Annotated in this window: 99 protein-coding genes, 4 tRNA genes, 1 pseudogene and 1 riboswitch (1 of these 105 running past the window's edge); of the genes and pseudogenes, 44 read left to right on the forward strand and 60 right to left on the reverse strand. The window is 59.7% G+C overall.

All coding sequences use genetic code 11. From position 1 onward, the window contains the following. Positions 1-356 precede the first annotated feature (356 nt). The 7 genes from U5K31_00460 to U5K31_00490 form a co-directional block, all read right to left on the reverse strand. Positions 357-968 (reverse strand): carboxypeptidase-like regulatory domain-containing protein, encoded by a 612-nt coding sequence (locus U5K31_00460; protein ID MDZ7771214.1) that lies wholly within the window; start codon positions 966-968, stop codon positions 357-359. Between the two features lie 21 nt (positions 969-989). Continuing rightward, positions 990-1,589 (reverse strand): hypothetical protein, encoded by a 600-nt coding sequence (locus U5K31_00465; protein ID MDZ7771215.1) that lies wholly within the window; start codon positions 1,587-1,589, stop codon positions 990-992. Positions 1,590-1,687: 98 nt separating this feature from the next. After that, positions 1,688-2,392 (reverse strand): hypothetical protein, encoded by a 705-nt coding sequence (locus U5K31_00470; protein ID MDZ7771216.1) that lies wholly within the window; start codon positions 2,390-2,392, stop codon positions 1,688-1,690. 603 nt (positions 2,393-2,995) lie between these two features. After that, positions 2,996-4,222, reverse strand: coding sequence for a CsgG/HfaB family protein (locus U5K31_00475; GenBank protein ID MDZ7771217.1), 1,227 nt, complete (start codon positions 4,220-4,222; stop codon positions 2,996-2,998). Between the two features lie 154 nt (positions 4,223-4,376). Continuing rightward, positions 4,377-4,805, reverse strand: a complete 429-nt coding sequence (locus U5K31_00480) for a curli assembly protein CsgF (protein ID MDZ7771218.1) — start codon at positions 4,803-4,805, stop codon at positions 4,377-4,379. Positions 4,806-4,820: 15 nt separating this feature from the next. Further along, a complete protein-coding gene (locus U5K31_00485; protein MDZ7771219.1) occupies positions 4,821-5,513 on the reverse strand; it encodes a CsgE family curli-type amyloid fiber assembly protein in 693 nt (230 codons plus the stop codon). Between the two features lie 619 nt (positions 5,514-6,132). After that, positions 6,133-6,276: a hypothetical protein gene (locus U5K31_00490; protein ID MDZ7771220.1), complete on the reverse strand. Its 144-nt coding sequence runs from the start codon at positions 6,274-6,276 to the stop codon at positions 6,133-6,135. Between the two features lie 116 nt (positions 6,277-6,392). On the opposite strand from U5K31_00490, the gene U5K31_00495 reads away from it, so the two are divergent. From U5K31_00495 to U5K31_00505, 3 genes are read left to right on the forward strand one after another with little or no spacing between them, the layout of a single operon-like run. After that, a complete protein-coding gene (locus U5K31_00495; GenBank protein MDZ7771221.1) occupies positions 6,393-6,599 on the forward strand; it encodes a hypothetical protein in 207 nt (68 codons plus the stop codon). Between the two features lie 26 nt (positions 6,600-6,625). After that, positions 6,626-6,790 carry a DUF1328 domain-containing protein gene (locus tag U5K31_00500; protein MDZ7771222.1) on the forward strand — a complete coding sequence of 55 codons (165 nt, stop codon included), beginning with the start codon at positions 6,626-6,628 and terminating at the stop codon, positions 6,788-6,790. Positions 6,791-6,803: 13 nt separating this feature from the next. Further along, positions 6,804-7,304 (forward strand): hypothetical protein, encoded by a 501-nt coding sequence (locus U5K31_00505; protein ID MDZ7771223.1) that lies wholly within the window; start codon positions 6,804-6,806, stop codon positions 7,302-7,304. A 57-nt stretch (positions 7,305-7,361) separates the two neighbouring features. Here U5K31_00505 and U5K31_00510 read toward each other — a convergent pair whose 3' ends face one another. Beyond that, complete coding sequence (locus U5K31_00510) at positions 7,362-8,228, reverse strand: SDR family oxidoreductase (protein ID MDZ7771224.1); 867 nt, start codon at positions 8,226-8,228, stop codon at positions 7,362-7,364. A gap of 141 nt (positions 8,229-8,369) precedes the next feature. Between U5K31_00510 and U5K31_00515 the strand changes: the two genes are divergently transcribed. Both U5K31_00515 and U5K31_00520 read left to right on the forward strand, forming a co-directional pair. Then, the gene (locus U5K31_00515; protein MDZ7771225.1) at positions 8,370-8,744 is read left to right on the forward strand and encodes a co-chaperone GroES family protein; all 375 of its coding nucleotides are present in this window, start codon (positions 8,370-8,372) and stop codon (positions 8,742-8,744) included. 1 nt (position 8,745) lies between these two features. Continuing rightward, on the forward strand, positions 8,746-9,648 hold the full coding sequence (locus U5K31_00520) for an MBL fold metallo-hydrolase (protein ID MDZ7771226.1): 903 nt from the start codon (positions 8,746-8,748) through the stop codon (positions 9,646-9,648). Positions 9,649-9,865: 217 nt separating this feature from the next. Here U5K31_00520 and U5K31_00525 read toward each other — a convergent pair whose 3' ends face one another. Further along, complete coding sequence (locus tag U5K31_00525) at positions 9,866-10,486, reverse strand: ABC transporter ATP-binding protein (protein MDZ7771227.1); 621 nt, start codon at positions 10,484-10,486, stop codon at positions 9,866-9,868. A 108-nt stretch (positions 10,487-10,594) separates the two neighbouring features. On the opposite strand from U5K31_00525, the gene U5K31_00530 reads away from it, so the two are divergent. The 3 genes from U5K31_00530 to U5K31_00540 all read left to right on the forward strand — a co-directional run bounded on the left by U5K31_00530 (position 10,595) and on the right by U5K31_00540 (position 14,934). Next, positions 10,595-11,926, forward strand: a complete 1,332-nt coding sequence (locus tag U5K31_00530; GenBank protein ID MDZ7771228.1) for a hypothetical protein — start codon at positions 10,595-10,597, stop codon at positions 11,924-11,926. 11 nt (positions 11,927-11,937) lie between these two features. Beyond that, on the forward strand, positions 11,938-13,488 hold the full coding sequence (locus U5K31_00535; protein ID MDZ7771229.1) for an acyl-CoA carboxylase subunit beta: 1,551 nt from the start codon (positions 11,938-11,940) through the stop codon (positions 13,486-13,488). A 75-nt stretch (positions 13,489-13,563) separates the two neighbouring features. Beyond that, positions 13,564-14,934, forward strand: a complete 1,371-nt coding sequence (locus tag U5K31_00540; GenBank protein MDZ7771230.1) for a replication-associated recombination protein A — start codon at positions 13,564-13,566, stop codon at positions 14,932-14,934. A 125-nt stretch (positions 14,935-15,059) separates the two neighbouring features. On the opposite strand, the gene U5K31_00545 is transcribed toward U5K31_00540, so the two are convergent. The 7 genes from U5K31_00545 to U5K31_00575 all read right to left on the reverse strand — a co-directional run bounded on the left by U5K31_00545 (position 15,060) and on the right by U5K31_00575 (position 25,364). Next, positions 15,060-15,764 (reverse strand): response regulator transcription factor, encoded by a 705-nt coding sequence (locus tag U5K31_00545; GenBank protein MDZ7771231.1) that lies wholly within the window; start codon positions 15,762-15,764, stop codon positions 15,060-15,062. Then, positions 15,754-17,460, reverse strand: a complete 1,707-nt coding sequence (locus tag U5K31_00550) for a HAMP domain-containing sensor histidine kinase (GenBank protein MDZ7771232.1) — start codon at positions 17,458-17,460, stop codon at positions 15,754-15,756. Before U5K31_00550 ends, U5K31_00545 begins: the two co-directional genes overlap by 11 nt. A gap of 190 nt (positions 17,461-17,650) precedes the next feature. Beyond that, entirely contained in the window at positions 17,651-19,690 is a 2,040-nt protein-coding gene (locus U5K31_00555) for a M1 family metallopeptidase (GenBank protein MDZ7771233.1), read from the reverse strand. Between the two features lie 227 nt (positions 19,691-19,917). Beyond that, positions 19,918-22,440 (reverse strand): prolyl oligopeptidase family serine peptidase, encoded by a 2,523-nt coding sequence (locus tag U5K31_00560; protein ID MDZ7771234.1) that lies wholly within the window; start codon positions 22,438-22,440, stop codon positions 19,918-19,920. 247 nt (positions 22,441-22,687) lie between these two features. Then, positions 22,688-23,857 (reverse strand): DUF5050 domain-containing protein, encoded by a 1,170-nt coding sequence (locus tag U5K31_00565; protein ID MDZ7771235.1) that lies wholly within the window; start codon positions 23,855-23,857, stop codon positions 22,688-22,690. Between the two features lie 34 nt (positions 23,858-23,891). After that, on the reverse strand, positions 23,892-25,052 hold the full coding sequence (locus U5K31_00570; GenBank protein ID MDZ7771236.1) for a hypothetical protein: 1,161 nt from the start codon (positions 25,050-25,052) through the stop codon (positions 23,892-23,894). Positions 25,053-25,276: 224 nt separating this feature from the next. Then, positions 25,277-25,364: transfer RNA gene (locus tag U5K31_00575), tRNA-Leu, on the reverse strand. A gap of 138 nt (positions 25,365-25,502) precedes the next feature. Here U5K31_00575 and U5K31_00580 point away from each other — a divergent pair. From U5K31_00580 to U5K31_00600, 5 genes are all read left to right on the forward strand, one after another. Then, positions 25,503-25,575 (forward strand) — tRNA-Ile (locus U5K31_00580). A gap of 293 nt (positions 25,576-25,868) precedes the next feature. Continuing rightward, on the forward strand, positions 25,869-27,089 hold the full coding sequence (locus tag U5K31_00585; protein ID MDZ7771237.1) for a Fic family protein: 1,221 nt from the start codon (positions 25,869-25,871) through the stop codon (positions 27,087-27,089). Positions 27,090-27,137: 48 nt separating this feature from the next. Further along, positions 27,138-27,503, forward strand: a complete 366-nt coding sequence (locus tag U5K31_00590) for a DUF6597 domain-containing transcriptional factor (protein ID MDZ7771238.1) — start codon at positions 27,138-27,140, stop codon at positions 27,501-27,503. A 111-nt stretch (positions 27,504-27,614) separates the two neighbouring features. Beyond that, positions 27,615-27,794: a hypothetical protein gene (locus U5K31_00595; GenBank protein ID MDZ7771239.1), complete on the forward strand. Its 180-nt coding sequence runs from the start codon at positions 27,615-27,617 to the stop codon at positions 27,792-27,794. 167 nt (positions 27,795-27,961) lie between these two features. Next, a riboswitch (cobalamin riboswitch) is annotated at positions 27,962-28,174 on the forward strand. 121 nt (positions 28,175-28,295) lie between these two features. Further along, on the forward strand, positions 28,296-30,491 hold the full coding sequence (locus U5K31_00600) for a TonB-dependent receptor (GenBank protein ID MDZ7771240.1): 2,196 nt from the start codon (positions 28,296-28,298) through the stop codon (positions 30,489-30,491). Positions 30,492-30,614: 123 nt separating this feature from the next. On the opposite strand, the gene U5K31_00605 is transcribed toward U5K31_00600, so the two are convergent. The 5 genes from U5K31_00605 to U5K31_00625 all read right to left on the reverse strand — a co-directional run bounded on the left by U5K31_00605 (position 30,615) and on the right by U5K31_00625 (position 34,726). Next, positions 30,615-30,803, reverse strand: coding sequence for a hypothetical protein (locus U5K31_00605; GenBank protein MDZ7771241.1), 189 nt, complete (start codon positions 30,801-30,803; stop codon positions 30,615-30,617). Next, positions 30,800-31,474, reverse strand: coding sequence for an alanine racemase (locus U5K31_00610; GenBank protein MDZ7771242.1), 675 nt, complete (start codon positions 31,472-31,474; stop codon positions 30,800-30,802). Before U5K31_00610 ends, U5K31_00605 begins: the two co-directional genes overlap by 4 nt. After that, positions 31,414-31,653: a hypothetical protein gene (locus tag U5K31_00615; GenBank protein MDZ7771243.1), complete on the reverse strand. Its 240-nt coding sequence runs from the start codon at positions 31,651-31,653 to the stop codon at positions 31,414-31,416. Before U5K31_00615 ends, U5K31_00610 begins: the two co-directional genes overlap by 61 nt. A gap of 95 nt (positions 31,654-31,748) precedes the next feature. Continuing rightward, the gene (locus U5K31_00620) at positions 31,749-32,003 is read right to left on the reverse strand and encodes a hypothetical protein (GenBank protein MDZ7771244.1); all 255 of its coding nucleotides are present in this window, start codon (positions 32,001-32,003) and stop codon (positions 31,749-31,751) included. Positions 32,004-32,128: 125 nt separating this feature from the next. Further along, positions 32,129-34,726: a M14 family zinc carboxypeptidase gene (locus U5K31_00625; protein MDZ7771245.1), complete on the reverse strand. Its 2,598-nt coding sequence runs from the start codon at positions 34,724-34,726 to the stop codon at positions 32,129-32,131. A 285-nt stretch (positions 34,727-35,011) separates the two neighbouring features. Here U5K31_00625 and U5K31_00630 point away from each other — a divergent pair, with 285 nt between their 5' ends. The 6 genes from U5K31_00630 to U5K31_00655 all read left to right on the forward strand — a co-directional run bounded on the left by U5K31_00630 (position 35,012) and on the right by U5K31_00655 (position 38,103). Next, positions 35,012-35,236, forward strand: coding sequence for a helix-turn-helix transcriptional regulator (locus U5K31_00630; GenBank protein MDZ7771246.1), 225 nt, complete (start codon positions 35,012-35,014; stop codon positions 35,234-35,236). After that, positions 35,233-35,553 carry a HipA N-terminal domain-containing protein gene (locus U5K31_00635; GenBank protein ID MDZ7771247.1) on the forward strand — a complete coding sequence of 107 codons (321 nt, stop codon included), beginning with the start codon at positions 35,233-35,235 and terminating at the stop codon, positions 35,551-35,553. Before U5K31_00630 ends, U5K31_00635 begins: the two co-directional genes overlap by 4 nt. A gap of 17 nt (positions 35,554-35,570) precedes the next feature. Then, positions 35,571-36,503, forward strand: coding sequence for a HipA domain-containing protein (locus U5K31_00640; protein ID MDZ7771248.1), 933 nt, complete (start codon positions 35,571-35,573; stop codon positions 36,501-36,503). Between the two features lie 40 nt (positions 36,504-36,543). Beyond that, a tRNA-Ala gene (locus U5K31_00645) sits at positions 36,544-36,620 on the forward strand. Positions 36,621-36,658: 38 nt separating this feature from the next. Then, positions 36,659-37,510, forward strand: coding sequence for an alpha/beta fold hydrolase (locus U5K31_00650; GenBank protein MDZ7771249.1), 852 nt, complete (start codon positions 36,659-36,661; stop codon positions 37,508-37,510). A 251-nt stretch (positions 37,511-37,761) separates the two neighbouring features. After that, positions 37,762-38,103: an STAS domain-containing protein gene (locus U5K31_00655; GenBank protein MDZ7771250.1), complete on the forward strand. Its 342-nt coding sequence runs from the start codon at positions 37,762-37,764 to the stop codon at positions 38,101-38,103. Positions 38,104-38,108: 5 nt separating this feature from the next. On the opposite strand, the gene U5K31_00660 is transcribed toward U5K31_00655, so the two are convergent. The 6 genes from U5K31_00660 to U5K31_00685 all read right to left on the reverse strand — a co-directional run bounded on the left by U5K31_00660 (position 38,109) and on the right by U5K31_00685 (position 47,711). Continuing rightward, positions 38,109-38,939 (reverse strand): lytic murein transglycosylase, encoded by an 831-nt coding sequence (locus U5K31_00660; GenBank protein MDZ7771251.1) that lies wholly within the window; start codon positions 38,937-38,939, stop codon positions 38,109-38,111. Between the two features lie 120 nt (positions 38,940-39,059). Further along, on the reverse strand, positions 39,060-40,826 hold the full coding sequence (locus U5K31_00665) for a hypothetical protein (protein ID MDZ7771252.1): 1,767 nt from the start codon (positions 40,824-40,826) through the stop codon (positions 39,060-39,062). 32 nt (positions 40,827-40,858) lie between these two features. Then, on the reverse strand, positions 40,859-42,229 hold the full coding sequence (locus tag U5K31_00670) for a hypothetical protein (protein MDZ7771253.1): 1,371 nt from the start codon (positions 42,227-42,229) through the stop codon (positions 40,859-40,861). Positions 42,230-42,389: 160 nt separating this feature from the next. Continuing rightward, positions 42,390-43,559: a ZIP family metal transporter gene (locus U5K31_00675; GenBank protein ID MDZ7771254.1), complete on the reverse strand. Its 1,170-nt coding sequence runs from the start codon at positions 43,557-43,559 to the stop codon at positions 42,390-42,392. Continuing rightward, entirely contained in the window at positions 43,556-44,722 is a 1,167-nt protein-coding gene (locus tag U5K31_00680; GenBank protein ID MDZ7771255.1) for a multicopper oxidase domain-containing protein, read from the reverse strand. The genes U5K31_00675 and U5K31_00680 overlap by 4 nt, the downstream gene beginning before the upstream one ends. Before the next feature lie 298 nt (positions 44,723-45,020). Then, a complete protein-coding gene (locus U5K31_00685; GenBank protein ID MDZ7771256.1) occupies positions 45,021-47,711 on the reverse strand; it encodes a M14 family metallopeptidase in 2,691 nt (896 codons plus the stop codon). A gap of 382 nt (positions 47,712-48,093) precedes the next feature. On the opposite strand from U5K31_00685, the gene U5K31_00690 reads away from it, so the two are divergent. Continuing rightward, positions 48,094-49,215 (forward strand): hypothetical protein, encoded by a 1,122-nt coding sequence (locus tag U5K31_00690; GenBank protein MDZ7771257.1) that lies wholly within the window; start codon positions 48,094-48,096, stop codon positions 49,213-49,215. A 63-nt stretch (positions 49,216-49,278) separates the two neighbouring features. Here U5K31_00690 and U5K31_00695 read toward each other — a convergent pair whose 3' ends face one another. Beyond that, positions 49,279-49,494, reverse strand: a complete 216-nt coding sequence (locus tag U5K31_00695; GenBank protein ID MDZ7771258.1) for a cold shock domain-containing protein — start codon at positions 49,492-49,494, stop codon at positions 49,279-49,281. A gap of 231 nt (positions 49,495-49,725) precedes the next feature. On the opposite strand from U5K31_00695, the gene U5K31_00700 reads away from it, so the two are divergent. Then, entirely contained in the window at positions 49,726-50,922 is a 1,197-nt protein-coding gene (locus tag U5K31_00700; protein ID MDZ7771259.1) for a DUF3492 domain-containing protein, read from the forward strand. Here U5K31_00700 and U5K31_00705 read toward each other — a convergent pair. From U5K31_00705 to U5K31_00725, 5 genes are all read right to left on the reverse strand, one after another. Beyond that, positions 50,850-55,640, reverse strand: coding sequence for a DUF2194 domain-containing protein (locus tag U5K31_00705; protein MDZ7771260.1), 4,791 nt, complete (start codon positions 55,638-55,640; stop codon positions 50,850-50,852). The two genes, U5K31_00700 and U5K31_00705, sit on opposite strands and share 73 nt — an antisense overlap. 103 nt (positions 55,641-55,743) lie before the next feature. Beyond that, positions 55,744-57,906, reverse strand: a complete 2,163-nt coding sequence (locus tag U5K31_00710; GenBank protein MDZ7771261.1) for a hypothetical protein — start codon at positions 57,904-57,906, stop codon at positions 55,744-55,746. A gap of 4 nt (positions 57,907-57,910) precedes the next feature. Then, complete coding sequence (locus U5K31_00715) at positions 57,911-59,620, reverse strand: hypothetical protein (GenBank protein MDZ7771262.1); 1,710 nt, start codon at positions 59,618-59,620, stop codon at positions 57,911-57,913. Between the two features lie 2 nt (positions 59,621-59,622). Beyond that, positions 59,623-61,161 carry a GT4 family glycosyltransferase PelF gene (gene pelF / locus U5K31_00720; GenBank protein ID MDZ7771263.1) on the reverse strand — a complete coding sequence of 513 codons (1,539 nt, stop codon included), beginning with the start codon at positions 61,159-61,161 and terminating at the stop codon, positions 59,623-59,625. Between the two features lie 170 nt (positions 61,162-61,331). Then, positions 61,332-62,102, reverse strand: a complete 771-nt coding sequence (locus tag U5K31_00725) for an endo alpha-1,4 polygalactosaminidase (GenBank protein MDZ7771264.1) — start codon at positions 62,100-62,102, stop codon at positions 61,332-61,334. A 406-nt stretch (positions 62,103-62,508) separates the two neighbouring features. Here U5K31_00725 and U5K31_00730 point away from each other — a divergent pair, with 406 nt between their 5' ends. After that, positions 62,509-64,257 (forward strand): response regulator, encoded by a 1,749-nt coding sequence (locus U5K31_00730; GenBank protein MDZ7771265.1) that lies wholly within the window; start codon positions 62,509-62,511, stop codon positions 64,255-64,257. A gap of 24 nt (positions 64,258-64,281) precedes the next feature. On the opposite strand, the gene U5K31_00735 is transcribed toward U5K31_00730, so the two are convergent. After that, positions 64,282-64,857: a YdeI/OmpD-associated family protein gene (locus tag U5K31_00735; protein MDZ7771266.1), complete on the reverse strand. Its 576-nt coding sequence runs from the start codon at positions 64,855-64,857 to the stop codon at positions 64,282-64,284. Positions 64,858-64,978: 121 nt separating this feature from the next. Here U5K31_00735 and ettA point away from each other — a divergent pair, with 121 nt between their 5' ends. Further along, on the forward strand, positions 64,979-66,652 hold the full coding sequence (gene ettA, locus U5K31_00740) for an energy-dependent translational throttle protein EttA (protein ID MDZ7771267.1): 1,674 nt from the start codon (positions 64,979-64,981) through the stop codon (positions 66,650-66,652). A 15-nt stretch (positions 66,653-66,667) separates the two neighbouring features. Next, positions 66,668-66,856, forward strand: coding sequence for a hypothetical protein (locus tag U5K31_00745; GenBank protein ID MDZ7771268.1), 189 nt, complete (start codon positions 66,668-66,670; stop codon positions 66,854-66,856). Here the strand turns inward: U5K31_00745 and U5K31_00750 are convergent, their stop codons facing one another. Together U5K31_00750 and U5K31_00755 are read right to left on the reverse strand one after the other, a co-directional pair. After that, positions 66,857-68,407: a sulfatase gene (locus U5K31_00750; protein ID MDZ7771269.1), complete on the reverse strand. Its 1,551-nt coding sequence runs from the start codon at positions 68,405-68,407 to the stop codon at positions 66,857-66,859. Between the two features lie 71 nt (positions 68,408-68,478). After that, the gene (locus U5K31_00755) at positions 68,479-69,339 is read right to left on the reverse strand and encodes a formylglycine-generating enzyme family protein (protein ID MDZ7771270.1); all 861 of its coding nucleotides are present in this window, start codon (positions 69,337-69,339) and stop codon (positions 68,479-68,481) included. 174 nt (positions 69,340-69,513) lie between these two features. On the opposite strand from U5K31_00755, the gene U5K31_00760 reads away from it, so the two are divergent. The 10 genes from U5K31_00760 to msrB all read left to right on the forward strand — a co-directional run bounded on the left by U5K31_00760 (position 69,514) and on the right by msrB (position 77,725). Next, the gene (locus tag U5K31_00760; GenBank protein ID MDZ7771271.1) at positions 69,514-70,128 is read left to right on the forward strand and encodes an outer membrane beta-barrel protein; all 615 of its coding nucleotides are present in this window, start codon (positions 69,514-69,516) and stop codon (positions 70,126-70,128) included. Between the two features lie 193 nt (positions 70,129-70,321). Next, on the forward strand, positions 70,322-72,574 hold the full coding sequence (locus U5K31_00765; protein MDZ7771272.1) for a bifunctional (p)ppGpp synthetase/guanosine-3',5'-bis(diphosphate) 3'-pyrophosphohydrolase: 2,253 nt from the start codon (positions 70,322-70,324) through the stop codon (positions 72,572-72,574). Positions 72,575-72,713: 139 nt separating this feature from the next. Continuing rightward, positions 72,714-73,040 carry an HU family DNA-binding protein gene (locus U5K31_00770; GenBank protein MDZ7771273.1) on the forward strand — a complete coding sequence of 109 codons (327 nt, stop codon included), beginning with the start codon at positions 72,714-72,716 and terminating at the stop codon, positions 73,038-73,040. A gap of 1 nt (position 73,041) precedes the next feature. Then, positions 73,042-73,464, forward strand: coding sequence for a Holliday junction resolvase RuvX (ruvX, locus tag U5K31_00775; protein MDZ7771274.1), 423 nt, complete (start codon positions 73,042-73,044; stop codon positions 73,462-73,464). An 8-nt stretch (positions 73,465-73,472) separates the two neighbouring features. Further along, complete coding sequence (gene def / locus U5K31_00780) at positions 73,473-74,027, forward strand: peptide deformylase (GenBank protein ID MDZ7771275.1); 555 nt, start codon at positions 73,473-73,475, stop codon at positions 74,025-74,027. Between the two features lie 83 nt (positions 74,028-74,110). Continuing rightward, positions 74,111-75,034 (forward strand): methionyl-tRNA formyltransferase, encoded by a 924-nt coding sequence (gene fmt, locus U5K31_00785; protein ID MDZ7771276.1) that lies wholly within the window; start codon positions 74,111-74,113, stop codon positions 75,032-75,034. Between the two features lie 86 nt (positions 75,035-75,120). After that, on the forward strand, positions 75,121-75,816 hold the full coding sequence (locus U5K31_00790) for an ankyrin repeat domain-containing protein (GenBank protein ID MDZ7771277.1): 696 nt from the start codon (positions 75,121-75,123) through the stop codon (positions 75,814-75,816). Between the two features lie 174 nt (positions 75,817-75,990). Beyond that, entirely contained in the window at positions 75,991-76,995 is a 1,005-nt protein-coding gene (gene gap, locus U5K31_00795; protein ID MDZ7771278.1) for a type I glyceraldehyde-3-phosphate dehydrogenase, read from the forward strand. A 78-nt stretch (positions 76,996-77,073) separates the two neighbouring features. Further along, a tRNA-Pro gene (locus tag U5K31_00800) sits at positions 77,074-77,147 on the forward strand. A 128-nt stretch (positions 77,148-77,275) separates the two neighbouring features. Further along, entirely contained in the window at positions 77,276-77,725 is a 450-nt protein-coding gene (msrB, locus tag U5K31_00805; GenBank protein ID MDZ7771279.1) for a peptide-methionine (R)-S-oxide reductase MsrB, read from the forward strand. A gap of 28 nt (positions 77,726-77,753) precedes the next feature. Here the strand turns inward: msrB and U5K31_00810 are convergent, their stop codons facing one another. Continuing rightward, positions 77,754-79,001 (reverse strand): GAF domain-containing sensor histidine kinase, encoded by a 1,248-nt coding sequence (locus tag U5K31_00810; GenBank protein MDZ7771280.1) that lies wholly within the window; start codon positions 78,999-79,001, stop codon positions 77,754-77,756. A 164-nt stretch (positions 79,002-79,165) separates the two neighbouring features. Between U5K31_00810 and U5K31_00815 the strand changes: the two genes are divergently transcribed. The 3 genes from U5K31_00815 to U5K31_00825 are packed head-to-tail and all read left to right on the forward strand — an operon-like array spanning position 79,166 to position 82,286. Then, entirely contained in the window at positions 79,166-79,540 is a 375-nt protein-coding gene (locus tag U5K31_00815; GenBank protein ID MDZ7771281.1) for a response regulator, read from the forward strand. Positions 79,541-79,552: 12 nt separating this feature from the next. Continuing rightward, entirely contained in the window at positions 79,553-80,668 is a 1,116-nt protein-coding gene (locus U5K31_00820) for a HEAT repeat domain-containing protein (GenBank protein MDZ7771282.1), read from the forward strand. Beyond that, complete coding sequence (locus tag U5K31_00825; protein ID MDZ7771283.1) at positions 80,661-82,286, forward strand: glycosyltransferase; 1,626 nt, start codon at positions 80,661-80,663, stop codon at positions 82,284-82,286. Before U5K31_00820 ends, U5K31_00825 begins: the two co-directional genes overlap by 8 nt. Positions 82,287-82,412: 126 nt before the next feature. Here the strand turns inward: U5K31_00825 and U5K31_00830 are convergent, their stop codons facing one another. The 16 genes and pseudogenes from U5K31_00830 to hisG form a co-directional block, all read right to left on the reverse strand. Then, a complete protein-coding gene (locus U5K31_00830; protein MDZ7771284.1) occupies positions 82,413-85,091 on the reverse strand; it encodes an ABC transporter permease in 2,679 nt (892 codons plus the stop codon). Positions 85,092-85,229: 138 nt separating this feature from the next. Beyond that, positions 85,230-85,649 (reverse strand): OsmC family protein, encoded by a 420-nt coding sequence (locus tag U5K31_00835; protein MDZ7771285.1) that lies wholly within the window; start codon positions 85,647-85,649, stop codon positions 85,230-85,232. 13 nt (positions 85,650-85,662) lie between these two features. Beyond that, a complete protein-coding gene (gene hisIE, locus U5K31_00840; protein ID MDZ7771286.1) occupies positions 85,663-86,316 on the reverse strand; it encodes a bifunctional phosphoribosyl-AMP cyclohydrolase/phosphoribosyl-ATP diphosphatase HisIE in 654 nt (217 codons plus the stop codon). Between the two features lie 31 nt (positions 86,317-86,347). Next, the gene (gene hisF, locus U5K31_00845; protein ID MDZ7771287.1) at positions 86,348-87,124 is read right to left on the reverse strand and encodes an imidazole glycerol phosphate synthase subunit HisF; all 777 of its coding nucleotides are present in this window, start codon (positions 87,122-87,124) and stop codon (positions 86,348-86,350) included. Between the two features lie 94 nt (positions 87,125-87,218). After that, on the reverse strand, positions 87,219-87,932 hold the full coding sequence (gene hisA, locus U5K31_00850) for a 1-(5-phosphoribosyl)-5-[(5-phosphoribosylamino)methylideneamino]imidazole-4-carboxamide isomerase (protein MDZ7771288.1): 714 nt from the start codon (positions 87,930-87,932) through the stop codon (positions 87,219-87,221). A 151-nt stretch (positions 87,933-88,083) separates the two neighbouring features. Beyond that, positions 88,084-89,268 (reverse strand): hypothetical protein, encoded by a 1,185-nt coding sequence (locus U5K31_00855; GenBank protein ID MDZ7771289.1) that lies wholly within the window; start codon positions 89,266-89,268, stop codon positions 88,084-88,086. A 66-nt stretch (positions 89,269-89,334) separates the two neighbouring features. Further along, the gene (locus tag U5K31_00860; protein MDZ7771290.1) at positions 89,335-90,024 is read right to left on the reverse strand and encodes an ABC transporter ATP-binding protein; all 690 of its coding nucleotides are present in this window, start codon (positions 90,022-90,024) and stop codon (positions 89,335-89,337) included. Between the two features lie 4 nt (positions 90,025-90,028). After that, a complete protein-coding gene (locus U5K31_00865; GenBank protein MDZ7771291.1) occupies positions 90,029-91,249 on the reverse strand; it encodes an FtsX-like permease family protein in 1,221 nt (406 codons plus the stop codon). 1 nt (position 91,250) lies between these two features. After that, the gene (locus U5K31_00870; GenBank protein MDZ7771292.1) at positions 91,251-92,474 is read right to left on the reverse strand and encodes an FtsX-like permease family protein; all 1,224 of its coding nucleotides are present in this window, start codon (positions 92,472-92,474) and stop codon (positions 91,251-91,253) included. A 4-nt stretch (positions 92,475-92,478) separates the two neighbouring features. Beyond that, on the reverse strand, positions 92,479-93,255 hold the full coding sequence (locus tag U5K31_00875) for an outer membrane lipoprotein-sorting protein (GenBank protein MDZ7771293.1): 777 nt from the start codon (positions 93,253-93,255) through the stop codon (positions 92,479-92,481). Continuing rightward, entirely contained in the window at positions 93,230-93,820 is a 591-nt protein-coding gene (locus U5K31_00880; GenBank protein MDZ7771294.1) for a TetR/AcrR family transcriptional regulator, read from the reverse strand. The genes U5K31_00875 and U5K31_00880 overlap by 26 nt, the downstream gene beginning before the upstream one ends. A gap of 90 nt (positions 93,821-93,910) precedes the next feature. After that, positions 93,911-94,498, reverse strand: coding sequence for an imidazole glycerol phosphate synthase subunit HisH (gene hisH / locus U5K31_00885; GenBank protein ID MDZ7771295.1), 588 nt, complete (start codon positions 94,496-94,498; stop codon positions 93,911-93,913). Then, positions 94,495-95,379: an imidazoleglycerol-phosphate dehydratase HisB gene (gene hisB, locus U5K31_00890; protein ID MDZ7771296.1), complete on the reverse strand. Its 885-nt coding sequence runs from the start codon at positions 95,377-95,379 to the stop codon at positions 94,495-94,497. Before hisB ends, hisH begins: the two co-directional genes overlap by 4 nt. Continuing rightward, positions 95,376-96,433 (reverse strand): annotated as a pseudogene (gene hisC / locus U5K31_00895) (histidinol-phosphate transaminase). Before hisC ends, hisB begins: the two are co-directional and overlap by 4 nt. A gap of 39 nt (positions 96,434-96,472) precedes the next feature. Then, positions 96,473-97,789, reverse strand: coding sequence for a histidinol dehydrogenase (hisD, locus tag U5K31_00900; protein ID MDZ7771297.1), 1,317 nt, complete (start codon positions 97,787-97,789; stop codon positions 96,473-96,475). 9 nt (positions 97,790-97,798) lie between these two features. Further along, a complete protein-coding gene (gene hisG, locus U5K31_00905) occupies positions 97,799-98,680 on the reverse strand; it encodes an ATP phosphoribosyltransferase (protein MDZ7771298.1) in 882 nt (293 codons plus the stop codon). A 587-nt stretch (positions 98,681-99,267) separates the two neighbouring features. On the opposite strand from hisG, the gene U5K31_00910 reads away from it, so the two are divergent. The 4 genes from U5K31_00910 (at position 99,268) to lepB (ending at position 103,286) form a co-directional block, all read left to right on the forward strand. Beyond that, a complete protein-coding gene (locus U5K31_00910) occupies positions 99,268-99,525 on the forward strand; it encodes a YkoF family thiamine/hydroxymethylpyrimidine-binding protein (protein MDZ7771299.1) in 258 nt (85 codons plus the stop codon). A gap of 127 nt (positions 99,526-99,652) precedes the next feature. After that, the gene (lepA, locus tag U5K31_00915) at positions 99,653-101,476 is read left to right on the forward strand and encodes a translation elongation factor 4 (GenBank protein ID MDZ7771300.1); all 1,824 of its coding nucleotides are present in this window, start codon (positions 99,653-99,655) and stop codon (positions 101,474-101,476) included. A gap of 62 nt (positions 101,477-101,538) precedes the next feature. Beyond that, complete coding sequence (locus U5K31_00920; protein ID MDZ7771301.1) at positions 101,539-102,132, forward strand: hypothetical protein; 594 nt, start codon at positions 101,539-101,541, stop codon at positions 102,130-102,132. Positions 102,133-102,197: 65 nt separating this feature from the next. Further along, positions 102,198-103,286: a signal peptidase I gene (gene lepB, locus U5K31_00925; GenBank protein ID MDZ7771302.1), complete on the forward strand. Its 1,089-nt coding sequence runs from the start codon at positions 102,198-102,200 to the stop codon at positions 103,284-103,286. Positions 103,287-103,313: 27 nt separating this feature from the next. On the opposite strand, the gene rlmN is transcribed toward lepB, so the two are convergent. The 3 genes from rlmN to U5K31_00940 all read right to left on the reverse strand — a co-directional run bounded on the left by rlmN (position 103,314) and on the right by U5K31_00940 (position 105,614). Next, a complete protein-coding gene (rlmN, locus tag U5K31_00930; protein ID MDZ7771303.1) occupies positions 103,314-104,429 on the reverse strand; it encodes a 23S rRNA (adenine(2503)-C(2))-methyltransferase RlmN in 1,116 nt (371 codons plus the stop codon). Between the two features lie 88 nt (positions 104,430-104,517). Then, complete coding sequence (locus U5K31_00935; protein MDZ7771304.1) at positions 104,518-105,189, reverse strand: peroxiredoxin-like family protein; 672 nt, start codon at positions 105,187-105,189, stop codon at positions 104,518-104,520. Beyond that, on the reverse strand, positions 105,186-105,614 hold the full coding sequence (locus U5K31_00940) for an OsmC family protein (protein MDZ7771305.1): 429 nt from the start codon (positions 105,612-105,614) through the stop codon (positions 105,186-105,188). Before U5K31_00940 ends, U5K31_00935 begins: the two co-directional genes overlap by 4 nt. Before the next feature lie 337 nt (positions 105,615-105,951). Between U5K31_00940 and U5K31_00945 the strand changes: the two genes are divergently transcribed. After that, entirely contained in the window at positions 105,952-107,217 is a 1,266-nt protein-coding gene (locus tag U5K31_00945) for a hypothetical protein (protein MDZ7771306.1), read from the forward strand. 78 nt (positions 107,218-107,295) lie between these two features. Here U5K31_00945 and U5K31_00950 read toward each other — a convergent pair whose 3' ends face one another. The 4 genes from U5K31_00950 to U5K31_00965 form a co-directional block, all read right to left on the reverse strand. Then, positions 107,296-108,708, reverse strand: coding sequence for a phosphoglucomutase/phosphomannomutase family protein (locus U5K31_00950; protein ID MDZ7771307.1), 1,413 nt, complete (start codon positions 108,706-108,708; stop codon positions 107,296-107,298). Between the two features lie 54 nt (positions 108,709-108,762). Then, on the reverse strand, positions 108,763-109,869 hold the full coding sequence (gene lgt, locus U5K31_00955) for a prolipoprotein diacylglyceryl transferase (GenBank protein MDZ7771308.1): 1,107 nt from the start codon (positions 109,867-109,869) through the stop codon (positions 108,763-108,765). Between the two features lie 79 nt (positions 109,870-109,948). Continuing rightward, positions 109,949-111,499, reverse strand: coding sequence for a cysteine--tRNA ligase (gene cysS / locus U5K31_00960; GenBank protein ID MDZ7771309.1), 1,551 nt, complete (start codon positions 111,497-111,499; stop codon positions 109,949-109,951). Positions 111,500-111,543: 44 nt separating this feature from the next. After that, positions 111,544-114,297 carry an AsmA-like C-terminal region-containing protein gene (locus U5K31_00965; protein ID MDZ7771310.1) on the reverse strand — a complete coding sequence of 918 codons (2,754 nt, stop codon included), beginning with the start codon at positions 114,295-114,297 and terminating at the stop codon, positions 111,544-111,546. 145 nt (positions 114,298-114,442) lie between these two features. On the opposite strand from U5K31_00965, the gene U5K31_00970 reads away from it, so the two are divergent. Beyond that, positions 114,443-115,114, forward strand: a complete 672-nt coding sequence (locus tag U5K31_00970) for a protein-L-isoaspartate(D-aspartate) O-methyltransferase (protein ID MDZ7771311.1) — start codon at positions 114,443-114,445, stop codon at positions 115,112-115,114. Further along, positions 115,107-115,343, forward strand: the start of a protein-coding gene (locus U5K31_00975; GenBank protein ID MDZ7771312.1) for a DUF368 domain-containing protein. Its footprint extends 906 nt past the window's final position; the window shows 237 of its 1,143 coding nt (coding positions 1-237); its start codon is at positions 115,107-115,109; its stop codon lies beyond the right edge, outside the window. Before U5K31_00970 ends, U5K31_00975 begins: the two co-directional genes overlap by 8 nt.

A 115,343-nucleotide genomic window follows, 5' to 3' on the forward strand; every position in this document is an offset into this window, starting at 1 on the left:
CTTATGGCTATTGGGAGGCTTTTATTTTATGTGACGTGGACAAAATTGCCCATTGTATTAAAAAATTTTAAGTTTAGGCAGATTAAGGCCGATAACAAGAGTGAGCCGGAAGGGCAGGCCGGCTCACCTTTTTACATGTTCCCTTATAAACCAAGCCCCCCCGAGGCAGGACGGGAGGACTTGGGGTGTCGCGCAATAAGAGCGGCTCCCCCGCAACTAGGGCAGGGATGTATCGCCTGGTAAGCGATAGAAGCAGCGAGAGAGCCGCAGGATATTCTTATATGCCCCGCTCGGGCGTATATCTCATATTCCTATCTTTATATTTGACAGAGCCATCTAGCAGGATAACTGTCTATTCAGTTTGTCCAAATGTCATGAATTCGCACGGAATCGATGCTGCCCCGGTCGATGTAGCGCATGAAGTTACGAAAGTTCTGTTCACGGGGACCCAGTTCGGTGCCCGACACCTCGTGGTAGTAATCGTTGACGTCGGTATAGACGCCGAAATAGATCTCGTACTCACCGATGCCGGAATTGGAACTCGTGTTCTGCACGCGGTACTCGACGTGCGCGAAGAGGCTGTCGTTGCTCTCGCTGCGCTCCCACGAGATCACCTCGGCCTGCAGGTTGGAAGCACTGCCTCCGCCCAGGTATATCTCTGCCGATGCGGTGCGCCCCTCCCTCACCTGTATGCTTACCGAGTGGGAACCCACCTCCGGCTTGGAAGCCGAAATGGTGTAGCTGCCCGTGGGCACCTCGTCGAGACGGAAAGTGCCGTCGTTGCCCGTGAGGATGGAGTTGGTCGCCGGACTGGTCGTGACGTTGGCATTGGCTACGCCCTGATTGTTGTTCGAATTGATGACTTGGCCCTGGATGGAGCCGTACTGCACCGGATCGACGGTTTCCTTGGTGCAGCCCACGGTCATGAGACCGACTGCTATAAGTAGAATTACCAGTTGGTTTTTCATAGGGGACCCTCTATGATCTGATTAAAAGTTGATTCGGTTGACGATTACGGGAATAGTGCCGGAGGTTTTGGAGATGGTCATGTAGGGAGATCCTCCCGCGCCATCTTCGTAAAGTGAAACAGAATTTCCGTGCTGTACGGCGTCAAATCGGTTGTTGATGCCGGTGATCTGGAACAGCACGCTGCTGTTTGAGGGCTGCTCGAAATCGAGTTTGTTCGTGGCACCGCCCAGCGTGGCCTTTAACCAGGAATTGCTGTGCTGGATGATGCGTGCCTCATTTTGAAGGCCGTAGAGCCTGATGATGCCTGTACTGCGGTTGCCTTTCTGGGTCAGAATGGCCTTGTTGCCGTAGCCGAACTGCTCTATATGGCCGGTGTTGAAGTTGCCGGTCTGGGTCAGGATGGCCTCGTTGAAGGCCGAAAGGGGAATGGGAATCCCGTTTCCGGCCAGGCCGGCTCCACCGCTGATGTATTGGCCGGTGAACTCGGTGACTGCCTCGTTATGGGTGATCCCGGGGTTATCGGTCTGCTCGATGAAGGCCTCCCCGTCCTGGGCATGTACCCCGATCGAGCCAGCGAGCAGCATGGCAAGTATGAATGTAAAGTGGGTTGCGTATTTCATGGCAAACCTCCGTGGGTTGCGCTGCGGTTGTATGTGGAATGAAGAGGAGACACCCCGGTCAAGGGGTGTCACCCTGCTCGGTGAATTATTAGAAGCGTTTAGCTTCCACCCATGGCGGCCGGATTGGTACCCTGGATGATGGAACCGGTGTTACCGAGGCCGCTCTGGACCAGGTTGGCATCGTCATGCATGCCAAACTGGGAGATGGCGCCGGTATTGAAACTTCCGGTCTGGATGGCATAGGCATCGTTGTCGTGTCCTTGCTGTTGGATGCCGTACCAACCAAGTCCATCGCGGTCGATGGCGGAGCCTGCAATGGTGTTTCCGTCACCGGCCTGGCGTACGCGGGCGTAGTTGTTGTCACCCCGGTTCTGTTGGACGGTGGCGGTGTTGCCGACCACGTTGTAGCCGTTGCCACTACCGCCCTGGTCAATGTCGGCACGGTTGATGCCGCTATGCGCCTGTTTCAGGGTCGCCGAGTTGTTGGTGCCCTGCTGGTAGATGTCGCCGCGCTGGCCGCCATTGTAGGCGTCGATGCTGGCCGAGTTGGCGACACCGCGCTGGGTGATTTCATGGTCGTTCCAGACGCCGTGAGAGCGCTGTTTGATGGAAGCTTCGTTGCCGCTTCCGCTCAGTTGGTAGATGTGGGCTTCGCCGAAGTCGCCAAAGTTACCACCCTGGAAGTCACCCTGGAAGATGGTTGCCGAACCGTTGTCGGCCGACTGCTCGATGTAGGCCATCGAGTAGGTGCCGGTTTCGGTCTGGACGATGTCGCCCGTGTTACCTGATCCGGATTGGTTCATGTCGGCATCCTGTGCTTGAACGCCTGTGAAGGCGAGGAAGAGTGCAAAAACTGCACTCAAAAGCATTGTGAAGGTTTTCTTGAGTGATCTCATAATGTATGCACCTTTTGGTTATTTAGGGTTAAGGTGAATGGGACCCCATTCACCGAGGTTCATTCCATTGATGATCAATGGAATGGGGTGGAGTAAGGTGCGTGATGAGATCACCCTTGCGAGTGTCCCGGGCAGCGCTGAAGGGTCCACAACCTCGCGTAAGCAAGGTTCCTTGGCGTTGCTCCACGCCCCTTACTCCATTTTCCTGGTTCAGAATTTCTCAGGTCAACGGAGTGCGTGTGCGGTGACGTTATATGTCATGGGTCAGTCATAGAATTTTTTTGAATAGGGAAAAGATAAGGCTGCCTCCTTTACGGCCACCCTCTGGGAGGGCACTGCCGGGATGATGAAGATGAGCGTAATAATGGTTATATTTCGCTCATCGGGGCAGCGCTGAAGGGTCCACAACCTTACGCAAGTAAGGTTCCTTGGCGTTGCCCCTCTTTATTTCTGTTTCCTTTCCTTTCCATCGGTTTATTGGTTTGTTATTCCTTTCGATTTCAGTTCCTGTTAAAAGATGTCGGGATTGATGCTGATGCCGGCTGTGATATTCCATTGCTGATCGTTAATCGTTCCTAGGGTAACTCCGTCCACCCCGTCCTGCATCAGGTAGCGGTAGTTGAAGCCAAGCTGAACCCCGACGCTGCGGGAGATCCGATAGTCGATGCCTGCCGTCGCACTGACCGCCGGATAGAACTGACGGTCGGCAAAGTCGGGCGTGTCATCGTAGGCCAGCACACCGCCTCCCACGCCCAGGTAGGGCGAAAATTTCCGGGTGGGCAGCAGATAGGTGTTCAACATCAAGTCAGCGCTGGAAAAAGGTTCCGAAAATGCGTTTCGGGCTCCGATGCTGGAACGCTGCAGGTTCAGCCCCAGCGAGTAGCGGGAGCTCAGAAACTGTTCGGCCTGCAGCCCGCCACCTATGCGTGTATAGGGTGAAGGATAGCTGCCTATATGGCTGCCGGTGGTAAACTGCGCCGTCAGATCGAAACCGCTTCTCAACTCGTGGTCTTCCATGAGTCCGAAGTAGTCTGCTTCGGCTTGCCGCTCCCTCTCTTTTTGATTGTGGTATTTCTGCTTGTAATCGTTGTAGGCGGTCGTGTCGCTTGGGCTCCAAAGGCCGTCTTCCACTCCTTCTACCACCAGGGTCTTCACGGCCTCGTCGATGGCTTCGGTCACCGCCATCACGGGCGGTTCGTTGTAGGTAAATCCGGCCTCGGCTTCCAGCAGCCTCTGGGTATCCACGAAGCGGAAGGCACCGCTTTTAAGCTCTTGTGAGATTATGGACTTGGTGGTGTGGACCGTTTTCATGACGCGGCCGGTCTGAGTGGAAACTGCGCGCAGGTAGATGGTCACCTGGTCCTTGCGGTACTGCCCCGATCCCCCCGTGCCCAGGTATCGCAGGCCGCCCCCGGCCGTAATTACGTTGGTGTCGTAGCCGATGATGCCGCCTTCCAGAATCACGCCGGCGTAGAGCAGGGGCGGAAGATTGCTCGGCTGCCCGTTCTGCTGGCGGGTCTGCTGGATGATCTGTCGTTCGTTCAGCAGATTGGAAACCCCTTCCCGTTCAATGGGCGTAAACCAGCCGGAATCCTCCATCGATTCGATCAGGATGGAGGTGGCCCCCTGGGTGACAGCGGTAGACCAGCTGGCACCCTGGGCTTTGGCCTTGTACTGGCCGGTCTGGTCGCGGAAGCGATACACGGCGGCCACTACCTTGCTTTGAGGATCGGGCATCTGTTCTAGACTCTCTTGCACTTTGCTTTCCATACCCGGCCGAACCCGCTCAGTCTGCATGGGATGCAGGGCCGCGGTGCAGCCTGCGGCGGCAAGGAGGCAACTGATGAGCGATATGTGGACAATATGTTTCATCAAAATCTACTTATGAGTTCTAAAAGTTATTGGGGATAGTTATGGTGGTCTGTTCGCCGCTACCCGTATTGAATAGGGTGATGGTTATGCCCTGCGGACCCGGGGAAACCTCGATGTTGAATTCACCGAACTCGAAGGAGTTCTGCTGATTCAGGTTGAGATTGCCGAAGCGGTCCTCCACGATCTGCCTCGTCAGCTGGGAGAGGATCTGCCGTTGCAGGGACTGGCCGAAATTCTGCAGGGGGTCCTGCTGTCCGAAGCCGCCATCCGCAGTATACTTGTTTTGGGAGTTTGCAGAGTTCATCAGCCAGGAGTAGTTGTAGGGACTTCCCCCGAAGGCCGGGTTCATCGGTGTATAGACCAGGTCCTGGCCTGTGGCCTGCCGTGGAGAACTCATGAGCAGGAGTCCTGCGGCGACCATCAAACTGAGCAGTGTCGTAGGTTTCATAATTACAGTACTTGGTTAAGGTTGATATCCGGTTATCTGGTTCTGGTTGGCCTTAATGGCCTGCAGCGCCCTCCGGCAGATCTGCACGGCCTGCTCGGCCTGCCGCTTGGCCTGGTAGTAGCGCGGCTGAAGGCGTTGCCGGTACACCAGACGGTCGTCAATTTCGATCGTCACAATGGATCCCAGGCTGGGTATGGGCTGCTCGCCAACGGTGATCATGAAATTGCCCACACCAGAGGGATCCTCCCAGTTCTGGTAAAAAATGGAGTAGAAATTGCTGCCTATTCGCGTGATGGTCTCGTCTAGGATCATGCCCCCCAGATTGAGGCCATTCGGATCAGTCTGGTTGCGGAGTCCGGATGTGTCGGCACGTACGGTGTCGGAAGCTGCAGCGGCGCTGTCAGGCTTGCTTTCCATCAGTGTACCGAAGGCTTTTCTCAGCTTGTTGAGCATGGCCCGGTCGGTGCTGTCGGCAATACCGCGCTCCCTGGTGCCATACAGCCTGCCTTGCGAGGTTGCGGTCATGCGCTGTTGGGATGACGCCACGTTATAGCCGAGGGAGTCACCCGGTGTGATAAGCTGGTTGAAGTAACCGTGGGAGAGGAAATAGGAGGGAAGGGTGTCGTTGGTGACAGTCGCATGTAAGGTGGTATCGGCTGGCGCGTTGTTATGCTGCGCTTGGACCGATCCGCCGGACAGGAGAAACAAAGCAAGTACACAGGAGAACCCTAAATCCCAGAAATACATCCTTACCTTTGATAAATAGTTCGCATTCTAGTTAGTCACTAGTCCGCTATCTCTCGGCATACGGTTGTTTATTGCAGCCGCGCCGTTTTACACCTTCCGGCAGGATGTGGCCGGAAAATGTCCCCGGGCGAAAACCCGGAATGCGAATGTGTCCATATATTTTTGAAAACACATCCGCCAGGGACTATGGATCCCTACCCTGATTGCTAACTTGTCTCTAGATCGAAGGACTACTTACCAGGTAGTCATAGAGGCCTCTTTTCAAGTCAATTCCATTATAATAAATCGGGGTCAGCCCTTCAAAATGTTAGTGCAAATTAAAGAAGTTCTAATAAATCTAGGATAATATATAGGTATAAAGCCCTAGGGTATTTATTTTGTAATTATGCCAGTTTACAGGTATTGCTGTGCCATTATAGCGGCCGCTGACCGACTGTGGCGTTTTTGGACCGCGGCCTTCCGGGTGCCAACAGCTGGGGAGCCGGTCCTAGGATTTGCTGGAGCATCCCGTGAACCTTCTTCACGGTAGCTTTTTGGCCACCAGTTTGTTGTCACCATTCTCGGTCAGGAAGAAATATTTTTACTTGCAGCCGCTGTCCCTGACCTTACAGTTCGAGCGGATTAGCTCATCGGAAATCATGCGGTACCTGTAGCTCTCCCCGTGGGAGAGGATGGGGAGCACCATGGGCTTGGCGGAAGCGGCCTTGAGTTCCCGGTTGACCATGCCAGGGTGGCCTTCGGTTGATACCTGAATGTTTTCGGTAAGTTTTAAATATATACGGAACAATTTGTCGCGTTGACGGTCTCAATGCCTGTAATCCCAACCAAGAACCAAACGTTATGAGAGCTTTCTTCGGATATCTGCTTTCGCTTGGAGGACTGGCATGCCTGGTCTATACCGGAATCAACTACATCAACAACTCCGAAAGCTTCGGATTCCTGGGCGCCGACGTGGTGATCAGTTCGGGCGACCCCGTGCCCGTTATCGCTTCGGCGGTGGTCATGATCGTGGGCTTCTTCCTGTTGAAAGCTTCTTCGGACGCTTAAGTATTTAACCCTTTAAGCCGAAAATCATGCTACGCTGGAGCATTACATTCCTCGTTATTGCTATTATCGCCGCCGTCCTGGGCTTCGGTGGAATTGCCGGGTCCGCCGCGGGAATCGCGGAGATCCTGTTTTACATTTTCCTGGTTCTTTTTGTACTCTCCCTGCTGCTTGGACGCAGAAGCGGCATATGAAAGTCAATTTACCATGTACGTAGTTGACCGAGACCGACAGATCATGCTAATTCGGGAGATGACCCAGCTCCGCAAGGACCCCAAGAGCTGGGAAGTCTACTACCACCACCCGTCCACCAACAACATGTGGAAGAGTTATTTTCCGCGTGCCAGGGGAGAGGAGCGCGGGCCCAAGGTGATGCGCGTGGAGCCTGCCCCGGAACCCCTCGACGTGCTGGTCCATCGCTGCCTCGACAGCGATTCGGTGGACGACGCAATCGGACTTGGGCTGGAGCTTTCCGTCAACCCCTCCCGCTGGGCTTCCGTCATGGAGGTCCTGGAGCAGCACTGGAGCAAATGGGCGCGCGGCCAGCTTGTCACCTTTCTTCGCTGCCTTGGCGTAGAGCAGCATGTCTCCTTGTTCGATGAGATCGATTACGACCCCTCCTCCGACGGCCTCACCGACGAGCATTTCGAGGAGCTGCGCCGTCGCGCGCGCAACCTGCGCTGGAAACGTTTTCTATATCCTATCTAATGCGACTTGCCAGCTCTTCCTGGCCGCAGCCGCTCCTGCGGTTTCCCCGGTATTTCCCTAGACCTGTGCTTCCGTACCCAGGCTGCAGAGGCGTGCGCTGATCTCCCAGAGCTCTTCCGTCAGTTCGTTGTCGCGGGCCAGGGGATGGGGTTCCTGTTCCGAGCGATCCTTAAAGTAGCCCCCGGTCCGCTCCGGTACTCTGTCGTCTTCGGCCAGCCACACGATTGTCTCCGCTCCCTTTTCGGGGCTGCGCATAAAGGGCCTTCCCAGGTTCCACGCCATGCGGGTGAGCCAGCCAGCCTCCTTGGTCAGGCGCGTATTCACCACGCCGGGGTGCATGGAGAATGCGCTGAGTGCGGTGCCGCGGGTCCGGCGGGCCAGTTCGTGTGTAAACATGATGTTGCAGAGCTTGGACAGACCGTAGGCGCGGTAGGAAGACCAGCTGGTGTCCAGCTGCAGATTGCCCAGGTGGAAGGCCCCGGCGCCCGTACGGTGGGCGCCCGAGGAGACGGTGACAACCCGGCCGTCCGGGGCGGCGAGCAGCCGCTCCATGAGCAGGTTGGTCAGCAGGAAGGGGGCCAGGTGGTTGATGGCGAAGGTTTTCTCGACCCCGTCCAGGGTCTCCTCTCTGTGGCTGAGCACCGTGCCTGCGTTGTTGACCAGCACGTCTACCTGCTCGAACTTTGCGGCGATGTGGGAGGCAACCTCCCGTATTTCGTACTGCCAGGCGAAGTCGGCCAGCAGCACCTCCACGCCGCTGTTTCCGGTAGCCCGCACGATATCGTCCCGCGCCTTGAGGCCTCGTTCCTCGTTGCGGCAGATCATGACCAGATAGGCGCCGCGTGATGCGAAAGCTTGTGCCACCTCCTTTCCTATGCCTGCGTTGGCGCCCGTGACTACGCAGAGTTTATTGGCAAGGTCCATAACGGATGAAGTTTGTTTTCCGGTTGTTCCCTGTCTGGGTCGCCGCGGGCCCGTCCTGAGGCCGTCGGGCACGGCGCTGTTCGATTTCTGGAATACAACTCGTACCTTGGATCATCTTATTGAACGAAAACCGGCAACTGAATGATTCAAGACTACCTGAATTCCGTCGAAAAATTCGTCGTGGTGGGCGACCGCGTGCTTATCAAACCGCGCGATATGGAAATGCGTACCAAGAGCGGACTGGTGCTCCCGGCCACGGTGAAGGAGAAAGAGGAGATTCAAAGCGGTTACGTAATCAAGACGGGACCGGGCTATCCCATTCCCTCCCAGGAGGTGGACGAACCCTGGAAGGAGGATACCAGTAAAACGCGTTATATCGGCATGCAGGCCGAGGAGGGCGACCTGGCCATCTTTCTGAAGAGCCAGGCCCACGAAATAGAATTCGAACACGAAAAATACATGATTGTCCCCCACGGGTCCGTTCTGCTGCTGATCCGGGAGGACATGGAGGTCTGATATGGACAGAAGACAATTTCTGGTTCGCGGTGCCCTGGCCGGGGCCGGCACCATGCTTCCCCTGCAAAAACTGGCCGCCCTGCATGCGGCGCGTCTGCCCATGGAGCGCTTTGTAACCCTGCGCCGGAACGTGGGTTACTTTACCGAACGGGGCGGTACTATCGGCTGGCTGGCCAATGGAGAGGCCCTGGCCGCGGTCGACTCGCAGTATCCTGAGTCGGCCAGGACCTTCCTGGATGGCTTCCAGGAGGAGTACGGCGGCGCGCTCGACCTGCTGGTCAACACCCACCACCACGGGGACCATACGGCCGGCAACGCCGCGCTCCGCGAGGCAGCCCGCACCATTGCCGCGCATGAAAACGTGCCGGGGCTGATGCGGCAGGCCGCGGGCGAGGAAGAACCTCCGCCGGTACCCGACACCACCTATGCCCAGAGCTGGCAGACCGACCTGGGCGACGAAACCCTTCACCTTCGTTATTTTGGCAGAGGACACACCAGCGGCGACTCCGTGGTTTACTTCGAGCAGGCCAACGTGGTGCATATGGGCGACCTGGTCTTCAATCGCATGAATCCCTATGCCGACCGGACGGCGGGCGCCTCCATTCACAACTGGATCACCATCCTGGACGTCGTGCGGGAGTGTTATCCCTCCGATGCCATCTTTGTATTCGGCCACGGCAAACCGGATTTCGGAGTGGAGGGTGACCGCGACGATGTGGCCGTGATGCGAAACTATCTGGAGACGATGGTGGAGCACGTTCAAAAAGGCGTGCAGGCGGGCGAGAGCCGGGCCGAAGTTACTGATCTGGAGGTTATGGAGGGATTCGAGGAATTCCAGTACGCCGACTGGTGGACCCTCTCGCAGAATCTGGACGTAATCTATCAGGAGCTAACCGAGGATTGATGACAAACAGCCGAATCCGTACGGCAGATCAGCCGGGGTCATCTGCCCGTGACAGCTCGACGGCTTCGACCTGCCGCGAGCAACGGCGCTGCGTCTATTGCGGTACCCGCGCCCCGGTGGTCTGGGTACACGGCCACGGACAGTGCGCCTCCTGCGGCATCAACGTAGAGGAGTGCTGCCGCGGTGAGCGTTGCAGGGGAGAATTGTAGACGGATTTCTAGTGCTTCGCCACTGAAAAGACCCGCTCGCAGAGATCCAGCTCATCGGAATTGTTGGAGGCGATGACCAGCATGTGGCCGCTGCTGCGAAACCGGGCGGCGATCTGCGCCACCAGACGCTGCCCCTCCTCGTCCAGGTTGCTTCCGGGTTCGTCCAGCAGCAGGATGTCGGGATCGTGGACCAGCGCGGAGGCCAGCCTGGCCCGCTGCTTCTGACCTGTTGACAGTTTGCCGAAGGGACGGTCGACGTGGCTGGCGAGTCCCACCCACTCCAGCAACGCGTCGGTGCGCCGGTCGTCGGGCCGCTCCTTCCTCAGCCGAAGAATAAAGGAGAGGTTTTCTCGCGGACTGAGCTCTCCGTAGAGCGAAATATAGGGCGCAGCGTAGCCCAACATCCTTTTGACCTCATTGTCTCCAAGGGGCGTTCCGTCCCTTAGCCACCCGAGGTCGCCGTCATCGGGTTTCAGAAGTCCCCCGATACAGCGAAGGAGGGTGGACTTGCCCGAGCCGTTGAGCCCGGCGATGCCGAGCGTGCCGCCGTCGTGTTTCAGGCTGAGTTCCCTGAAGACCGTATGGGAGCCGTAGGATTTGCGAAGGTTGCGGATCTGCAGTGCAAGCATGGCAGCAAGGTAAAAATCCGGCCGGAAAGCGCCAATTCGCATCGCACCCATCCTGCGCATGCACTGGTTGTTTTGCCAAGGCGAAGGCTATATATTTCCAAAAATTTCATGGACCGACTCATAGACGACATTACAGACCGTTTTCTCGACCGCCTGCCTGCCGACAGGCAGTATCATACAGCGGATGAGTTGCATAACCTGGAACTGCCCTCCTTTTTGAGGCAGCGACTTCTGCTGCAGGTGCGCCGCCGCCTGCTGGAATCCCTCAAGGCGCCCCGCACCCCGTGGGCCGATCTCCAGTCCGCTGAGGTCCAGCGACGGTGGGAGGACTATATGGAAAGCGCTGCTGCGTCGCTTCGCCTTCCTCAAAATCATGCCCGCGAGGAAATACGGGAAGCGGTGGAGGGCTGCCTGGAACTCCTTGTGCGGCCCCGCGAGGTCATTCCTCGTCTACTGTTCGGCAGCGAGCGAAAACTGGACCGCAGCCGTCTGGAGCGGCGCCTGTCGTGGCTGGTGGTCTATGTTCATTTTCACTCCCTGCTGCCCCGGTATATGGAGAAGAAGGAGCTGGAGTCTCTGGAACGTGAACGGTGCGCCTCCATCATCAGCCGGGCGGACCGCAGGTTCTGTCAGGGTTACGAGGCGGGGGACTGGATGGAGCTGCTCGATCCTCTTTTCGAACTGACAGGCGGCCGGGTTCCTTCCGGCCTGCTAGCCGATTTTTTCCGCGACAAGGAGATGGCCCACCGGGCCGAACGCATGCTGGAGTACGGCGACGACCTGGACCGCGAGGCGCTGCGCGGCCTCCTTTCCGGGCAGGAAGAAGCGCCATCACCTGCCGAAGAGCGGGAGCGGGAGGCGGCTTCCGGCTCGGAGAAATCTGCCGCCGTCGATCCCGGTTTGGCATCCGCAGAGGAGGGCAACGAATCACGCGAAGAGAGTCTTAACGCCTTATTTGCCGGAGATGAATCCGGGGATCCCGGGGAGCATGAAGTGCCGCGTCCCGATGCGGAAGTAGAACCGCCTGCCCCGGCGGTTGACGAGGAGGAGGAATCCACCCCCATGTGGATGCGCTACCTCGATCCCGATGAAGCCGAAGGCATGGAACATGAGCGCCGGGAGGAGGAAGACGAATCTGGAGATGATCCCGGAGCCGCCGAAGCGTCGCGGAACGGTAGCGGCCGAGCCGCGCGGCTCAGGAGTGTTCTGGAGTATCGGCGCGACTATTTTGTAAATGAACTCTTCGGGGGCACGGGCGGAGCCTACGACCGGGCCCTGGAGGAGATAGCTTCCCGGGAAGACTGGCGAAGTGCCAGCCGGTATATCGAGCAGAAAATTTTCAAGCGTAACATGGTGGACCCGTATTCCGAACCAGCGGTGGATTTTACCGACCGTCTGCAGTCCTGGTTCATGAATCCTTCCGACGACGAATCCCAATAAAATCAAATTAGATGGCTTCCGAAGACAAGGTAGAGTGGCTTAAAAAGCAACGGGAAGAAGCGAAGAAGGGGGGTGGGGAGCGCCGCATCAGGAAGCAGCACGACAAGGGCAAGCTGACAGCCAGGGAGCGTCTCGATTTGCTGCTGGATGAGGATTCTTTCGAGGAGATCGATCCCTTTGTGACGCACCGGAGTACCGATTTTGGCCTGGAGGACCGCCAGCCCCTGGGTGACGGCGTGGTGACCGGACACGGCACCATCCACGGCCGGCCCGTCTACGTCTTCAGTCAGGATTTTACGGTCTTCGGCGGCTCGCTTTCGGAAACCCATGCCGAAAAGATCTGCAAGATCATGGACCTGGCCATGAAGAACGGGGTCCCCATCATCGGTCTCAACGATTCCGGCGGGGCGCGCATCCAGGAGGGGGTCTCCTCCCTGGGGGGCTATGCCGAGGTTTTCTGGCGCAACAGCATGGCCTCGGGCGTGGTGCCGCAGATTTCCGCGGTCATGGGGCCCTGCGCCGGCGGCGCGGTCTACAGTCCGGCGCTCACCGACTTTATTTTCATGGTGAAAAACACCAGCTACATGTTTGTTACGGGTCCTAACGTGGTGAAGACGGTGACCCACGAGGAGGTGACCTCCGAGGAACTTGGCGGGGCCAGCGCCCACAGCACCAAATCAGGCGTGGCCCACTTCGCCGAGGAAAACGACGCCCTCTGCCTGAAGGAGCTGCGCAGCCTTATGGGATATCTCCCCCAGAACTGCGAGGAGAAGCCGCCGGGCACCGAAGCCAGGGATCCCGATCCGGCCAAAGCCAAAGCCCTGGACGACCTGGTGCCTGACAACCCCAACAAGCCCTACGATATCAAGGACGCCATCGAGGGGATTGTGGACCGCGACTCCTTTCTGGAGGTGCATGAACACTACGCTGACAACATCGTGGTGGGATTCGCCCGCATCGACGGGCGGAGCGTGGGTATTGTGGCCAACCAGCCGCTTTCGCTCGCCGGCGTGCTCGATATTGACGCCTCCCTGAAGGGCGCGCGTTTTGTACGGTTCTGCGACGCCTTTAACATTCCGCTGGTCGTTTTTGAGGATGTACCCGGTTTCCTGCCCGGCACCGACCAGGAGTGGGGCGGCATCATCAAGCACGGCGCCAAGCTGCTTTACGCCTTTTGCGAGGCCACAGTACCCAAGATGACCGTCATTACCCGCAAGGCCTACGGGGGCGCCTACGACGTGATGAACTCCAAGCATATCCGGGCCGACTACAATGTGGCCTGGCCTACTGCCGAGATCGCGGTTATGGGACCCAAGGGCGCCGTGGAGATTATCTTCCGAAAGGAGATTGCCGCGGCCGACGATCCCGAGGCCAAGGAACAGGAGCTCATCGACTACTACAAGGAGCAATTCGCCCATCCCTACAAGGCGGCAAACCGGGGATTCATTGACAATGTCATCCTGCCGGGTGAGACCCGTGAAAAGCTGATCAAGGCGCTCAGGATCAGCGAAAACAAGGTGGACGACACGCCCAAGAAAAAACACGACAATCTGCCGCTCTGACGCGCATCAGGCCCGGCTTCCTGCCGGTCTTACGTCCGCGGCGGAGAATGGCGTACTTTAAAAAGCAGCGATGCCATGAACCTCTTCGACGAAGGTGCAGGCGGCGATCAGGACGCTCCCCACATGGAGCCCGGGGCCAATCCCCACCAGCCGCTGGCCACCCGCATGCGCCCCCGCAGCCTGGACGAGTTCGTGGGACAGGAGCACGTGGTCGGGGAGGGCAAGATGCTGCACCGCATGATCGAAAGCGGGGTTATCGGCTCCATGGTCTTCTACGGTCCCCCGAGCTGCGGCAAGACCACCCTGGCCCACGTGATATCGCGGGAGATTAACGCCCAGTTCGAAGTGCTAAACGCGGTGCTGGACGGCATCAAGGACCTGCGCCAGGTGGTGGATCGCGCGGAGACCTACCGCAAGATGAAAGACCGCAAGACCATCCTCTTCGTCGACGAGATCCACCGCTGGAACAAGGCCCAGCAGGACGCCCTGCTGCCCCACGTCGAGTCCGGCATTATCACCCTCATCGGCGCCACCACCGAAAACCCCTTCTACTCCCTGGTGGGCCCCCTGCTCTCGCGTTGCCAGCTTTTTGAGCTCCACGATCTGACCACCGACGACGTACGGACGATGCTTGACCGGGCGCTGAAGGACGAGGAGCGGGGACTGGGCCGGAAGAAGGTGGCCATCACCGACCCGGCCCGCCGGCACCTGGCCGACTTTGCGGGCGGTGACATCCGTAATGCACTCAATGCCCTGGAGGTGGCGGTGCTGTCCAGCGAGTCCGACGGGGAGGGGGTCGTCCATATCGACCTGGAGGTGGCCAAAGAGTGCATACAGAAGCGGTCGGTGCGCTACGATGGCACCGGCGACGAACATTATCACTACGCTTCGGCCTTTATCAAGTCGATGCGCGGCTCCGACGTGGACGCCGCCCTCTACTGGATGGCGGCCATGCTGGAGGGGGGCGACGACCCTAATTTCATCTTCCGGCGCATGCTCATCCTGGCCTCGGAGGACGTGGGCATGGCCGATCCCTACGCCCTCACCATGGTCAACGCCGCTCACGAGGCCTTTACCAAGTGCGGTATGCCCGAGGGACTCTACTTCCTGGCCCATGCATGCATCTACCTGAGTCTGGCGCCCAAGAGCAGCAGCACCGGGGCCATCTTTTCGGTTCGCTCCCACCTCGGGGAAAAGGGTATCGGTCCGGTGCCCCCCTATCTGCGTGACAAGACCGCCAGCGGCAAGGAGTCGCGTTACCTGGGCGTGGAAAACGCCTCCGAAGACTACGACTACCCCCACAGCCATCCCCACCACTGGACGCCCCAGCAGTACCTGCCCGAGGGACTGGAAAAGGCCTCCTGGTACGATCCCGGTACCATCGGCCGCGAAGGCAAACTCTGGGACCGCCTCCAAAAAATTAAACGGGAGTATATGCAGAAGTGAGTAAGGTCCAGGAATCGTCCCATTTAGGCCTTAGGAATTTTTCAGGTGGGGCAGGGAAGAGGGAGTGGGAGTGGAAGTGGAAGAAAAAATCCACAAGCCCAAATGGGACGATACCTGGACCGAACCTAACTCATCTTCAGCATATACCCCACCCCATGCAACGTCACCAGGTACTTCGGGTCGTCCGGCTGCACTTCGATCTTGGACCTGAGCTTGGAGATGTGAACGTCCACGGTGCGCGTGTTGGTGCTGTACTCGTAGCGCCAGACATTCTCCAGCAGGGCATCGCGTGAAACCGGCTCGTTGGCGTGGGAGACCAGGTAGCGGATCAGCTCCACCTCGCGGGTGGTCAGCTCCGTCTCACCGTTGTCAGGATGGGAGGCCACGGCGTTCTTCAGATCCACATGGATGGGATCCAGATCCACCTCGTTGACAGGTTTCACCTTTGCGTACTTCTCGGAGCGCCTCAGACGCGCCTGGATGCGCGCCAGCAGCTCCTTTACGCCGAAGGGCTTGGTCATATAGTCATCGGCCCCGATGTTCAACCCGGTCACCTTGTCAATCTCCTGGTCGCGCGCGGTGAGCATGATGATGGGGAAGGTGTAGTTCAACTCGCGCACCTTCTTGCAGATGTCGTATCCACTCATACCGGGCAGCATGAGGTCGAGCACCATCAGGTCGGGATTCTCCCTTTTGACGATTTCGATCGACTTGTCCCCCTCTTCCGATACGAATACCTGGTAGCCCTCGTTTTCCAGAGTGTCCTGCAGTGTGAAGACCAGGCTGGGCTCGTCTTCGACGATCAGGATCTTTTTGGACTTATTCGGCATATTTTGGTTTTTCCTGGCTTATTTGGGAGGGCGTGTATTCGGGGGTGCCGTCCCTGTATTCGTCCAGTTGTTGTTCGGGATTTACCAGTACCGGGAATCGCACCGTAAAGGTGGATCCCGTGGCCTGCTGACTTTTCACGGAGATGTCGCCGCCGTTCAGCTCCACCAGGTTCTTCACGATGGAGAGACCAAGGCCGTGTCCCTTGGTCTGGGCGGTCATGGCATCTTCGACCCGGTAGAACTTGTCGAATACGTGCTTCTGGGCCGATTTGGGAATGCCTACTCCGCTGTCCTGCACCTTCATAATAAGATTTTTATCGCGGTGATGTAAAGAGATGTGAAGCTCTTTTTCGTCGTTGCTGTATTTGAGTGCGTTCTCGAGGAGATTCCCAACGATGGTTTCAAAGCTGTCGGTGTCGATCATGCACATGGGCACCTGGGCGTCGATGTCGGTGGTCAGCTGGAAACCTTTGCCGGTAATGTAGGCCTCGTTTTCCTTGAGGTAGCGCTCGAGCACGTCGTTCAGATAAACCGGTTTGGGCTCGATGAGGGCCTGTCCCGCGTCGGCCTTGGCCACGTCCAGCAGCTTTTCAATCATCTTGCGTAGGCGAATGGCCTCGCTGTAGATGTGGTTGCCATAGGATTTCAGCCTATTCTGGTCGTCTACGCGACCGTCGGCCAGATTTTCCCCGGCCGCCTGCATCACAGCCAGCGGGGTCTTCAGCTCGTGGGTGACGTTGGCCAGGAATCCCGCCTGCCGCTGGGCCAGGGAGCGCTCGCGCTGGGCGGTATAGAACATGAAGACCAGGGCGCCCAGCAATAGCAGTACCGCTACCCCGAGCACCACCAGGTTCTTGATAAAGGAGGAGTTGGCGGCCGCTGTGGCGGCGTCGTTGGTAACCTGCACCTCCAGCGCCCACCCGTCAAAGGTCTCGGGGAAGGATTGCCAGATGTCAATTTTGTCCCTGCGGTATTCTTCACTGGTGTTGGAGGCGATGATCTCGTTGCGGGTCCAGTCGCGGATCCAGACGTTCATACCCTCGTCGCCGTCCCCCAAGTGGCGCCGGATGGAGTGTGGAAGTTCTTTCTGGACCAGCACTGTACGGTTGATGGGGAAGTGTAAATAGCCGAAGACGTTGCGCTCGTTTACGTTGAAGAGCGCCAGGTTCAGGCTGCGGTGGGTGTCAAAGATGTAGTTCCTGGTGCTGGAGAAATCCGATATCACCGAATTCATGTTGTTCCGGGCGAAGCTGAGTCCGTCGCATACGGACTCAGGGACCTGCCCTACACTTTCAAAGCTGTTGCTGTCCGCCCGGTAACGCAGGATGGTCCCTCCTGTCTCCGAACAGGGAATACCGTTTCCGGGCATGAAATAGATGCCGTTGTAGATCGCCTCTTCGTCCACCTCCTGCATAATTTCGTTCACGTCATCGGGGAAGCGGCGATTTTGGCGGAACTGGTCCTCCACCTGTTCCATGTCGACACGGTTCATGCCCTCGAAGGGTTCCAGGAAAAGCCGGTAACGCACCCGGTCGGCGAACTCCAGGATCTGCAGCTCTTTAGACTCACGGTTGAATTCCAGCGTACTCTCCTTGAGCTGCATCAGCGAGTAGACATTCATCCCCGTCAGGCCGATGATCGCTATGATACCGGCCGCCAGGAGAATCCAGCGGGTGGAAAAGAATTTCGATTTCATAAATTAAACGGATTTACGGGACCGCTGGTGCGGTTTGTACGGCATATCATTCAAGGTACTAATTCTAGACGGACGCGCAGGGCCAAAGATAGGTCCTTTTACGATATTTTATAAAAAATACAAGCTTTAAATGCCCGCTGCCCGTGTGGAGCGCGTCTACGTTTTGTGTGCCCTCGAGCTCCCCTGCCTCTTACTGAGCACGCTCCCAGCGGTTGTTGGCCCGGTTGGCGTCGGGGTAGAGCCGTTCAGGGTCAATTTCTACAGAGACCACCTCGCGGTTGCGGGTTACCGTGAAGCGGTAGCGTACGTTGTCCTCCAGCCAGTGCTCCACGGGAATGGCGTGCGTCTCGGTGGCGCCGCCGGCGAAGGTGATCCTCACGGTGGCGGGCATGGGAACCCGGCCGTGGTCCTCGATGGTGATGCCTGTTGTGCCGTCCTCCAACGTCGAGACGGCGCTCACGGCCTGGTCGAGCACCCAGGTCTCGTAGAACCAGCTGCGCCAGAACCAGTCCAGGTCCCGCCCGGTCACATCCTCAAAGGTATTGAAGAGGTCCCACGGGTAGGGGTGTTTGTACTTCCAGCGCTGCAGAAAGGTGCGGTAGGCTTCGTTGAAGGTCTCCTCGCCAAGCATGTTGCGGAGGGTGAAGAGCATACTGGCAGGCTTGGGATAGGAGGCCACCCCATAGGCCGCCCCCAGGTAGTGGAAGTCAGACCATCGCATGATGGGTCCCTCGTCGCCTGTCCCCGCAATGGTCAGGTAGCTGTGGTAGGTACCCAGCTTCCAGTCAGTGTCGGGGTAGTACTCCGTCTTGGCGTTGTCCTCGTTGAAGGTGGTGGTTCCCTCGTCCAGCCAGCTGTAGCGCCGCTCGTTGGTGCTTACGGTCATGGGTACCCACATGTGGGCCACCTCGTGGGCGATGACGGCGTAGAGGGAGGAGGCGGGTTGTCCGTTGTAGGAGCCGATGACGGTCATCATGGGAAACTCCATACCGCCCCCGATGATGCCCCCACCCTCCACGGCGGTCATGTGTTCCCAGGGGTAGGGGAGGCCGGTGAAGCGGGAGAGGTAGTCGATGCTGTGACGCGAGAAGCGTGCGCTGTTTTCCCAGAGGGGGGCAGAGCTGCGGTAGAAGGTGTTGATGGCGGTGTAGTCGGTTTGCCCATCTCCGTCGCGATCGCCCAATGGCGCCCGTGTAGCGTCCCAGCGCGAATCACGCGTGGCGCTGAAGGCGAAGTCGCGCACGCTGTCGGCGTGGAAGGTCCAGGTCACTGCGCTGTCGGCGGGCGTCACCGTCACGTTGCCAAAATCCTCGCGGCCTACCACCTCCATGACCGAGTCGCTGCTATGGGCCCGCTGAAGGCGGCTGTGGATGCGGGGCTGCAGCACCTGGCGCGGGTTGGCCAGGGTGCCCGTGGCCGCCACGATCCACTGGGGAGGCGCGGTGATGTTTACCCGGTAGCTCCCGAAGTCGTGGTAGAATTCGGCGTTGATGCGGAAGGGATCGGTGAACCAGCCGATTACGTCATCGTAAACACGCATTTTGGGATACCAGTAGGCCAGGAAGAACAGGTTGTCCTGGCTGAAGCCCATTCGTCCCCCGGCTCCGGACTGCGGAATCTCCATGCGCCAGGTGAGGTGCATCTCCACGGTGGTGCCTGGCAGTACGGGTGAACGGGGTCGCAGGGTCATCAGCGTGCCGTCGATGGAGTAGACCGACTCCCCGTTACGCAGGGCCTGGTAGTACAGTCCGTTCCGGTCGGCGGCCTGCCCCTCCACGCTCACCGAGTCGATGGTCATCCCGCCGGTCACCTCGGCCGATTCGTTGCGTATTACCCCCTCTGCGTGCACGTTCTGTGCCAGCTCCAGGGCGAGTACGCCCAGGGTGTCGGGGGAGTTGTTGTGGTAGGTGATGGTGGTGGTGCCGGCTAGGGTGCGTGAGCCGGGATGCAGTTGTACATCGATTTCATAGTCGGAGCGCTGCGACCAGTAGCGCGGGCCGGGCTCGCCTGAATGGGTGCGCGTGCCCTGCTCCACCGCACGGTGGAAGGCTGGAGGCACCTCGCCGTTGATGGGGTTTGGAACCGGGCGGTCGGGAGGATATACGGCCGTATCGGTTCGCAGGCTGTCGGCATCTTCAACATTGCTTTGCCCGGCATGCTGGGTGGCGCAACCGCCGATTAGAGCAAGTATCAGAAGGGCGTGGAATACAGGCGCGATTAAGCGATTCATGGCGAATGGGTAATAGGTGTGAAGTCTTCCCGGACACCTTGCGTGCAGGTCCTGGGTTCGCAACAAACGGAAAATACGGACTTGCACGCCTATTGCAACAGCCGCTCCTGCCGGTAGTCCTATTTCACAGTTCCGCTTGGTTCGAGAAGCAGGTCCTGAATGAAAAATCGGCCTATCCGACATTTCGGATAGGCCGATTCAGGCACTTCTTGGCGATGACCAGGATTTCAGCCGTCACCCAGCTGGGCCTCGGGCACAGGTTCGCCTGCGTTCTTTACGTAGTGGTCCATCCAATTCACCCAGCGCGTCCACAGATCCAGTATGGTTTCCCGCGCTCCGGGGCCATGAGCCTCGTGTGGATACATATACATTGCGGCCGTCTTGCCGATACCGTTAAGAGCGTGGAACATCCGCTTTGAGTGGATGGGCCAGGTACCTACGTTCTGGTCCATCTCCCCGTGGTACATAAGCAGGGCGCCGTCCAGCTGATCGGCCCGGAATATGGGCGACATGTCGAGGTAGCGGTCCAGTCCCCGCCACAGGTCGTTGGGTTCGCGCTGGAAGCCCATGGGGGTGAGGGTACGGTTGTAGTTGCCGTCGCCTGCGATCCCCGCCTTGAACAGGGAGGTGTTGATCATGGCGTTGGCGGTACCGAAGGCCCCGTAGGAGTGTCCCCCAATGGCCATGCGCGTACGGTCGATATATCCTCGGGCGTCCGCGGAGTCGATCACAGCAAGGCTGTTTTGCTGGATGCTCCAGACAAAGCCGTCGTTCGGGCCGCCCCTCTCGGCCGCGATGGGCCAGTCGGCGTCAATGACGGCATAACCGCGCTTGGTTAAAATCTCCATGGAGCGATTGTAGACGCCCGGGAAGTCGTTCTTGTTGTAGTCGCGCTGGTCTTCGTCGTATTCTTCCTGGTCGTCGTACTCCGACGGGTAGTGCCAGATGATGCCCGGCAGCGGTTCCCCATTCCAGTCGGCCGGCATGGTAACCGTTATCCAGAACTCGAAGCCGTCGGCACGTTTCACTTTGAAACGGTGCCGCTGGGCATTGGTAATGGCCGTGTTGTAGTCAGTGTTGTTCGTGAGGTTGGTCATCTGCTCCGTCTCCGTGTTATAGAGCCAGGAGTCGGGATGCATGTCGGGCGACTGCCGCTGGACGATGAGCTCGGTTCCGGCGTCGTCGAGCATGGCTGTGGGATCCTCATCCACGTCCGAGGCACTCATGAAAATACGCTCCTTCTCGCCGCTGCGGATGTCCACACGGTCGATGAAGGGCTGTGGGGCGTTTTCGTTGTAGTCCTCATGGTACTGTGTGCCGGACAGGTAGACGCTGTTGCCGTCGGGCGTCATGCGCACCACGGAACCGCCCATCTCGCCGGGCTTGTTCATCAGGTTGCCCGGATCGGCGTAGAAATCGTCTTCGTCGAAACTGTAGATGGTGTGGGTCTGGTCGGGACTGTCCATGAAGACCGCATAGAGTTTTTCTTCGCCCCCGCTCTCTTCGCTGATAAAGAGGATATCGGCCTCCTGGCTGTAGTCCACGCCGTCCATTTCGTTTTCGGTTTCGTAGACAATCTGCATGTCGTCTTCACCGAAGGGTGCGGTCCAGAGCATGACGCGGTCGGTGGCCTCCTCGTCGGATTCCTCATCTTCGGCCTGTTCCTGGTCTTCGTCTTCCTCCTCCTCGCCGGCGTCGGAAGCCTGCAGGAAGCTCAGACCCTCCCCGTCGGGACGCCACTGAATGTTGCGGCGGTCGTAGTCCTCGTCCTCTTCCTCGCCGGGCACGCTGGTGTCGAGCGAACTGTGGGCGATCTCGGCCAGTGTGTTTCCGTCAAGGTCCCATATCTCCTCCCGGTTGGGAAAGTTGTAGTAGGGCACGATGTAGGAGAAGGGCTTCTCCATGGTCTCCACCATCAGATACTGTCCGGTGGGGTCAGGATCGATGCCCTGAATCATGGCCGGTTCGCCGATGTTTCGCACGTTGCGGTTCTGCGTATCCAGGCGTACCAGCTGTCCGGTGGTGTGGTATTCCAGCAGCTTCATTTCGAAGGGATCCTCCAGCAGGTCCTGGTAGGTGCGCAGGCGATTCTCCTCGTTGCTGGTCATGCGTACTTTAAGATTTGCTGGCGTGGCGGGGCGTTGCGGCTCCATGCCGCGGTCTTCAGGCACCAGCACGGTAAACAGGTAGCGGCTGTCGCCCGACCATTCCAGGTCGGAACTCATCGTGGCCAGTACGGGCCGGCGGGTAATCTGCCGTGAATTGCCGTTGGACGTCTCGGCTACATACACATGGGTCTCGTCAGCTGTATGGGCAAAGTAGGCAACCTTGGAGCCGTCGGGCGACCAGCTGGCGTCGGTAACGATGGCGCCCTCAGGCGTATCGATGTCGCTGGTTTCACCGCTACGCGAGCCAATGAGCTGCAGTTCACCGGAGGGCTCGGTAGTCATGTCGCGCTCACGATTGGCGCGCGGGTCGATCTGCAGTCCCCCCAGGTTGTAGTAGGGCTTGGCAAACTTCGACAGGGGCGTCATGCCGGACTCCTGCACGTTCAGGAAATATTCGGCACCGGGCGCCAGGTTGTATAGCGTAACGTTCAGGTGCCGCGGGGCCAGGACCTCCTCGGAGATCTCCTCCGGCGGGGTCAGGTACTGTTCCCTCAGGTCGGGGACATCCTGGGCTGAAAGCCCGGTGGCACCCACCAGAAGAAGAATGAACGTGAGAAATGCGGAAGTCGATTTTCTAAGCATAGAATAGGTCCTTGGTTCCAGGTTATGCATGCGCGCCGGTCCCATGGAGAGGACATTACGCATTCCTATAAGATTCAAAGATCTGGCTCAAATGAAAGGCGGGAGGGCGGATTTTACGTTTTTTATCGCCGGGGCATCAGGTGGTGGCCAGTACCATCACTCATTTATATGGCGATGCCCGACGACAGCATCACTGCCGCCCGGCATCAGATGGATCGGATAGTTGAGACAGTCGAATACCCCCCTCTTATTCGACAGGACTCCAGAATGGGATGTAGTCGGTGTCGGGGTGGGCTGTTAGGTTGATAACGGTACCGCTTCCGTCGGCATTGATTTTGTGAATGTCGTCGTTGCCCGATTTGTCGGAGGAGAAGGCGATTTGATCGCCATTCGGCGACCAGGTCGGGAAGCCTTCACTCGTAGTGTTTTGGGTGACTTTGCGAACCCCGGTGCCGTCAGGGTTCATGGTGTAAATATCATCGTCCCCGTCGCGGTCGGACTGGAAGGCGATCTTGTCACCGTCGGGCGACCAGGAGAGAAAGGTTCCCTGCTGGGACGTGATTTGCTGAACGTTGCTTCCGTCGGAATCCATGGTAAAGATCCTGTCGTCTCCGTTGCGGTTACTCAGGAAGGCAATGGTGCCGTCGGGCGACCAACTGGGCGCGGTGTTGCCGCTGTTTCCGGTGCTGGTCAACTGTTCCCGGTTGCTTCCGTCGGGCTCTATGGTCCAGATTTGTTGGTTCGCTCCGTCTGATTCGCTGAATGCAATCTTGTCGTCTTCAGGAGACCAGGCGTAGTACAGGGTGGCGGCCGATGTTTGTGTAAGTTGCGTGACATCGCTGCCGTCCACATTCATGACGTAGAGGTCGGCATCGCCGTTTCGGTCGCTGCTGAAGGCGATCCTCGTGCCGTCGTTTGAAATGACGGGAATGGCTTCGGCGCTGGTGTTATCGGTCAACTGGGTCGGATTGGAGCCGTTGCCGTTCATAAGGTAGATTTCATGGTCGCCGTCACGGTCGCTGCTGAAGGCAATCTGGTTGTTGGCCACCGGGGCGCAGCCGATGTTGAACTGCGAGGTGGTGGTGTCTCCTGCAAAAACGCTTACGTCCCTGGAGGAGGAGCCACCCGGCTCGCAGTTGTATTCCACGCTGGAGTTGTCAAGGCTCACCATGTGGTTGCCTTCGGACAGACCGGTAAAGTAGATGGTATCGTCGGTTCCAGCGTCCTTGGTCGTTCCCTCCACCTCGAAGGTATACCCATCAGGGTCCGGGTCCTCCCCGCTGGTTGAAGTCTGAACCGCGATCGTTCCGGTTTCCTGCTCGCTGTCGCCGTTATCGCCGCCGGATACGTTGTCGCCACATCCGTAGAAGGTGAGTGTTGCAATGAGTATTGCCAGAATTGGAGGCGCATGTTTCATCGTGCAGGTCGGTTTTGTTGGTTTAAAGAATTATTCATTGTTGTTTCTCGGGGCTCCAGTTAGGGAAGCTTTCGTTTCCAGGGCTGGCTGTCAAGTTGACCGGCGAGCCTGAACCGTCGGCGTTGACAACATAGATTTCATCGTTGCCGTCGCGGTCCGTAACAAAGGCAATTTTGCTGCCGTCGGGGGACCAGTTGGCGCAGCAGTCGAAGCCCGGGTTGTTGGTCAGCTGTCTCAGGCCGGATCCGTCGCTGTTGATGATATAGAGCTCGGAGTTGCCGCTGCGCTCCGACTGGAATACCAGCTGGCTGCCGTCGGGGGACCAGTCAGGGATGCTGCCTCCCTGGGTGGTGAGACGTTGTACGTCGCTTCCGTCGGCCTCCATGGTGTAGAGGTCAAGTTCGGATCTGGAGGCGTTGCGATCGCTAGAAAAAGCAATTCGGTCGTCGGAAGACCAGCTTGGGAAGATGTCGTTGCCCGGTTCGCTGGTGAGCTGTTGCAGATTGCTGCCGTCCTTGTTGATGGTGTATATCTGGTTGTTCCCGGAACGGGTACCGAATACCAGCTTGGTGTCGTCGGGAGACCAGTCTATCCAATAGCCGCTTGGACCGCTTTCAGTAAGGCGCTGTACCTCCGATCCATCGGCATTCATTACATACAATTCGGTGCCTCCTCCCCCGCGGTAGCTGAAAAACACGATGCGGGTGCCGTCGTTCGAAATCACTCCGTTTTGATCGCCTGAACTGTTGTCGGTCAGCTTTTCCTGTCCGGATCCATCGGCATTCATCATATATATCTCGGAATCGCCGTTCAGAGCGCCGTGCAAGAGAATCTTGCCGAAGGCTGCCGTCTTACACATTACATTGTAGCTAACCGCGGTGGTATCGCCCGTAAAAACAGCTACCTCCCGGCTGGCCTCTCCGCCGGTATCGCAGTTGACAGCCACGCTCTCGGTTTCCAGCGTCAGTTGGTGGTTGCCTTGGGAGAGGCCGGTAAAATAGATGGTTTCGTTGACTCCGACGTCCTTGCCGGTTTCTTCCACCGTGAAGGAATAGCCATCAGAGTCCTTATCGTTACCACTGGTGGAGGTTTGAATGGCAATGGTTCCGGTTGTGGCCTCTTCATCCGTATCTTCATCGGTACTGCCGAAGATGCCGTCCCCGCAAGAGAGAAATGAAAGAGTGACGAGTACCAAGACGGTCAGTTGTCCAGTTTTCCGGACAAAGGATTTTGTAATATAGTGCGTATTTGCATCCATGAGGCGCTCAAAATATTGGTCTTCTCCTGAATCATCGTAAATCACTTAATGTAAAACACATATTTAGGTATAAGTCAAATAGTTATAATATTGATGGCAGGGCGGGTGCAGCCTAAAGGAGCAAGACAGTACCTATGTGGGGGAATTTGAAAGATGGGAAGTACCGGCGGTCGGACTCGAACCGACACTCGGGGTTCACCCCGAATTGGATTTTAAGTCCAACGCGTCTACCAATTCCGCCACGCCGGCATGGATTGGGGCTGGAGCGCGCGCAATATAACACTTATGCCCCCTCAACTACAACAGGAATGGCCTTCTCTGTCTTGTTTGAGGGGGGAGAAACCGTTACTTTTACCGGGCTTCCCAGGCGAGACCCATTCGTTTAACGGGCCCGTAGCTCAGTGGTTAGAGCAGTCGACTCATAATCGATTGGTCGCAGGTTCAAATCCTGCCGGGCCCACTTTTCCTTCCCATCCGTTCAATACGTCGGCGAGTGAGGTAGTTGTCGCTGACACGCTATCCCCCACCAATATACCGGCAACCATGTTCCAGGCGCAGGCGGACGTATGTTTGTATTACTATGACTGTACAGCCGTCGTAAATTGTTCTATATTAACCATTCAAATAACAGGCCATAAAACCGGCCATATAATGGAGGATATGAAATATTTAAACTTATATAAGTAAAATAATAACAAATATTTATAGAATTATATAAACCGGACACTTATCCGGCCAAAAGACCGGACAAATATGAAAGCTTCAGACTTTTATTCGCACCCTCGTGAGATGGAACCCTTGTTCCCTTCCCAAAATGAGGAATTGATAGACCTTGCGATGGATGTTCATCGTAAAGCGGCTGCTTTGGGCGGAGCGCTTCATAAAATCACCCGCCATCGCATAGCCGACTTACTGAGGCATATTAACAGTTACTACTCAAACCTGATCGAGGGACACCACACCCATCCGGCTGATATCGAACGTGCCGCCCGGAGGGAATATGATGAGGATCCCAAGAAGCGGGCGCTTCAACAATTAAATTTGGCCCATATTGAGGTCCAGAAAAAAACCGAAAAACGATTAAGGGAAGAACCGAATATTGAGATTTCTTCTCCGGAATTTCTATGCTGGATTCATAAATGTTTTTATGAACTGGTTCCTGATGATTTCAGGCGGATAAAGGATCCATCTACCGGTGAGGAATTCCTGATGGAGCCGGGAAAGCTGAGAGACCGGTTGGTCGAAGTTGGCAATCATTTTCCACCGCATTTCGAAGCATTAAACTCTTTCATGGAGAGATTCAATGAGAAATTCAACCCTGATAACCTGCATGGGACGAAAAAGTTGGTTGCTGTAGCTTCAAGCCATCACCGGCTGACATGGATTCACCCATTTGTCGATGGAAATGGCAGGGTTGCACGGCTGTTCACCCATGCATGCATGAAGAAGGCACAGATCGACTCTCATGGCTTATGGACTGTTTCGCGTGGACTCGCCAGAGAAAGCGAAGCCTATAAAAGTATGCTGGCCCATGCCGACGGCCATCGTAAAGGCGATTATGACGGCAGAGGAAATCTTTCGACAAAGACACTGGGCGAGTTTTGTTTCCACTTTCTGGAAACCTGCTTGGACCAGATTGAATTTATGAGTGAACTTCTTGACCTGGACAACCTTGCACAGCGTATTCAAGGATATGTAGATTTGAGATCTCAGGGCATGTTAACCGGTGAAATAGAGTTAAAAGAGGAGTCAAAGCATATCTTGATTGAAGTGATGCTTCGTGGTGAAATTTCCCGGGCTGATGCCAAAAGGGTGACGGGGCTTTCCGAACGTTCAGCTCGTAGGGTGTTGAGCGCCCTGGAAGACGAAGAACTCGTTACATCTGAAAGCCATAGAAGCCCGGTCAGATTCAATATACCTCCGAAAGTGGTTGGGTATTACTTCCCGGACCTATATCCCGAAGGCAGAATATAGAACGGTCGTATGGTCTTGTACTGAACTCAAACCTACAACTCACGGCACATGAAACGAGTAACCGGTATTGGCGGCATGCGGAGGAACCCGATCGCAAGGGATTTGCCGCTTGGGGACCCTTCAGCCAGGCTATATTACATGGATCCCGACGGGTTTCCGGAAATCATCTTTCATTACGGAGATCCTTACCGTATCCGGCTCGGCGAGGAGTGGGAAATTCAGGAACCGTCGCTGTTCGCCGGCCAGATCACGGGACATTTCTTTCTGGAAAACACCGGCAGATCGAAAATGATCGGCATCAAATTGATGCCTGCTGCCGTGGTTCAACTCACGGCCCTGGATATGAGCCTATACACCGACCGGGTGGTGCCCTTGTCCCAGGCCTTCGGCGACCGGTTTGGAGACTTGGCGTAACGGATCCGGGAGGACCGATCGCCGGAGGAGCGGGCCGGTACCGTTGAGCAGGCTTTAACCGGACTGATGGAAACCGGGAAAGGGAGGGAACCAAGAATCACGTCACGATCCGTGATCCTGTCCGCCGTTCTCCTGATCGCCATGGCGTTTTCCATCGTACCCGCCTCCGCTCAGGTGGCGGATTTCCGGGATGAGATAATGGGCAGGTGGGAGTGTGAAGGCCATCTTATGGGCAACGACTCCTCCTTTCGCATGCAGTGGGAGAAGGTGCTGGGCAACCGCTTTTTATGAAACTGGAATACCGGATCAGCCGGGAGGGAGAGGGAGGATGTCTATGAGGTGTTTGCCGAAGCCTGAAGCCATTGTCTCCAATACCGAAGAGCTGATATTTTGATCCCATACGAAGACCATATATATTCGCACGTGCATTGGTTACGTCCTGTTCACGGGCCGTTATTCTCCGAGCGAGGATGACAGGTCTGCGATACAGGAAGATTAAAAGGGAATCCGGTGAAAATCCGGAGCATTCCCCGATGCTGTAAGCTCCACGAGCTTTCGATTTCACTTTGCCACTGTCTCGCATCGCCCCGAAGCCAATCGGGACGGACGGGACGGGAAGGTCGTCGAAAGCGGAGCAAGCCAGAAGACCTGCCACTGCATCCGCATTCGTAGCTTTCGGGAGAAAAGCGAAGAATAAATACAGGCTCCTATTGTATTTATCCCTTCCCAGTGGTTCCCAAAGGTGCGAATGATGCGTTTACGTCATCATTTGTAACCTAAGTACCCTCAATCATGACATCTCAGAAAATCCTGCTCGCGGGGCTCCTGGCCCTTGCGACCCTTCTCTGCCTGCCTCCGAAATCCGTCGCCCAGGACGGTGCGCAGTCTGGACAGGCATCCGAAACCGATACCCTTGACGTGCGAAGTCTGGGCCAGCTTATTGTGAGCGCCGACCGCTTTGAGAGCGACGCCGCCTCGGTAGGCCGCAACGTCACCGTCATCGACCGCCGGCAGATCCGTATCTCGCTGGCGCACAACGTGGGCGAGCTGCTGGACCGGCAGGCCGGCCTGCACGTGACCGGCGACAATCAGACGCCCGGTTCCCTGCAGAACGTGTTTCTCCGCCACAACGACGGAAACAACACCCTGGTTATGATCGACGGAGTACGCATCAGCGATCCATCCACGAATTCCAACAGCGTGGACCTCTCCGAGCTCTCGCTGGCAGGCGTGGAGCGCATCGAGATCGTTCGTGGATCGCACAGCACGCTTTATGGCTCTTCTGCCATCGGGGGCGTCATCAATATCATCACCGGCCGTGGCGCCGAAGAGCACACCCGGGTGACGGCCGAGTCCCGTACCGGCGCGCTGCAGGAGGGCATGTTTTCCACCTCCAACAGCCTGGATCTGCAGGGCGACCTGGGAGGCGGCTTTTATGCGGGCGGGGGACTCACCTACGACTGGTCCAACGGGATGGACGCCACCATTGACACCGCTGCCTCCGGCTTCAATCCGCAGGACCGCGATGGTTTTGAAAAACTGGATTTCTACGCGCGAACAGGCTACCGGGGCGACAGGCTGGATGTGCATGCCTCCTACCGGCGCTCCGACCAAACCGTGGAAGCGGACCAGGGTGCCTACGCCGATGACGGCAACGCCGAGTCCACCTTCAGGCGGAACCTGGTGCGCTACGGGGTAACCGGTGAACTGTCGGACAGGCTTTCCCTCTCCCTGGAGGGCGCCTGGTCCGATGTCGACCGGGGATTCGTGAACGACTCCTCGCTGGTGGATCCCATGGGTGCCTACGACGGGACCTACACCGAGAGCCACGGCGACGGCACCCTGTGGGAGAATGATCTTACGGCCACCTGGCTGGCCGACGGCCTGCGGCTCACCGCCGGACTGGAGCGCAGCCGTGAGACCATGAACAACCGAAGCTACACCTTCAGCAGCGCCTTCAACTTCGAGTCGCGCACCAATCTTGACTCCCTCGACCTGGAGTCGGCGGTCAACAGCGCCTTTTTGCACGCTGACCTGGACGGATCGCTGTTGGCTGAGCAAGCCGAGGCTGTTTCGCTCGTGCTGGGTGCGAGGGTGGCCGGACACGACCGTTTCGGAACCCATATCACCTACGAGGTGAATCCGCGTTTGCGACTGGGCGAGCACACCCTGGGCTACGCGGCACTCACCACAGGCTTTAACGCCCCCTCTCTCTACCAGCTGTACAGCCCGGCCTTCACGCCCGGCTATCACACCGACCGGGGCAATCCCGGCCTGGAGCCCGAGGAGTCGGTATCCTGGGAGCTGGGATTGCGTCGGGACCTGGGCGAAAGCACGCGCCTGGAACTCTCTTTTTTCCGTACCGCTGTGAGCAACGACATCCAGTACGTTTACCTGTGGAAGGGCAAGACTCCTGTTTCCGGACTGAGTTTTCTGGATTACCGCGGAGATACCTACATCAACATCTCGGAGCAGCGGATGACAGGGGTGGAGGTGAGCGGCCGGATGCAGGCCACCCCGCAGCTGGCTCTGAGCGGCAGTTTCAGCTATATCCATTCGGAGCTCATGCTGGATTCCTCGGACATCGACCGCTCCTATACCGGGGACCTTCACGTGCAGATTTACGAAAGCGGGGTCTTCCTGGAGGGGGAGGAGCATGTTGAAGGTCTTACCCGCCGCCCCCGGTTCACGGCCAACCTGTCGGCGGACTGGCGTCCCTCATCCGACTGGTCGCTGGGGATTTCCGCCAGCTACACCGACAAGCGGCAGGACGTTTACTACAGCGGCGACCTGGGTCCCTTCGGAGCCCAGGACCGCACTGCGGTAGATGGATACCTGCTGGCCGACCTGCGCGCCGGCTACGAGGTAAGCCACCGACTTTGGCTGGGAGCGCGGGTGGAAAATCTGCTTGACAGCAGCTACGAGGAGATCCTGGGCTACAACACCCGTGGGCGCGGATTCTTTCTGAAAGCCACCCTCACGCTGTAGGCTGGATCCTGTGGAAATGCCATGAAAGAACAGCTTCTGCTGAACTGGAGCGGTGGTAAGTTGCGTGGTTTGTCGAACTGTACCCTCAAGGGTCCTAGTAAAGCCCGCTGAATGCAGCAGGTGTTACCTGCGAAATACCCCTATGAGGAAGGTGATATGGTCCCGCAGTTCGGTGCCGATCAGCTCCGCTCCCCTTTGGATGTGCTCCCGCGGCACGTCCGCGGCGAAGCTCTTGTCCTTCAGCTTCTTGGTGACCGATTTTACCTTCATGTCGGCGAAGCCGTTGGGGCGCACCAGGGATACGGCGTTCATAAAGCCGGAGAGTTCGTCGCAGGCGAAAAGGTAGCGTTCGATCTCCGTTTGCGGCTCTCGGCCGGTGCGTTCGGGTGCGTGCGACTTGACGGCAAGGGTGACCTCTTCGGGGTAGCCTTCTTCAGGCAGGATCTCCTCCACCGCCTTGTTGGGACGCTCCTCCCGGCCAGCGCCCCCCGTACTGGGCGCACCGATGGCACCAGGTCACGTACCGTATGAGGAAAGGCCAGCGCGGCGGCCGAACAGGCGGTGTGAAAGTACCGGGGCTTGAGGCCCGCCTCCAGGATGCGCTCGCTCAGGTTTTCGAGTCTCCTCCTGGCGTGCTGATGCGGAACTGGCGGCAAGGGATCGATGCCGCTTAGTGGGTGCGGCGCGCCGAGATTCACCCGGTCACGGTGCTCCGCCAGGAAGTCAATGGTGCGGTTCAGCTCGTCCGGCTCCAGCCCAGTGCGGTGGCCGCCGGTTTCCAGTTCCAGATGTATGCGGGCCTTGCGCCCCGTCATCCCAGCCACTTCGGCTGAGCGCTCCAGGCGGGGATAGTCGTACACGAAAAATTCGATGCCCTCCTCGATGACCCACGGCAGGTCTTCGGGATACAGGATGCCCATGATCATGATATCGGCTTCGGTGGTCTCGCCTCGATCATCTTCGCCTGCTGGCCGTGAGGCCACCGAAGTGGGATGCCACAGGCTTCGGCCATGGGCACGAAGTCGGAGATGCCATGCCCGAAGGCGTTGGCCTTGACCACGGAGGAGATTACCGGGCGGCTGCCGATCTTCCGGCGAATGAAATCCAGGTTGTTTAGTAAAGCCGACTGGCTCAGCTTGATATATGAGGAGTGTCGAGGCATGACGGTGTGGGATAGGACGTTGGTTTTCAGTCGCTCCAGGTGAGGTGCCCAACTGGAGTGAGCGTCTCCAGACACCATGAGTTCCCGAAGGCCACCTATCTGGGATCCTGCACCATAGAATCATTGTAGTGGCAGGCGTAGATACGGGTGGTGAACTGCGGGAAGGTGAGAAGGATATTCGCCGCGCCGCTACTCTCGGGCAGGGCGGCCGCTTGGCGGCGGGAAGGCGTATGAGGATATCGCGCAGCCCCATGGGCGAGCAGAATTGCCGCTTTGCGATTGGTAGAGGATGCCGGCGGGTAGCCCACGTAGAAATCAACTTCCCCGTAATGGCAAAAAAGCTCTTTCATGCGCCCATGCCTCTACCTTGCCTTACAGCTGAAGGTTGGCCTGGTTGAGTCAGTCCATGAACTGGTGGACCTGCGTCGGATTTGCAGTTGGAGGGCCCCGCGGGGCAAGCCTGGGGGCCGCACGGTTACATGTTACGCCCGAAGAGCAGGGCGTTCAGGAAGAGGCGCTTGGTGGTGTGCCAGTAGCTTCTGAAAGTGGGGTTCTGGGCGAAGAGCACCACGTCGCCCGAGCCCGTGCCCCCGGTCACGACCGCGGCGGTGCCTGCGATGCGCCCGAGGTTCTCCTCGTTGACATGTCCGCCGACCAGGGGTTCCTCCACGTACCGGGCCACGGTTGCGTAGGGATTGCTGCTGGGACGGAGCATGAAGCCCCCGTCTTTCATGAAGAGCTGCCGGCGGTCCGATGCGCCGAAGGCCACCGGGTGCGTGGGGTCGATATCAGCCTCCAGGATAACGCCCGGCACGGTATTGGCCAGGTAGCGGTCGGAGGACTCCTCGTAGTTGTAGCGCGGCTGCCCGGAGGTGGTGTCCTGGTAGCTCATGATCAGGTCCTCGCCCGCCAGTCCTTCCCGAATGGCCCACGCGGCGCCGCCTTCGTCAGCGATCAGAAGCCCACCGTCCCGCACCCATCGGCGGATCTCCTCCACGGTGCCCTGTTCAAGGTCGCCGTAGTAGCCGTCCACCATGATAAGGGTGTTGTAGCGTTGCAGTGATTCCCCGCCCAGCTCGGACTTGGCAAGGCGGGTGACGCCCATGCCCAGGTGCATGTTCAGCATGAACTGCACCTCGCCGGCTCCGTAGGAGCTTACGCCCTCGCCGACAATCATGGCGGCTTCAGGCTTGTCCAGCGGTTCGATGTTGCGGCTGCCCAGGTCCACCCCGCCCGGCGTCATGCCGGTGCCCGTAGCGTGCAGGTCCACCCCGTAGCTTTCGGCTACCGAGGCCAGGGTGTCGTGCAGGGCTTGGGGATTCAGTTCCTGGCCCCGCACCGGGATGACGATGCTACCGTAGCCGAAGGAGCGATCGCCGCCGGAGGTGGCGGCGGTAAAGGGCTGGAAAGCCGCGCGGGTCCGCACGCCGCGGTCCTGCAGCTGGTAGAGTGCGGCCGGGGCGTTGTAGTCGTCCCAGCTCATAAGGTAGGCGTAGTCCGAGACCCCGCCGTGCACCTGTCCGCTGTAGGAGGGCACGTCGGTGACGCGCTCACCCTGAAGGGCGGACGGGTTGCCGGAGGTCATCTCACCGTAGGGAATGCCGTAGCCCTGCACCAGCGACCAGGCTGTGATGTCGTAGAAGACGCTGTCTGGGAAGGAGGTGTTGGATTCAAAAATGTCGTGCAGGGTGCGGTAGCCCACCTGTTCAGTGGGGATCACGTAGGAGCTTCCGCTTTGAAAGGTGCGTCCGTCGAGCTCTACGTCCTGTCCCAGTTCATAAACCTCCAGGCGATGGTCCAGTACCAGCTCCAGGAAATTGGAGGTGAGGGTACGGTCGGCGGAGTCGCCGAAGACATATGCTCGTACCGGCTGGTCGGCGGCCTGCTCGAGGGCCCCTTCAAAGAAGCCTCGCTGGTATTCAAAGAGCCGCTGCTTCTCCTCCACGGCGGCGCGCACGGTGGCGATGCCGGTGGCCAGGTGGCGGCGAATGGTGGAGCGGAAGGTTACCTTCCCTCCGTCGCTCTCCTGCACCAGTCCCCGCGAGCTGCCTACCTCGAAGGTGCTGCCCACACCGCCCCACATGTCGGGGTAGGTGGCCCCGTAAATGGGGGCGATATTGTCGTAGACCTCCTTGGTCCAGTAGAGCGCTCCCAGCCCGTCCAGGGCGTCGGTCTGGTATTGGGCGATGAGCGGGTTCATCACTTCGTAGTGGTAATCCGGCAGCACGGGATTCCAGGTGCGCACCGGCTTGGTGGGCTCCAGGAAGTAGGAGCTTCCCGTGCCCATCTCGTGGAAGTCGATCTGAAGGTGGGGATACCACTGGTGGTAGAAGTCCATACGGTTGCGGCTCTCCCGCTGGGTGAGGGCAAACCAGTCGCGGTTCAGGTCGTGCCAGAAGTGGTTGGTGCGTCCCCCGGGCCAGGCCTGCTCGTGCTCGCGGTCGGCAGGGTCGGCCACCGGCGGGAAGGATTTGTACATGTTGTGCCAGCTGGCGGCGCGGTCCCTTCCGTCAGGGTTGAGGGAGGGGTCGATATGGACGACCGTCTCCTCCAGGAAGCGCCGCGTCTCGGCGCCCTGTTCGGCCACCAGGTAGTAGGCTGTCAGCATGGAGGCCTCGGCGCTGGAGGTTTCATCGCCGTGCACCCCGTAGTCGAGGGCCACCACGGCAGGCTCGGAGGCGGGATCGGGTCCGGGTGCCGAGAGGTCGGTTACTTGTCCGCGCTGCGCCCGGATCTGATCCATGCGGGCGTGATTTTCGGGGGAGGTTATGGTGAGCTTGACCTGGGGACGGTACTCGTAGGTTCGGCCGATCTCTTCTATGGTGGCTTTGTCCGACAGCTCCGCCAGCCGCTCAAGGTAGGCCACAATGCGGTCGTAGCGGGTGAAGTGGCTGCCGATTTCGTAGCCCAGGAACTCCTGGGGAGAGGGGATATCCGGGTCGAAGGAGGTCTCCTCATCGAAGTAGTAGTCCTGCTGGGCGTTGCCGATGCCGGGCAGGGCGAGCAGCAGTGTGAGGAGTAAGGCAGGAATGGTCAGGGATTTCTCAATGGTGATCATGGCGAGGAATTTCACTTGGTGCTGTGGATTTGAGGGACGGTCGTAGGGGGGCGCACCGAGCGGTGCCTCAATGCCGATCTTCCCGCTCGCGGATGCTCCCCCCAAAACCGCAGAGGTAAGTTATCATCTTATAATTGGGATTCAACCACTATTCGTGAGCGATGAATCGGTTGGCAAAGCCCCTTGGGCGCCGTATATTTATACCATTACGGGTATAATATATACTTATATTGCTTTTCTATACCCGAAGAGGTATAATTAATAAAATTAAACCATATTTATACCCGTAAAGGTATAGTTATGCAGGAGGCCACACATGAATTGATTTCGTTTGTAAAGTCCCGCCGGAAGCAGTTGGGACTTACGCAAAAGGAACTGGCCCGAAGGGCCGGTGTGGGACTCCGGTTTGTACGTGACCTGGAGCAGGGCAAGGAGAGCGTACAGGTAGACAAGGTCAACCAGGTTCTGGCGCTCTTCGGATATAAAATGGGACCGATTAAGATCGAGGATCGCAGTGAGTTATGATATATAGAAGCGCAATTATTATTGTTAATGAAATACCTGCGGGAACGCTGGAGGAAACCGACAGCGGATATCGCTTCCACTATCGGGAGGAGTACCTGCAGAGGGAGGACGCCGAGGCGGTCAGTCTCACTCTCCCGCTACAGCAGGAGCCTTTCGAATCCAAGGTGCTTTTCTCCTTTTTTGACGGGCTGATTCCGGAGGGCTGGGTGTTAAACGTTGTGGAGGAGACATGGAAAGTGGATCCGAAGGATCGGATGGGGCTCCTGCTGGTGAGTTGCCGGGATACTATCGGGAATGTCAGCGTGGGGGAATCTTGAGTCATTGTCTGATTTGTATGGAACAGGTTACGTCAGGCGGGGATTACCATTCGAATTGTCTGGTACGCCTTTTCGGCAGCGAGGAGATTCCGGTTTTGGAATACAACCTGGATGAGTTAGCTGAACTGGCGAAGAGAACGGTACGTCAGAAGGTGACGGTCCCCGGAGTACAGGCCAAACTTTCGATGGAGATGGAACGCCAGTCGGGGGAAGCGGATAAGCTCACGATAACTGGGCTGGGGGGCAGGTATATCCTGAAACCACCTTCTCAAACCTGGCCGGAACTTCCAGAAAACGAGCATTGCACCATGAGAATGGCTGCTTTAGTGGGGCTGGAATGCGTGCCTCATGGGTTGATTCGCCTGGCCTCCGGAGAACGAGCGTACATCACCAGACGAATTGATCGTGGTGCGCAGGGGGAGAAGTATGCCATGGAGGATATGTGTCAGCTCAGCGGTCGGTTGACGGAAGACAAATACAAGGGCTCGCATGAACAGGTGGCTTGGGCTATTAAGAACTACTCTGTCAATCCCATGTTTGACCTAACGCGTTACTTCGAGGTAGTCCTTTTTTCATATCTGACAGGAAACAGTGACATGCATCTGAAGAATTTTTCGCTGTTCAAGGACCCGGAACTGGGTTGGAAACTGGCACCAGCGTATGATCTTCTGTCCACATGGCTTGTAATTCCGGAAGAAAAAGACCCGGAAGAACTGGCCCTGAGCCTGTCGGGGAAGAAGAGCAATTTCAACAGATCATCTTTTGAATTGTTTGGCTTGCAGATCGGCTTGAACCGGAAGCAGATATCAAATTCCTTTGAGCACTTTATCTCACTTCGGGAGGAGCTGAATAAATCGGTCGATCACTCGTTTTTGAGTGAGGAGGTGAGGCGCAGGTACCGGGAGTTGTTGGACAGGAGGTATGGAGCGTTTGAATCCCAGCCAGTGTAAATGTTGGAGAACTTTGTATATCTTTGAATGTACGTTTTACGGGCCCGTAGCTCAGCTGGCTAGAGCGCTGCATTCGCATTGCAGAGGTCGGGGGTTCGAGTCCCCCCGGGTCCACCACCCCTCTTATGTCCGCCCTCTCTCCATACCCGTGTGATGTGCAGCTGCGCTGCAGCGACGGCTACCCGCTGGCGGCCACGCTTTTCGAACCGCCGCGCAAGGAGGCGCGCAGCTCCCTGGTGATCGGTTCCGCCCTGGGAGTGCCGCGATATCTCTATTTCAAGCTTGCCCGTTTCCTGGCGGCCCGTGGCTGGGCGGTGCTTACCTTCGACTACCGGGGCATACACGAGTCCCGGGAGGGCCAGGTGGCCGGTTCCGACATGCGGATGGAGCACTGGGGATCGCGCGATCTACAGGCTGCTTTGGGCTGGATGCTGGAACACCGCCCCCGAGCGGCCTTGTGCTACCTGGGGCACAGCTGCGGCGGGCAGATCCTCGGGCTGGCTCCGCACGCTGAAAGGGTGAAGGCCGTGATCCTGGTTGCCTCCCAGAGCGGCTACTGGAAGCACTGGGACTGGCCCTACAAATGGGGCGTATGGTGGACCTGGCAGACACTCGGCGTGCTGGCCCCGCTTTTCAACTACCTGCCGGCGCGCCTGATGGGCATCTCTTCGGTCAACCTGCCGGGTGGGGTGGCGCGGCAGTGGGCCGCCTGGGGCAGGCGACCGCGCTACCTCTTTGACGACCGGTCGGGTCTGGATACCTCCCTATACCGTCGCCTGGAGATGCCGCTCCTCTCGGTTTCCATGAAGGACGACCCGTTTTTCGCCCCTCCCCGGGCTGTGGAGGCCCTGCTGAGGGAGTATCCGGCTGCGCTCATCGAGCGGATGGAGGTGCGGCCCGGGGATCTGGGACTCAACCGCATCGGGCATTTTGGTTTCTTCAGGGACAAGTGCCGCGCCCTGTGGGAGGAGACGGCCGCATGGCTTGAGGCGGAGCTCGCTCGCTGAGACTTTTACAGGGACCTCACCGGAATAGAAATACGGTTAATTTTCCCGCAGGGTCACAAATCATCCGATGCCGTTCGTACGTTACCGGTGCATGCGGCAATCTTACGCTGACCACACCTAAACCCTCATCCCAACGGCCATGAAACGCTTCTCAACCTTTCTGTCTGAACCGGCACGCAGGGAAAATTTAATTTTTTTCCATAGCGAGAATTATTTATTGTTATGCCCATATCTAATCAATAAAGACCGATATGAATTATTCCGTTGAAGAGAAATACAATTGTGTAGTTATCAAGCTGAAAGGTAACGTCATGGGCGGCCCTGACGCGGAGACCTTCCGGGACGAGCTTCACGGTTTTATCGAGGAGGGCAAGAAGAACGTCATCGTTGATCTGAGCAGCGTGAAGTTCATGAACTCCTCGGGACTGGGGATTCTTATCGGGGGGCTCACCACCATGCGTAACGCAGAGGGCGACCTGAAGATCTGCGGCGCCAGCAATAAGATCGAGAGCCTGTTGATGGTCACCCAGCTCATAAAGGTGTTTGATCATTACCGCGACCTTGAATCGGCTGCCGAAGCCTACCAGGAATAGACCTATCAGCGACTCGGCCGCGACTCAATGATCTCTTCTGCTTCGCGGGCCAGATCAAGCACTGTGTCGGCATAGAGAGAGCTGGGATTGTATCGGATGACCGAAGTGCGCAGGTCGCCGGTCCGTTCCATGAAATAGGCCAGGTACTTGCCCACCGATAGGATGCTGTTGGCCATATCCTCCAGGTCGTCCCCTACAAACCAACGGTTCAGCGAATAGGGAATGAACTGGGCGGGACTTACCGCACCTGCGTAGCTAGATTTCATGCCCATCACGTCGAGATCCCTGCGGCCGGTGAATTCCAGCAGCTCTTCCAATTGGGCCAGGGCGAATTCAGCGCGGTAGTCCGCTACAAACATAGAGACGTAGGCGTTAAAGGGATTGTAGCGACCCGTCTTGGTGCCGAAGTCCGACTCAATGCCGATGATGGCAGCGATTACGTATTGGGATATGCCGTAGGTCGCTTCGGCCTGGTGCAGCGGCTCGACGTGTTCGTCATGGAATTGGGCGATGCGCTCGGCTTTGTCGTCAAACTGCAGGATTTGCTTGTACTCGTCCAGGTCGGGCGACTTGCGCTCGGCGGAACCGGTGAAACGCCGGTCGATGCGCTCGTAGATCTCGAAGCGCTCATCTTCCAGCAGACCCTCGATTTCATATCCTTCGGCCTGGAAATGGCGCACCAGCTCGGTGAGCTTCTCCCCGTACTTCTCGCGATCGCTGAGGGTGTCGGGGGAGGCAGCCGAGGCGGTGACCGTGCCCGCCGTCAGAAGGAGGGCCAGGGTGCAGAAGATGGCCTTGAAGGATGTATGGTATATGGCGGTCTTGAAATCGGTCATGGTGATGCCGGTATGGCCACGGATGGTTATCGGGAAGGGGAGGTGCGCGCTAAAGCGCCCTCCTTCCCAATCTAGCTATTTTTTCCATATCCGCAAGCGAGGCTCAGTCTGCCGGGGCCCTCAATAGGGAAACTTCTCGCGCAGCGCTTCCCATTCCCCGCGCAGGCTGTCCAGTTCGCTGCGCAGCTGGCGATGGCGTTCGGGAGCCTGGTTGCCGGGATGCTGGTCTGCCCCGCTGGTCAAGCCGTAGAGATACCCGAGCTGGTCGAGGAGCATGGGCGGCGGGTAGCTGCCCTCGTCGGAGGTTTCCAGCTCATTGTAAATACGGTTCCACTCCTCCATGAGCGGTTCCGCCTCATCGTCCGTCATCAGGCCCTGGGTGCGCAGGCTGTCGATGCGATCGCGCATGCGCTCCATCTGATCCTCCATACGGTTGGCAATTCCGATGGTCTCACGCATGGCCATGTTGTGCTTCAGCTGGGCGCGTAGATCATTCATGGTTACGCCTTCGGCGGCCACCCGCGGGTCGATGCGCACCCGAAGGGGCTGTTCCTGGCTCCAGCCCAGGCCGGAGAGGCGCACAGTGTAGCTGCCCGGCAGGGCCATGGGACCCGATCCCACGCCGAAGTATTCGCCGCCCTCCTCAGCGGGCACGGTGTCGCCCGGGTAGCGGAGGTCCCAAACGAAGCGGTTGTGACCCGCCTCCACCGTAAAGGTATCCGGAATGGAGGGCATGGGACCCTCGGGCGTCATCATGCGTTTGGCGGGATCCTGCTGTCCGGCTGGCAGGCTGTAGTCTTCGGAGGTGGCCGCGAAACGGCGCACCAGGTTGTCCTCTTCGTCAAAGATCTCCAGGGCAAGGGGCTCGTCCGGCACCTCTGACAGGTAAAAATCGATTATGGCACCCGCCTGACGGTACTGCGGTACGTTGTTTCCGAATCCGCCCCAATAGCGCATCCGGTAGGCCTCGCGCGGTTTGAACAGGTGACGTTCGCTTCCGGCGATCTGGGCGCTGGCCTGGTGCAGGACGCTCAGGTTGTCCAGAATCCAGAACCCGCGTCCCATGGTGGAGAGCACCAGGTCCTTTTCGTGCACCTTGATATCGGTGATGGGCGAGTTGGGAAGACCGGCCTTCAACTGCTGCCAGGACGATCCGCCGTTGAAGGAGACGAAGAGTCCCCAGTCGGTGCCCGCATAGAGCAGACCCTCGCGGTGGGGGTCCTCACGCACCACGCGGGTGGGATAGCCGTCGGGCAGGCCGTTGTCGCCCGGGGTCAGGAGCTCCCAGCTCTCGCCGTAGTCTTCGGTTTTGTAGATGTAGGGATGCCAGTCGTCCAGCAGGCGCCGGTGCATGGCAATGTAGGCGGTGCCCGCCTGGTGGTGGGAAGCCTGAATGGCGTCCACGCGCCCGTTGGGCGGCATATCGGAGGGGGTGACGTCGGTCCACTGCTCGCCCCGGCTGCGTGTCACGTGCACGGGTCCGTCGTTGGCGCCCGTCCAGATGACGCTGCGCTCCAGGGGGGAGACCTCGATGGAGTAGATGGTGCTGTAGTGTTCCTCGCCGGTGATGTCGCGCGTGATGGGCCGTCCGGAGGCCATCTGGAACTCAGGCTTGAAGGCGGTCAGGTCGGGACTGATGGTCACCCAGGTCTGTCCCCCGTTCACCGAGCGGTGCAGGTACTGCGAGCCGTGAAAGACCTCGTTGGGATCGTGAGGGGAGACCTCGATGGGGGCCACCCGCTGAAAGCGGTACTCCAGGTCGGCGGGGTTGCGCCCGTACATGTACTGTCCCCCCACCCAGTAGCTCTGCTCCTGTCCGGTAATCTTGTTGTAGGTGCCGAAGCGTCCCTTGCAGTTGGAAAAGACGATGTTGTGGTTTCCGACCATGGGCACGGCCGGGCCGGTTTCGCAGCCGCCGATCATATGCCACAGTCCCTGGTCGGTCTCGGCGCTCTCGGCTGGGGGAGGCTGGGCACGGAGATGGTGGAATTGTCCTGCTGGCCGGCGTAGAGCCAGTAGGGGAAGCGGTCGTCCACGTGCACCGAATAGAGCTCGGCGGTGTTCTGGTTCATCTGGGTCGACCAGGTTTCGCCCCCGTCGCGGGTGACGGTGGCGCCCCCGTCGTTGCCCTGCACCTGGATGTCGGGATCGTCGGGATTGATCCAGAAGTCGTGGACGTCGACGTGCGTGACGGGCCGCCGGTCGAAGTCCTGACCGCCGTCCTCGGAGACGTAGTAGCTTACATTGCCCACGTGTACCTCGTCGGCATTCTGCGGGTTAAGTTCGATATTTGTGAAATAGAAGGGCCGCGAGAGGAAGTTGTCCGCCTGATCGTTATTGACCAGTTGCCAGCTCTGCGCGCGGTCGTCGGAGCGGTAGAGTCCCAGCTCCTCCCCCGGTGCTTCCACCAGGGCGTAAACCCGGTCGGGGGCGTCGGGAGAGACGGCGAAGTCCACCTTGCCCATAAGTCCCTGGGGCAGGCCCTCACTCATGCGGGTCCACGTGTCGCCCCCGTCGGTGGAGCGGTAGATGCCGTTCTCGGAGGCCGCGCCGCTGATGATGGTCCACGGCTTGCGCTCGGCCCGCCAGAGGGCGGCGTAGATCACGTCGGGATTGGTGGGGTGAAGCTCCAGGTCGATGGCGCCGGTGGAGTCGGAGGCGAAGAGCACCTTCTCCCAGTTGGCCCCGCCGTCAACCGAGCGGAACACGCCCCGCATGGGGTTGTTGCCGAAGGGGTGCCCCAGCGCCGCGACGTAGACCCGGTCTGGATTTTCGGGGTGGGCCTCGACGGCACCGATCTGCCCGGCCTCTTCAAGTCCCAGGAACTGCCAGCTCTCCCCGGCGTCGGTAGATTTGTACATGCCGCGGCCGGTGGTCACGTTGGCGCGGATGCCGTCGGTGCCGGTTCCCACATAGAGGATGTCAGGGTTGGAATCGGTCACTTCGATGGCCCCGATGGATGTGCTCAGGAAGCCGTGGCCGTCGCTGATGTTCTCCCATGACTGTCCCCAGTCGTCGGTTTTCCACATGCCGCTGCCGCCGGCGCCTCCCATGTAGAAGGTGGCCGGATGGGAGCGGTGTCCATGTACGGCAGTGACCCTTCCCCCTCGGGTGGGACCCACGGCTCGGAACTGCATGTCGTTGAAGAGGCTGGTGTCCATATGGGTCGAAGCGACCACACGCGCGGAGGCGCCTCCTGTGACGTCCTGGGCTGCAGCGGGCGCGGCGCCCAACAGGGCCAGGCCCGTTGCGATCAGCAGGGAGCGAAGGAGCGGATTCCGTAATCTCATGGTATGCGGAGGTGAATTGCGGTTTGAAGGGATCCCTGGGGTTCCCGAAAGACTATGGAAAGGTGATGGTTCTGCCGCTCAAATTCAAATTAAAGCGCATGTGAGCGGCGTCTGCCTGCGACGGGCGTTCGGGAATGCCCGGGTCTGTGCCGGACCTTCCCTATACCGTCACAATGAGGGCGGTGGCGTACATGATGCCCACGCCCAGAAGGAAGGCCGCCAGGTTGGCTGCCGAGAGGGCCTCCTCCTTGCGGGCCTGGAGATAAAAATAGGCGCCTATCTCCACCAGGACCTGCAGGATGGCGCCGGCGCCCACCGCAAAGAGGACCGCGCCCCAGTGGGGGGCGTAGGAAACCGCTCCCAGCAGGGTTCCCACCGCCGCCGGAAGGCCGGCCAGGAGGGTTAGTCCCACAAAGGTAAGCAGACTGGTTTTGCGGTCCAGCAGGGGGGCGGCGATGCCGATGCCCTCGGTTACGTTGTGCAGAACGAAGCCGACTACCAGAAAGGAGCCCAGGGCCGCCTCGCCTGAGGCCATGGCGGCGCCCACGGCCAGCCCCTCGCCCAGGTTATGCAGGCCGATGCCCAGGGCCAGGTAAGTGGCCAGGGAGATCCCGCTTGGGGCTTTCCCGCCGCTGCGTCCCACCGCGAAAATACCCAGAAAGGAGAGTCCGGTCACCAGCCAGACCAGCAGCCCGCCCTCGAAAGCTTCCGAGGCTTGTCCGGCCAGCTCGAAGCCCTCCAGCAGGGTGTCGATGAACAGGTAGGCCAGAAGGCCAAGAGTGAGGGCCAGGATGAACTGTATGCCGCGTGCGCCCAGGGTCTTGAGCCAGGGATAGAAAAGCAGGCCCAGACCCACCGGAATCACGCCGATGTAGATGCCCAGCAGGATGTAGGCCAGCACGCGCTGGAGATTCCACTCCGGCGTGGGCTGGGCGACCTCAATGGTATGGGTGAAGGTGATGCCGGTGTGGGTGATGAACGTAACCTCGTGCAGCTCGTGCTTCACCCAGGGATAGGGGATGGTAATCCAGGCGGAGGAGAGCCGGGGGAGGGGACCCGAGGGCTCCTGCGAGTAGCGCCAGTAGGCCTCGTCCACCATCACCTGGGCGATGCGCATGGGCTGCGATCCGTTGGCGCGCACCTTCAGGTGGATGCCGTTGTCATCCAGGTTGGTCTGCTCGACGGTCAGCTGTTCCACCGGCGGGGCCGTCACGCCCAGAGGCTTGAGCGGATCGGTTGAAAGGAAGAGGATCACCGATCCCACCAGCAGCGCCAGGGGAACGGCCGCCCAGATCCAGCGGGGAAGCTTGTCAAGTCGCTCTCCTGTCATACTTCAGACTCCCCTTTGCCGTTCTGGAAATCCGCGGCGGGACGCACGTCAAAAATACTCATCCAGCCCAGCTCGGCGAACTCTGACTGGTGGGCGTGAAACATGTAGTTGCCCGGCTCGAAGCCGTCGAAACTGAATTCCAGGATACCGCGCTGCGCCTGGCAAAACATGACGGTGTCGATGGTCTCCCGTGAGGGGTAGAAGGTGGTGCCGTGGTCGTAGAAATCGAAGAAGTTGGCATGCAGGTGAAAGGAGTTTATGGGGTCGAATTCGGTGGCATTCACCAGGTAGACGCGCACCGGCCGCTCACTTTCCACGGGGATGGGCTCATGCTGGTAGGCGAAGGCCACGGTGTTGGCGGCGTAGACCTCGTTGTCGCCGTCGAAGTCGGTGTCGAAACCGTTCATCACCATCACCATCTCCTGCCAGTGTTCGTTTTCGGGGGTGCCCAGCAGGCGGGAGCGGGCGGCGTCGCGGTAGTCGGGATGGCGCTCCGGATCAGGGTCGATAATAAAGGCCCCGTAGAGGCCCTTGTGAATATGCCGCTTGAGCGGAGTGGAGTGGCAGTGGTAGAAATGGCAGCCGAAAGGGGCGGCGTCAAACTCGTAGGTGAAGCTCTCGCCCGGGTGGAGCATGCCGGGACCGCTGCCCGGCACCCCGTCCATGGCCGCCGAGTGAATACCGTGAAAGTGGATGGTGTGGGGATGGGAGCCTGAGTTGATAAAATGTACCCGGATGCGTTCGCCCTCCGTGCAGCGGAGGGTGGGACCGGGCACGGTACCGTTGTAGGTCCAGGCGGGAAAGAAAACGCCGGGGGCAATTTCAATCTCCCGGTCCACCGCCGCGATTTCGTATTCGCGCAGGGTCTGTCCCCCCGGCAGTGTGGAGATGGTGCCGGTTTCCCACCGGGTGAGAAATTCGCCCGGGTGGAAGCCGTTGCGCTCGTGGTCTACCGTGCCCACGGTGGTCATCCCGCCGTGGTCCATGCCTTCATGGGGCGGTTCGCCATCCCCGGCCTGCCTTCCGGCATGTTCCGGGTCTGTACCGGAGCTCTCTCGGCCCTGCGCCTCGCCGCCCCAGATCATGGAACCCAGGAGGGTGCCTGCGCCGGCCATCAGGCCTGACTTCAGGAAGAAACGGCGGGGTATTTTCTTGTCAAACATGAGGTGATGCTTCCTGCGGGTGACGTTGAGCGAAGAAGCCCAAAGGCGGCCCAGGCACCCCGGATGGGTCATCGGAAGGGTAGCCTGGCCGCGCTTTAGGCCTTTCGCGATCAAGAGACCAATGTAGAAAAATTAAATTGTTAGTCAAAGCTAAATAATAATGTCGGCGGGGGCATGCAATCGGGTGGCCGGGCGGCCTGGACCATCGCCCAAACATAAAAAAGGCACCGACTCTGCCGTACGGCGGTGTCGGTGCCTTGTGAAAATAGTTGCGCCTGCTTCGGCGCAGCCGAACCGTCTACTCTTCGTCGACGGGGGGCAACTGCACGGGCGTGTCGTGGGTCACGTAATCCTCTTCCATGGTGCTGATAAAGAGGGGATTGAAGATCAGCTTGTAGGTCCCACGGGGCTGGCCGCGGAACTGGGGGCGGAAGGCGTACATCACCAGGCGTCCCTCGCCGAAGCGCACGTTCAGCATGGCGGACTCCCCGCCCAGGTACTGCTGCTCGCCCAGGGCCCAGCCGCTCATCAGCAGGTCCTCCTCGGCGTACCGCACGGGAGAATCGATGGGCGGGGGATCGATCTGCAGGCTGTCACCCTCGTCGCTCTGGGGCCAGTCGACCGAAAAGGCACGGCTGTGCGAGAAGGAGGCGGCCACCTCAGGCTGCATGCCGAAAGCCAGCGGGTGGCTGTTGTCCACCGTGGCGCGGATCAGCGAGCCCGGAATGAAGAAGTCGAGGTTGTCGGCGCCCGCCGTTTCGTTCTCCACGGGCAGCAGGAACTGCTCGATGAGCAGGTCGCTGGCCGAGTCGAAGGAGAGCAGGGTGCCGCCTTCCATCACGTAGTCGCGCAGCGCCTGCATGCCGGAGAGTTCGATGCCCCCGGTGTATTTGGCCGGCAGGTCGTCGGGGTCCTCCCCGTGGAGGATTCCCTCGGGACTGTCGTCCGGCAGGATGATGGCATCGTACTGCGAGAGGTCGTCCCGGCGGATGTTCCGGTTGTGGAGGGTATCCACGTCAAATTCGTACTCCTTGAGCATCCAGCGGGTCCAGCCCTCGTCCATGTTGGCGTCCCATGACTTGTAGAGTCCCACACGGGGCTTGTGCACCTCGTAGAGAGTGACGTCCGGCTCACCGGACAGGGCGTGGAAATCGAGTCCCATCTCTTCGGCCACCGCCTCCACGTCGGCTCGCGTGCGCCGCCGATCCTCGATGACGATGGAGCCTGCCTCAAAGTCGCCGCCGTCACGGCTGAAGGCCTCGCGGGTCCAGTATACTGTGTGGCCGGCCTCCAGCAGGCGGTTCATGGCGCGGGCGCTGAAGTTGGGCCGGTGGGAGAGTACGTAACCGTAGCCGGCGCTGCCGGCGATATCGCCGGGCACAGGCTGTTCCAGTTCCTGCAGTTGCGTGCCCTGGTAGGAGAAGGCTGAGTCGATGCGGTTCACCTCCACGCCCATCTGCATGGGCAGGGTCCAGCCGGCCAGGTCGTAGGGGGGATCCGGGGGACCTCCCGGGTACTGGTAGCGGGTTGGATAGTTCTGGGGCTCCAGCATATCCTTGACCATGGGCAGGTAGGCCTGCGAGGCCTCGACCACCCAGGTGCCGGCCGGGTAGGAGGAGTCGCCAGCCGAGAAAGAGGCGTCAGCCTGATGGATCTCCACGCCGTCCTGTATGAGGACGTTCACCATGTTCATGGCCTCCCCGGAGTCCCACTGCTCCTGCGGAATCACATAGGCGTAGGGATTTCCGGCCTCGCCCTCCTCGATGGCGTCACGCCCCATGTTGTAGATGTTCATCAAAAACTGCGTCTTGCGCTCGGCGGCCAGGTCAAGTACGGCCATGGAGCCCTGGATCATGTACTCCACAGCGTCGCGGAAGTGCGACTCGCCCCCCTGCCAGGGATCAGGATAGAAGATGTCGGTGCCGTCGGTGGGGATGCCGCTGCCCACGCGCGAGGGCATGTTCTCCGGATCGTAGTAGTCGGGCGTGGGCGAGGGATGGGCCACCTCAGTGAGAATGCCGATCATGTTGTGGTAATAGGGCGCGGTACGGCCTCCCCCGTTCCAGAACATGGTGTAGCTGTTGTCGGAGATGTAGCCCGGCATGTCCTTGACGGCGAAGCGCTGCGACATGGCCGAACCCACCATGTTGACGCCCGCGGTGACGCCCGGGTGAATGTTGGGATTTACGGGATCAGAGAAGGGGGGCAGGAAGATGCGGGTCCACCAGGGTGCGGTCTGGTGGTGGTTGTAGACCACCTGCGGGTACCACTCGTGGTAGAGTACCCGGTTCACGTTCTGGGTCTCTACCATGTTGTTCATAAACCAGTCGCGGTTATTGTCGTGTCCCACGTACTTCTGGTAGAGCCAGGGAGGTCCCGAATCCTGCCAGGGGGTGTCCAGGGTCTGGTTGTACCAGTCGCGCACGATCTCCAGTCCGTCGGGATTCATCACCGGCATAATGAGGGTGACTACCTTGTCGCGGATGCGCTGCATCTCGGGGGTCTCCTCCGTGGCCACCTTCCAGGCCAGCTCGGAAGTCATCTGCCCGTGAGCCATTTCAGTGGCGTGCATGCCCCCGTCTAGCCAGATGACGGCCTTGCCCTCCTCGGCCAGCTGTTCAGCCTGCTGCCTCGGGATGCGGGCGCGCGACATCTGCTCGCTGATGGAACGCCAGCGATCAACCTGTTGCATGTTTTCCTCGCTGGAGATGATCAGCAGCACCATGGGTCGTCCCATGGTCGACTCGCCGATGTTGACCATCTGCACGCGGTCGCTGTTGTCGGCAAGGATCTGGTAGTATTCCATCATCTGCGGGTAGGAAGCCAGCTTGTAGTCCGCTCCGATCTGGAATCCGAAATGCTCTTCCGGTGTAGGGATGTCCTGCGCGGCGGTGGACGCGGGGGAGCCCAGAAGCATGGCAGCGGCGAAGATCAGGGCCAGGGAGGAGGACAGAAGGCGATTTGGAAGACTGGCGGAAGAGTGGGTCATGGGTATAAAAGCTTGTTGGTCATGGTGTTGCGAGGGCGTCCGGGGGCCGGCCGCTGAGCGTAATGATATATTTTATTGATCACTAATGACAATTTCAGCAAAAAAAGGTAAAAGCCCGTGCCCGTATATTTTTGATGTGGGAGATGTTTCGGCGGCGCCAACATTAACGCCTGGGCTTCGTAGGAGGAGGGCGCGGTCACTCTCTTTTTCCGCCGGACGCGCGCAGGAGGGGCGCAGGATAATAATTGTGCCTGCACGCCTAAATGGCTAATATATAGGTGTAAAATGAAAACCCCGGAGGGTGGCAACGACAGGGAATTTCTGGGAGGTCAGGGCACACCCGGAGCGGGTTTACACAGATTTCGAATCAGTCGGTTCAGGTATGGTTCATGTCGAAGAGGTAACCACTGTTGCCGAAAAAGAGGCATTCGTACGGTTCCAGTTTGACCTCTTCGGGGGCAACCCTTATTGGGTGCCGCCCATTGTGAGCGAGGAGCTTGAAATCTTCGATCACGAAATGAATCCCATTTTCGGGCATGCCGACGCGCGCCTCTTCCTTGCCTACCGTGACGGGAAACTGGTGGGACGCATAGCCGCTATTGTCAATTGGCTGGAGGTCCGCGAGCAGAAGAAACCCAAAATACGCTTCGGCTGGTTTGACGCGGTGGATGATCCAGAAGTGACCCGGACGCTGCTGGACAAGGTGGCGGAAATCGGGCGCGGGCACGAGCTGGAATACATGGAGGGACCTACCGGCTTCTCCAATATGGACAAGGCGGGTCTCTTGGTGGAGGGCTTCGAGGAACTCAACACCATGATCACCTGGTACAGCCCGCCCTACTACATGGAACATTTCGAGTCCCTCGGCTTTGAAAAAGCCAACGAGTGGGTGGAGTACAAAATCCGCATCCCGGAAGAGGGTCCTTCGGAGCGGGTGCGCAAGTTTGCCCGGCTCATCATGGAGCGCAACGATCTGCACATAGTCAACTTTACCAGCAAACGTGAGATCCTTGCGCATGCCGACGAGATGTTCGACCTAATCAACAAGACCTACAGCGGGCTTGACACCTACGTGCCCATTCAGACCGAACAGGTTGCCTATTACAAGGAAAAGTATTTCCGCTACCTCCATCCAGACTTCATCAACTGCCTGGGCGACGAACAGGGAAACCTGGTGGCCTTTGCCATCACCATGCCTTCCTTCGCCAGGGCCCTGCAGAAGGCCGGCGGGAAAATTCTTCCTTTTGGCTGGTTTCACCTTCTCAAGGCGCGCTACTTCCCCCGGAAAGCCGACTTCTACCTGATCGGCGTGAAACCAGAGTTCCAGAACAAGGGTCTGACGGCCATCATTTTCAAAGAGATGAACGAGGTCTTCAACAAATACGGCATCAGCGAGGTGGAGACCAACCCTGAACTGGCGGAGAACAAAGCCATACAGGCCCTCTGGAAAAATTACGACAGTACCCTCCACAAGCGCCGCCGCACCTACCGGAAAGAGCTGTAAATAAAAAACCCCGGCCCGCCATGTGGCGGACCGGGGCTTTGAATAGCCGCTTCGATAAGAAGACTATTTGTAGTCCAGGCTCTTCACGTTGATAGCGCTGAGGCCCTTGGGAGTCTCTTCGACTTCAAACTCAACTCGTTCGTCGTCTTCCAGACCCTGGTTGTAGCCCAGGTTATCTACGTTGTTCCTGTGTACGAATACATCTTTACCCCCGTCATCCGGTTTGATAAAACCGAATCCTTTCTGGGTATCGAAAAATTTAACTTTACCTTGTTTCATTACTGTATTGGGTATTTGGGCCACCCGGTGTAGAATTCACTCAGTGAAAGAGAGGCGAAAACGCTTCGTTACCGAAAGTATACTCAACTCCAGGTGGGGAATTAAAGATAACAGCAGTAATGTAAGTGAATTTAAGCGAAAAACCTATTTTTAGTCAAAATGGAACTCAGGGCGGAGTATGGCATCTGACGCGTCCTCCTTGGGGCAATGAACTCATCAGAACCTGAGGATATGATCATTCTTGTACTTGAAGAGACCTATCCCTGGTACCGGGGAGGAGTAAGCGAGTGGGTTTCGCATTACTTGGGAGCATTCCCGGGACAGACTTTCTCGCTGCTGCAGCTCACCACCACTCCGGGTGAGGTACCGTGCCGAAAGCCGATCTACCGGTTGCCGGATCACGTGAGGGGATCCTTCCGGCTACCGGTGCCCGTCGCGCGTGGCGGTGAGCTGCCCGCGGACGATGCCTGGGCAAGCCGGGCACTTGCTTCGTTGCCAGACCGGGCCCTGCGGGGCGCCCGACTGGTGCACGTGCTCAATACCGGGTTCGCCGGGCTTCTGGGACGCGCCCTGGCTTCCGCGAAGGAACTGCCGCTGGTTCTGACCGAACACGCCCTCTACCGGAAGGAGGCGATGGCCGGTGAGCACGCCCTCGAGTGTGGTTTTGAGCTGCCGGTTGCGGAGAGAGCCCGCCGCCGCATGGCACGCTGGTTCCGTAACTCCGCAAGGAAGATCTACCGCAGCAGTCACCGGGTGATCAGCGTCTCCCGCTGCAACATGCCGAACCAACGTGACCTCGGTGCCCGGGACCCTATCTACATTCCCAATGGAGTGGACGCCTCCTGGCTGCTTGAGCGAAAGGTGCGCTCCGGCCGGCCCACCCTGGGCTGGATCGGACGCTGCGCCGGTCTCAAGGACCCGCTGCGCTTTTTTCGGGTGATGGAACAGATGGATGATGAGTGGCGGGGACTGATGATGCTGAGTTCTGCGGGCGAGGGGGAGTTGGAAGAGCGTGTGCGCACGGAGGGGGAGGACAACGGACGTTTATGCCTGGTGTGGGACCGCCCGGCCCGTGAGCACATCGACCAGATGGACGCCCTCTGCATTACCAGCCGCAGCGAGTCGCAGCCCCTGGTGCTATTCGAAGGACTTGCCCGCCGCGTGTTGCCTGCCGGGTGGAGAGTGGGGGACGTAGGTCCACCGTTTGCGCTTACTGTGCCGAAAGGGTCCCCGCCATGGACTTTGGCCGGGCGTATAAACAGGCTGTGGAAGGAGCAGTCATGCTGGGAAAGAGCCCTAGATTCGCGCCGCGAGCTTCTGGAAAAGGAGCACACTTGGGAAGCGGTCTTCGGTCGCTATCGAAATGTGTTGGAACCCTGGCTGGATGGCTCTTCCCCTGGACCGGAGGGTGGCGCTTTCAGCAGGTAGAGCGGTTCGGGAAAGACGCGCCGGGTGACCTCCCCGTGTCCCACCAGTCGCCAGAGCGCCCGAAGTTTGCCCCGCGCGTGGTGCCAGTCTCTCATGGCACGGGTGTCCACGTGATAGCGGCCCGCCACCGGGTCGGTGCGAACCTGCGGGTTATATCCCGGCAGTGCTCCTCTGAGCTCCTCCGCACGCTTTTGCGCGTCGTCCAGGTTGCGGTAGCTCCCGAAGCGGAACCGGTAGGTCGCAGGTGTAGCGGTAGTGCTGTCGAACTTCACCAACTCGTAATGGCCGTTCCCTGCCGGTGCAAGGGTGTCTGACGAGACCAGGCTGTCAGCCAGGGCGCGCGCCTCTTTACGGGACCCGAACGGGCGGCTGCGCAGCTGCAGGCTGTCGGTGCCCGGAAGGTAATAGGGCGAGAGAGTTTCGCGCAGACCGGCGGTGGTGTGCTGCCGCAGGGCCAGGGCTTGGCCCAGCCGCATGCCTGCGGGGAGGGCGACCTGCCATCTGGCGGTGGCGTGGGCTGTATCTATCGCAGCGGATGACGGCGGTCCGGCCGATGAAAGGGTCAGTAGTGCGGTGGATTCGGTGGCGATGCTCCCGAGTTTTACCGTAGTGGTATCGGGACGGGAAATAAAACTCTCCCCGGTTTCGGTCCAGAGTCTGTAGGTGTCCGCCGGCAGTGCATCTACCGCAAAGGAGCCGTCATAGTAGGTACGGGTCCGTCCCCGGTAACCGTTGTCCACTCCGCGGTAATGAACGGTCAGACTGTGAAGAGAGGTTGAGGCGGTGGAGTCGGTCCTCACGCGTCCCGCAAGAGTATATCGACGGGTCTTCCCCCCGGAGCGTGGTCCCCTGTCGCTGGCGATTTGCGGGGAGGCCGGGGATACGACCGACTCGGGTGAAGATACGTCCCCGCTGCGGCGCCGGGGCTGCGGATCGGGGAGATCCTGCGGCAGGGCGTAGCTGAGGGTGAACTGCAGGCTGTTGGACCGGTAGAGACGGCTGGTGGAGAAGTAGCCCTCGGCCTGCAGGCTCAGCTCGTCGGTGAGGGGCGCGCTGACCGATGCGCTGAGCGATCCGAAAAAGGGCGTACGGCTGTCCCGGTTGCCGCGAAGCTGCACCTCCGCCGCGGTTTCGCCATCCGGCAGGATGTAGCGTGCCGATAGACCTGCACCGTTGGTCATTCTGTTTGGGGGAGCGTAGTAGGGAATCCCGGAAAGGCGAATCCGGCTGGCGCCTGCCACGGACGTGTAGCCAACCGGCGAGAGACTGAGGGGGCCGAACCGGCTCGGAAATACGTAGGCGGTGAGTCCCAGTTCCATGCTGAAATTGCGGTCGGTAAAGTAGCGCGGTCGCGCGTTCAGTCCCATGCGCAGGTCCCCTCCCAGCCAGCTGCGCTCGTAGTAGAGCTCTGCCTCCAATTCTGAGATGCCCAGCTCCACGGATTCGGGCGTGTAGACGGGCCGGAACCGGAGGCGCGCGGAAGCGTGGCTCTCTTCGGTGGACCGGGTGAGGCCGGCGCGAAGTACGGGAAAAAAGTGGCCGGACCGGACTCGGAATCCAGCGCCGGCGTGCAGCTCCATGCCCTGCTCTGGAAAGGCGCGGGTGAACCGGTAGTCCAGCCGGAAGAGGCGGCTGCGCAGGATTTCCTGGCTGTTTTCGGAGCGAAGATAAAACTCCGACAGGTTCAGGCTGTGCCGGTTGCGGGAGCCCCGGCGCAGGGTGGCGCCCAGGCCCATCTGGGCCAGGCGATGACCGAAATTGTCACTTTGCCAGGCTCCCAGACTGTATACGGACAGCTGCCTTCGGGAGGCATAATCACCGCGGAGGGCTGTGTGGAGGCTGTCGCTGAAAAAGGATGGATAAGAGCGATACAGGGAGAGACGTTGTTCATAGGGCAGGTAGGCGATCTCCCGGCGGAGCGTCCCGGAGAGGGTGTTCTCGCGTCCGGGCGCCAGAAAAGGTTCCAGTATGGACCAGGCTTCCTGCCGGTCGCCCCCGTAAAAGAGGGTGAGTCCCACGTAGGCCCTCAGGCTGTCGTCCTGCGGATACTGGCGAAGCGCCTGTAGGCCGGTCCGGCGGAATCGACCCGTCTGGCCGCTATTTTCCTGCCAGTAGAGCACTGTACGCCAGTCTATCCCGAAGGAGCGGTCTGCCCACGAGAGGGCCTCGCGGTAATCCTCCCGCTGTCCTGCATAAAGGTGGGCAAGTTCGTCGGCCCAGGGTCGCACCTGCCCGTAGGCGTGGGAGGGAAGGCGGTCGGCCACGGCGAGTATGGAATCGGGAGATTCGTACCAGAAGGTGTGCTGCATCAGGTGTGCATAGAGGGTGTCGGAGCGGGGGTGCTTGCGGATCATGCTTCGTGTGGCCTCTCTGCCGTCAGACCAGGTGGAATCGACAGTCAGGATGCGGGCCGCACGGCGTAGAGCGGGCATGCTATCAGGATGTGCGCGCCAGGCGCGCCGAACCCACCGGTTGCGTACGGCGGGACCGGGCCAGCCGGTGCGCGCAAGGAGCCGGCGCTGCATCTGCAGCGTGCGCTCACCGGGACTACGCTCCCAGCGCTGCTCGAGCAGGTCCCAGGCCTCTGAGGTACGGCCGTTCCAGCCGTAGAAGGTCAGTAGCCGCTCGACGGTCATGGGACGTGGATCCTCCCTCCAGAACACCTCGCGTTTCAGAAGGGGAATTAGCTCCCCGCTCCGTCCTGTACCGGCAGCGACTTGGACCAGCCGGTCCAGCAGGGCCGTAGAATCGGTCCGCTGGGAATCGGGCAGCGACTGGTAGTGTCCCCGAAGGCTGTCGAGAGAGGCCGCCGTATAGGTGAGGCCGGGGGAGAGGCGTTGCCTTCGAACCCGCTCGAAGCGATTGTAGCGGGCCTCGAGGGCCCCGGCGGCTAGGGCTTCGCGGTCATTTGCGCCCTTCGGGAAGGGCAGGAACAGGCTGTCGCGCCGGCTGCTGAATTGGTGAAGATGTCCGCTCCAAAGTGGATAATCCGCACGGCGCGTACTCAGGCTGTCCAGTCGACGGGAGACCCGTCTTTCATGCTCCTGCGGCACATAGACGAACCAGTCCTGTGCGCCTGCGCTGTCAGCGGGCGCCTTGCGCAGGGTCAGCAGCTCTCCTCCGAGCACTTCTCTTTGCACCTTGGTCTGCAAAGTACGGCGAACAGCGGGTGCCCCCTCCCGGGCAGCGACGAAGTCGAGGAGCGGGTACCAGTTGCGCGTCTTCTCCAGGCGCTCGCGAAAGATGGGTAGCATGCCGCGGGAACCGCCCTCGAGACCATCCTTCCAGCCCAGGCCCCGGGGGTTGCGAGGTTCGTAGTGCTGGTAGCGGGTTTCCTGTTCTTCAATGTCGAAGACGTCGTCGGGGTGTACGAAATGGTTCCAGGCGCCCGTCAGCAGGAGCTGGCTCTGCTGCAGGAAAATAGAGCTGTTGTCGGAGGTAAATCCGTTGCTGGAGCGTGGATAGGCGAACAGCTGTCCCTGGCCGTACGGTTCGGGACCGAACTCCCTACGCTCGCCCTCCAGGAAGCTGCCGCCCATGATTGAGCTGGAGATGCGCAGCTCGGGCATGGCCTCGGTGAGCGCCCGGAACCCCACCTGGTCGATGTTATTGTGGGGCGGCACGTAGGTGACGGGATTGTCGCCCAGCTGTCGAATGAACCACATGCGGCGCGCCGACTCAACCGAGCGCCGGATGGTTTCCTTGTCCGGCCAGTAGGAGGTGTCGGGAGATACATGGTTGTACCCGTGAAACCCCAGCTCGTGGCGGCTCTGCCGCACGTTTTCCGCCAGCCGCTGGCTCACACGGATGTTTTCCCCGTTGCGGTTTACCCGTCCGACGTCCCATCCCGGGAAATCGAAATGGGGTCGCAATTTTTGGTTGTAGTTGAAAACCAGGGCGACTGTATAGGTCATATCGAGGGAGTCGGCCAGCCTCTTCATGTCGGGCCACCACTCGCGGTAGACAAATTCAGCCTGCGTGATGCCGTATTCCCGGGCGATGGGTTCCATCATCCGGTTGTAATATGGGGCGGGAAAGTCGTCCAGGAAGATGGTGGAAACGGCGGTTACAGGGTAGGGCAGTCCCGGCAGCGTTTTCAGGATTGTGGAGAAATAGAGAGAGCGAAATTGGCGGTCCGCCAAGGCAATGCTGTTGTAGAGGTAGACGCTGCCCGCTCCAAGAGTGCGCTCCAGCAGTACAGGGTAGGTGCGGGGATGAAGGGCAGTGGCGTGCACGTACACTTGTTCACGGAACTGCCCGCGGGGAAAGCCCCGGTGCCTTTGCCCTTCCCAGGCGAGAGAGTCGCCAATCCCGCCGAAGCCGGGAAAGGGATTTGACCGGAAAATAATGCCGCTTGCGGTGGTGTCGGCGGCGGGATAGCGGTCCGCGCGAAGACCCTGCAGGAACATCATACGCTCGTCCCAGACCGGACGCGTAAGAATGAGACTGCCGCCCCGGTTTACATAATGCGCCAACTGCCTGATGTCCCCCGCTGTGAGCTCTTCCGTACGATCGGTGGCCAGCACGAGGGTGCGCACCGAGGACGGTATGCGGAGGGAGCCGTCGCCCAGACTGTTTCGGGTGAAGGAAATACGGGCGTATTCAAGCGTCCGGGCAATGTGGCGCCCGGTGGCGCTACCGGCGGAGTCCTCCGGATGGTCCACCAGCATGACGAGAGGCTCGGATACATCGCCGTGGTCCATAGCCTGACGCAGCATATCCCCGTAAGGATTTTCTTGCAGGGCATCCCCGCATCCCGCTAGTAGGAGCGGCAGGAGCAGCCCCGCCAGTAGGAGAGAGGCGAGAAGGCGCCGCGGCAAGCTACTCCGCAAGGATTGGCCAGGGCTTGTCGCTATGTGTGCGGTAAAGAGATTCATTGATCAGGGCGTAGCCTGTTTCGTAGTTGAGCTGGTAGACAACGGATTGGGGGCTTTCGTAGTAGACCTCTGCGCTGCCCCCGCGCGCACGGAAATTTTTCACCCAGCGGCGCATGGCGGACATGCGCTCCTGAAGGTGCGGTATATTGCTCTGCTGAAAGTCGTACGGCGGCTTGGCGATGAACAGAAAAACATGGGGACTCGGGCGGTATTCATACTGCAGTTCCGCCCCGGGCATTCCGCCACCCTGCGCCTTGGTTCGGCGGTAGAGAGAGTCGAGCCGCGCATAATTCTGCAGGAAAAAGGGATAATCCAGGAAACGGCTGCGGTTCACGGTCAGGGGACGCATCACGGCCGGTGCAATAATCGAATAGCTTGTGGGTATGCGCTCGGAGGAGATGCGGTGAAAGGCCTGGTAGAAATTTCTGGGAAGAGCGTCCGGCGGCTGTTCGGCCGGGACACCGGTAGGACGCAGTCCGGAAAGCAGCGGAACCAGCACGACGGCGGCAAGGAATGTGCGGGGCATCCAGCGCAGGACGTCCCTCGGCGCAGCCGCAGCGCGGGACAGCGTCAAGCTGCCTGCGTGTACCAGGTGGCGAACCACCAGTCCGGCGGCTGCCGCTGCGGCAAGGGAAAGCAGCATCGGCACTTGCGGGAGACTGGTCCACTCTTCCCGCAGGGCGGGGGCGAGGCGGTTCAGGAGGGCCAGTGCCAGGAAAGCAAGGTAAAATATGCACTCGGCGGCGGAAAAGGCACGCACACCACCGTTCCAGATCCTTGCTGCTGCACGTGCGATGCAACAGAAAACCCCGGCCCCCAGGATGCCCCAGAGAAGACGCTGCTGCAAGACGGTGAAGCCGAAATCCCCGAAATAGACCTCCGGGTGGAAAAGCTGGGAGAGAAAAAACTCCCGGTAGGCCATGCCGTAACCTTGTACCATTGCTGCGTAGGAGGCGGCGCTGAGAAGCGCTCCCGCTCCGAACAGCAACAGGCGCCTGCCCGTCCCGGATTCCCCGCGGTCCCGCCGGAAGGGTTTGGTGGCCAGGTGTTCCAGCAGGCAGAAGGCGCCACCCGCCAATAGCAGGCCGAAGGCCATAAGGTCTGTCAGCGAGGTGGCAAGCACCATGGCCGGCAACAGTATGCGCGCGGGTCCTGGTGGAACGGCCCGGGCCTCTTCCTCTCCCCGAAGCAACAGCAGGGCGCAGGCGCCAAGGGCGAGTCCAAGCACCAGCTGGGTGTAGTACATGTTATGGGTGTAGGCCTCGCCCGCCACCAGGAGCGGTGCCAGGGCCCAGACGGAAGCCGCGGCCAGTCCCCCGTAGTGGGCGGAGCGGGAAAAGGCCTCCTCTTCACCCAAGCCGCTGCCGAGCAAGCGACGTACCAGCCGGTAGATCAATAGTGAGCCCAGCAGTGCGGCCAGCCCTTCTGAAATGAGCAGCATGAACTCCACACGGGTCTGTGTCAGGTCGCTGAATACGCGGACCAGAGCGTGATAGCCGGGGAGCTGGTGTACATCGCCCAGGACGGTCTGCAGGCGGAGGTCCTTGACTTTCTGCACGGCACCAAACCAGCTGGCGGTGACCGACATGGGCTGCGAGGCGAGCGACCAGAATCGAAGCAGGGGGGCGGCGCAGGCGACCAGCAGCACCGTAAACAGGCGGCGACGCCTCGAGGCGTGAGGTGCCAGGAACACCCTGCGCAGCCGGCGGCGCGCCAGTCTCAGGTGGGAGCCCGGGTCCTGTTCGAGACGCTCCAACAGTCCCACGAGGCCCACCGTCAGTGCGCTGAACCTGCCGCGAAGCCAGCTGGGAAGCGAGGGCGCTTTTCCCTCTCCTGAAGTACGTCTTGCCCGCTGCCAGGCAGAGCCCACGGCCAGGATGGCCAGAGCGGCCACTATCCCGACAGGACCATACAGACCTGAGAGGGCAAGGAGGAGTCCGGTCAGCATCAGCAGGCATGCCGTAATGCCGGCCCTCAGAAAGAATCCCCGTGCGGTGGTTCCGGCGCCCCCCCGGTACAGCAGGAGCGTGGCAAGGCAGGCAAGACCCGCCCAGGCGCCGGTACGCAGGACGGCGATAAGCAGTTCGTATTTCAGCTGGACATCCATGGAATCAGTAAGCAGAGTAGTAGTAATAGGGAAGATTGTCGAACATTTCGAGGAGGTAATAGACTGTCAGCCCAGCCAAGGTGAATCCGCCGGCAACCAGTCCCAGTACCGCGAACTCATAGGAGATGAGACGGCTGCAGGCGAAACCGACCGATGCGTTCACCAGCAGGGCAGCTGTCATAGCCCGCACCACCTTGGCCGGCCTGCCTATGGTGAAAAAGAAGAGCGTGTTCATGAGTCCAAGTGCCGTAAACAGGTAACCCAAGCTGGCCAGCCAGAAAACCGGATACAGCACCTCGTTGGAGAAAAAATCGTGAATGAGACGCACCTCGTCCGCAAATCCCCTCAGGCTGTGCACGGCAAAGTAGCTTGCGAGGATGGAAGAGACGGCCACGCCCAGCAGTATAAGCACCTGCCGGCGGTAGAAATGCCGGAAGAACGCCTTGAAACGGTGTTGGGAGGTGCGGGACAGCTTCTCCTGCAGGGGAAGCACGAGCTCGGAGAAGCGGTTGATGCTGTATTCCGAGGAGGCCGTGATGAGAATGAGTCCTATAAGTGCCCAGTCCATGCCCAGTTCATAAGATGTGTCGAACCAGAGCGGATATTCGGGAGGAGGTGAGCCAGCCGACCAGGCCATGAGCCTGTCCATGAAAAGAAAAAGAAAATAGAGGGTTCCGTAGAGGAAATAGCGCCGGTTCTGGTAGAACTTCTGTGCAAGAGGGGGCAGCGAGAAATCCTTGCCGTTGTTGCCGTTATCCTTTTGCTGTTGCCGGTCCAGAATGCGCAGCCCATGAACCGCCATGGCAAGAGCGGACAGGAGCATTCCAGTCCAGTGCGAGAGGTATATGCCCCATCCAAGCACCTCCATACCCAGTATCACGGCCGCGGTGCCGCCCAGGGTGGCATAGAGAATGGCCATGTAGCGCTCCATGGCGTAGAGCAGCGTGGAGGCCAGCAGCCAGGTGCCGATAAAAAACATGTAAGCGTTGCTCATGATGAGCATGCTGTGCGGGAAGAGGGGCGTGAGCAGGTTAAGCACGTGCAGTCCCAGCGCAGCGGCCAGCAACAGTCCCACACCCATTCCCAACACTTGGCGGGCGGTACGCGCGGCCAGGCCGGGGGTATCGCGCTGCAGGTAGGAGGTGATTTCCCGGCTCGCGTAGAAGGAGAGTCCCCCGGTTACCAGAAAGGCACTTATAGTGCCCAGCGCCACCATCGTAGCCTGAAACTCGTTGAAAAAGAGCCAGGCCCAGAGTGAATAGGAGACCAGCACCACGGAGAGTATCTGTGAGAAAAGGGGTGCCATGCCCAGGAGTCCTTTGCCGAAATGGCGCAGGAAGGTCCGGATCAGGGAACCCTCCCCGGGAAGATCCAGCGCCGGGGCTTTGTGCATGCCGTTCCTGCGCCTGCCGTTATTACGGGGGATGACAGGCGCTTCTGCAGTGCCGTTTCCCCCCTCCATTGGGTTGCCCGGTTGTGCTGACCGCTCTCTGGCCAACTCGTGTCGGATGTAATCGTACACCCGGTCTGCCAGCTGGAAAACGGAATCGTAGCCGTAGGTCTCCCGCACCTTGCGGTCATTGAGTCCCAGGAGCTCCAGCTGGATCGCCACGGAATACTTGGAGCTGGGCTCTTCCACCGATGCGCACACCTTCTCCCCCAGGTCGGCGACGACCTCGCTCTTCGTTTTGCTATGCAGAAGCGCTTCGGCCATAACTAGGTTGCCAGTTTGCGGACTACGGGATGCCGGAGTTCCTTCTTCAGAGGGGTGCGTAAGGCGTTCTTCTGTTCGAGGTAGCGCCGGTGGTAGTTTTCAAGGGTGATGCGGGCACTGTAGCGGTTGACCGCATGGCGGCGGGACCGTGCGCCGAACTCCTCTCGCAGCGAGTCGTTCTCCAGGAGCTCCACTACGCTGGCGGCCAGTCCCTCCACGTCCCCTGGTTCATTCACCCTTCCGCATTCGCCCAGCACCTCGCGGACACCCCCCACGTCGGTAGCCACCACGGGCCGCCCGCAGGCCATCGATTCCAGTACGGTATAGGGAGCGCCCTCGGACACCGAGGTGAGGATGGAAAGATCACCCTCGTTGAAGGCCTCCGCCGGGCTGTTGTGAAATCCTCCGATGATAAAGTGTTCGGAGAGGTTCAGCTCCTCGATGAGCGCTTCGCAGCGGCGTGTGTATTCGGGGTCGGCCCGGTCGTTGCCGTAAAGCAGGAAACGTACCGTGGGTACAGATTCCCGCACCACATCGCAGGTTCTGATCATGGTTTTGATGTCTTTGAGCTCTACCAGGTTGGCCAGGGCCACGACCGTGGGACGCTCGCTCTCCCCGCCTGCCTCTTCCATGGGACGGAATTTCTCCACGTCTACCCCGTTGATGATGGGGTGGATGCGGTCTTCCCTCGCACCGAACTCTTTGAGCCAGCCGGAGTGGGTGCCGGTGACCGGGGTAAGAAGGTCGGCGTGCCGGTAGGCCGCCTTGCTGATTACGATGCACAGATTGGAGAGGAGCGTGCGCGCATGCAGGCCGAAGGCCTTGTCCTCATCCAGGGCCTTGATACGTTCCCGCAGCCAGATGCCGTGGTCGGTGACCAGATAGGGCGTTCCGTACTCGAATTTTCCGAGGAGGGAGGGCAGGGCGGGAAAGCCTGCCGATGAGGAATGCGACACGTCCACATGCGGTACCGATACGTTCAGCGGCATCAGAAAGTGGTAGAGCCTACGCAGTCCCATGGTGGCGTTCAGAAGGTTGAACTCCCCGGTGGCCTGCTCCGGCAGGGCAGTGCGGTAGTGGTGTGATAACTGGCGATTGAAGATCTCCCAGGTCTGCACATGCCGGAGAGTGTTCTTGTAGTCGTGCCGGCGGAAATAGCGCCAGAGACCGTACAACAGTTCGCCTACCTGCTCCGGATCGCAGGCGAGGGGACGGAAGAGGCAGGCCAGAAAATCGCGAAAAAGGGGGATGAACTGCTCCTCCAGCGCAGTCTCGTCCAGGTTCTCCTTGAGGCGCGCGATGCTCCGGAAATCCCGGGCGGGTCTGCAGTTTGCGGCGGGCATCTCAGATCCCCACAGAGGCACCTTGGTGATGTGCCTGATGTTGCGCGGGAGGTCGTATTTCAGCTCGATGTCGGGATGGTCTACCAGACAGTAGAGGTCGAAGTCGACCTCCGAATCGAGACCGTCACAGAGGATTTCAGCCCAGGTGGAGACACCTCCGCTGCGCACGTAGGGGTAGGCGCCCTCCGTCTGGAGCATGACATGGACTGGTTCGGGCATAGTTCTCCCTAGATTTTCCCGGGTACCCTGCCCGGTACCATACCTTTCCGGGACGTTAGCTTTTTAGTTCGGGGTCCCTGCCCCGGTCCCTACCTTGTATTTTCACTCCTAAATGAAAATGTCTTGTACCGGCATTCTGACAGCCGGACTTATTTCCTGTACTGATACACCTGTTCCAGAGTATCGAGCTGGATGTTGCTGATGTAATACGGCTGGTTGAGGGTGTCCAGTCTTTGAATAACTTCGCGTTTCATGTCCTCCTCCACCGCATAATCAAGAATCAATACCGGTTTGCCCAGCGTGTCGGCAAAGGAGCGCATCCAGCGCACTGTTTCCCTGTAGTCCTGCACGCTGCGCAAGTTGTAGTTTTCGGTTTCAAAATCGTAATGGGTGGCGATGTCCTCTATCATAATGGCGTCCACCAACGGGTCGGTGTCCTGCAGCAGGAAAAGTCCCCTGTTCTGTATGATATATGCCTCGGGATAGCGTTCGTTCAAGGTCCGGATCATGCCCAGCATCTCGTCCTGTAGGTGGCTGCGTTCGGTATACGGCGCTACTCCGTCGATGGTGTCAAGGAGTAGTCCGTCGAAACCCTTTGCCATGATGCTACGCGCCACCTCGTCCAGCAGAATAGACCGTGCCTTTGGCGAGGAGAGATCGATATAGGGGCTGTTCCAGTTTTCGTTGACCCCCAGGAAGCCGATCTCACGCAAGAGTGGGTAATACCAGCGGTGGGGATTGACCTCGCTCATGCTGATGTAGCCGATGATGCGCGTGTCGGTCTTTGCCAGTTCGCTGACCTCCGATACGGTATACTGTTCGGGTTCCAGGACCACCAGGTCGTAATCCTCGATCTCGGAGGGGGTCACCTTGTCGTAGTCCACGCCGTAGTTCATCAGTATCTGGTCGGTGCATCCCATAGTGGCTGTAATAAGACAGACGATAAGAGCCGCCCACCAGGCGCGCGCCTTATTTAGAGTGTATAAAGGGCCGGCCTCTTTCACGTGAAGTTTGTCGGTTTTTGCATTCAGAGGATTCCTTTTCGACCCTGCCTGTATCATCAGGCCGTTGGCGACGGACGGGTTGCGCCCGGTCTCGCCTGCGTTCACCTGAAGCTGCGCGACTATTGCAGACAGAAATTTAAGCCATTCCAACCTAAACAGATGTGACTGATTAGGGGCAGGTACGTGACAATTAAAAACTTAAAAATTTTATAATTTTTCCTTTTTGCCAGAATGTGATTAATTGAGGCCAAAACGACAGAAGTGCGGGATCATCATCCCATCCCTGGGCAGGGATCAACCAAAAAGAGTGATCATACTGCCCATGGACCTACAAGAGAAGTTAGCCAGCCTGCTTAATCGTCACCGTCCCCGCTCGGGAGCAAACCGGGAGGAGAACACCTCGCGTGACCAGCGGTATCTCAATAAAATCAAGGAGATTCTCTCCACGAGGGAGCGCTTGGAACATGAGCTAAATCGCGTCAGGGGCGTGGCGGACCTGAAGGAAGAGCTGCTGATGAACATCATTCACGATGTTCGCATGTCACTGACCCTGTTGAATGGCGCAGTGTCGCAGGTGGAGGAGGATCTCGACGAGCATGGATACGGGCAGAACGGCAGGGCAGAAGGGCCCAAGGCTCGAAACCGTCGTGCCCTCCCCAAGCTCAGTGACAACATCGACGGCCTGAAGGACGGCCTTGAGCTGATGATGCAGGTTAGTGAACTGCGTGTGCAGGATGCCAGTCTGAGGGTGGACGAGATAGAGTTCGGAGATTTCCTGCGCAATTGTATCGCTTTTTTTCGCAGCCGGGCGGACCAGAAGAACATCACTATTGAGACCATCCTACCTGAACAGGAGGTCTACCAGACGGTCGATCCCGGTAAGTTTGAGAAAATCTTTCTCATGCTTCTCTCAGTAATGATTAACGCCACACCGGGCAGCGGATTGATGCGTCTGCGAATGGAAGAGGACGAGAACGATCTTCGCTTTGCGCTGGGCCATACCGGCATGGTCATGGAGCAGGAGGAGGCAGACCGTATTCTGGGACCCTCCAAGAAGGCCTACGCCTCGCTGACATCCACTGAAAATGTACAGGGCGCCGGTATCCGGCTATCGGTCATTCGTAAGTATGTTGAGCTGCACGAAGGGGAGATGGAGATAAGCTGCGATGCCGAAGAGGGAACGGTCTACCGCATCCGCCTTCCCAGGATATCTGACACACTTGAGCGTGCCGATAAAATGGACGCATCACCGCCGGCTCATCCCGCCCCCACGCCCTTGCACTCGGTGATGGAAGAGCTGACTCCCCTGTACCAGGGTGAAAAAGAAACCACGGTTCTGGTGGTCGACGACGACCCGCAGCTTCGTACCTACATTGCTTCGCTGTTGCGCCGGGAGGGCATGAAAACCGAACTGGCTTCCAACGGAAAGGAGGCCCAGAAGCTGCTTGCCCTGTGCAATCCCGATCTTGTAATCTCAGATATTATGATGCCGGAGATGGACGGTTTTGAGCTCGCCAAAGCCATCCGGAAGGACGGCCGTTTCCGTTTTACCCCCATCATCCTGGTATCGGCGAAAGCCGACGTGGAGTCGCGCATCTACGGCTATGACATCGGCATCAGCGACTACCTGGTGAAGCCATTCAACGAGTCGGCCATGACGGCGCGGGTTCACAATCTGCTTCGCCAGAAGGAGAGGCGCGAGCAGAGTCCCCGCCGAATCGAAGAGGAGGAGCTGGTCAACGAATCGCACGCCATGATAGAGCGGCTCAAGGCCTATGTGGAGAGCCGCATCAACGACGACAACATCACCATAACCGAGCTTGCCGATGCCGTGAACAAAAGCCGCCGGCAGCTCTACCGAGATGTCAAGGCCATGACCGGGTACACCCCGGCCGAATTCGTACGCGAGGTGAAACTGCGCCGGGCGAGACGGCTCTTTGAAAGCAGTCCCCGTATCACCGTGGCCGAGGTTTCCAACGCTGTGGGCTACAATACGGTCCGGCACTTCAGCAAGATTTTCCGCAACCGCTTTGGTTTGAATCCCAGCGAGTTCAAGAAGCAGCTGGCCTAGATTCCTGGCCAGTGCGAACAGGATTCAATACCGAAGAGGGGGTATTTTTTCGCCTTTCTCGCACGATTTGATAAGGATGGCGAGTCGTCTCTGCCGCGTTTTCTCCTGTTTGGCGCTCATGACCCAGTGTATGGAAGTCCTGGTATATCCGGGCGCCAGATTTTCGAAAAACTCCCACGCCTTGGGATTGGCCCGGATGCGATGCTCGTACTCCTTTTTAAGTGATACCTCTTCCTTCTCGAAGGATGCCTGGCCCGATTTCGCCTCCTCTCGCTGTTTCCAGGCCTGAAGGCCTGCCGGTTGCATGCGATCCTCTTCCAGCAGTTTCTGCACCGTGTCGATATTCTTCTGGCTCCAGTGGCTGCCCGCCCGGCGCGGGGTGAAGCGGATCATGTAGCGCTCCTCGTCAATGGACTTCCGCAGCCCGTCGATCCACCCATAGCAGAGGGCCTCCTCCACGGACTCCTCCCAGCGGATGCTGGCCTTGCCCGTGGCTACTTTGTAGTAGCCCACCCACTGCACGTCCTTTTGGTCGTGGTTCTTTTTGAGCCATGCGCGGAAGCCGGCGGGGGTTTGGAAGAAGAGGGGATTTTCGTCCATGGAAGATTAACTTAAAATATTTCATTTGAAAAGCAATTCCAGGATTCCCTGCTGTGTGAATAATCCCACCTATTCCGTACCTTCATGGCCCTAACAAATCTCCAGTCAATTCCGCATCTTCGTGTCTGACCAAAAAGTGATTTTCTCCATGGTTGGGGTGAATAAGATCTACAAGCCCAACCACCGTGTGCTCAAGGATATCTATCTCTCCTTTTTCTATGGCGCCAAGATCGGCGTGCTCGGTAACAACGGTTCCGGCAAGAGCACACTTCTGCGGATTATTGCCGGGGAGGACGAGGAGTACCAGGGCAACATCAGTCGCCAAAAGGGCGTCACCTTCGGCATGTTGCCGCAGGAACCCGAGCTGGAGGCCGGCAAGACGGTGCGCGATATCGTGGAGGAGGGCGTGCAGGAGACCATTGACCTGCTGAACGAGTACGAAGAGATCAACGCCGCCTTCGGGGATCCCGACGCCGACTTCGACAAGCTGATCTCCAAACAGGAAAAGCTGCAGGAGAAGATCGAGGCTGTAGGGGCGTGGGACCTCGACAGCAAGCTGGAGCAGGCGATGGACGCCCTTCGCACGCCGCCGGGCGACACGCCGGTGGAGGTGCTCTCGGGGGGCGAAGTGCGCCGCGTGGCCCTATGCCGTATCCTGCTGCAGAAGCCGGACGTGCTGCTGCTGGACGAGCCCACCAATCACCTGGACGCCGATTCGGTGGCGTGGCTGGAGCAGCACCTGGCCCGCTACGAAGGAACCGTCATCGCCGTCACCCACGACCGCTATTTCCTGGACAACGTGGCGGGCTGGATCCTGGAACTGGATCACGGCGAGGGTATTCCCTTCGAGGGCAACTACAGCTCCTGGCTGGAGCAGAAGAAGAAGCGCCTGGAGCAGGAAGAGAAACAGGAGTCCAAGCGTCAGAAAACCCTGGCCCAGGAACTGGAGTGGATTCGCCAGAACCCTAAGGGCCGGCGTGCGAAGAGCAAGGCGCGGATCAACAAATACGAGGAGCTGCTCTCCGAGGAGCGCAGCGCCAGGCGCGAGGACATGGAGATATTCATTCCCGCCGGACCGCGATTGGGTGACGTGGTTATTGAAGCCAAAAGCGTGTCCAAGGGCTATGACGACCGCCTGCTTGTCGAGGAAATGAATTTCAGCCTGCCGCCCGGCGGTATTGTGGGTGTGATCGGTCCCAACGGCGCCGGGAAGACTACCCTGTTCCGCATGATCTCGGGACAGGAGGAGCCCGACAGCGGGAAGATCCGCCTGGGCGACACTGTGGAGCTGGGATACGTGGACCAGAAGCGTCCCCTGGATGCCTCCAAAACCATCTGGGAGGAGATCTCCGACGGCAAAGATACCATCAAGCTGGGCAGCCGCGAGGTGAACTCCCGCGCCTACGTCGCCCGCTTCAACTTCAGCGGCAGCGACCAGCAGAAGCGTGTGGACGAGCTCTCCGGCGGGGAGCGCAACCGCGTGCACCTGGCCAAGACCCTGAAGGAGGGCGCCAACGTGCTGCTGCTGGACGAGCCCACCAACGATCTGGACGTGCATACCCTGCGTGCCCTGGAGGAGGCGCTGCTCGACTTCGCTGGCTGCGCGGTGATTATTTCCCACGACCGCTGGTTTCTGGACCGTATCGCCACCCACATGCTCGCCTTCGAGGGCGACAGCCAGGTCCGCTGGTTCGAAGGCAACTACGCCGAATACGAGGAGTTCCGGCGAGATGAGCTGGGCATTGCCGATGACCAGCCTCACCGGATCAAGTACAAGAAGTTGATGCGTGAGTAAGGATACCGCCCGCTCATGATCCTGATCATTGTCGGCATAGGGGTTGGCATCACTTTCCTGGTGTGGCTGTGGAAGGTGCCCATCCAGAACCTGGTGACCTCCATGGAGGAGGGCGGCAGCCACCCGGCCGAAGCCTATCTTATCGTGTTCTTCGTCTTTGCGGTGGTTGGCCTGGCTATCTACGCAATCTGGCAGATCCTGTAATCAATACGGCAGCGGTTCGCCGGTGTCGTCCTCATACTCCTCGCGCGCCTGCTTGAGCAGCGCCTCCATCTCCTGCTGGGCATCGGCGTAGGCCGGCGCCCCGTATACGCTGTTCAGCTCGTAGGGGTCGTCCTCCAGGTCGAAGAGTTCCCACTCGTCGATGGTGTAGAAGTAGATGAGCTTGTAGCGGTCGCTTCGCACGCCGTAATGGGGACGCACGTCGTGGGGACCGGGGTACTCGTAGTAGTGGTAGTAGATCACCTCCCGGATACCCTCCCCGCCGGTCTCCTCGCGGAGCAGGGGACGCAGGCTGCGGCCCTGCATATCGCCGGGGATCTCTACACCGGCGTAATCCAGGAAGGTTTCGGCCAGGTCGAGGTTCATCACCACGTTGTCGTTTACGCTGCCGGGTCGCACCGCGCCGGGGTAGCGCACCAGCAGGGGTACGCGGATGGACTCCTCGTACATGAAACGCTTGTCGAACCAGCCGTGCTCGCCCAGGAAGAAGCCGTTGTCGGTGGTATAGACCACAATAGTGTTCTCGGCCAGCCCGCTCCGGTCAAGGTAGTCCAGCAGCCTCCCCATGTTCTCGTCAAAGGACTTGATCACCCGTAGGTAGTTCTTGATGTAGCGCTGGTAGTTCCAGTGAGCGGTCTCCAACTCGTTCATGCCCTCCGGCTGCTCGTCGCGCCAGTCGGGCATGGTGGAAATATTCATGTAGGCGTGCCCGGCGGCGGACGACCGGTTCATGTAGTCGTCGTTGAAGGTGGGGGGTACCGGAAGGTCGTAGCCGGAAAACATATCTTCGTGGTCCTCTTCGGGCACCCAGCCCCGGTGCGGGGCCTTGTGCCAGGAAAACATGCAGAAAGGCTGGTCGCTCTCTTGCCTTCGCTGCTCCAGCCGTTCCATCGTAAGATCGGTGATGATGTCGGTGACGTAACCCTCGTGGTTTTGCCGCTCGCCCATCTCGATCATATCCGGATCGTGGTAGCTCCCCTGTCCCGGCAGCACATTCCAATAATCGAAACCGGTGGGATCGCTTTTCAGGTGCCACTTGCCGACCACCGAGGTGTGGTAGCCCGCCTCGCGCAGCAGCTTGGGAAAGGTCTGCTGGCTGCCGTCGAAGGGCGCCTTGTCGCCGAAGAGATTCTCGCGCACCCCGTGCTTGTGACTGTACTTTCCGGTGAGGATGGTGGCCCGGCTGGGCGCGCAGAGGGAGTTGGTCACGTAGCAGTTGTTGAATCGCATGCCCCCGGCGGCCAGGCGGTCCAGGTTGGGCGTTTCCATGAGACGGCTGCCGTAGCAGCTCAGCGCGTTCACTGCGTGGTCATCGGTCATCACGAAGAGGATATTGGGCCGGTCGGGGAGGCTGGAGGATCGCGTGAAGCCGCCCTCGCCCGCCTCCTCGCAGGCCTTCAGCCCAAAGAGTCCGCTGAGTCCCAGCGCCCCCATGCCCTTGAGCGCCTTGCGGCGGCTCCAGGATTGAGGGCCGGAGGGCCGCTGGTCGTCTGGTTTGTCACCTGAGGGGTCCCGCTCTTTGTGGTCTGACATGGCAATCCCGTTGTTTGTAAGAGGTCCTGTTTAGCCCAAATAAACCGATCCGCGGCAGTATTGCAACGCGGTTACGGGTCTCCCGCTACCCGAAAGCCCATATTTCCAGTGGCGCTGTCGGGCGTGTTGGCCGATCGCGCGGCCACCCGGTAGCGGTTGCAGTAGGAGCGGTGGCACAGGTAGGAGCCACCGCGGATTACCTTGTCGGTACCCTGCGGGGGACCCGCCGGGTTGTCGGAGATTCGGAGCAGGGGGTAGTCGGCGCTGAACCAGTCGGCGCACCACTCCCAGACGTTGCCCGCCACGTTGTAGAGTCCGTAGCCGTTGGGCGGAAAAGCGTCGGCCGGCGCCGTGCCCCTCCAGCCGTCTTCTTTGGTGTTTTGGTCGGGGAAATCGCCTTGCCAGATGTTGCAGCGGTGCTCGCCGCCGGGAGTCAGCTCATCGCCCCAGGGATAAGTCTTTCCCTCCAGTCCCCCGCGGGCAGCGTACTCCCACTCGGCTTCGGTGGGCAGGCGCAGACGGGTCCAGGCGCAGTACGCCTTCGCGTCGTTCCAGGAGACCTGCACCACCGGGTGGTCCATGCGACGGGACACGGAGCTCCCGGGTCCCTCCGGCTCCTTCCACCAGGCGCCCTCCACCGCCTTCCACCAGCCGGCCTGGCCGGGGGAGGAGAGCTCTTTTTCGCGCAGGTTCTCGGGCAGGAAATCGCGGAAAACGAAAGCCCAGCCAATCTTCTCAGCTTCCGTACGGTAGCCGGTCTCGCGCACAAAGGCGGCGAAGGCACGGTTGGTCACCGTTGTGGCGCTGATGGCGAAAGAGTCTACCCTCACCTCCCGCACGGGCGTCTCCCCGTCTTCAGGAAATCCTTCCCCTGAGGCTGAACCCATGCGGAAGGTCCCGCCGGGCAGTTCGATCATTGCTGGCAAGTCCATGTCTGTCGAGCGTGATGGTTGTATTGGCGGTTTCAAGGTGGCTCCCTGGAGCAGTGAGTGGGCCCCTTCCACTGCAAAGTAATCAGCCTACGGGCCAGTTGACAGGAATGACTGCGACCAACGCAACTTGGAACCTGTACGCTTCGTTTGCATACCAATGAGTACACCCCTAATATGAACAGCGACCATCAACGAAATCCCTCCACAGCCATGAAGAAACTGACCCACGGCATTACCTTTTTTGCACTGTTATTCGCCATATGCTGCCTGGCACCCTCGCAGGCACAGGCCCAATGGAGCATCGGCGCCTCCTACGAAATACGCGAAGAGTCTCCCAAGAACGGTTTTGGAGGTCGCATAGGTTACGCCCTGCTGGGCAACCAGTCCATGTTGGACGTGCGCCTGCGTGCCCATCTTAGTTATTTTTCGGAGGAGTACGACAACTATCGTGACTTCGGCGTACCGGCAGAACTGACCAACTACGACTTTGGCCTGATGGCCGTAGGCGGTCTCTCCCTGGGCCTGCTGAAGCCTTATGTGGGACTCGGCCTCGGGGCCAGTACCTTTAAATTGCAGGGCGATGACCTGCCCCAGAATTCTCCCTTCGACGAGTCGGAGAGCGACAGTAAGATCAGCTGGACCGGCATGGTGGGCGCTGAGGTGAGTCCGCTGCCCTTCCTGCATCCCTTTATCGAGTATCGCTTTGAACCGGCCGACCGGCCCGGATTTGCTGATATCCGGGACAGTGACACCGGACGCTTTATCTTCGGGCTCTCCCTTTCGTTCTGAGCCCCCTGGTTATAACCAGTACAAAGGCGGACAATCCTGTGATTGTCCGCCTTTTTTTAAACGGGAAATGCTATTTTCCCGGTTTGTTACGAAATACGAACAGGTTGGTAAATGAGCAATCTGTTCGTTTAATTGAATGTATGGCAATCATTAGCCGTTTTACAGCTAGCATACGGCCGTCAACGGTATCCTCATGGCAGAGTCCCGGATTACATACCAATATGATCTTGACAGCTATAAGCTGGACCAGCCTCGTCAAGAGGAACTGGACCAGCTGCTGCGGGTCTGCCAGTACCATCTTTCTTCGGTGGATACCGACATGGTCACCCGCGCCTTCAAGCTCTGCTACCTTTCCCACGAAGGCGTAGAGCGGGCCTCCGGCGAGTCCTACTACCACCACCCGCTCGCGGTGGCCAAGATCATGGCCTCCGAGATCAACCTGGACGACGTCTCCATCGTGGCCGCCCTGCTGCACGACACGGTGGAGGACACCGAGGTTACGCTGGTCGACATCGAGGAGCATTTCGGGGAGACGGTCGCCCACCTGATCGACGGGGTGACCAAGATTACCGGGGTCTTTAAGAGCCGCGACACCAAGCAGGCGGAGACCTTCATGAAGATGCTCCTGAAGATGGCGGAGGACATCCGCGTGGTGCTGATCAAGTTCGCCGACCGGCTCCACAACATGCGCACCATCCAGCATCTGCCGAGGGAAAAGCAGCTGCAGATCGCCGGGGAGACCATGAACCTCTACGCTCCACTGGCCCACCGTTTCGGGCTTTTTAACCTGAAAAGCGAGCTGGAGGATCTCTGTTTTAAGGTGCTCGATCCCAATTCCTATAAGTTTATCGCGCGCAAGCTCAAGGAGAAAAAGGAGTCGCGCGAGGCCTTTGTGGAGGAGTTCATGGAGCCCATCAGCAATGAGCTGGAGGATCAGGGCTACAAGTTTGAGATCAAGGGACGTCCGAAGCACATTTTCTCCATCTTCCGCAAAATGCAGCACCAGCAGAAGCCCTTCGAGGAGATCTACGACCTCTTTGCCATCCGCATCATCCTGGAAAATCCCCATACCAAGGAGGACTGCTGGAAGGTCTATTCGGTCATCACCGACTGGTACACTCCCATCCCCAAGCGCTTCCGCGATTTCATCTCTGTACCCAAGGCCAACGGCTACCAGTCCCTGCACACCACCGTGATTACCCGGAAAGGGCGCAAGGTGGAGGTGCAGATCCGCACACGGAAAATGGACGACATAGCCGAGAAAGGGGTGGCCGCTCACTGGAAGTACAAGGAGGGCAAGGAGGGATCGGAAAACCTGGACCGCTTTGTGGACTGGGTGCGAGATATCCTGGACAACCCGCGGCCGGATACGGCCACGGAGTTCGTGGAGGATTTCCAGCTGAACCTCTACCAGGACGAGATCTACGCCTTTACCCCCAACGGAGAGCTGCGCACGCTGCCGGCGGGCGCCACGCCCATCGACTTTGCCTTCGATATCCACAGCGAGATCGGTGAGCATGCCCAGGCCGCCAAAGTGAACGGCAAGATGGCTCCGCTTCGCCAGAAGCTGGAGACCGGCGACCAGGTGGAGATTATTACGGGCAACAATATCAACCTGAATCCTGACTGGATCGACGACGTGGTGACCCACAAGGCCAAGTCGCGCATACGCCAGTTTATCAAGCAGAAGGAGCGGGATGTGGCCGACGAGGGGCGCGAGATCTGGGAGAAGCAGGCCAAGCGTAAAAAGATCGAGATATCCGATCAGGACCTGATGCGGGTGGCCCACAAGTTCGACTACGATTCCACCCAGCAGATGTTTTTTGAGATTGGCAAGGGCACCTTCGATGTGCAGTCGCTGACCAAGCTGGCCAAGGACTTCACAAGCAAGGGGCGCCTGGAGGACCCGGATGACAGGCCGGAGCAGGCTCGGAGGGAGCTCTCGGAGAAGGAGATACAGGAATCCTATATCAACGCGGCGCGCTCCATATCAGACGACAAGAGCCTCATCATCAACGGGCAGCTTACCAACGTCAAATACTCCTATGCCAACTGCTGCAACCCCATCCCCGGAGATGACGTAATCGGTTTCGTCAGCCGGGTGGGCGATGTGAAAATCCACCGCTCCAACTGCAAAAACGTGCGCCATCTCATTCAGACCGACGGCGAGCGCATCGTGGACGTTTCATGGGCCAAGAACATAGACACCAAGTTCCTGGGTGCGGTCAAGGTGATCGGCGAAGACCGGGTGGGCATGATCAACGATCTTACGGATGTGCTATCCAAATCGCTGCAGACCAACATGAAAAGTATCAACGTAAACTCCGACAGCGGAATGTTTGAGGGTATCCTTACCGTTTATGTGGAAGACATTGAACACCTCGACCGCATCATCGCCAAATTGTCCAAGGTGGAGGGGGTAAAAAACGTGTTACGTTACGAGTAACTTTTTGATTTTCATATCTGTTGCAAAAACAATATCATCTACCGTGATTTTGGAGGAGTGCCCCCCCGGTTGCATCTCATATAGGATCATTCGCTATACCCCACAGCATAATAAGGACGACTAAAGGCAAAACTGAAATATGATTACGTACACCAAAAGAGATTTAGTTCGCAGAGTCGCGGAAAACCTGGATGAACCCATGGTCCAGGCGGAGCCCTGGGTGGACGCTGTTCTCGTGGCCATTCGCGAGACCATGATGTCCGCCGATCCCACCTGCCGCATTGAACTTCGCGATTTCGGCGTTTTCGAGGTCAAAAAAACCAAGGCCAAGCCCAAGGCACGCAACCCCAAAACCAACGAAGTGATCTACGTGCCGGCCCACCGCAAAACCCACTTCAAGCCGAGCAAGCTGTTGAAGGAATTCCTGAAGCAGCCCCTGGAAGAAGTAGAAGAACAGGAAGGCTGATTTGAACAGGTACGGACGCATCATCGGTGTTGATGTAGGCACCAAGCATGTGGGACTTGCGCGCACGGATCTGTTGCGCACCATCGCCAATCCTATCGGCACCTACAGTCCTGATGACGCTTTTGCCAAACTGGAGGAACTGGCCCGAACGGACCAGGTGGAAAAGATCGTGGTGGGCTGGCCGCTCACCCCGGAAGGCAAGGAGGGGGCCGCCGTCGAGATGGTGGAGCAGTTCCTGGAGAAGCTACACCGCATTCTTCCAGACATGGAAGTGGATAAAATAGACGAGCGCTACACCTCTAAGGAAGCGGTTCAGGTGATGGTTGAATCGGGGGTGCCGAAGATGAAGCGCCGGGAAAGCGATCGAATCAACCGGGCGGCGGCGGCCATCATCCTGCAGAAATACCTGAACCTGCAGAACTGACTCTTTCCATGGCTATACTGCCCATACTTACCTACGACGACGATGTCCTTTACCGGGAGACGGAACCGGTGGAGGAGAGCACCTCCGCCCTCCAGCAGCTCATCGACGATATGTTCGAGACCATGTACAACGCCGACGGGGTGGGACTTGCTGCGCCCCAGGTAGACCGTACCGAGCGGGTATTCGTCATCGACGCCGACAGTATGGCCGAGGAAGATGGGGAAGAAGGCCCCGGTCCCCTGGTCATGATCAACCCTGAAATCACCTTCGCCAGCGACCGTCAGGTTGAGATCGAGGAGGGGTGCCTGAGCATTCCCGGCGTCAACGCCGCGGTGCGACGGCCGGAGGAGATCGAGGTTGCCTACCTGGACCGCGACCTGGAGAGGCAGCGCTTGCGCGTGAACGGTATCCTGGCGCGCGTGATTCAGCACGAAACCGACCACCTCCACGGCGTGCTTTTCCTGGACCACCTATCTGTTTTCAAGCGCAAGCTGTTGGGATCGAAGCTCAGGGAGATCGCCGACGGACGAATAGAGGCCGATTATCCCCTGGCCCCGAAGTAGACGTCCGACTTCCCGACTTCCCGACTTCGGACTTCGGACTTCGGACTTCCCGACTTTCCGACTTTTAGACTTTAAGACTTGGAATGAAAATCGTTTTCATGGGCTCGCCCGATTTCGCCGTTCCCAGCCTGGAACGCCTGCAGGTTTCCGGGCATGAGATCGTCGCGGTGGTCAGCAATGTGGACAAGCGGCGGGGCCGAGGCGGGGACGCCTCCCCCACACCGGTAAAAAGGCGCGCCCTCGAATTGGACCTCCCTGTGATTGAGGTGGAGAATCTGGACGATCCGGGCTTCCACGAGCGGCTTCGCGCGAAAGGGGCCGATCTATTTGTAGTGGTGGCCTTTCGCATCCTGCCCGATGCCGTGCTTGACATCCCTCCCAAGGGTACGGTCAACCTGCACGCCTCCCTGCTGCCCCGGTACCGTGGAGCGGCGCCCATCCACTGGGCCGTTATTAATGGGGAGGAAGAGACCGGCTGCACGGTCTTTTTTGTGCAGAGCGAGGTGGACACCGGCCAGATCCTGCTGCAGCGATCAACGCCCATCGGACCCGAGGAGATTACGGGCGACCTCTACGCCCGGCTCAAGGGGTTGGGGGCGGATCTGCTGGCGGAGGGCTTGGACCTTATCGCATCTGGCGACTACACCCTCCGCGACCAGGATCACGGGATGGCCACGGCCGCGCCCAAGCTCTTTCCGGAAGACGCCCGGCTCGACTTCTCCCGGCCGGCTCTGGAGGTGCACAATCGGATACGCGGACTCAGTCCGGTACCGGGCGCCTGGGCGGAACTCGACGACCTCAAGTTCACCATCTACCGCTCGCGGGTGGGGCCGGACGGTACGGGCCTGGCACCGGGCCGGTTGGATGAGCGCAACGGCAGCCTGTTGACAGGTTGCGGCAAAGGCGGAAGCGTGGAACTGGTGCAGGTGCAGCTGGCCGGCAAGAAGCGTATGGCCGGGATGGACTTTTTCCGCGGTTACCACGGCACGGGGGTTTTGCATGGATGATCCGTGTCCAATCTTGAGTTGAAAAATTTACGGAATATTTAGATATACCTGTCCACCAAACCCTACAACCAAGCATCACGGCACCTATGGATCTGCCCCCCCTTTTAGAAGCCGCCCGAAACGGTGATTTCAACACACTGGAGAAGCTCCACCGTGACGGAGCCGACCTGGACGAGACTGCCCGTAACGGTTCCACCGCGCTTATCCTTGCCGCCCAGCATGACCATGAAGAGGTGGTGCGCTACCTGCTGGAGGAGGGCGCCGATACGAATGTCACCACGTCCATGGGCGGAAGCGCACTCAATAAAGCCGCCGAGAACGGTAACCTGGAGATGATGAAGCTGCTAATGGACAAGGGGGCGGAGATCGGTGGACTCGCACTGATCGTGGCCGCGCGGGAGGGCAAGCTCGACGCGGTAAAGCTGCTGGTGGAAAAGGGTGCCGACGTGAACGTCAAGCAACGCTGGGGACAGACTGCCATTATGCAGGCGGCACGCGAGGGTCACGCCCTGGTGATCCGCTACCTGCTCGAGAAGGGGGGCAACGTGAAGGCGCGAGACAAAAACGGGGAGACCGCTCTTTCCATCGCCATGGACAACGATCAGGTGGATGTGGGCGCCCAGCTCCGACGGGCCGGTGCCGTCATGTCCTCCCAGAACAAGACGCCCCTGGCGCGGGAGGAAGCCGATATGGACGATGACGACGATTCGGGTCCCGATATCGAGCTGGACGACGTGATCGACGAGGACGAGGTTCCCGAAGACATGGATATGGACGATTAGGTTTTATCCGCTTTTCCCCTTCCCGTGACATTCCCCGAGCCCCCTTGCCGCCTTGCTAATTGTTAAATGTAATGGTACTTTTTGGGCCCTTCAGGCGGGAGTGAAAAGCCCTGTGGAATGTCTTGAAGGCTCCCGCCCGAACCGACCGCTAATCAGCATACAGCAATAGTTTTTATGGCTAAAATCAAAGTTGGAATCAACGGATTTGGACGCATAGGAAGGCTGGTGGCGCGCTCAATCCTGGCCTACCATGGTGACGAAATGGAAATCGTGGGCATCAACGACCTGACCGACGCCCACACACTGGCGCACCTTTTTGAGCACGATTCGGTGCACGGGCGCTACGGGGGAGAAGTGAGCGCCTCCGAAAACGCCATTTCCATCGACGGAATGGAAATCGGTATCTCCTCTGAGCGTGATCCCTCCCAGTTGCAGTGGGGTAAACGCGGGGCCTCCATTGTGGTGGAGTCCACCGGTATTTTCCGCAAGGAGGAGGATGCGCGCAAGCATCTGGATGCCGGCGCCGACAAGGTGATTATCTCCGCCCCCGCCAAGAGTCCCGGCGTCAAGACCGTGGTGCTGGGCGTCAACGACGAGGTGATTGATCATAAGACCCGCATCTATTCCAACGCCAGCTGCACCACCAACTGCCTGGCTCCCATGGTGAAGGTGCTCGACGATGCCTTTGGGCTGAAAAAGGGATTCATGACGACCGTCCACGCCTATACCGGCGACCAGCAGCTGGTCGACGGTCCTCATAATGATTTGCGGCGTGCCCGTGCGGCCGCCCACAACATCGTGCCCACCACCACCGGTGCTGCCAAGGCGGTGGGACTGGTGCTTCCGCACCTGGAAGGAAAACTGGACGGCAACGCCGTGCGCGTACCGGTGCCCGACGGTTCGCTGACCGACCTGACGGCCGTGCTCGGGAGAAGTGTTACCGAACAGGAGCTGCTCGATGTCTACCGGGAGGCCGCCTCCGACGGACCGATGAAGGGCATTCTGCAGTACTCCGAGGACGAGCTGGTGTCCACCGATATCCTCAGCAACCCGTACTCCTGCATTTTCGACAGCAAGATGACCAAGGCGGACGGCGACCTGGTGAAAATCGTTGCCTGGTACGACAACGAGGCCGGATATTCGGCGCGTACCGCGGACCTCATCGCCCGCATCGCCTGACAGGGCCATCGGCCGGGAACACCCGATTCCCGGATGCATCCGTGGCTGGAATTTCCGATATTATACCTTTGAAAACATCGGGACGTAGCGCAGTCCGGTAGCGCACTTCGTTCGGGACGAAGGGGTCGCTGGTTCAAATCCAGTCGTCCCGACCCTTCTGGGACCTGCCTTATTCGGCGGGTCCTTTTTTTTGTCTGCATGTTGGCGTCGAACGTTCCACGGCAGGCACGGGTTTTGTGGATGATGGGTAAGAAATCCAATCCAGGTTCACACATCTCGAATGATCGACTGGAAAAAGGTACAACACTACGCCTCCGAGGGTAGCCCCGACCCGCCGCGGCGGGTGGAGAAATCCGAGGAGGAGTGGAAAGAGGAACTCTCGCCCGATACCTTCCGCATTGCGCGCCGTCACGGGACCGAGCGTCCCTTTTCGGGGGCGTACTGCGAAGCTCACGCGCCCGGACTATACGCCTGCGCCTGCTGTGGCACGGAACTTTTCGCCTCGCACGGCAAATTTGAATCGCGATCCGGCTGGCCCAGCTTTACGCGCCCCGTATCGGATGACGTTCTACGCTACAGGGAGGATCACAGTCATGGCATGCACCGCATCGAGGTCCTCTGCAACGTCTGCGACGCCCACCTGGGACATGTCTTTCCGGACGGTCCCGAACCCACGGGCTTACGCTACTGCGTCAACTCTGCAGCGCTCAGCCTGCAGGAAGGGGAGTGAATGGAACCTGTGGTGTGGAGATTTCCAGTCATCCGACTTTTTCAGCAGGGAATTGAATTTCAAAGCGGGTGCCCTCACCGACGGTGGAGTGCACTTTCAGGCTGGCCCCGCAGATGTCGGTCAGCTGTTTGACGATATGCATGCCCAACCCGTAACTGTGTTCGTTGTCGGTACCCGATCGCCCGTCTCCGTTGTGTTTTTCGAACAGTCGGTCAAGGTCCTCGTCCGAGATACCGATGCCCGTGTCGGACACGGTCGCCTCCAGGGTTCCCTTCCCGTTGTCGCTGCCGTGGAATTCCAGGTCTACCTCGATGCGACCACCGCGCGGGGTGAATTTGACCGAATTGGAAACCAGGTTCGCTATGATGCGCGTAAATTTCTGGTCATCCAGCTTCAGCCTGGGTATGTTGCTCTCCAGGTTTAGCGCCAGGTCAATTTTCTTGTTGGCTGCAGAAAATTCATAGAGCTGCAGTACCTGCCTGATACTCTGGGCGGGATCGCATTCCACGGGTGAGGCGCGCAGGTTGCGAAAATGTACCAGTTCGCTGTCAAGGAGTTCGGTCACGATCTGCAGCAGGCGTTCGGCGCTATCCTTGATGATTCCCACCAGTTCCCGCCGCTCCTCGCGCGATTCTTCGGACTCTTCCAGCAGGAAGTCGGAAGCCCCGATGATGCCCATGAGCGGATTGCGCATGTCATGGCTCACCACGCTCATCAGTTCGTTTTTCTGTTTGTTGAGGGCTTCCAGCTCTTTCTGCTTTCTGCGGAGTTCAAGACGTGCCACCACTTCGTCCGCCAGCACCTTCAGGTCCTTGCGTTGATCGGGGGTCAGGGATCGTGTTTGGGTATCCAGCACGCACAGGGCGCCTATGGCATGTCCGTTGGAGGTCACCAGGGGCGCACCTGCGTAGAAGCGGTATCGGGGCGCCCCCTTGACGTAAGAGGCGTTGCTGAAGCGTTCGTCCTTGCGAAGGTCCGATACCTCTAACAGTTCATCCTGCAGGATGGTGTATTGGCAGACGGATTTTTCACGCGGAGAATGGTCAATCTTGGTTCCGTACGCCGACTTGGTCCACTGACGGGATGAATCCAGCAGGTTGATTCGTGATACGGGCGCCTCACAGATGCGGGAGGCCAGGCGTGTTAGACCGTCGAACTCCTGCTCCGGGAGGCTGTCCAGGATATCCAGTGCGTAGAGTGCTTTTATCCGGTCCTCCTCGTCGGAAGGTCTTGGGGCTGGCACTACGCCGGCCGAGTTGTCGTTTTGGTTATTCATGTACGTGGTGGTGGATTTTCGCCTTCAAACCCCGTCCCTTTTTTATTATAGTGATTATGGACTATTCTTTCATCCGAGGCAGGGGAATTCCCATTTCATGCATTCCAAGGCCAGGATGTCTATATTGCAAATACCTAAAGCATCAGTAATTCGGAGAAATGATGATGAATGAACCCCTGGTACTGCTGGTGGAGGACAATCCCAGCATCTACAAGCTTATTCTCTATAAGCTGAAAGGCAGTGGTTACAGGACCGAGCATCGCGACAACGGTCCGGACGGGCTGAAGGCCGTCAGGGAGCTGCGGCCAGACCTGATGGTGCTGGATGTGATGCTGCCCGGCATGAACGGTTTTGAGCTGCTGCGTGAGGTGCGAGGAGACGAAGATGAGGAGATCCGGGATACCAGGGTGATCATGCTCACCACAAAAAACCGGGAGGAGGACCTGGAGCAGGGCTTTGAGTTGCAGGTGGAGGATTATATGGGCAAGCCGTTCAAACCCGCCGAACTCCTCATGCGTATCCAGAAAATTTTGGGCTGAGTCCCACCGACTATGGCTTTTCTCTTGCTGCAGAGCGCCGCCTACGCGGACTGGTCCATGGGCGTACTGTGGATCTGCAGTCTGGTGCTGGGCGGCATCACCCTCCTGCTCTTTGCGGCATCGCTTTACGTCCGCTCCCGGCACGCCCGTTTCGACCGGATACTGCGCGAGCGAAGGGAACACTTTTTTCCCCTTGTCATGGCATACCTGGAGGGGGCGCGAAACCGGGAAAGCTTTGATGAAGAACTCACAGGCAGAGGCGTGGATTATATCGCACTGGAGCAGGTGATCACCGATCTCCTGGAACATATTGAAGGAGAGGAGGTTGTGAAACTGCAGCACCTGTTGGAGCTCCCCGTCATTGCGAACTACCATCTGCGGCAGCTGGAATCAGACGATCCCTTCGAGCGCATCAAGGCCTGCAACTACATCAGCTCTGTAAACCTGGTCACCGACGTGACGACCCGCCTGGTGGAGCGCAACCTTGACGCGGACCATCAGTTGCTGGTATTTTCCGCCGCTTCGGCAATGATGTCCTCTGACGAATGTGACGTTCGCGCCCGTGCGCTTCGTGCGGCCGCCGAACGCGAAGGACTCTCGGGCATGGCCGTCCTGGAGATGTTCTACAAATTTCACCGTCCTGAGCTGGAGCAGATGGACGAGGAGGCCCGGCAGCTTCGGAAAATCCTGGAAGAGGGAAGCATTCCAGCAAGGAGCCTGGCCTATCTCGTCCGCGGGGTGGCGGAAGCCGGTTATTTTCAGCTCAGCGACTATTTGTTGGCTAAGCTGCGAAGTGAGCATCCGCGATGGCAGCGGGCCGAAGTGCTTGCTGCATTGATCCGCGCCCTGGGCGAGATCTTCAACCCGGCGGCGTCGGTCGACATACGCTCCCTCATCTATCACCCCTCAGCCCTGGTGCGCCTGGCCTGCGCGAAGGCCCTGTCGGACCTGCTCGAACAGAGTAATCTGCCGGCCCTCTACAACCTGCTCTATGACCCGGAAATGCGGGTCCGTTTCCAGGCGGTCAAAGGACTGCTCTCGGAGGGGCGGTGGGGACCTGCGCTTCTGGATGAGGTCCTGCGCTTCAAGCCCGAAATACTGGAACTCAGGGAGCGCGCCCATGTTTGATCCGGCAGGCTTTTACGAACTGCTCTCCTCCAACGTGGATGGGGTTATGGACGTACTGGCTCCCTTCAACTGGTTTGTGATCGGCTATTTTCTGCTGCTCAATACCAGCTACATCGTGCTGGTGCTGCTCTCCTTTTTCCACATCCGCCGGCAGGTTCGCCGCTCCAGCGTCTACAAAATGACCGGCTTGTTTAGCTCGGACCTCTATAAGCCGGTAAGCATCCTGGCACCTGCCTACAACGAGGAGGCCACCATTATCGACTCGGTGGACGCACTGCTGCAGATCCAGTTCCCGGATTTCGAGGTGATCGTGATCAATGACGGTAGCAGCGACGCCACGCTGGAGCGTCTCAGGAAGCATTACGAGCTCTATGAGGTCCCGCCGCCCTTGGACATGCCCATTGATCACGAACCTATTCGGCAGGTCTACCGCTCCCGCATGCACCGCGAGCTGGTGGTGGTGGACAAGGAGAACGGGCGCAAAGCGGATGCCCTGAACGCGGGATTGAACGTGGCTGACAAGGAGTTGGCCTGCGCCATCGACGCCGATTCCATCCTCGAGCCGGACGTGCTGATGAAGATGCTTCGCGCCTTCGTGGAGGACGACCGTACGGTGGCCGTGGGAGGTATTGTGCGGGTGGCCAACGGCTGTACGATTCGTCACAGTGTGATCGAGGAGGTGGGTATGCCCGATACCTACCTGGCGCGCATTCAGGCGCTGGAGTATCTGCGCGCCTTTCTATTCGGCCGGGTGGGCTGGGACTACATGGAGAGCCTGCTTATTATCTCAGGAGCCTTCGGAGTATTCGACCGCTCGGCGGTGCTGAAGGTGGGCGGTTTTCTCAAGGAGACCGTGGGTGAGGATATGGAGCTGGTTGTGCGCCTGCACCGCCACCACATCGAAAACGACATTCCCTATCACATCCGCTTTCTACCCGAACCGGTGTGCTGGACACAGGTGCCGGAGGACTGGGAGACGTTGGGCAGGCAGCGCAACCGCTGGCAGCGCGGCCTCTTTGACACCCTCTGGCGCCACCGGAAAATGCTTTTCAATCCCAGCTACGGACGCCTCGGCATGCTGGCCATGCCATTTTTTCTCTTTTTTGAGCTGCTGGGACCGGTGGTCGAACTTCTGGGATTTCTCTACTTCTTTGTCGTGCTTGCTCTCGGGGCCGTAAACACCCCCTTTGTGCTGTTGTTCTTTTGTACGGCCATCCTGCTGGGGATGATCCTGTCGGTTTCGTCGGTGCTCTGCGAGGAGTTCACCTTCCGCCGGTATCCCGGCATGAGGGATGTGGCACTCCTGGCCGGCTACGCTTTCCTGGAAAATATCGGTTATCGGCAGATCCATACCTGGTGGCGCTTCCGTGGGCTGGTGGACTTCCTCAAGGGCAACATGGACTGGGGGGAGATGGTGCGCCATCGCTTTGACGACGAGTCTACAGAAGGAGGGGCGGACACCCCCGCACGGGAGGTTACTCCGGGATGGCGCAGGCGTCTTATTCCCTGGGTCTACCGCGGAGTGGTGAGCGTCGTGGCCCTGCTGCTCGTGCTGCTGGTGGTACAGGTGCTGGTCTTCGAAGGCGTGTTGCCGGCGTATCTGCTGCCCTTTTCCTGATCCCGTTTCCCCGGTTGCACGGTCTCCGTCTTATGGTATTTTAGGTAAAATCCAGTCAAAATACGCAAGGTGATTTCCATGCATATGCCCAAAAGCGTGATTCCGGGCGACTGATTCGTACGGTGGTTATTCACTGCGCAGGCTCTTCACCGGGTTCATGGTGGCCGCTCTGAGCGACTGCCAGCTGACCGTCAGCAGGCAGATGAGCACCCCGGCCAGCAGGGTGACAGCGAAGACGCCCGCGCCGATCTCTGTGCGGAAAGCGAAATCCTGCAGCCAGCGGTCCATGAACCACCAGGCCGGCAGGGAGGCCAGCAGGAAGGCCAGCCCCACCAACGCCAGGAACTCGCGGGAGATGAGGAAGATGATGTGGGAGATGCCGGCGCCCAGCACCTTGCGGATACCGATTTCCTTGGTACGCCGGGAGGTGGTGAAGGCCACCAGTCCGAAAAGTCCCATACAGGCGATAAACACGGCCAATCCTGAGAATATGCCGTAGATGCCGGCCAGCCGCGACTGAGTGTTGTACTGGGTGGCGTAATCCTCATCCAGGAAGAAATAGTTGAAGGTATAGCCTGGGAAAAACTCCTCCCAGGTGGAGCGCATGTGTTCGATCATTCCCGAGGCACCGGAAAGGCCCTGCGCGGCGTCGAAACGCAGGGCGTAGTAGTCGAAATATTGCGGCTCGACGACCATCACCATGGGCTGGATATTATGTTGCAGGCCGTGGTGATGGTAGTTCTCAATGACTCCTAGCACCGGGTCTTCCAGCAGGCTGTTGATGGTGGTAACCTGCTTGCCTATGGCTTCGGCGGGGGAGTCCCAACCGAAGGCCTCCACGGCGGCGCGGTTGATGACTACGCCGGACTGCGCGTCGGAGGGCCGCTCAGGATCAAAGGCGCGGCCCGCCGCAAGTTCCAGTCCGAAGGTGGGGATGTAGTCGAAGTCTACCGGCAGGTACTCCACCGATAGGCTCTGATCGGGATTCTGCCCCTCACCATAGGCCAGTATGCTGCGCCAGCCGGACCGGCCGGGGGTGGCCATGGCAGAGGTGACCTGCGTGACGGCTGGGTGAGAGGCCAGCTGCTGCTTGACGGTGACATACTGATTCGGACTAAGGGAGGACTGTCCGCGGCGCGCGTCCATCACCACCACCTGCTCCTTCTGGAAGCCCAGTTCTTCGGATTGCATATAGTCGAGCTGCTTGACCACCACTACGGTACATATGATAAGAAAGCAGGTGACGGCAAACTGGAAGACCACCAGCCCCTTGCGCAACGTCGCCCCTTTCCCAAAACTGGTAAAACCGCTCTTGAGAACCTGAACCGGCCGGAAAGCCGAAAGCAGGAAGGCGGGGTAGAGGCCTGACAGCAGACCGACAACCACCACAAAGCCCAGCAGGACCACCCCCATGGCCGGCGTGAAGAGATCGCCCCAGGTGAAGGCGTTTTGGGTGAGGTGGTTGAACAGGGGCAGGGCCCAGACGGCCAGTCCCATGGCCAGAACCATGCTGAAGAAGGCGGTGAGGGTGGATTCGGTCAAAAACTGCACAATAAGCCCGCGCCTTCCGGAGCCTACGGTCTTGCGAATGCCTACCTCCTTGGCACGCTCCAGCGAGCGGGCGGTTGAGAGATTCATGAAATTGATACAGGCGATGATCAGCAGGAAGAGGGCGATGCCCCCCAGAAGGTATAGGTAGCTGATATCGCTGGAGGGCCCGAGTCTGTTGCCGGTGTTCACCCTCAGGTAGATATCTTGCAGGGGTTCCAGGCGCACCTCCGGCTCCATGTTGAGTCCCCGAAAGTAGTCGCCTGCCTTCTCCATGTAGATGTCCCGAACCTTATCGCGAAGGGCATCCACGTCCGTGCCCGGGCGCACCAGCACGTAGTTGTACATATTGAGGTCGAGCCAGTGCTGGTCGATGGCGTTCTCGAAGGTGGGCCGTACCTGCTTCCAGCTCTCGAAGGATACCAGGGCGTCGAACTGCAGGTGGGAGTTGTCCGGGACGTTCTCCGCCACACCGGTGACGGTGAACTGCAGGGAATCACGCAGGGTGAGGGTCTGTCCCAGGGCCGTGGCGTCTCCGAAGTACTTATCCCGGAGATCTTCGGTGATAACCACGCTGCCGGGCGCGTCGAGGGCCGTGGAAGGGTCGCCTTCGGCCAGGGGAAAGTCGAATACCTCCAGGAATTCGCCGTCCGCCACCAGCGTGTTGTCGAAGTAATGGCGCCCCTGGTGGCTGACGGGCCACGATTCGCTGCGCAGGTAGACGGCCTCCTCGACTTCCGGATACTCCGACTCGAGCACCTGTCCCAGCGCCCAGCCGTTGGTGTGGTAGCTGGAGGTGGCTACGCGGTAGATGCGGTCCGCGTTGTCATGCCACCGGTCGAAACTGAGTTCGAATCGCAGGTAGAGCACCATCAGAAGGCAGGCCGCCAGGGCCACGGCCAGTCCCATGATATTGATGAAGGCATAGCCCTTTCGCCGGCGGAAGTTTCGGAAGGTGATCTTCAGGAAGTTGGGCATGAGGGTGAACAGGCGGCTGCGGCCTTCCCATTCTTTTCTGGGTTTTTTGCCCCTGCGCGCCACGCGGTACTGATCCTCGAGTGCATCCAGGTCTTCCAGCTCCCCGGCGGTGACCCGCCGGAAGGCTTCCTCCGCTTCGATGCCGCTTTCCACCAGGTCGTCGATCCGGTCGCGCAGGTGACTTTCCAGCTCCTCTACGTGGCCGGGTTCGAGCTGGCGTCTTTTTCGAAGCTCCTTTCTCCAGGCCTTGATGGCCTCCTCAAGACTGAATGCATCCATAGTGCCTCCACATCTGGTATACCTAATTGTATTAGGGGTTACAGGTAAGCATACCTAATATAACCGGGTAAGGTTACAAAGAAATATAGGGAGGACCGGCCGTTGTGATAGAGGCCGTGAAAGGGGGGCGGTGCGTGCTCAGGCAGGATGGATCTCGTAGGTGCTGCGGATTTCGGTGGCCTTTTCCAAGGCCTTGGAGACCGAGCAGTACTTGCCCAGGGAGAGATCGATGGCGCGCTCCACCTTTGCGGGATCGATGTCGCCGGTGAAAATATATTTAACGTCTACGGTCTCGAACTCCGAGTAGGTGTCGCGGCTCTTCTTGTCGCCGGTGACCTCGATGCGAAAATCGCGGACATCCTGCTTCTGTTTGCGCAGTATACCGGCAATGTCGATGGCGCTGCAGGCGCCGATGCCGGCCAGCAGCAGCTGGAGCGGGGAGATGCCGCCCTCCAGTCCGCCCACCGTGCCTGAACCGTCCAGGCGGATTTTACCTCCGCTCTCGTTGCGGGCTTCAAAATGCTGTTCCTGGTCGAGTTGTTGGATGCTGATCTTCATGAATGGTATGGCCCTATTTGTGATGTTTGTGTCGGGGTTTGGCGTGCCGTTTCTCCAGCCTCTTCACTAAGCGCTCAAGGGAGACGTCCTTCTCCTGCATGAGCACCATCAGGTGAAAAAGCAGGTCGGCCACCTCCCCGGTGAATTTCTTTTTCTTGTCGTTCTTGGCCTCGATGACGGTCTCCACGGCCTCCTCACCCACCTTCTGGGCGATCTTGTCCAGTCCCTTGTCGAAGAGGTAGGTGGTGTAGGAATCCTCGGGACGCTCCTCGCGGCGGCTACGGATCAGGGCCTCCAGCTCGGTCAGGAAGGCCAGGCGGGAGGCCGGTGGATCGAAATCTTTGCGGTGGAAACAGGTCTCCTCGCCAGTATGACAGACGGGTCCCGTGGGTTCGGCCAGCACGAGGAGGGTGTCGCGATCGCAGTCGGCCTGGAGATCCACCAGGCGGAGCCGATTACCCGAACTCTCGCCCTTGGTCCAGAGCCGCTCCTTGCTGCGGCTGTAAAAGGTGACCAGCTCCTGCTCGAGGGTCTGCCGAACCGCCTCGCGGTTCATGTAACCGAGCATGAGTACGCGTCCGTCGCCGGCGTCCTGAATGACGGCCGGCAGCAGGCCGCCTCCCTTGTCAAAATCCAGTGCTTCGATGTCCAATGCGTTCTCTTTCATGGGATGGTGCGGGCCCTCGGGCCCCGTCGGTTTATTCGGTTTGGCGGGTGGACGTTCGGCGGACCGTAACGCCCTCCCTGTGCATGATTTCCTTGAGCTTTTCCACCGATATCTCGCCGAAGTGGAAAATGCTGGCCGCAAGCACCGCATCAGCCTTTCCTTCGCGCACGGCCTCCACGCAGTGCTGCGGCCCTCCTGCGCCCCCGCTGGCGATGACGGGGATGCCCAGGCGTGCGTCGGCGCGGCGCAGCAGCTCCAAGTCAAAGCCCGATTTGGTGCCGTCGCGGTCCATGCTGGTCAACAGGATTTCCCCCGCCCCGCGTTCTTCAGCCTCTTCCATCCAGGCAAGGGCGTCCCTGCCGGTGGCTTTGGAGCCCCCGGAAATGTATACCTCCCAGGAGTCCCCGGCATGCTTGGCGTCCACCGCGGCTACGATGCACTGCGAACCGAAGGCTGCCGCGACGCGGTTGATCAGATCGGGATCGCGCACAATGGCGCTGTTCAGGGACACCTTGTCGGCCCCGGCCCGCAGGAGGCCGGCGACCTCCTCCACCGATCCTATGCCTCCGCCCACGGTGAAAGGGATGTCCAGCTCCCGTGCGATGCGGCGGACCAAATCCGCCAGGGTACGCCTCTTCTCCTTTGTGGCGGTGATGTCCAGGAAGACCAGCTCGTCGGCTCCTTCGGCGGCGTAGCGACGGGCCAGCTCAACGGGGTCGCCCGCATCCCGCAGGCCTTCGAAATTGATCCCCTTGACGGTGCGGCCGTCTTTGATGTCCAGGCAGGGTATGATACGTTTTGCGAGCATGGGGGAGAGGTACCGGATGTCGGAGTGGGGAAAGTATACCCAACTTTTGCCAGAAAATCTGTCGGTTGTGGGACTTCGGAGCCGCCCGGCTCCATTACGTATAGAGCTTCAGTTCGTCCAGGGTGACCTTCTTTTCGTAGTAGGCCCGTCCCACCACCGCGGCGGCAAGGCCGACCTCCCGCAGGTCTTGCAGGTCGGCTGCCGAACTCACCCCGCCCGAAGCGATGAAATACAGCTCGGGGTACTGCTCCTGCAGATCCCGGTAGAGGGCAATGTTGGGACCCTCCAGTGTGCCATCCCTTGCGATATCGGTGCAGAGCACATACTGAAGTCCCCTGTCGATCATGGGCTGCAGAAAGGTGTCGATGGACTGCGCGGAGGTCTTCTCCCAGCCCGAATAGGCGATCCTGCCCTCCTTCAGGTCCATACCCAGTACGGCCCGGCCGGGATGTTCCTCCAGCAGGCGGTACCACGCCTTTGGCTTGCGAACCGCAAGGGAGCTGCAGATTACTCGGGACACGCCGGCCTCCAGCAGCCGGAGGGCGTCGTCGTAGGAGCGCACACCGCCGCCGGCCTGCACCTCCACGCCGGTCTCCTCTACCATGCGGGTGATATGTGAAAGATTCACGAAAGCGCCTTCGCGCGCCCCGTTGAGATCAACCACATGCAGGAAGCGGAAACCCGCATCGGCAAAGGTACGGGCCTCTTCCAGTGGTCGGTTGTTGTAGACGGTGACCTTTTCGTAGTCGCCCTTGGTAAGGCGGACCACCCGGCCGTCCAGAAGGTCGATAGCGGGAATGACGTTCACAGTATTCAGGGTCTGAGGTGGGATTGCGGTTTGGCTAACGCGGACACGGCACAGAGCGACAGGCACCAGTCCCGGTTCAGGAAGTTAACAAGAAAACAGGGGGAATATCAGACCGGATTGTCCTTTCTGGCCGGTGGTGGATTTGCGACGGCTAGTAGGAATACTTCAGGCGCAGGAAGAAGAGATTCTGGGTGTCCAGCGACGCGCGGAAGAGCCTCCCCTTGAGCAGCTGGGCGAGGACCATAAGGTCCAGGTTTTCACCCAGGGAGTAGCTTGCCTGGGGGATGATCACGGCCAGGGGACGGTCGAAGCTGCCCATGACACCCAAACTGGAGCTTATCAGGGGATGCAGCTGGTAGGAGGCGTTCAGGAACCAGCCGCTGCGCGCGATAAAGAGGTTGTCCGCCGTCGGGGGACGCACAAGTCGGGCAAGAGGCTCCCCTGTGCGCCGGTATCCCCCGTTGTAGAGCACTTCGCCCTGCAAATAGATCCCGAACGGCAGCATGTAGTCGACTCCCACGGTTGCCGTAAGGTGTCCCGCAGTCTCCAGCAGTTCGTCTTCGGGATGGAACCATGATACTTCGCCCTTCATGCCCGCCTGCCCGAGATACCCTGCCCAACCTGCGCCCACTACTATTTGCCTGCGGTAGTAGCCCCCGAGGAATTGCACGTCGTAGCTGCCCCAGCTCTCCCGTACCATGCCGGCCAGCACGGAGCCTTCCAAGTCACGGCCCATCCGCCAGGCGCCCTCTACCCCGGCGGCGTAACTCCAGTTGTACTGCGCGCTGAGGGCGTCCACCCCCGGGCGTTCCTCGTAGTCAAAATCGAGAAAGGCGTAGTTATTGAACAAATCGTTGGGATTCCAGATGTAGGTGCGTCCCCAGTTGATGCGCTGACGGCCGGCGTGAACCTCCAGGTCACCTGAAAACCAGCTCAGGTGCAACCGGTCAATATTCGAGTGTATGAGCGTTTGTTCCCCGCTGTGCCACACCCAGGAGAGGTCGGCATAGCCGGAATCGTGTTCGTAGTATTCCTTCAGGCCTGCACCGTGTCGGATGCTGTAACCGGTCAGCAGGCGCGTGCGCATGTCGGCCTGTACCGTGAGAGCGCGAGAGATGGACCAAGAGGACTCAAGGCGGTGGTGCAGTATGTTGTCATAGCGGAACCGTTTGAAGGCGTTGTCCGTCGAAATATGAGCCAATTCTTTCAGGTATCCCCCCAGTTTTAGGGTCCCGGCGCCCGAATCCTGGGCCAAAAGGGGGGCGGCGAGGGTGCCCGACAGTAGAAGTGCAGGAAGGAATTGCAGCAGGGAAGGGGGGCGGAAGGGTAGAGACATGCCCGCTCTAAGTCCGTGCCAAAGCCATTTAAATACGTTAAAAAGCATAATTATGAAATTTACATTTCACGAATCGCGAAACACATCACTATCTATCTTCCCGTCCACCAGGGTAACCACGCGATGTGCCCGGTCGATTACGCGCTGGTCGTGGGTAGAGAAGACAAAAGTCATCCTTTCCTCCCGGTTCAGGTCTGCCATCATGTCGAGCAGTTCGCCGCTGGACACCGAATCGAGGTTGGCGGTGGGTTCGTCAGCCAATACAAAATCGGGTTTGGAGGCAAGTGCGCGTGCTACGGCCACGCGCTGCTGCTGTCCCCCGCTGAGCTGGGAGGGACGCTTGTCGAACTTGTCCGCCAGTCCCACGGAACGCAACAGTGCAGCGGCGATTTCCCGGCACTCCCTGCCGGGACGACCCTGCATCTGCATGACGAAGGCCACGTTTTCAAGGGCGGTTAACACCGGTATGAGATTGTAGGCCTGGAACACGAAGCCGATGTGGTGCAGCCGGAAATCGATAAGTTTACGGTCCGACAGTGTGGCCAGGTTGGTTCCGCCCACCGAAACGCTGCCGGATGTGGGCGCGTCCAGCCCACCGATGATGTTCAGCAGGGTGGTCTTGCCCGATCCGGAGGGACCTACGATGGCGGTGAATTCCCCTTCCTCGATCTGCAAATCCACGCCGCGCAGCGCGTGCACTGGCACCTGGTCGGGGTTATAGACTTTGGTTAGGTCTCGAGTTTCAATGACTGCCATGGCGTCAGATTTTATGGATTGCTTCCACGGGATTCAGTTTCAGTGTTTTCCATGCGGGATATAGGGCCGAGAGGAAAGCCGCAGCGGCTACCAGCAGGGCGATGTTGAGATAATAGGCCGCGGTGAGTTCGGGATAAATGACCGTGCCCATACCGTAGGCGCTGAGTCCCTCCGCAAAGGGACCCAGGTCGATGCCCGTACGACCCAGCACACCCACCGTGATCCAACTCAGAAGCAGTCCCAGAGGCGTACCGGCCATGGTCAGGAAAAAGGTCTCGGCCAGTATCATACCAAACAGTCTCATACGGTTCATGCCCACAGCCATGAGCATGCCCAGCTCTTTGGTGCGCTCCAGGATGGCCATCAGCATGGTATTGACGATACTGAAGACCAGGGCAATGAGGATGATGATCATGATCACGTACAAGGAGATGTCCATGGAGCTGTAGACGTACTGCAGCTCAGGGGCGATCTGATCCCAGCTCCTTACCTCCAGGTCCGGCAGCCCGGCGGCTATTTCGCGCCTTAACTGCGGGGCCCGTCCAAAGTCGTCGATCATCAGGGTCATGCGGTGCACCAGGGTCGAATCACCGAGCAGGGGGTTCAGGTCCTCGCGAAGGACAAATACGTTCCCCTGGTCGTAGCGGTCGTAGGATGAGTCGAAGATGCCGTCCACACGGAATGCGCCCGCGGTGATATCACCGTTGGTGTCTTGGAAGCTGAGCACCAGGCGGGAGCCCGGTTCCAGACTGAGACGCTCGGCGAGAGCGCGACCAACAGCAACCGGGGTGCGCCGGCCTGGGTCGGGCATGGTCCCCTCCACCAGGTGCCCATGAACCGGGTGCAAGGTGTCCGCCTCGCCGCCCAGCCCGTGGATAGTCACCCCGTAGTTTCCACGGGCACTCTGGGCAAGACCGCTTGCAATGCTTTCCGCGCGCAGGGCCGCGACACCTGGCAGGTCGCGCAGGGAATCGGCCAGCGAGGCCGCTTCCGGTATGGCCATGGAGGGCTGCATGAGGTCGCCGAATTCGGGGTGGCGCACCTGCAGGTGTCCGATGCTCAGATTCAGCTGTTTCTGCAAGTAGCCCTGGGCCATGCCGTTGAAAAAGGCCGAGATAAAGACGCCTGCCCAGAGTCCGAGCACCACGGCGACGATCACCACCGCGCTGCGCGTGGGAGATCGCCAGATGTTTTTCCAGCCGAGGGTCAGGATTTTGGCGAACATGTTATGACCTCATAGATTCTACGGGTTCTTTCCGGGCAGCCCTCACCAGGGGAACCAGGCTGAAGAGCAAGGTGATTACAAAGACGGTGATGGCCTGGCTGGTGAATATGCCGGGATCCATGGAAAAAAATAGCACCGGGTCCATGGCATACTGTTGCATGGCCGATTCCATGGCGCCTTCCAGGTTGATGGGATTCAGGTTAAGGTACCAGATCACAGGCAGGCTCAGCAGGATACCGAAACCGGCGCCCATCAGGGCGATCATCAGCACCTCGATGGCCAGGATAAAGAAAAGGGTGCTGCGTGGAGTGCCCACCGAAAGCATCACGCCGAACTCGAAGCTGCGCTCGGCGATCATCATGAGTACCGTGCCCAGGATGCCGAACCCCACCACCATGTAGAGCACCCCCAGGATGATGATGCCGCTGCCGCGGTCGGCCTGTATGGCCTGCTGCAGTTCGGGCATCATTTCTTTCCAGCTCATCACTTCGTACTGGGAGGTATCCACCCGGCTTCGGAGCAGGGAGACCGTCTCCTCGAGGGTCCGGGGATCCTCCAGCATCAGGGCCGCGGCGGTCAGCCGGTCCGGGGCGGAAAACAGTTCCTGTGCGGTCTCCAGGGGGAGATAGACCAGGTTGTCGTTCAGCTCCGGATTGGCGTAGGAGACTACACCCCGTATGGGATAGAGCCCGGCCGCGGTCATGCCGCGCCAGCCCTGTCCCAGCAGCACCAGGCTGTCGCCCAGGACGGCGCCCAGCCGATCGTAGAGACCCTCGCCCAGGATGGCGCCATGTTTGGAGGGGGAATCAAAATAGCGGCCGGCCTGCAGGCTGGAAGGAGGGTCACTGAGGGCACGCTCGGCTGCGGGATCAATGCCCAGTACCATGGCGGGCCGGCTCTGGCGCCTGGCGGCGCTCAGGGCGTAGGACTCCAGCCTGGGGACTACAGAGATCACGCCCGGAGTTGAGGCCAGGGTGTGGTGCAGGGTGTCACTCATGGCCATGCTGTTCTCCAGGGTGGGCTCATCCCAGAAGCCGCGGGCGTGCACCTGGATGTGTCCGATATACTTGCCCACGGTGTTCTCGATCATATTGTCGTACTGTCCCTCTTGCGTAGAACGGGTCAGCACCGAGAGAAAAACAGCCACTACGATGGAGAGAGTGGTGATAACCGTACGGCGACGGTTTCGCCAGATGTTGCGCCAGGCCAATTTGAATGCCAGCATGCGACTACTCCACTCTTTTCATGTTTTGCGTACTGAAAAAGGACGCTTCGAGTCCCACGTCGAACGCCAGGCTGTGGTAGAGGAGTTCGGTGCGGTGGCCCGCCTCGTCGGCCGGAATCATGACCATGCGCGTGGGGATGGTGCGGCCATCCATGCTGGCGATATCCGAGCCTTCCATGGTTTTTACCAGCAGACCCTCCTCGTCGTAAAACTCCGTGCGCAGCTGCAGGTACTCTTGCTTGGAGATGTAACTCACCACGGTGCCCCAGACCACGGGGGCGTCGGGTTTGGGTGTCATCTCTATACGCCAGCATTCGCGGCCGCTCACGGTGCTGTCTCCGGCCAGGCTGTGCTCGTAATCGGATACGATGGAGGATTCGCGCACCAGGTCGTTGTTGGAAAAGTCAGAGCCCATCCACGACTGGCTCATCATGGAAGGCGGAAGCTTGACGGTGCGGTTGATGTCGGGCAGCCAGTGCCAGATCTCGTTGCCGCGTTTCAGGTAGGCTGTGCCGGCATCGCGGGCCGGGGCGGTGACCAGGATGAGGCTGAACTCGCTGCCCAGGCTCCAGCCCTTCAGGGAGAGCTCACGCTCCCAGGAGGGGCGCACGATGCGCATGGTGATCTCCGATCGTGAGCTCTCACCCCTCATTTTCTGGTCGGCCCGGCGTACGATCTCTGTGGCGTCGGGTGTCTGCTGTGCAAGGGCGGGCTGCCAGAGTGCAGCCAGCGCCAGGTAGCAGGCTAGCAGTATGCTAGGAAGTCGTGTGATCGGGTACATAGCGGCGGATTACTTTTTCTTTCATGGTTTCCAGGGGATACTCCTCGCCCATGGAGATGCAGCCCATGGCAAAGCCGTCCAGTTGGGCGCCCAGGAAGTACGCCTCGGTTTCGGCATCGTCATGGCCCAGCTCCTCGAGGAGTTCTTTCAGGATGGTCATCTGCTGCTTATTGTAGCGGTCGATGGCGGGTTTGAGGGTGCGCAGCGCCTCCGGCTGCAGGCTGAGACCGATCAGCAGGCGCATGGTTTCTGTCTCCTCCCGTATGAAACCGAATATCATCTCGATCATGTAGACAAAGCGGCCGGCAGGCGGGAGGTGATCCGGGAAATCCATGGCCTGGTCGCTCATGGCGGCCAGCTCCTCGAATATGCTCTCCAGGATGGCCTCCTTGCTGTCGAAGTAGTGATAGATGAGTCCCTTCGAGATGCCCGCCTCCTCAGCAATGGCGCTGACCGGGGTCTGGGTAAACCCCTGCCGGGCGAAGAGGGGAAAGGCCGCCTGGCGGATGCTGCTGCGGGTTTCCTCGCGAAGGACCTGGTTCTGTTCGGCGGTTCTCGGGCTCATGTCACTTGTTAACTGACCGTTCAGTCAACAATATGCAACACCCATTAGTAAATAGCAAGATGTATAGAAAAGTCGGTCCGGTGAGAGGTGTTAAACCATCTCCAGGAAATTCTGAAGCAACCGCCTTCCCGCGCTGCCCGATTTCTCCGGGTGGAACTGTACGCCCAGGTAGTTGTCGCGGCCGGCCGCTGCGGCAAAGGGAGTGATGTAGTCGCATTCGGCCAGCGTATGGTCGTTCAGCGGGGCATAGTAGGCGTGCACGTAGTAAAACCAGCTGCCGCCGTCCACGCCCCTCAGCAGGGGGTGGGAGTGGGATTCCGAGAAGGTGTTCCAGCCCATATGCGGTACCTTTTGCCGGTCGGAGCGAAAGCGCCTGAGGCGACCCGGGAGGATGCCCAGGCCCTTGCTGTCGCCCTCCTCTGAGGATTCATAGAGAAGCTGCATGCCCAGGCAGATGCCCAATACCGGCTTGTCGGTTTCCTTCAGCCAGAGGTCCAGGCCGCGGCTTTGCAGCGACTCCATGGCCGCTTTAGCGTGGCCCACACCGGGAAAGATCACGCCGTCCGCCGCCTCCAGCTCACCGGGGTCGGCCGTGATCAGGTGCTCCCTGCCCAGCCGCTCCAGGGCATTGGAAACCGAGGCGAGGTTGCCGGCGTCGTAGTTGATGATGGCGATCATAGCAGGTCCTTGGTACTGGGCAGGATGTTCAGGTTGCGCTCACTCCGGCTGACGGCCGCCCGGAGGCAGCGCGCGAAGGCCTTGAAGCAGGCCTCGATCTTGTGGTGGTCGTTTTCGCCCTCCACCTCCAGGTGCAAGGTGGCATTCAGGTGCATGGCCAGGGAGTGGAAAAAGTGCCGGGTCATCTCGGTGGGGAAGTCGCCCACCATCTCACGGCGGAAGCTGCCGCTGAATTCCAGCCAGGAGCGCCCGGAGAGATCCAGCGCGCAGGTGGCCCGGCTCTCGTCCATGGGCAGCACGAAGGCGTAGCGTTGCACGCCCGTCCTGTCGCCGAGGGCCAGGTCGATGGCTTCGCCCAGGGTAATGGCTACATCTTCGATGGTGTGGTGTCCGTCCACCTGCAGGTCGCCCTCACAGAAGAGCTGCAGGTCTATCAGCCCGTGCCGTGCGATCTGCTCGAGCATGTGGTCCAGGAAACCGAGTCCGGTGTCTATCTGCGCCCCGCCGCCGCCGTCCAGGTTCAGGCGCACCCGCACGCGGGTTTCCGAGGTTTGACGTTCATGCTCGGCCCGGCGTTCAGGAAAGAGGATGCCCTCGCAGAGGTCGGTCCACCCGCCGGCCTCCAGGGCCACGCCGTCGGTGCGCAGCAGCTGCAGCCGGTCGCCTTCTGGAGCCACACGCAGGCCGGCGCGGTCGGCGTCGTGGTCCGGGGCGATGCCCTCGTTTTCGAGGAGGGCGCGCTGCGGACCGCTCAGTTCTTCCGTCTCGAAGAGCAGGCGGTGTCCCGCCTGCTGCAGGCGCTTGAGGGCGTAGAGAGCGCCGCCCCGGAGCATCTCCTCGTCGGGGCCTTTCAGGGCTTCGGTGGTGATCTGGATGTTCATGGGGAGAGTTTCTTGAGGGCTTCGATAAGACGGTCGTTGTCGGCGGGACGTCCCACGGTGATGCGCAGGCACTCCTCGCAGAGGGGTTCGTCTCCGCGGTAGCGTACAATCACGCCTGCTTCGGCCAAATCCCGGTAGATGCGCCGGGCGTCGTCAACCCGCACCAGCAGGAAGTTGGCCTGGCTCTCAAACACGGTGCGCACCTGTTTCAGTTCCGAGAGCCGGCCGGCCAGTTTCCGGCGCTCCCCACGGATGGAGTCGGCGTTGGCGCGCACCGTATCCAGGTGGTCCAGGGCGTCGGCGGCGGCGGCCGCGGAGAGACTGCTCACGTTGTAGGGCGGCTTGACCTTCATCAGGTAGTCGATCAAGGGGCGGGTCCGAAAGCCATGCCCACGCGGGCACCGGCCAGGCCGAAGGATTTCGACAAGGTTTGCAGCACCACCAGGTTGGGATAATCGCGTACCCGGGGCGCCAGGCTGGGGGAGCTGCTGAAATCGATGTAGGCCTCGTCCACCACCACGATGCCAGGGAACCAGCCGAGGATCTCCTCCAGCCGGTCCGGTTGAACCAGGTTGCCAGTGGGGTTGTTGGGCGAACAGAGAAAGAGCAGGCGGGTTTCCGGTCGGCAGGCTTTGCGCAGGGCCTCCGGACGAGGTTGGAAATTTCGGTCGGTCACGGCCTCGTCCACCGCTGCATCGTGGATGCGCGCGCTCACCCGGTACATGCCGTAGGTGGGCGGGGCGATGAGGATGCGTCCCTTTCCAGGCTCGCAGAAGATGCGCAGCAGCAGGTCGATGGCCTCGTCGCTGCCTACCCCCAGGAAGACGTTATCCGCCTCTACCCCGCGCCAGTCGGCGATGCGGCGGCGCAGATACGGATGGCGCGGCGGGGGATAGCGGTGCAGGCCCGCCAGGGAGGGGGCCGGCGGCCCCCAGGCGTTTTCGTTGGCGTCTAGCAGCAGCCCCTCTCCGAAGTCGTCGCGTGCGCTGCGGTAGGGCTTCAGCTCCCGGATGTTGGGGCGGACCAGGGCGTCAAGGTCAAAGGCCTTGTTCATAGCGGCAGGTCATGATTTCATGTTTGGTTTATGGCGCGGTCAGTCTTCGTTACCGTGGCCGGATTCATCCCCGCGGGACTCCAGGCGGATGGTGACGGCGCGCCGGTGTCCCTCCAGTCCCTCGATCTGCGCAAGGCGCTCCACGGCGGGCGCCAGGTTGCGCAGCCCTTCACGGCTGAGGCTCTGCATGGTGATCTGTTTGAGAAAAGAGTCCACCGACACCCCGGAGTACATGCGCGCATAGCCATAGGTGGGCAGGGTGTGGTTGGTCCCGCTGGCGTAGTCGCCGGCGCTCTCGGGGGTCCATCTGCCGAGAAATACGGAACCGGCGTGCCGGATGCGGCCGGCCTGCTCCTCAGCATGCTTGCACTGGACCACCAAATGCTCCGGGGCGTAGCGGTTGGAGAAGTCGAAGGCCTCCTCCAGGCTCTCCGCCTCCACGCTGAAGCTGTGTTCCAGCGCCTGCCGTGCGATCTCCGCGCGCGGCAGGTCGGCCAGCTGCGCCTCCAGGGCGTCCAGGCAGGCCTGGCGGTCGAAACCGGGAAGGTAGACCAACACCACCTGGCTGTCGGGTCCATGTTCGGCCTGCGAAAGCAGGTCGGCTGCCACAAAGCGGGGATCGGCTCCCGCGTCGGCGATCACCAGCACTTCGGAGGGGCCGGCCGGCATGTCGATGGCCACCTGCGCACGGCTATTCTGCAGCAGCATCTTGGCGGCGGTCACGTACTGGTTGCCGGGCCCCAGGATCTTGTCCGCCTTGGGCAGGCCTTCCATGCCCCAGGCCATGGCGGCCACGGCCTGCGCGCCCCCGGCCAGCAGCAGGTGGGATGCGCCCACCTTGCGTGCGATATAGCGGATTTCGGGACCCACGCCGCCCTCTGCGTTGGGAGGGGTAGCTACGACGATGTTCCGGCAGCCAGCCAGCGCGGCGGGGATGCCCAGCATGAGCAGGGTGGAGGGGAGGATAGCGGTGCCCCCCGGCACGTAGAGGCCCACGGTGTCCAGGGGACGCGACACGCGCCGGCAGCGCACGCCGGGCATGGTTTCCACTTCGGTCTGGCGGGGGAGCTGGGCCTTGTGGAAGCGGTAGATGTTGCGAAAGGCCGTGTCAATGGCCTCCCGGGTCGGTTCCGGCAGCCCGGCTTCCGGTTCCTCGGCAGGATGCAGGATCAGCGGATCGGGATCGGTGCCGTCGAAGCGGCGGGTGTAGCGGCGCACGGCCTCCTCCCCCTCGCGCCTTACCTCTTCCAGGATGGGCCGGACCTGCTCGAAGATCTCCTCCAGCTCGAGCACGGGTCGGCGGCACAGCTCCTGCAGCTCCTCTTCGGTTCGTTCGCGGATGCGGTAGTCTTTCATGGGGGCCTCCTAGAGAATCATGCTTTCGATGGGCAGCATGACGATGCCGGTGGCCCCGGCCTCCTTCAGCCGCTCCATCACCTCCCAGAACCGCTCGATGGGAATGACGGTGTGGATGGCCACCATATTGTTATCGGCCAGGGGCATGACCGTAGGACTCTTCAGGGAGGGAATGATCTCGCGGATTTCCGCCACGGACTCCTGCGGCGCGTTCATCATGATGTAGCGGCTGCGACCGGCCTGCTGAAAGCCCTCGATGCGCTGCAGAAATTTTTCAATGAGTTTTTTCTTGCCCGGCGAGAGTTCCTTGTTGGTACGGATAAGCTGGGTCTCCGACTCGAAGACGGTTTCGATCTCGGCCAGGCCGTTGGCCTTGAGGGTGTTGCCGGTGGATACCAGGTCACAGATGGCGTCGGCGACCTTGAGCCGGGGAGCGATTTCCACTGCCCCCGATATGGTAACGATCCTGGCCTCCACGCCGCGCTCCTGCAGGAAACGGCGCGTCAGGTTGGGATAGCTGGTGGCGATGGTGCGTCCCTCGAAATCCTCAACGGTCTGAATTTCCCCGTTTTTACGGGCGGCCAGGGAGAGCCGGCAGACCCCGTAATCGAGTCCACGTATGACCGTCACGTCGACGCCGGTTTCAGCGGTGACGTTGGCGCCCACAAAGCCGAGGTCGCACACCCCGTCCTGGACGTATTCGGGGATGTCGTCGTCGCGGATGAGCAGCAGTTCCACGTCAAAGTTGCGGCAGGTGAGCATGAGGCTGCGCTTGTAGTTGTCGAAGCGAAGGCCGATGCCTTCCAGCAGGGCTATGGTTTTGTCGGTCAGCCGCCCGTCCTTTTGCAGGGCGATGCGGAGTGAGGTTTTGGAATTGGCAGAACGATTCATGGATATAGGTTGATACTGGGATTACAGGTAAAAAGAGTGGTGTTCGTACGTCCGGGGAGCGCGGCAGGAATTTACCGCAGATGGGTAAGCATAAGGTGACGGGCGTCACCGTGGTGTCGATGAAGATGGGGAATATGGAAGGTGCGTTGCTGCATCGGCACCCAATATAGCTATTTTAAGAGCAAGCTTCCAGAGCAGCTTCAGCCGGCTGTTGAAGACCCGGGCCTGTTCGGATCGGGACGCGCTGCGGGGGGCGTTCTCTCCGCCCAAAGAAGAAAGCCCCGACCCTATCACGGGTCGAGGCTTTTGGTAGGGATCTTCTGGGTATAGAAGATGTCAGGGTATGGTATCATGGAATCTGCTCATGCGTTCCTGTTATCTACTTCAACCGGCGTCCACCCCCGATGTTCCGCGCCAACATCCCCCCGGAGGGCCCCTGAGGACGCCAGGCGGGGTCTCCGGGCGCAAGACCCGTGCGCAGGCGGGCGTCCTGTGCGAATGGCGATTGAACAAGTGGACCTAAAGGTGTATTCTACATCCCCGAAACGGATCCGTAGAATGCACAGACCAATGAAAGCACACGAAGTATGATTACCACGGCCCAGTTTACCTACATTCCCCTCCGAGAGACCGAACCGAGGGAGAGCATCGATTACCTGCTGGAGCTGGTTGCCCAGCACGACGTGGACGTGGACGTGAACTACCTTTCCACCAGTGTACGCGGTGATACCGAAGTGGTTTTTGAACTCATCCGGGAGATCTACGACACCATGACCCTGGAGGGCCAGGACTTCCGCTTTCACGTCGAGCTGCTCAGTCCCGTCCCGCAGGAAGACCAGGCCTAGTTCCGGTGACGGCTTGCCTGCCGGTCCATTACCGTCAGGGGAGGGAGGCTTTTTCGAGTGCCGGCGGGTATGGAATGCCCTCCGTATTTTGTATCTTTAGCGTTCTTTTTGGCCCCAAACCCCGGCGTTGGAACGACGCACCTGCATGACCCAGATCCGCAACTTTTGCATTATCGCGCACATCGATCACGGCAAGTCCACCCTTGCCGACCGGCTGCTTGAACGTACCGGTGCCATCACCGAAAGGGAGATGCAGGAGCAGATTCTGGACGACATGGACCTGGAGCGCGAACGGGGCATTACCATCAAGAGCCACGCCATCAAGATGGACTACAAGCGTCCGTCGGGCGAGAACGTCATTTTCAACCTCATCGACACCCCGGGCCACGTGGACTTCTCCTATGAGGTCTCCCGTGCGCTAAAGGCCTGCGAGGGCGCCCTTCTGGTGGTGGATGCCGGCCAGGGCGTGGAGGCGCAGACCATCTCCACCCTCTACCAGGCCATCGACCAGGACCTGGAGATCGTGCCGGTACTCAACAAGATCGATCTTCCGGGCGCCGACGTCGAGGGTGTGGGGCAGCAGATCGTCGACCTGATCGGCTGCGACCACGAGGATATCCTGAAGGTGTCCGGCAAGACGGGAGAGGGGGTGGACGCGTTGCTGGAAGCCATTGTAGAACGCATCCCCTCACCGGGACGCGAAGCCGGCAAGCCGCTGCGGGCGCTGATCTTCGATTCCGTCTTCAATACCTACCGCGGCTCCATCGTCTATGTGCGTGTCATGGAGGGCACCCTCAACCAGGGCGACGGCATACGCTTCATGGCTACCCATAAGGAGTACGATGCCGAGGAGATCGGCTACCTGAAACTCAAGAAGGAGAAGACCAACTCCCTGCAGGCAGGGGAGGTGGGCTACGTCATCGGCAGTGTGAAGTCCCTGGACGATGCCCGCGTGGGCGACACCGTCACCACCACTGCCAACCCGGCCTCCGAGGCCATACCGGGATACCAGGAGCCCAAACCCATGGTCTTCAGCGGCATCTATCCCACGCAGTCTGACGATTTCGAAGACTTGCGCTCGGCCCTGGAAAAGCTGCAGCTCAACGACGCCTCCCTTACCTACCAGCCAGAAACCTCCCAGGCGCTTGGTTTTGGCTTCCGTGCCGGCTTCCTGGGTCTGCTGCACATGGAGATCGTGCAGGAGCGCCTGGACCGCGAATTCGACATCGACATCATCACCACCGTGCCCAACGTGGAGTACGAGGTGCACTACCGCGACCATGGGGAGATGGCCACGAAGGTAGTTGACAATCCCAGCACCATGCCCAATCCCGGCATGGTGGAGGATGTCTACGAGCCCTTTATCAAGGCCACCATCCTGACGCCCTCTGACTATATCGGTCCCGTGATGAAGCTCTGCGAGGAGCGGCGCGGGGTTTATGTGAACCAGCTCCACATGCAGGGTCAACGCGTGGAAATTACCTACGAACTTCCGTTGGCGGAGGTGGTATTCGACTTTTACGATCGCCTCAAGAGCGGAACGCGGGGTTATGCCTCCCTCGACTACGAATTTCTTGAATACCGAAAAGGGAACCTCGTTCGTTTGGATATCTTGCTGAACGGCGATCCCGTGGACGCCCTCTCCAGCATCACGCACCGCGACAGTGCCTACGAGCTGGGACGGAAGCTGACCAAAAAGCTCAAGGAGCTTATTCCGCAGCAGCAGTACGAGGTGGCGGTGCAGGCGGCCATCGGCTCCAACGTCATCGCCCGGGAGACCATCCGTGCCATGCGCAAGGATGTGACGGCCAAGTGCTACGGCGGGGATGTCAGCCGCAAGCGCAAGCTGCTTGAGAAACAGAAGGAGGGTAAGAAACGCATGAAGCAGGTGGGGACCATTGAGGTGCCCCAGGAAGCGTTCCTGGCCGTGCTTTCGATGGACGATGACTGACAAAAAATTTACGGTTTTCCGCATTTATTGGTACCATAAGCCAAATTCCTGAAATACGAACCATGCTGAACCTACGCCGCATACTGTGCATTCTGGTCTTGCTGCTGGTCGTTGCCGGCAGCCAGCAGGCCCTGGCGCAGTTCGAAGCTCCCGAATTCCAGAAAATCGAGACCGTAGATGCAGAGGAGTTCGACCGCCGTTTTGCCGACATAAGCTGGACGGGACAGGGGATGTACCAGCAGACCGAAATTGACGGAATGCCCACCGCCGAGCTCCGCGCGCGCCTCCAGGCGCGTTTCGGGGAGCCCACTTTTACCATCGGTGATCTTATCGACAAGCCCAATTTCCGCCTGGGCATGGCCGTGCAGTTCGAGTACCGTTTTGTTATCAACAACTCCATCCCTCTGATCATACTGGATGTGTTCGGTCCGTTCGGCCGGGGACTTTCCTATACGGCGGCCAGCCGCTATATCGACATGATGCCGCAAATCAAACGCACCCTGTCGCAGATGCTCCTTGAGGTGGATACGCCCGGCAACTACACCGACTACTACTACTCGGCCGACCAGGGCCAGTGGTTCGAGGTGCAGTTCCGGGACGGGGAGGCGACCACCCGCGAAATTGACGCGCCCGAAGGCATGAATGTCAACGGCTGAGGAGGCTGCGGTCCGGTTGAGCCGGTACCGCCCAACGACTAACTGGAACAATAAAAAGACGCATTTTGGCAGACGAGCAATCCGCCGGGGACCGCAAGGCCCGAGGCAATACCAGTAAAAAGGAACAGTCGGACAAGGCGAAAAGCTGGTTTCGCGAGTGGGTGGACGCCTTTCTTTTCGCGGCCATCGCGGCCATCATTATCCGCACCTTCTTTTTCGAGGCCTACCGCATTCCCACTCCCTCCATGGAGGAAACCCTGCTGACGGGCGACTTCCTGGTGGTTTCCAAGATCAGCTATGGGGCTCGTACCCCCATGGTGGTAGGCATCCCCTTCACCAATGTCTACCTGCCCGGCGTGATGCTGCCTTGGACCCGCCTGCCCGGGCTAACGGAGATCCAGCGCAACGACATCGTGGTCTTTAACTATCCCATCGACCTGGCGCCCATCGCGGCCAAGACCAACTACATCAAGCGGGCGGTGGGCATGCCCCGCGATACGCTTTCCATTGACGACAACGAGCTGTTTGTGAACGGCGCATCCGCCGAAGACTACCCGGGTGTGCAGAAGATGCGCCTGGTGGAAGTGCGCGAGGGCGTACGGCTGAGTCCTGCCCGCGTGCAGGCCACCGGTGCCTCCCTGGCCGGGATGGCCGGTCCCAACACCTACCGGCTCAACGCCAACGATCAGGCGGCTGAGGAGATCGCGCAGTGGGAGGATGTGACCCAGGTGCGGCACTGGCTGCTGCCAGATTCCCTGGACGAGTACCGCCAGCGTCCCTTCAGCTTTTCCAGCGGCTTCCTGAATCACCACCACATGCCGACCGTTGTGGTGCCCTTTGAGGGGCAGCAGATCACCCTTACGCCCGGTAACTACCACATCTACGAGAACATCCTGACCCGCTACGAGGGGAATAACGTGACCCGCGAGGGCGATAGCTTCGTTATTAACGGGGAACGCACCAACACCTACACCATCGGCCAGGACTACTATTTCATGATGGGCGACAACCGTGATGACAGCGAAGACAGCCGCTTCTGGGGATTCGTGCCGCGCGACCACGTGGTGGGCAAAGCGGGCATGATTTACTTCTCCTGGGACGCCGAACGATGGATGCCGCGCTTCAACCGCCTGATGAACATGGTCCACCGCTAGCGGCCTGAAGCGGTCGGCCGCGCGCCTTCAGTTTTTGCGGATGCTCTTACCCTTCGTCTTTCCTTCCTGGATGGCCAGCTGTCCGCAGCCCGCATCGATGTCGTCCCCCCGGCTGCGCCGCACCGTTGCGGTGACGTCGTGTTTTACCAGTTCCTGCATGAAGGCGTCGAGGCGTTCCTCCCTTGCCCGTTTAAGGGCTACGCCCGCCACCTTGTTGTACATGATGATATTCACCTTGCTGGGAATCCAGCGGACGATCTGCGCCAGCTCGCGGGCGTCTTCCGGGCTGTCGTTGAACTCGTCGAAGAGCAGGTATTCGTAGGTGATGGGCCGGTGCAGCATGGCGTAGTAGTGCTCCAGGGACTCACGGAGCTGACCCAGGTCCATCGACTGGTTGATGGGCATGATCTCATTGCGTTTCTCGTCGTTGGCCGCATGCAGGGAGATTGCCAGGTTGAAGGGCTGACGCTCGTCGGCTAGCTTTTTGATCTGCTTTGGCAGGCCCACGGTGGAGACCGTAATGCGTTTGGGCGAGAGCTCCAGGCCGTGATCGGAGGTGATGATGGAGGCCGATTGCGTAACGGCGCGGTAATTGTGCAGGGGCTCGCCCATGCCCATGTAGACGATATTGGTGATTTTCTTGTCGTATTTGTCCAGGCACCAGTCGTTGATGTACTGCACCTGGTCGACGATCTCCCCGTGGGAAAGGCTGCGGTAGAGTCCCATCTTGCCGGTGGCGCAAAAGGAGCAGCCGAATACGCATCCCACCTGTGAGGAGACGCAGACGGTCAGCCGGTTGGGCGCCCCGTCGGGGTAGAAGTCCGGGATCATGACCGCCTCCACCTTGTGGTCCTCCCCGTCGTCGAGCCGGAACATGAACTTTACGGTGCCGTCGGCCGACTCGCGGCGGTCCACCTCTTCGATGCGGCGCAGTTCAGCCTCTTCGGATAGGCGAACACGCAGTTCCTTGGAGAGATTGGTCATCTCATCGAAGGAACCGGCGCCCTTCTCATAGAGCCAGCGGAAGATCTGTGCCGAGCGGTAGGACTGCAGGTCCAATCCGGCGCAGAACTCCTCGAGCTCTTCGGGGGAAAGGGATTTGATGTCAACTTTTCTCGGGGTGCCGGTCGCTGCGTCTGCCATAACAGTCAAGATACAAAATAGCCTGCGGAAGGTATAGGCCGGAGGGGGAGGGCGGATCCTGCGAAGGGCCACTTCGCAGGCAATCTGTTTACTCCCCGGCGTCTGGGTGGTAGGCGCGGGCGGCGGCCAGCAGGACGTCTGAATCGATACGGTTCCGGTAGTCGGGATGCACGTACTGGAAGGTGACGGTCCCGTCAGGGTTGACCAGGAATACCGCGGGCACCGGAAGCTGGTGATGGTCATAACCGGAGCGTTCTTCCAGATCCATGCCGTTTTCCCTGTAGCGCTGAACCGTTTCCAGATCCACCCGGAAGGCCAGTCCGAAATCACGGGCAGTCTGCATGGAGGCGTCCGATAGCAGGGTGTACTCCGGCGCACGGTCCAGCCTGAGCTCCTGCAGCATCTCCGGGCGGTCAGCGCTGATGGCTAGAATCTGGTATCCTATGTCCGTCAGCTGCGACTCGATGCGCTGCAGTTCGGCCAGGTGGCGGTTGCAGTAGGGACACCATCCCCCGCGGTAAAAGATCAGCACCGTCGGGGCCTGGCTGATCAGTCCGCGCAGCGCGACGCTGTCGCCCTCCACCGTCTGCAGGGTGGATGCGGGAATGGCGGTGCCCGTCAGCAGGGGTTTCACCTCTGAGGCCTCCGTGGGGACGTCGCGGTCCGCATCGCCGGAGCCGCCGCTTTGACAGGCGGCCAGGAAGGCGGCCAGTGCCAGGAGGGTGAGTGCGGTGCGAAGCACCGGTGCTCGGGGTATCATGCGTTGAGCGTGGTTTCGAGTTTGACGGTGACCCCGGTAAGGGCGCGGGAAACGGGACAGTTTTTGCTGGCGCCTTCCGCAATCTCCCGAAAGGTGTTCTCGTCGATGTCCGGCACCTGCGCGTCCACTTTCAGTAGTATGGTGGAGATGGAAGGGCCGTCGCCGGAAAGGTCGAGGGTGACGTCGGCGACGGTGTGCACCGATTCGGGCTGGTGACCCGCCTGCGCGAGCTCGTTGGAGAGGGCCATGGAGAAACACCCGGCGTGCGCCGCGCCGATGAGCTCCTCGGGATTGGTTCCGTCGCCCTCCTCGAAACGGGAGGCGAAGGAGTAGGCTCCCTCATAGGCGCCGCTCCCAAAAGTCATGGTTCCTTTTCCACTTTTCAGATCGCCGTTCCAGGTTGCTTGGGCGGTGCGTTTTGGCATGATGGGTATCTCGTTTTTGGTTGGAATTGGACGTGACGGAGAAAGGGATAACACAGGACAGCCAACGGGCATTCCCCTTGCAGATACGCCCAAAAAACCCAGATGCAATTATTTGTAAATACCGGCAAGCGGCAGGAATGGAGGTCCGGCTGCACCCGTTACATCATCTGTCCGATCGGCAACTCTGGGACGCGCATGGCAGCCAGCTGCGGCATAAACTTCTTACCACTTTTTAAATCATTTTTCAGGTTTAAGTCTGATCTTTGCCTCGCACCCGGGAGGCCGTCAGCATCCCGGAAAACACACTTTTGCACCCAGAAAACAGAACTTGGTTTTGATGCGATTTCCCACCCTGCTCACCTGCATATTTCTCCTGACCGCACCTGCTGTCGCGCAGCAGACAGCCGAGGAAGAGGAGGCCGGCTATGATTCGGCCACCTTCAGTCTCTTCCTGGACTGCCAGGGATGGTGCTCGGAGAACTATATCCGCGAGGGGATTACCTTCGTTAACTTCGTACGCAACAAGGATGTGGCCGACATGCATCTGCTGATCACCCAGGAGGGCACCGGGAACGGGGGGCAGGAATACACCATGAAGTTCCTTGGCAGCAACCAGTTTGAGGGCAAGAATGACACCCTCACTTTTTATTCCCCCGCCACCGATTCGCAGGACGAGTGGCGGCGCAGGATGGTGCGCTACGTCAAAATCGGCCTGCTTCCCTACCTGCGGGACTATGGCGTGCTGGACGAAATGGAAGTTACTTACACGGGGGAGGGCACGGAAACGGATGCACAGTCCGGCTCCCGGCAGGAAGACCCCTGGAACAACTGGGTATTTGAGCTTAACGGCGACACCCGCCTGAACGGGGAGGAGGCGCAGAGCCGCTGGTCGTTCAGCGGTAGTGCCGAGGCCAGCCGTGTTACCGAGAACTGGAAAACGCGTATCAGTTACGACCAGGACTACACCCGCCGGAGTTTCACACGTGATGGGGAGACCGAAACCTTCGTTACCGAGAACTATCGCGGTGACTTTTTTATCATCAAGAGTCTGGGTCCCCACTGGTCGGCAGGCGTTTCCGGAGATGCCTATTCATCCACCAGGCAGAACGTGGACTTCAGCGCCTCCGGCGGGGCGGCCGTGGAATACAGCCTCTATCCCTACTCCGAATACTCCGAGCGTGAGATTACGCTGCAGTATCGCCTGAGCGGCGGCTACTACGACTACACGGAAATGACGCTCTTCAATGAGACCTCTGAGTACCTGACCCAGCAGCGCCTGGAGGCACGCATGAACTTTACCCAGGCCTGGGGACAGATCGAGGGGCGCCTGAATGCCTCCACCTACCTGCACGACCTGAACAAGAACCGCCTGGATGTGAATCTTGAATTCGATTTCCGCGTCTTCCGGGGACTCTCCTTTAATGTATCGGGACGCTACGCCTGGATCAACGACCAGCTGGGCGTACCTGCCGGCGATATTTCCGAGGATGAACAGCTCCTGGATCTTCGCCAGCAGCTTACCTCCTACTCCTACGGGCTGTCTTTCGGCATCGAGTGGACCTTCGGCTCCATCTACAACAACGTGGTGAATCCCAGATTTTAAGTCTCATAAAGTCATAAAGTCGAAAAGTCCGAAGGTCCACCGACTCCCCGACTTTATGACTTTTCGACTTCTAGACTTTCAGACTTGTAGGCTTTTAACAATGTTTGTTGCTTCGCTGACCATGTTGCGCGCCTCTTCCAGGCTGGAAGCCTCGGCGTAGATGCGCAGCACCGGCTCGGTGCCTGAGGGACGCACCAGCAGCCAGGAGCGGTCTTCCATGATGTGCTTTATGCCGTCGGTAAACTGCCATTCGCCCACCTTTTTGCCTGCCAGTTCGGTCAGTTTCTTCTCCTCGCAGTGGCGTATCATGGCTTTTTTTCGCTCGTCGGAGGTGTGCAGGTCGTTGCGGTCAAAGTGATGGGGCCCGAACTCCTCGAAAAGCTCTTCCACCAGCCGGCTCAGATTCTTGCCGGAGCGCACCATCATCTCCACAATGGTAAGTCCGATGAAGAGGCCGTCGCGTTCGGGGATGTGGCCCTTGACGGCCAGGCCGCCCGACTCCTCCCCGCCCACCAGCACGTTCCCCTCCACCATTTTTTCGGCGATGTACTTGAAACCGATGGGCGTGACGTCAAGAGGAAGGCCGTAGCGCTCGGCCTGCTTGTCGAGCATGTCGGTGGTGGAGAAGGTTTTCACGATGGATCCGTCCATGCCTTTCTCGGTATGCAGGTACTTGACCAGCAGTGAGAGGAGTTTGTGGGAGCTGACAAAGTTTCCCTTTTCGTCGAACATGCCGATGCGGTCGGCGTCGCCGTCGTTGGCCAGTCCTGTGTCGCAGCCGCGCTCCGGGATGAGGCGGGCGAGCTCCGTTAGATTTTTCTCGATGGGTTCAGGCGGGGTGCCCCCAAAGGAGGGATTGAAACTTCCATGTATCTCCTCCACCTGGTCTTTACCCAGAAGCTCGGTCAGCAGTCCCTGGCCTGACCCGTACATGGGGTCGTGCGCCAGACGGATATCGCTCTCGCGAATGGCGTCCAGGTCGAGTACTTCCTCCAGCAGCTGAAGGTACTGTTTGGTGAGGGGGATCTCCTCGATCAGGCCCTTCTCCTCCCAGGATCGGTAGGCGCCGGGGTCCAGGTCGGGATCGAAGGACGCCAGGCGCTGCTCCACGGCCGCAATCTGTTCCGGCGTGGCGGGTCCTCCGAAGGGCGCCTTGATTTTAAATCCGTTATAGGCCGGGGGATTGTGGCTGGCGGTGATGACCACGCCCACGGCGTCGTACTCCTGCGCGGCCCAGCTCACCGCAGGCGTGGGAGCGATGGAAGCGGCGAAGCGCACGGGAATGTCCATGGCCGCGAAGACCGAGGCGGCGTACTCGGTGAAGGCGCGTCCCTCGAAGCGGGCGTCGTGCCCGATAACCACCCCGTTGCGGGTAATCTGCTCATCGGCGATCCACCGTGCGGTCGCCTGGGTTACGCGGTTCAGGTTTTCGTAGGTAAAATCACGGGCGACTACGGCCCGCCATCCGTCGGTACCAAAGGCAATGTTCATGCGTCTCCAAAGGGCTTAATTCACATTCGTTCTAAATATAAGGCTGAGGGGAGGTCAGCCGCTCTCCGGCGGGGTTGCGTCATCGGTCGTCGCCGCGGGCATGGCACTCCAGTCCACCTTGCGCGCCAGCAGCCAGAGTCCCAGAACGATGAGCGGGATACTGAGAAGCTGTCCCATGTTAAACATCCAGTTTGCGGCAAACTCCGCCTGGAACACCTTGGTGTACTCCAAAAGGAATCGTCCCCCGAACAGCAGGACCAGGAAGATGCCGAAAAGGGAACCTTCAGGAGGCTGTCTGCGGTAGCGCCGGTAGACCAGCAGGAGTATCCCGAAAACCAGCAGGCAGAGCAGGGCCTCATAGAGCATGGTGGGGTGGCGGGGCACCATGTCGATGCGTGAGAAGATCACGCCCCAGGGCAGTTCGGTGGGTTTACCGATGATTTCGGAGTTTACGAAGTTGCCCGTGCGGATAAAGGCGCCGCCCAGGGCCACCACCACCACCACGCGGTCGGCCAACCAGAGGAAACTCATGTCACGGCGCTTGCGCACAAAGAGGTACATGGCCAGCAGAATGCCGATGGCGGCCCCGTGGCTGGCCAGTCCTCCCTCCCAAACAGCCAGGATCTGCGAAGGGTGGGTGAGGTAGTAGACCGGGTCGTAGAACAGGATGTGTCCCAGCCGCGCCCCCACCACGGTGGCGATGAGTATGTAGGTGAGCAGCTGCTCCAGCTCCTCCATGGAGCGCCCGCCGTCGCGGAACAGCCTGCTTTCGATGGCGAAGCCCGCAACGAAGGCCATGGCGAAGAGAAAGCCGTACCAGTGCGGTTGGATGGGTCCAATAGCGCTGATGGTGGAGGTGGGAATCACCACCTGGAAGAGAAACTGTCCCACGGCCAGGGCGCCGGCCAGCAGCGCCAGCACCTGCCAGGCGGGAGGCTCCGCCGGCTCTCCCTTACCTTTCCCTTTGGACGGGCGGCCGTTCCCCTCGTTGGCCTTCTCCTTCAGTTTGGGATAGAGCAGGAAAAGCAGGGCCACCCCGGCGGCCACGCCGATGATGGAGACGGGGATGGGCAGGTGGAGGGTGCCCAGGTTGAAGGCCACGCGGTCGGCCTGCCACACCAGGTGGTCAGTAGCTTGCATGATAAGGGCGGGGGTAAGCATCCGTTGAAATATTCGGTCAGGGACCCGGGGTCAAATGCGCTCTAAAATGCGGAATGTAGCACATCCAGACAAGGGGTGGTCACGATTTAATGCGGAAGTCGGTGCGTCCCTCGCGGTCCATGAGCACCACGCCCAGCTCCACCAGGCGGTCGCGGATGCGGTCGGCCAGCTCGAAATTCTTGTCCCGCCGCGCTTCGCTGCGCAGATCGAGCAGCACCCTCACAAGCTCCTCGGTCTTGTCGTCGCCACGGCCGCCCCTATCCTGCTCCGTCTCCGGCCAGAGTCCCAGCACCCCGTCGACGAATCCGCGCAGAAGCTCCTTCACCTCGTCCAGGTTGGCGGGGGCGTCATCCTCGTTGATGCGCTTTCGCAGGGCACGCAGTTCCTCGAAGAGCACGGCCAGGGCCTGGGCGGTGTTGAAATCGTCGTTCATGCGTGCCTGCACCTCGGAGCGCAGGGCCTTGGCGTCGAAAGCGTTGCCCGCGCCGGCATCGGCCCCGTCGATGTCCCGCAGCATCTCCTGCAGGCTCTTCAGCCCGTTCTCGGCGCCTTCCAGGGCGTCCTCCGAGAAGTCGGTGGTGCTGCGGTAATGGCTCTGCAGCAGGAAAAAGCGGATCACCTGGGGATCCCAGGCGCGGCTCAGCAGCTCGTGGTCGCCCCGGAAGAACTGGTCCAGGGAGATGGCGTTGCCGAGGGATTTGCCCATCTTCTGACCCTCGAGGGTGACCATATTGTTGTGCATCCAGTAGTTGGCGAAGGGCTGGCGGTAGGCGCCCTCGGCCTGGGCGATCTCGCATTCGTGGTGGGGGAACTGGTTGTCCAGTCCGCCGCCGTGGATGTCGAAGTGCTCGCCCAGGTACTTGGTGGACATGGCCGAGCACTCGATATGCCAGCCGGGATAGCCGGGTCCCCAGGGAGAGGGCCATTTCATAATATGTCCGTCGTCGGCCTTCTTCCAGAGGGCGAAGTCTTCCGGGGATCGCTTGTCGGAGGCGGTCTCGATGCGGGCGCCGCTCTCCTGCTCCTCCACCTTGCGGCCGCTCAGCCTGCCGTAGTCCTCGTCCGAGGAGACGTCAAAGTAGACATTGCCATCGGTCTCGTAGGCGTGGTCGTTGTCCAGCAGCCTGCGCACCATTTCGATCTGCTCGATGATATGTCCGGTGGCGCGCGGGGAGATGTCCGGGCGCCGCACGCCCAGCTTGTCCATGTCCCGGAAATAGTTGTAAGTGTACTTCTCGGCGATCTCCATAGGCTCCAGCTTTTCGATCTGGGCCTGCTTCTCCAGCTTGTCCTCCCCCTGGTCGGCGTCGTCGGTCAGGTGTCCCACGTCGGTGATGTTCTGCACGTAGCGCACCCGGTAGCCCAGCCACTGCAGGTAGCGCACCACCACGTCAAAGGAGACGTAGCTTTTGGCATGGCCCAGGTGGGGATCGCCGTAGACGGTGGGACCGCAGACGTAGATGCCCACGAAACCCTCCTCGATGGGTTCAAAAGGCTCTTTTGAGCGGCTCAGGGTGTTGTAGATATGGAGGGTTTCCATGCTTCGAGGCGACTTCCGGTTCGGGTTCTGAAGATGAAACAGTTCGGGCGCGTCCATCGTGCCGTGGAGAAGCCTGCGGACGCGCGGCATTAAGATAGGGTAATTGGTCCGCAGTAGCCAGTGGCAGGACGTGCCTAGCGGTTGTCGAAGAGCCTGCGGAGCACGCTGCCCGCCTTGTCCTTGAGATAGGTTTCGAGAATGGGTTGGATGGTCTCGCGGTCGGGTTCGATGCGGGGCTGCCGGAGGGTGCCGGTTACGCGCAGGGGCAGCATGAGGGCGCCGTCCTCGCGGGCAAGGGCGTCCACCGCCTGGGCGGTCACCACCGAGGCCACGGCCTCGCGGTAGCGCTGCGGGAGGTAGAGCGTCAGCTGCAGGTCGAGCGTACCGTCGGAAAGGCTGCGCGTGCCGTTAATTACAGCGCCCGTGCCACCGCTGACCAGGCGCAGGCTGTCCACCCGCATCACGCCCCGGTCTACGTTGAAGGTGCTGTTCCAGCTGTCCAGCGTGGCACTGCGGAGCTCCTGCAGGTCCAGCAGGGCGGCCACCCGCTGCTGGATGGGGTGACCCTCCAGGCGGGTGCGGCTCATGCCGAAGCTTCCGCTTATGTCGGTGGTGGCCAGCACCGGGGTAAACAGGGAGTCCAGTTCGGTGCGGTAGGAGACGGAGGCGTCGAAGTGCCCCTGCAGGTAGTCATGCAGCCGGTATTCGGGTCCCAGCACCGGGTATTCCTCAAAAAAGGAAGCGAGCTGCAGGCTGTCGACGCCTCCCTCGAAAATCACTTCGGTACGTTCGGGACGCGGCACCCTCCAGGTGATGGAGCCGCTCATGCTGCCGCCTAGAAGGCGTGCGGAGCCTTCGGCCAGCCGCAGTTCAAGCGGGGAGCCCGTCAGGCGACCCTGGACATCGCTTAGGTTGACCCCGGTAAGGGTCATGCGCGCAATCTGCGCGTCCACCTCGCTCTGCAGGTGTGGCAGGTGGACGGCCAGGGGGGCGGAACTGGTGTCCTCCCAGTTGATCCACTGGTCCATGTCGAGGTAGTTGCTGCGGAAGGTGCCCGTCAGGCGCGGCGGTTCTGCGGCGTTGCGTTCGCCCTCCGGGAGCAGCCAGTTGCGGTAGCGCTCCATGGTCCCCTCCAGCTCCATCTGCGAATCGCCCAGCCCGAAGCTGAGGTTTTGGAGGGTGGCCGCGGAGGGCGTCAGGCGCAGCTCCCCGTTGAGGCTGCGCACGGGATGGGGCAGTCCCCCGCCGGAGAGGTGCACGTTGGTGAGGCTGAGGGTGCCATCCGGTACCAGGGCGGCGGGCTCGGCTGGGGCGCCGCGCAGGTTTAAATCGGCGCGCGCGGAGCCGGAAAGGGAGACCAGCACGCCGCCCAGACCCAGGCTGTCGCCCTCCACGGGATAGAAGCGCCGCAAGGTGGAAAGGTCCACCTCCAGGGCGGACTGCAGGTCCACCGTTCGCATGGAATCCAGGGGCTGGCGGATGCTGCCGCTCGTGCTGAAGGTATTGCCCGCGGCCTGCATGCGCAGGCTGCGCAGTTCGAGCCGGTCGGCCCGGGCGAGGGCGTCCAGCTCGATGCCCGTAATGGCTTCGGGAACCCCGGCGTAACGCAGGCTGCCGCCACTCAGCCGGAAAGTACCCTCGTAGTCGGCCTCGGCGGGACGTGCCCGGTTGCCTCGGAAGGTGACGTCCGCCGCCAGCTCGCCGGCCATCTCCTGCAGGCCGAAGGTGGAGACGTCGTAGTATTCAGGCAGCGTAGAAAGGTCCATATCTGCCTGCACCGCGGCCTCGAAATCGCCGTCTTCCTGCAGGGGATGCTCCAGGGTGCCGTTGGCCCTCAAGGTGTTCTGCCCGGCCTGTGCAGTAAATTCGGTGAGGGTGAGGGCCTGATTATCGGCCCGGGCGTTCAGGCGAATGTCCTCTATGGCCCGGGGGAGGTCGGGATTTTTCAGGTAGCCGTCGCGCACCTGAAGGTCGGCCGCAAAGGAGGGCGCGGATCCGCCGGCCATGCTGCCTCCCACTGTACCCTGCAGGGTGAGGGAACCACGGGTCTGCAGCCCCTCTACGTATCTGCCGGGCAGCAGCGCGAGCAGTTCCCCGAAGTCGTCAGTGGACGATTTGAGGGAGAGATCCAGATCGGGTCCCGCGCTCCAGTTGGACACGCTGCCCTCCAGCTGCAGGGAGAGTCCGCGAAGGGATAGGCTGCCATCCTGCAGGCGAAGGATCTCCGCGCGAGTGTCGACCGTGGATTGCTGGGAGAGGGTGACCGGTACCTGCAGGGTGCGCGCCTCGCCGCCGGAGCCCCAGCTGAGGCCCTCCGCACGCAGCTCCGCCCCGCTGGTGATGAGCGAGTCGAAGGAGAGGGAGAGTTCTCCTCCCAGACCGTGCAGGGCCGCGCGTGTACCGGTGGAATCGTTACGGTAGTCCACCTCGCCTCCCTCCACCGAAAAGAGGGGGATGCTGATGGACCAACTGCCGCCGGCCGCCTCCTCATCTTCCTGTTCAAAAAGGAAATCCATGTTAGTGGTGCCGTCCCCGTAAATGCGATAGCGAAACCGGGGCCTCCGCAGGTGCACTTCGGAGATGTCCGCCCTTCCCTGCAGGAGCGGCAGCAGGGCCACCCCCGCGGTGCCGCGCTCAAGGGCCATTACCGTGTCGCCTTTGGCGTCGCCCGGTACCAGCAGCCCGCCCACGCTCAGTCCGGGGCGGGGAAATGTGCGCCAGAAGGAGAGGGACATGCTTTCGGCCTGCACCTCGCGGCCCAGGGCCTCGCTGAGGTAGGGGAGGGCGGTGCGTTTGAGACGTTCATCGGTCAGCCACAGGTTGAGTCCCACGGCCACCATAACCAGAAAAAGGACGATGCCGCCTGCGATTTTCAGGAATCTTTTCATGAATTTCGGGTCCCGGTTGTCATTCGTTTGTTGCGTCGGACGCGTCCTTTGATGCATCCGTTGACTGAATTAAAGTCCGTATCTTTGATTCAAGTTCCGTAAGTTTTTGTATGTTATTCAAAATTCCAGAATCGAACACCATCCGATGAGCATTTGGGGGTCCGAACGCAACAACCTGAAGTTCAGGCAGAGGCGCCGGCGGCTGGTGGAGACCCTCAGGGAAAAGGGCATCGAAGACGATCGCGTACTGGAGGTGTTCGGCCGGGTTCCCCGGCACCGTTTCATCGATACGGCCCTTGAAGACCGCGCCTACGAGGATACCGCCCTCCCCATCGGCAAGCGCCAGACCATCTCCCAGCCCTATACCGTGGCGCGGCAAACCGAACTGCTGAAGATCATGCCCGGCGAAAAGGTATTGGAGATCGGCACAGGCTCGGGCTACCAGGCCGCCATCCTGCACGATCTGGGCGCGGAGGTCTACAGTGTGGAGCGTCACGAGGAGCTCTACGAGCGGGCCCGTACCAAGCTGCGCGAAATGGGCTGTCACGTGCAGCTCAAGCTGGGCGACGGCACCCTGGGCTGGTCGGCCTACGCCCCCTACGATGGCATCGTGGTGACGGCCGGGGCCCCGGAGGTGCCCTCGGGACTGCTGGATCAGCTTATGGTGAACGGGAGGCTGGTGGTGCCCGTGGGCGATTCGCGCAAGCAGGAGATGGTGCGCGTCACCAAGATTCGAGAGGATGAATTCGAGGAGGAGCGCTTTTCCCATTTCAAGTTTGTGCCCCTCATCGGCGAAAAAGGGTGGAGCGATGAGTAGGGAGGAAGGAGACGCCGCCAAAACCGACCCAACCTCCTGGAGCGAGTGGCCGGGACTTATCTCCCGCGGATTCGTCATGGGATCGGCCGACATCATCCCCGGTGTCAGCGGCGGTACCATGGCCTTGATCCTGGGCATCTATTCCCGTCTCATTCATGCCATACGGAGCGTGGACCTGTCCTTCTTCCGGTGTCTTCTCCGCCTTCGCTGGAGGGAGGCCCTGGCGGGG

It is taken from the genome of Balneolaceae bacterium, from assembly GCA_034521445.1.
GTDB lineage: Bacteria > Bacteroidota > Rhodothermia > Balneolales > Balneolaceae > JAXHMM01.

Bases quoted from the DNA above. Each gene is read 5' to 3' on its own strand.
- U5K31_00460 (MDZ7771214.1), bottom strand. From the start codon at position 968: ATGAAAAACCAACTGGTAATTCTACTTATAGCAGTCGGTCTCATGACC.
- U5K31_00465 (MDZ7771215.1), bottom strand. From the start codon at position 1,589: ATGAAATACGCAACCCACTTTACATTCATACTTGCCATGCTGCTCGCT.
- U5K31_00470 (MDZ7771216.1), bottom strand. From the start codon at position 2,392: ATGAACCAATCCGGATCAGGTAACACGGGCGACATCGTCCAGACCGAA.
- U5K31_00475 (MDZ7771217.1), bottom strand. From the start codon at position 4,222: ATGCCCGATCCTCAAAGCAAGGTAGTGGCCGCCGTGTATCGCTTCCGC.
- U5K31_00480 (MDZ7771218.1), bottom strand. From the start codon at position 4,805: ATGAAACCTACGACACTGCTCAGTTTGATGGTCGCCGCAGGACTCCTG.
- U5K31_00490 (MDZ7771220.1), bottom strand. From the start codon at position 6,276: ATGGTCAACCGGGAACTCAAGGCCGCTTCCGCCAAGCCCATGGTGCTC.
- U5K31_00495 (MDZ7771221.1), top strand. From the start codon at position 6,393: ATGAGAGCTTTCTTCGGATATCTGCTTTCGCTTGGAGGACTGGCATGC.
- U5K31_00500 (MDZ7771222.1), top strand. From the start codon at position 6,626: ATGCTACGCTGGAGCATTACATTCCTCGTTATTGCTATTATCGCCGCC.
- U5K31_00505 (MDZ7771223.1), top strand. From the start codon at position 6,804: ATGTACGTAGTTGACCGAGACCGACAGATCATGCTAATTCGGGAGATG.
- U5K31_00510 (MDZ7771224.1), bottom strand. From the start codon at position 8,228: ATGGACCTTGCCAATAAACTCTGCGTAGTCACGGGCGCCAACGCAGGC.
- U5K31_00515 (MDZ7771225.1), top strand. From the start codon at position 8,370: ATGATTCAAGACTACCTGAATTCCGTCGAAAAATTCGTCGTGGTGGGC.
- U5K31_00520 (MDZ7771226.1), top strand. From the start codon at position 8,746: ATGGACAGAAGACAATTTCTGGTTCGCGGTGCCCTGGCCGGGGCCGGC.
- U5K31_00525 (MDZ7771227.1), bottom strand. From the start codon at position 10,486: ATGCTTGCACTGCAGATCCGCAACCTTCGCAAATCCTACGGCTCCCAT.
- U5K31_00530 (MDZ7771228.1), top strand. From the start codon at position 10,595: ATGGACCGACTCATAGACGACATTACAGACCGTTTTCTCGACCGCCTG.
- U5K31_00535 (MDZ7771229.1), top strand. From the start codon at position 11,938: ATGGCTTCCGAAGACAAGGTAGAGTGGCTTAAAAAGCAACGGGAAGAA.
- U5K31_00540 (MDZ7771230.1), top strand. From the start codon at position 13,564: ATGAACCTCTTCGACGAAGGTGCAGGCGGCGATCAGGACGCTCCCCAC.
- U5K31_00545 (MDZ7771231.1), bottom strand. From the start codon at position 15,764: ATGCCGAATAAGTCCAAAAAGATCCTGATCGTCGAAGACGAGCCCAGC.
- U5K31_00550 (MDZ7771232.1), bottom strand. From the start codon at position 17,460: ATGAAATCGAAATTCTTTTCCACCCGCTGGATTCTCCTGGCGGCCGGT.
- U5K31_00555 (MDZ7771233.1), bottom strand. From the start codon at position 19,690: ATGAATCGCTTAATCGCGCCTGTATTCCACGCCCTTCTGATACTTGCT.
- U5K31_00560 (MDZ7771234.1), bottom strand. From the start codon at position 22,440: ATGCTTAGAAAATCGACTTCCGCATTTCTCACGTTCATTCTTCTTCTG.
- U5K31_00565 (MDZ7771235.1), bottom strand. From the start codon at position 23,857: ATGAAACATGCGCCTCCAATTCTGGCAATACTCATTGCAACACTCACC.
- U5K31_00585 (MDZ7771237.1), top strand. From the start codon at position 25,869: ATGAAAGCTTCAGACTTTTATTCGCACCCTCGTGAGATGGAACCCTTG.
- U5K31_00590 (MDZ7771238.1), top strand. From the start codon at position 27,138: ATGAAACGAGTAACCGGTATTGGCGGCATGCGGAGGAACCCGATCGCA.
- U5K31_00600 (MDZ7771240.1), top strand. From the start codon at position 28,296: ATGACATCTCAGAAAATCCTGCTCGCGGGGCTCCTGGCCCTTGCGACC.
- U5K31_00605 (MDZ7771241.1), bottom strand. From the start codon at position 30,803: ATGAACGCCGTATCCCTGGTGCGCCCCAACGGCTTCGCCGACATGAAG.
- U5K31_00615 (MDZ7771243.1), bottom strand. From the start codon at position 31,653: ATGCCTCGACACTCCTCATATATCAAGCTGAGCCAGTCGGCTTTACTA.
- U5K31_00620 (MDZ7771244.1), bottom strand. From the start codon at position 32,003: ATGAAAGAGCTTTTTTGCCATTACGGGGAAGTTGATTTCTACGTGGGC.
- U5K31_00630 (MDZ7771246.1), top strand. From the start codon at position 35,012: ATGCAGGAGGCCACACATGAATTGATTTCGTTTGTAAAGTCCCGCCGG.
- U5K31_00635 (MDZ7771247.1), top strand. From the start codon at position 35,233: ATGATATATAGAAGCGCAATTATTATTGTTAATGAAATACCTGCGGGA.
- U5K31_00640 (MDZ7771248.1), top strand. From the start codon at position 35,571: ATGGAACAGGTTACGTCAGGCGGGGATTACCATTCGAATTGTCTGGTA.
- U5K31_00655 (MDZ7771250.1), top strand. From the start codon at position 37,762: ATGAATTATTCCGTTGAAGAGAAATACAATTGTGTAGTTATCAAGCTG.
- U5K31_00660 (MDZ7771251.1), bottom strand. From the start codon at position 38,939: ATGACCGATTTCAAGACCGCCATATACCATACATCCTTCAAGGCCATC.
- U5K31_00665 (MDZ7771252.1), bottom strand. From the start codon at position 40,826: ATGGTCGGAAACCACAACATCGTCTTTTCCAACTGCAAGGGACGCTTC.
- U5K31_00670 (MDZ7771253.1), bottom strand. From the start codon at position 42,229: ATGAGATTACGGAATCCGCTCCTTCGCTCCCTGCTGATCGCAACGGGC.
- U5K31_00675 (MDZ7771254.1), bottom strand. From the start codon at position 43,559: ATGACAGGAGAGCGACTTGACAAGCTTCCCCGCTGGATCTGGGCGGCC.
- U5K31_00680 (MDZ7771255.1), bottom strand. From the start codon at position 44,722: ATGTTTGACAAGAAAATACCCCGCCGTTTCTTCCTGAAGTCAGGCCTG.
- U5K31_00685 (MDZ7771256.1), bottom strand. From the start codon at position 47,711: ATGACCCACTCTTCCGCCAGTCTTCCAAATCGCCTTCTGTCCTCCTCC.
- U5K31_00690 (MDZ7771257.1), top strand. From the start codon at position 48,094: ATGGTTCATGTCGAAGAGGTAACCACTGTTGCCGAAAAAGAGGCATTC.
- U5K31_00695 (MDZ7771258.1), bottom strand. From the start codon at position 49,494: ATGAAACAAGGTAAAGTTAAATTTTTCGATACCCAGAAAGGATTCGGT.
- U5K31_00700 (MDZ7771259.1), top strand. From the start codon at position 49,726: ATGATCATTCTTGTACTTGAAGAGACCTATCCCTGGTACCGGGGAGGA.
- U5K31_00705 (MDZ7771260.1), bottom strand. From the start codon at position 55,640: ATGCTGCGTCAGGCTATGGACCACGGCGATGTATCCGAGCCTCTCGTC.
- U5K31_00710 (MDZ7771261.1), bottom strand. From the start codon at position 57,906: ATGGATGTCCAGCTGAAATACGAACTGCTTATCGCCGTCCTGCGTACC.
- U5K31_00715 (MDZ7771262.1), bottom strand. From the start codon at position 59,620: ATGGCCGAAGCGCTTCTGCATAGCAAAACGAAGAGCGAGGTCGTCGCC.
- pelF (MDZ7771263.1), bottom strand. From the start codon at position 61,161: ATGCTCCAGACGGAGGGCGCCTACCCCTACGTGCGCAGCGGAGGTGTC.
- U5K31_00725 (MDZ7771264.1), bottom strand. From the start codon at position 62,102: ATGGGATGCACCGACCAGATACTGATGAACTACGGCGTGGACTACGAC.
- U5K31_00730 (MDZ7771265.1), top strand. From the start codon at position 62,509: ATGGACCTACAAGAGAAGTTAGCCAGCCTGCTTAATCGTCACCGTCCC.
- U5K31_00735 (MDZ7771266.1), bottom strand. From the start codon at position 64,857: ATGGACGAAAATCCCCTCTTCTTCCAAACCCCCGCCGGCTTCCGCGCA.
- U5K31_00745 (MDZ7771268.1), top strand. From the start codon at position 66,668: ATGATCCTGATCATTGTCGGCATAGGGGTTGGCATCACTTTCCTGGTG.
- U5K31_00750 (MDZ7771269.1), bottom strand. From the start codon at position 68,407: ATGTCAGACCACAAAGAGCGGGACCCCTCAGGTGACAAACCAGACGAC.
- U5K31_00755 (MDZ7771270.1), bottom strand. From the start codon at position 69,339: ATGGACTTGCCAGCAATGATCGAACTGCCCGGCGGGACCTTCCGCATG.
- U5K31_00760 (MDZ7771271.1), top strand. From the start codon at position 69,514: ATGAACAGCGACCATCAACGAAATCCCTCCACAGCCATGAAGAAACTG.
- U5K31_00765 (MDZ7771272.1), top strand. From the start codon at position 70,322: ATGGCAGAGTCCCGGATTACATACCAATATGATCTTGACAGCTATAAG.
- U5K31_00770 (MDZ7771273.1), top strand. From the start codon at position 72,714: ATGATTACGTACACCAAAAGAGATTTAGTTCGCAGAGTCGCGGAAAAC.
- def (MDZ7771275.1), top strand. From the start codon at position 73,473: ATGGCTATACTGCCCATACTTACCTACGACGACGATGTCCTTTACCGG.
- fmt (MDZ7771276.1), top strand. From the start codon at position 74,111: ATGAAAATCGTTTTCATGGGCTCGCCCGATTTCGCCGTTCCCAGCCTG.
- U5K31_00790 (MDZ7771277.1), top strand. From the start codon at position 75,121: ATGGATCTGCCCCCCCTTTTAGAAGCCGCCCGAAACGGTGATTTCAAC.
- gap (MDZ7771278.1), top strand. From the start codon at position 75,991: ATGGCTAAAATCAAAGTTGGAATCAACGGATTTGGACGCATAGGAAGG.
- msrB (MDZ7771279.1), top strand. From the start codon at position 77,276: ATGATCGACTGGAAAAAGGTACAACACTACGCCTCCGAGGGTAGCCCC.
- U5K31_00810 (MDZ7771280.1), bottom strand. From the start codon at position 79,001: ATGAATAACCAAAACGACAACTCGGCCGGCGTAGTGCCAGCCCCAAGA.
- U5K31_00815 (MDZ7771281.1), top strand. From the start codon at position 79,166: ATGAATGAACCCCTGGTACTGCTGGTGGAGGACAATCCCAGCATCTAC.
- U5K31_00820 (MDZ7771282.1), top strand. From the start codon at position 79,553: ATGGCTTTTCTCTTGCTGCAGAGCGCCGCCTACGCGGACTGGTCCATG.
- U5K31_00825 (MDZ7771283.1), top strand. From the start codon at position 80,661: ATGTTTGATCCGGCAGGCTTTTACGAACTGCTCTCCTCCAACGTGGAT.
- U5K31_00830 (MDZ7771284.1), bottom strand. From the start codon at position 85,091: ATGGATGCATTCAGTCTTGAGGAGGCCATCAAGGCCTGGAGAAAGGAG.
- U5K31_00835 (MDZ7771285.1), bottom strand. From the start codon at position 85,649: ATGAAGATCAGCATCCAACAACTCGACCAGGAACAGCATTTTGAAGCC.
- hisIE (MDZ7771286.1), bottom strand. From the start codon at position 86,316: ATGAAAGAGAACGCATTGGACATCGAAGCACTGGATTTTGACAAGGGA.
- hisF (MDZ7771287.1), bottom strand. From the start codon at position 87,124: ATGCTCGCAAAACGTATCATACCCTGCCTGGACATCAAAGACGGCCGC.
- U5K31_00855 (MDZ7771289.1), bottom strand. From the start codon at position 89,268: ATGTCTCTACCCTTCCGCCCCCCTTCCCTGCTGCAATTCCTTCCTGCA.
- U5K31_00860 (MDZ7771290.1), bottom strand. From the start codon at position 90,024: ATGGCAGTCATTGAAACTCGAGACCTAACCAAAGTCTATAACCCCGAC.
- U5K31_00865 (MDZ7771291.1), bottom strand. From the start codon at position 91,249: ATGTTCGCCAAAATCCTGACCCTCGGCTGGAAAAACATCTGGCGATCT.
- U5K31_00870 (MDZ7771292.1), bottom strand. From the start codon at position 92,474: ATGCTGGCATTCAAATTGGCCTGGCGCAACATCTGGCGAAACCGTCGC.
- U5K31_00875 (MDZ7771293.1), bottom strand. From the start codon at position 93,255: ATGTACCCGATCACACGACTTCCTAGCATACTGCTAGCCTGCTACCTG.
- U5K31_00880 (MDZ7771294.1), bottom strand. From the start codon at position 93,820: ATGAGCCCGAGAACCGCCGAACAGAACCAGGTCCTTCGCGAGGAAACC.
- hisH (MDZ7771295.1), bottom strand. From the start codon at position 94,498: ATGATCGCCATCATCAACTACGACGCCGGCAACCTCGCCTCGGTTTCC.
- hisB (MDZ7771296.1), bottom strand. From the start codon at position 95,379: ATGAACATCCAGATCACCACCGAAGCCCTGAAAGGCCCCGACGAGGAG.
- hisD (MDZ7771297.1), bottom strand. From the start codon at position 97,789: ATGAAAGACTACCGCATCCGCGAACGAACCGAAGAGGAGCTGCAGGAG.
- hisG (MDZ7771298.1), bottom strand. From the start codon at position 98,680: ATGAATCGTTCTGCCAATTCCAAAACCTCACTCCGCATCGCCCTGCAA.
- U5K31_00910 (MDZ7771299.1), top strand. From the start codon at position 99,268: ATGATTACCACGGCCCAGTTTACCTACATTCCCCTCCGAGAGACCGAA.
- U5K31_00920 (MDZ7771301.1), top strand. From the start codon at position 101,539: ATGCTGAACCTACGCCGCATACTGTGCATTCTGGTCTTGCTGCTGGTC.
- rlmN (MDZ7771303.1), bottom strand. From the start codon at position 104,429: ATGGCAGACGCAGCGACCGGCACCCCGAGAAAAGTTGACATCAAATCC.
- U5K31_00935 (MDZ7771304.1), bottom strand. From the start codon at position 105,189: ATGATACCCCGAGCACCGGTGCTTCGCACCGCACTCACCCTCCTGGCA.
- U5K31_00940 (MDZ7771305.1), bottom strand. From the start codon at position 105,614: ATGCCAAAACGCACCGCCCAAGCAACCTGGAACGGCGATCTGAAAAGT.
- U5K31_00945 (MDZ7771306.1), top strand. From the start codon at position 105,952: ATGCGATTTCCCACCCTGCTCACCTGCATATTTCTCCTGACCGCACCT.
- U5K31_00950 (MDZ7771307.1), bottom strand. From the start codon at position 108,708: ATGAACATTGCCTTTGGTACCGACGGATGGCGGGCCGTAGTCGCCCGT.
- lgt (MDZ7771308.1), bottom strand. From the start codon at position 109,869: ATGCTTACCCCCGCCCTTATCATGCAAGCTACTGACCACCTGGTGTGG.
- cysS (MDZ7771309.1), bottom strand. From the start codon at position 111,499: ATGCCGCGCGTCCGCAGGCTTCTCCACGGCACGATGGACGCGCCCGAA.
- U5K31_00965 (MDZ7771310.1), bottom strand. From the start codon at position 114,297: ATGAAAAGATTCCTGAAAATCGCAGGCGGCATCGTCCTTTTTCTGGTT.
- U5K31_00970 (MDZ7771311.1), top strand. From the start codon at position 114,443: ATGAGCATTTGGGGGTCCGAACGCAACAACCTGAAGTTCAGGCAGAGG.